At 34.5% G+C, this 115,343-nt stretch carries 98 protein-coding genes, 4 tRNA genes and 1 pseudogene (1 of these 103 running past the window's edge); 42 read left to right on the forward strand and 61 right to left on the reverse strand.

Annotated features, from left to right (window positions below; genetic code table 11):
• Window positions 1-236: 236 nt before the first annotated feature.
• Complete coding sequence (locus H3U97_RS04655; RefSeq protein ID WP_198198390.1) at window positions 237-1,355, reverse strand: hypothetical protein; 1,119 nt, start codon at window positions 1,353-1,355, stop codon at window positions 237-239.
• A 1,081-nt stretch (window positions 1,356-2,436) separates the two neighbouring features.
• Window positions 2,437-4,464 carry a methionine--tRNA ligase gene (metG, locus tag H3U97_RS04660; protein ID WP_198198391.1) on the reverse strand — a complete coding sequence of 676 codons (2,028 nt, stop codon included), beginning with the start codon at window positions 4,462-4,464 and terminating at the stop codon, window positions 2,437-2,439.
• Between the two features lie 253 nt (window positions 4,465-4,717).
• On the opposite strand from metG, the gene apbC reads away from it, so the two are divergent.
• Window positions 4,718-5,785, forward strand: coding sequence for an iron-sulfur cluster carrier protein ApbC (apbC, locus tag H3U97_RS04665; RefSeq protein WP_198198392.1), 1,068 nt, complete (start codon window positions 4,718-4,720; stop codon window positions 5,783-5,785).
• A 76-nt stretch (window positions 5,786-5,861) separates the two neighbouring features.
• Here apbC and H3U97_RS04670 read toward each other — a convergent pair whose 3' ends face one another.
• Window positions 5,862-6,602, reverse strand: coding sequence for a phosphatase PAP2 family protein (locus tag H3U97_RS04670; RefSeq protein ID WP_198198393.1), 741 nt, complete (start codon window positions 6,600-6,602; stop codon window positions 5,862-5,864).
• A 513-nt stretch (window positions 6,603-7,115) separates the two neighbouring features.
• Between H3U97_RS04670 and H3U97_RS04675 the strand changes: the two genes are divergently transcribed.
• Entirely contained in the window at window positions 7,116-8,279 is a 1,164-nt protein-coding gene (locus H3U97_RS04675; RefSeq protein WP_198198394.1) for a sugar transporter, read from the forward strand.
• Window positions 8,280-8,306: 27 nt separating this feature from the next.
• Here the strand turns inward: H3U97_RS04675 and H3U97_RS04680 are convergent, their stop codons facing one another.
• A complete protein-coding gene (locus H3U97_RS04680; protein WP_198198395.1) occupies window positions 8,307-10,241 on the reverse strand; it encodes an ABC transporter ATP-binding protein in 1,935 nt (644 codons plus the stop codon).
• 199 nt (window positions 10,242-10,440) lie between these two features.
• Here H3U97_RS04680 and H3U97_RS04685 point away from each other — a divergent pair, with 199 nt between their 5' ends.
• Window positions 10,441-12,612, forward strand: a complete 2,172-nt coding sequence (locus tag H3U97_RS04685) for a MerC domain-containing protein (RefSeq protein ID WP_198198396.1) — start codon at window positions 10,441-10,443, stop codon at window positions 12,610-12,612.
• A 47-nt stretch (window positions 12,613-12,659) separates the two neighbouring features.
• Here the strand turns inward: H3U97_RS04685 and glyA are convergent, their stop codons facing one another.
• Window positions 12,660-13,916 (reverse strand): serine hydroxymethyltransferase, encoded by a 1,257-nt coding sequence (glyA, locus tag H3U97_RS04690; protein ID WP_198198397.1) that lies wholly within the window; start codon window positions 13,914-13,916, stop codon window positions 12,660-12,662.
• Between the two features lie 238 nt (window positions 13,917-14,154).
• On the opposite strand from glyA, the gene H3U97_RS04695 reads away from it, so the two are divergent.
• The 4 genes from H3U97_RS04695 (at window position 14,155) to H3U97_RS04710 (ending at window position 19,021) form a co-directional block, all read left to right on the forward strand.
• Window positions 14,155-15,081, forward strand: coding sequence for a TIGR01212 family radical SAM protein (locus H3U97_RS04695; protein WP_034902690.1), 927 nt, complete (start codon window positions 14,155-14,157; stop codon window positions 15,079-15,081).
• A 384-nt stretch (window positions 15,082-15,465) separates the two neighbouring features.
• On the forward strand, window positions 15,466-16,587 hold the full coding sequence (locus H3U97_RS04700; protein WP_198198398.1) for a glycosyltransferase family 4 protein: 1,122 nt from the start codon (window positions 15,466-15,468) through the stop codon (window positions 16,585-16,587).
• Window positions 16,580-17,383 carry a lipopolysaccharide core heptose(I) kinase RfaP gene (rfaP, locus tag H3U97_RS04705; protein WP_198191862.1) on the forward strand — a complete coding sequence of 268 codons (804 nt, stop codon included), beginning with the start codon at window positions 16,580-16,582 and terminating at the stop codon, window positions 17,381-17,383. Before H3U97_RS04700 ends, rfaP begins: the two co-directional genes overlap by 8 nt.
• 15 nt (window positions 17,384-17,398) lie before the next feature.
• The gene (locus H3U97_RS04710; RefSeq protein ID WP_198198399.1) at window positions 17,399-19,021 is read left to right on the forward strand and encodes a DUF2813 domain-containing protein; all 1,623 of its coding nucleotides are present in this window, start codon (window positions 17,399-17,401) and stop codon (window positions 19,019-19,021) included.
• A gap of 62 nt (window positions 19,022-19,083) precedes the next feature.
• Here H3U97_RS04710 and ettA read toward each other — a convergent pair whose 3' ends face one another.
• Window positions 19,084-20,751, reverse strand: a complete 1,668-nt coding sequence (gene ettA / locus H3U97_RS04715; protein ID WP_034902677.1) for an energy-dependent translational throttle protein EttA — start codon at window positions 20,749-20,751, stop codon at window positions 19,084-19,086.
• A gap of 221 nt (window positions 20,752-20,972) precedes the next feature.
• Between ettA and H3U97_RS04720 the strand changes: the two genes are divergently transcribed.
• Window positions 20,973-21,842 carry a YcxB family protein gene (locus H3U97_RS04720; RefSeq protein ID WP_198198400.1) on the forward strand — a complete coding sequence of 290 codons (870 nt, stop codon included), beginning with the start codon at window positions 20,973-20,975 and terminating at the stop codon, window positions 21,840-21,842.
• A gap of 56 nt (window positions 21,843-21,898) precedes the next feature.
• On the opposite strand, the gene nfsB is transcribed toward H3U97_RS04720, so the two are convergent.
• On the reverse strand, window positions 21,899-22,543 hold the full coding sequence (gene nfsB, locus H3U97_RS04725) for an oxygen-insensitive NAD(P)H nitroreductase (protein WP_034902671.1): 645 nt from the start codon (window positions 22,541-22,543) through the stop codon (window positions 21,899-21,901).
• 370 nt (window positions 22,544-22,913) lie between these two features.
• Between nfsB and H3U97_RS04730 the strand changes: the two genes are divergently transcribed.
• The 6 genes from H3U97_RS04730 (at window position 22,914) to H3U97_RS04755 (ending at window position 30,452) form a co-directional block, all read left to right on the forward strand.
• Complete coding sequence (locus H3U97_RS04730) at window positions 22,914-24,527, forward strand: hypothetical protein (RefSeq protein ID WP_198198401.1); 1,614 nt, start codon at window positions 22,914-22,916, stop codon at window positions 24,525-24,527.
• Between the two features lie 335 nt (window positions 24,528-24,862).
• A complete protein-coding gene (leuA, locus tag H3U97_RS04735) occupies window positions 24,863-26,410 on the forward strand; it encodes a 2-isopropylmalate synthase (RefSeq protein WP_065651571.1) in 1,548 nt (515 codons plus the stop codon).
• A 69-nt stretch (window positions 26,411-26,479) separates the two neighbouring features.
• Window positions 26,480-27,559: a 3-isopropylmalate dehydrogenase gene (leuB, locus tag H3U97_RS04740; protein ID WP_034902825.1), complete on the forward strand. Its 1,080-nt coding sequence runs from the start codon at window positions 26,480-26,482 to the stop codon at window positions 27,557-27,559.
• Window positions 27,560-27,624: 65 nt separating this feature from the next.
• Window positions 27,625-29,034 (forward strand): 3-isopropylmalate dehydratase large subunit, encoded by a 1,410-nt coding sequence (leuC, locus tag H3U97_RS04745; RefSeq protein ID WP_198198402.1) that lies wholly within the window; start codon window positions 27,625-27,627, stop codon window positions 29,032-29,034.
• A gap of 11 nt (window positions 29,035-29,045) precedes the next feature.
• Window positions 29,046-29,648, forward strand: a complete 603-nt coding sequence (leuD, locus tag H3U97_RS04750) for a 3-isopropylmalate dehydratase small subunit (protein ID WP_065651574.1) — start codon at window positions 29,046-29,048, stop codon at window positions 29,646-29,648.
• A gap of 39 nt (window positions 29,649-29,687) precedes the next feature.
• A complete protein-coding gene (locus H3U97_RS04755; protein ID WP_198198403.1) occupies window positions 29,688-30,452 on the forward strand; it encodes a class I SAM-dependent methyltransferase in 765 nt (254 codons plus the stop codon).
• Between the two features lie 38 nt (window positions 30,453-30,490).
• On the opposite strand, the gene H3U97_RS04760 is transcribed toward H3U97_RS04755, so the two are convergent.
• The 4 genes from H3U97_RS04760 to lptC are packed head-to-tail and all read right to left on the reverse strand — an operon-like array spanning window position 30,491 to window position 33,763.
• Entirely contained in the window at window positions 30,491-31,906 is a 1,416-nt protein-coding gene (locus tag H3U97_RS04760; RefSeq protein ID WP_198198497.1) for an RNA polymerase factor sigma-54, read from the reverse strand.
• Window positions 31,907-31,912: 6 nt separating this feature from the next.
• Window positions 31,913-32,638: an LPS export ABC transporter ATP-binding protein gene (gene lptB / locus H3U97_RS04765; protein WP_034902834.1), complete on the reverse strand. Its 726-nt coding sequence runs from the start codon at window positions 32,636-32,638 to the stop codon at window positions 31,913-31,915.
• Window positions 32,639-33,193, reverse strand: a complete 555-nt coding sequence (gene lptA, locus H3U97_RS04770) for a lipopolysaccharide transport periplasmic protein LptA (protein WP_081300035.1) — start codon at window positions 33,191-33,193, stop codon at window positions 32,639-32,641.
• A 3-nt stretch (window positions 33,194-33,196) separates the two neighbouring features.
• Window positions 33,197-33,763, reverse strand: a complete 567-nt coding sequence (lptC, locus tag H3U97_RS04775; RefSeq protein WP_034902838.1) for an LPS export ABC transporter periplasmic protein LptC — start codon at window positions 33,761-33,763, stop codon at window positions 33,197-33,199.
• A gap of 412 nt (window positions 33,764-34,175) precedes the next feature.
• Between lptC and H3U97_RS04780 the strand changes: the two genes are divergently transcribed.
• Window positions 34,176-34,769, forward strand: a complete 594-nt coding sequence (locus tag H3U97_RS04780; RefSeq protein ID WP_086356869.1) for a CHAP domain-containing protein — start codon at window positions 34,176-34,178, stop codon at window positions 34,767-34,769.
• Window positions 34,770-34,863: 94 nt separating this feature from the next.
• Here H3U97_RS04780 and yccX read toward each other — a convergent pair whose 3' ends face one another.
• The 5 genes from yccX to manD form a co-directional block, all read right to left on the reverse strand.
• Entirely contained in the window at window positions 34,864-35,142 is a 279-nt protein-coding gene (yccX, locus tag H3U97_RS04785) for an acylphosphatase (protein ID WP_065578099.1), read from the reverse strand.
• Window positions 35,143-35,228: 86 nt separating this feature from the next.
• Window positions 35,229-35,912: a GntR family transcriptional regulator gene (locus H3U97_RS04790; protein WP_065578100.1), complete on the reverse strand. Its 684-nt coding sequence runs from the start codon at window positions 35,910-35,912 to the stop codon at window positions 35,229-35,231.
• A gap of 184 nt (window positions 35,913-36,096) precedes the next feature.
• Window positions 36,097-37,578 (reverse strand): mannitol dehydrogenase family protein, encoded by a 1,482-nt coding sequence (locus tag H3U97_RS04795; RefSeq protein ID WP_198198404.1) that lies wholly within the window; start codon window positions 37,576-37,578, stop codon window positions 36,097-36,099.
• Window positions 37,579-37,626: 48 nt separating this feature from the next.
• Window positions 37,627-38,961, reverse strand: a complete 1,335-nt coding sequence (locus H3U97_RS04800) for an MFS transporter (RefSeq protein WP_081300034.1) — start codon at window positions 38,959-38,961, stop codon at window positions 37,627-37,629.
• A 24-nt stretch (window positions 38,962-38,985) separates the two neighbouring features.
• Entirely contained in the window at window positions 38,986-40,200 is a 1,215-nt protein-coding gene (gene manD / locus H3U97_RS04805; protein WP_034902860.1) for a D-mannonate dehydratase ManD, read from the reverse strand.
• A gap of 308 nt (window positions 40,201-40,508) precedes the next feature.
• On the opposite strand from manD, the gene H3U97_RS04810 reads away from it, so the two are divergent.
• Together H3U97_RS04810 and pabB are read left to right on the forward strand one after the other, a co-directional pair.
• Complete coding sequence (locus H3U97_RS04810; RefSeq protein WP_065651581.1) at window positions 40,509-41,081, forward strand: aminodeoxychorismate/anthranilate synthase component II; 573 nt, start codon at window positions 40,509-40,511, stop codon at window positions 41,079-41,081.
• 1 nt (window position 41,082) lies between these two features.
• Entirely contained in the window at window positions 41,083-42,822 is a 1,740-nt protein-coding gene (pabB, locus tag H3U97_RS04815; RefSeq protein WP_198198405.1) for an aminodeoxychorismate synthase component I, read from the forward strand.
• A gap of 61 nt (window positions 42,823-42,883) precedes the next feature.
• On the opposite strand, the gene H3U97_RS04820 is transcribed toward pabB, so the two are convergent.
• The 3 genes from H3U97_RS04820 to H3U97_RS04830 are packed head-to-tail and all read right to left on the reverse strand — an operon-like array spanning window position 42,884 to window position 46,365.
• Window positions 42,884-43,468 (reverse strand): membrane integrity-associated transporter subunit PqiC, encoded by a 585-nt coding sequence (locus H3U97_RS04820; RefSeq protein ID WP_198191877.1) that lies wholly within the window; start codon window positions 43,466-43,468, stop codon window positions 42,884-42,886.
• A complete protein-coding gene (gene pqiB, locus H3U97_RS04825; RefSeq protein WP_198198406.1) occupies window positions 43,468-45,105 on the reverse strand; it encodes an intermembrane transport protein PqiB in 1,638 nt (545 codons plus the stop codon). Before pqiB ends, H3U97_RS04820 begins: the two co-directional genes overlap by 1 nt.
• A gap of 15 nt (window positions 45,106-45,120) precedes the next feature.
• Window positions 45,121-46,365, reverse strand: a complete 1,245-nt coding sequence (locus tag H3U97_RS04830; protein WP_165601682.1) for a PqiA/YebS family transporter subunit — start codon at window positions 46,363-46,365, stop codon at window positions 45,121-45,123.
• Between the two features lie 435 nt (window positions 46,366-46,800).
• Here H3U97_RS04830 and recA point away from each other — a divergent pair, with 435 nt between their 5' ends.
• From recA to H3U97_RS04870, 8 genes are all read left to right on the forward strand, one after another.
• The gene (gene recA / locus H3U97_RS04835; RefSeq protein WP_034903468.1) at window positions 46,801-47,847 is read left to right on the forward strand and encodes a recombinase RecA; all 1,047 of its coding nucleotides are present in this window, start codon (window positions 46,801-46,803) and stop codon (window positions 47,845-47,847) included.
• Complete coding sequence (locus tag H3U97_RS04840) at window positions 47,847-48,347, forward strand: regulatory protein RecX (RefSeq protein WP_198198407.1); 501 nt, start codon at window positions 47,847-47,849, stop codon at window positions 48,345-48,347. The genes recA and H3U97_RS04840 overlap by 1 nt, the downstream gene beginning before the upstream one ends.
• Window positions 48,348-48,539: 192 nt before the next feature.
• A complete protein-coding gene (gene alaS / locus H3U97_RS04845; RefSeq protein WP_198198408.1) occupies window positions 48,540-51,173 on the forward strand; it encodes an alanine--tRNA ligase in 2,634 nt (877 codons plus the stop codon).
• A gap of 142 nt (window positions 51,174-51,315) precedes the next feature.
• Window positions 51,316-51,516, forward strand: coding sequence for a carbon storage regulator CsrA (gene csrA, locus H3U97_RS04850; RefSeq protein WP_065578109.1), 201 nt, complete (start codon window positions 51,316-51,318; stop codon window positions 51,514-51,516).
• A 123-nt stretch (window positions 51,517-51,639) separates the two neighbouring features.
• Window positions 51,640-51,732, forward strand: a tRNA-Ser gene (locus tag H3U97_RS04855).
• A gap of 17 nt (window positions 51,733-51,749) precedes the next feature.
• Window positions 51,750-51,826, forward strand: a tRNA-Arg gene (locus H3U97_RS04860).
• Between the two features lie 18 nt (window positions 51,827-51,844).
• Window positions 51,845-51,921: transfer RNA gene (locus tag H3U97_RS04865), tRNA-Arg, on the forward strand.
• A gap of 19 nt (window positions 51,922-51,940) precedes the next feature.
• Window positions 51,941-52,017, forward strand: a tRNA-Arg gene (locus tag H3U97_RS04870).
• Between the two features lie 626 nt (window positions 52,018-52,643).
• On the opposite strand, the gene H3U97_RS04875 is transcribed toward H3U97_RS04870, so the two are convergent.
• Window positions 52,644-52,913 (reverse strand): DUF4190 domain-containing protein, encoded by a 270-nt coding sequence (locus tag H3U97_RS04875; RefSeq protein WP_034903477.1) that lies wholly within the window; start codon window positions 52,911-52,913, stop codon window positions 52,644-52,646.
• A gap of 706 nt (window positions 52,914-53,619) precedes the next feature.
• Here H3U97_RS04875 and serS point away from each other — a divergent pair.
• Together serS and rarD are read left to right on the forward strand one after the other, a co-directional pair.
• On the forward strand, window positions 53,620-54,912 hold the full coding sequence (serS, locus tag H3U97_RS04880; RefSeq protein WP_198198409.1) for a serine--tRNA ligase: 1,293 nt from the start codon (window positions 53,620-53,622) through the stop codon (window positions 54,910-54,912).
• A gap of 71 nt (window positions 54,913-54,983) precedes the next feature.
• Window positions 54,984-55,880 (forward strand): EamA family transporter RarD, encoded by an 897-nt coding sequence (gene rarD, locus H3U97_RS04885; protein WP_198198410.1) that lies wholly within the window; start codon window positions 54,984-54,986, stop codon window positions 55,878-55,880.
• A gap of 47 nt (window positions 55,881-55,927) precedes the next feature.
• Here the strand turns inward: rarD and pflA are convergent, their stop codons facing one another.
• From pflA to H3U97_RS04910, 5 genes are all read right to left on the reverse strand, one after another.
• The gene (pflA, locus tag H3U97_RS04890; protein ID WP_232343745.1) at window positions 55,928-56,704 is read right to left on the reverse strand and encodes a pyruvate formate lyase 1-activating protein; all 777 of its coding nucleotides are present in this window, start codon (window positions 56,702-56,704) and stop codon (window positions 55,928-55,930) included.
• 245 nt (window positions 56,705-56,949) lie between these two features.
• Window positions 56,950-59,232 (reverse strand): formate C-acetyltransferase, encoded by a 2,283-nt coding sequence (gene pflB, locus H3U97_RS04895; RefSeq protein ID WP_065578112.1) that lies wholly within the window; start codon window positions 59,230-59,232, stop codon window positions 56,950-56,952.
• Window positions 59,233-59,296: 64 nt separating this feature from the next.
• On the reverse strand, window positions 59,297-60,145 hold the full coding sequence (gene focA, locus H3U97_RS04900; protein ID WP_034902976.1) for a formate transporter FocA: 849 nt from the start codon (window positions 60,143-60,145) through the stop codon (window positions 59,297-59,299).
• Between the two features lie 200 nt (window positions 60,146-60,345).
• Entirely contained in the window at window positions 60,346-61,416 is a 1,071-nt protein-coding gene (mltC, locus tag H3U97_RS04905) for a membrane-bound lytic murein transglycosylase MltC (protein ID WP_198198411.1), read from the reverse strand.
• Between the two features lie 8 nt (window positions 61,417-61,424).
• On the reverse strand, window positions 61,425-61,694 hold the full coding sequence (locus H3U97_RS04910; protein ID WP_086320942.1) for an oxidative damage protection protein: 270 nt from the start codon (window positions 61,692-61,694) through the stop codon (window positions 61,425-61,427).
• 193 nt (window positions 61,695-61,887) lie between these two features.
• Here H3U97_RS04910 and H3U97_RS04915 point away from each other — a divergent pair, with 193 nt between their 5' ends.
• The 3 genes from H3U97_RS04915 to H3U97_RS04925 all read left to right on the forward strand — a co-directional run bounded on the left by H3U97_RS04915 (window position 61,888) and on the right by H3U97_RS04925 (window position 64,774).
• A complete protein-coding gene (locus tag H3U97_RS04915) occupies window positions 61,888-63,099 on the forward strand; it encodes an aspartate aminotransferase family protein (protein ID WP_198198412.1) in 1,212 nt (403 codons plus the stop codon).
• A 76-nt stretch (window positions 63,100-63,175) separates the two neighbouring features.
• Complete coding sequence (gene yihA / locus H3U97_RS04920) at window positions 63,176-63,778, forward strand: ribosome biogenesis GTP-binding protein YihA/YsxC (RefSeq protein WP_110453333.1); 603 nt, start codon at window positions 63,176-63,178, stop codon at window positions 63,776-63,778.
• 9 nt (window positions 63,779-63,787) lie between these two features.
• The gene (locus H3U97_RS04925; RefSeq protein ID WP_086320943.1) at window positions 63,788-64,774 is read left to right on the forward strand and encodes a serine/threonine protein kinase; all 987 of its coding nucleotides are present in this window, start codon (window positions 63,788-63,790) and stop codon (window positions 64,772-64,774) included.
• A gap of 13 nt (window positions 64,775-64,787) precedes the next feature.
• Here H3U97_RS04925 and H3U97_RS04930 read toward each other — a convergent pair whose 3' ends face one another.
• Window positions 64,788-65,093 (reverse strand): GIY-YIG nuclease family protein, encoded by a 306-nt coding sequence (locus tag H3U97_RS04930; protein WP_034902959.1) that lies wholly within the window; start codon window positions 65,091-65,093, stop codon window positions 64,788-64,790.
• A 271-nt stretch (window positions 65,094-65,364) separates the two neighbouring features.
• Here H3U97_RS04930 and H3U97_RS04935 point away from each other — a divergent pair, with 271 nt between their 5' ends.
• The 7 genes and pseudogenes from H3U97_RS04935 (at window position 65,365) to H3U97_RS04965 (ending at window position 72,886) form a co-directional block, all read left to right on the forward strand.
• Window positions 65,365-66,069 carry a lipopolysaccharide core heptose(II) kinase RfaY gene (locus H3U97_RS04935; protein ID WP_034902956.1) on the forward strand — a complete coding sequence of 235 codons (705 nt, stop codon included), beginning with the start codon at window positions 65,365-65,367 and terminating at the stop codon, window positions 66,067-66,069.
• Between the two features lie 190 nt (window positions 66,070-66,259).
• Entirely contained in the window at window positions 66,260-66,844 is a 585-nt protein-coding gene (locus H3U97_RS04940) for a hypothetical protein (RefSeq protein ID WP_086364829.1), read from the forward strand.
• A 143-nt stretch (window positions 66,845-66,987) separates the two neighbouring features.
• A pseudogene (locus H3U97_RS04945) lies at window positions 66,988-67,437 on the forward strand (GNA1162 family protein); the annotation flags it as partial.
• 465 nt (window positions 67,438-67,902) lie between these two features.
• Window positions 67,903-69,198 carry a 2-hydroxycarboxylate transporter family protein gene (locus tag H3U97_RS04950; RefSeq protein WP_065578120.1) on the forward strand — a complete coding sequence of 432 codons (1,296 nt, stop codon included), beginning with the start codon at window positions 67,903-67,905 and terminating at the stop codon, window positions 69,196-69,198.
• A gap of 120 nt (window positions 69,199-69,318) precedes the next feature.
• Window positions 69,319-70,476, forward strand: a complete 1,158-nt coding sequence (locus H3U97_RS04955) for an NADP-dependent malic enzyme (RefSeq protein WP_198198414.1) — start codon at window positions 69,319-69,321, stop codon at window positions 70,474-70,476.
• A gap of 117 nt (window positions 70,477-70,593) precedes the next feature.
• Window positions 70,594-72,210: a DcuS/MalK family sensor histidine kinase gene (dcuS, locus tag H3U97_RS04960; protein ID WP_255548106.1), complete on the forward strand. Its 1,617-nt coding sequence runs from the start codon at window positions 70,594-70,596 to the stop codon at window positions 72,208-72,210.
• 4 nt (window positions 72,211-72,214) lie between these two features.
• A complete protein-coding gene (locus tag H3U97_RS04965) occupies window positions 72,215-72,886 on the forward strand; it encodes a response regulator (protein ID WP_198198416.1) in 672 nt (223 codons plus the stop codon).
• Window positions 72,887-72,949: 63 nt separating this feature from the next.
• Here H3U97_RS04965 and yfbR read toward each other — a convergent pair whose 3' ends face one another.
• The 21 genes from yfbR to H3U97_RS05070 all read right to left on the reverse strand — a co-directional run bounded on the left by yfbR (window position 72,950) and on the right by H3U97_RS05070 (window position 95,665).
• The gene (gene yfbR / locus H3U97_RS04970) at window positions 72,950-73,543 is read right to left on the reverse strand and encodes a 5'-deoxynucleotidase (RefSeq protein WP_198198417.1); all 594 of its coding nucleotides are present in this window, start codon (window positions 73,541-73,543) and stop codon (window positions 72,950-72,952) included.
• Between the two features lie 80 nt (window positions 73,544-73,623).
• On the reverse strand, window positions 73,624-74,538 hold the full coding sequence (gene lpxC, locus H3U97_RS04975) for a UDP-3-O-acyl-N-acetylglucosamine deacetylase (RefSeq protein WP_034901194.1): 915 nt from the start codon (window positions 74,536-74,538) through the stop codon (window positions 73,624-73,626).
• Between the two features lie 64 nt (window positions 74,539-74,602).
• Window positions 74,603-75,751, reverse strand: coding sequence for a cell division protein FtsZ (ftsZ, locus tag H3U97_RS04980; RefSeq protein WP_034901192.1), 1,149 nt, complete (start codon window positions 75,749-75,751; stop codon window positions 74,603-74,605).
• A gap of 80 nt (window positions 75,752-75,831) precedes the next feature.
• Window positions 75,832-77,085, reverse strand: a complete 1,254-nt coding sequence (gene ftsA / locus H3U97_RS04985) for a cell division protein FtsA (RefSeq protein ID WP_034901190.1) — start codon at window positions 77,083-77,085, stop codon at window positions 75,832-75,834.
• Between the two features lie 21 nt (window positions 77,086-77,106).
• Window positions 77,107-77,940, reverse strand: a complete 834-nt coding sequence (locus H3U97_RS04990; RefSeq protein WP_086361852.1) for an FtsQ-type POTRA domain-containing protein — start codon at window positions 77,938-77,940, stop codon at window positions 77,107-77,109.
• Between the two features lie 14 nt (window positions 77,941-77,954).
• Window positions 77,955-78,863 carry a D-alanine--D-alanine ligase gene (locus tag H3U97_RS04995; protein WP_065578124.1) on the reverse strand — a complete coding sequence of 303 codons (909 nt, stop codon included), beginning with the start codon at window positions 78,861-78,863 and terminating at the stop codon, window positions 77,955-77,957.
• Window positions 78,864-78,865: 2 nt separating this feature from the next.
• The gene (gene murC / locus H3U97_RS05000; protein WP_198198418.1) at window positions 78,866-80,314 is read right to left on the reverse strand and encodes a UDP-N-acetylmuramate--L-alanine ligase; all 1,449 of its coding nucleotides are present in this window, start codon (window positions 80,312-80,314) and stop codon (window positions 78,866-78,868) included.
• 139 nt (window positions 80,315-80,453) lie between these two features.
• Window positions 80,454-81,509 (reverse strand): undecaprenyldiphospho-muramoylpentapeptide beta-N-acetylglucosaminyltransferase, encoded by a 1,056-nt coding sequence (gene murG, locus H3U97_RS05005; protein WP_198198419.1) that lies wholly within the window; start codon window positions 81,507-81,509, stop codon window positions 80,454-80,456.
• Window positions 81,509-82,660 (reverse strand): cell division protein FtsW, encoded by a 1,152-nt coding sequence (gene ftsW / locus H3U97_RS05010; RefSeq protein ID WP_198198420.1) that lies wholly within the window; start codon window positions 82,658-82,660, stop codon window positions 81,509-81,511. The genes murG and ftsW overlap by 1 nt, the downstream gene beginning before the upstream one ends.
• On the reverse strand, window positions 82,657-83,991 hold the full coding sequence (murD, locus tag H3U97_RS05015) for a UDP-N-acetylmuramoyl-L-alanine--D-glutamate ligase (protein ID WP_198198421.1): 1,335 nt from the start codon (window positions 83,989-83,991) through the stop codon (window positions 82,657-82,659). Before murD ends, ftsW begins: the two co-directional genes overlap by 4 nt.
• 24 nt (window positions 83,992-84,015) lie before the next feature.
• On the reverse strand, window positions 84,016-85,098 hold the full coding sequence (mraY, locus tag H3U97_RS05020) for a phospho-N-acetylmuramoyl-pentapeptide-transferase (RefSeq protein ID WP_065578128.1): 1,083 nt from the start codon (window positions 85,096-85,098) through the stop codon (window positions 84,016-84,018).
• Between the two features lie 4 nt (window positions 85,099-85,102).
• A complete protein-coding gene (murF, locus tag H3U97_RS05025) occupies window positions 85,103-86,467 on the reverse strand; it encodes a UDP-N-acetylmuramoyl-tripeptide--D-alanyl-D-alanine ligase (RefSeq protein ID WP_198198422.1) in 1,365 nt (454 codons plus the stop codon).
• The gene (murE, locus tag H3U97_RS05030) at window positions 86,464-88,011 is read right to left on the reverse strand and encodes a UDP-N-acetylmuramoyl-L-alanyl-D-glutamate--2,6-diaminopimelate ligase (RefSeq protein WP_198198423.1); all 1,548 of its coding nucleotides are present in this window, start codon (window positions 88,009-88,011) and stop codon (window positions 86,464-86,466) included. The genes murF and murE overlap by 4 nt, the downstream gene beginning before the upstream one ends.
• A gap of 13 nt (window positions 88,012-88,024) precedes the next feature.
• Entirely contained in the window at window positions 88,025-89,803 is a 1,779-nt protein-coding gene (ftsI, locus tag H3U97_RS05035) for a peptidoglycan glycosyltransferase FtsI (protein ID WP_034901166.1), read from the reverse strand.
• A complete protein-coding gene (gene ftsL / locus H3U97_RS05040; RefSeq protein ID WP_065578131.1) occupies window positions 89,803-90,183 on the reverse strand; it encodes a cell division protein FtsL in 381 nt (126 codons plus the stop codon). Before ftsL ends, ftsI begins: the two co-directional genes overlap by 1 nt.
• Window positions 90,176-91,111 (reverse strand): 16S rRNA (cytosine(1402)-N(4))-methyltransferase RsmH, encoded by a 936-nt coding sequence (rsmH, locus tag H3U97_RS05045; protein WP_034901165.1) that lies wholly within the window; start codon window positions 91,109-91,111, stop codon window positions 90,176-90,178. Before rsmH ends, ftsL begins: the two co-directional genes overlap by 8 nt.
• A 15-nt stretch (window positions 91,112-91,126) precedes the next feature.
• Window positions 91,127-91,573 (reverse strand): division/cell wall cluster transcriptional repressor MraZ, encoded by a 447-nt coding sequence (gene mraZ, locus H3U97_RS05050; RefSeq protein ID WP_065578133.1) that lies wholly within the window; start codon window positions 91,571-91,573, stop codon window positions 91,127-91,129.
• 384 nt (window positions 91,574-91,957) lie between these two features.
• On the reverse strand, window positions 91,958-92,656 hold the full coding sequence (gene pgl, locus H3U97_RS05055; protein ID WP_198198424.1) for a 6-phosphogluconolactonase: 699 nt from the start codon (window positions 92,654-92,656) through the stop codon (window positions 91,958-91,960).
• Window positions 92,657-92,669: 13 nt separating this feature from the next.
• A complete protein-coding gene (gene zwf, locus H3U97_RS05060; RefSeq protein WP_198198425.1) occupies window positions 92,670-94,130 on the reverse strand; it encodes a glucose-6-phosphate dehydrogenase in 1,461 nt (486 codons plus the stop codon).
• Window positions 94,131-94,321: 191 nt separating this feature from the next.
• The gene (gene rplY / locus H3U97_RS05065) at window positions 94,322-94,606 is read right to left on the reverse strand and encodes a 50S ribosomal protein L25 (RefSeq protein WP_034901157.1); all 285 of its coding nucleotides are present in this window, start codon (window positions 94,604-94,606) and stop codon (window positions 94,322-94,324) included.
• Window positions 94,607-94,792: 186 nt separating this feature from the next.
• Complete coding sequence (locus tag H3U97_RS05070) at window positions 94,793-95,665, reverse strand: D-hexose-6-phosphate mutarotase (RefSeq protein ID WP_086364839.1); 873 nt, start codon at window positions 95,663-95,665, stop codon at window positions 94,793-94,795.
• Window positions 95,666-95,852: 187 nt separating this feature from the next.
• Between H3U97_RS05070 and hemW the strand changes: the two genes are divergently transcribed.
• Window positions 95,853-96,986: a radical SAM family heme chaperone HemW gene (hemW, locus tag H3U97_RS05075; protein ID WP_198198426.1), complete on the forward strand. Its 1,134-nt coding sequence runs from the start codon at window positions 95,853-95,855 to the stop codon at window positions 96,984-96,986.
• Between the two features lie 229 nt (window positions 96,987-97,215).
• On the opposite strand, the gene H3U97_RS05080 is transcribed toward hemW, so the two are convergent.
• On the reverse strand, window positions 97,216-98,184 hold the full coding sequence (locus tag H3U97_RS05080; RefSeq protein WP_034901154.1) for a sugar kinase: 969 nt from the start codon (window positions 98,182-98,184) through the stop codon (window positions 97,216-97,218).
• 5 nt (window positions 98,185-98,189) lie between these two features.
• On the reverse strand, window positions 98,190-99,008 hold the full coding sequence (locus H3U97_RS05085; RefSeq protein WP_198198427.1) for a DeoR/GlpR family DNA-binding transcription regulator: 819 nt from the start codon (window positions 99,006-99,008) through the stop codon (window positions 98,190-98,192).
• A 335-nt stretch (window positions 99,009-99,343) separates the two neighbouring features.
• On the opposite strand from H3U97_RS05085, the gene H3U97_RS05090 reads away from it, so the two are divergent.
• The 4 genes from H3U97_RS05090 to H3U97_RS05105 all read left to right on the forward strand — a co-directional run bounded on the left by H3U97_RS05090 (window position 99,344) and on the right by H3U97_RS05105 (window position 103,064).
• Window positions 99,344-100,198 (forward strand): tagatose bisphosphate family class II aldolase, encoded by an 855-nt coding sequence (locus tag H3U97_RS05090; protein ID WP_034901151.1) that lies wholly within the window; start codon window positions 99,344-99,346, stop codon window positions 100,196-100,198.
• 10 nt (window positions 100,199-100,208) lie between these two features.
• A complete protein-coding gene (locus H3U97_RS05095) occupies window positions 100,209-101,129 on the forward strand; it encodes a 1-phosphofructokinase family hexose kinase (RefSeq protein ID WP_034901149.1) in 921 nt (306 codons plus the stop codon).
• Window positions 101,130-101,148: 19 nt separating this feature from the next.
• Window positions 101,149-102,558 carry a PTS fructose transporter subunit IIC gene (locus H3U97_RS05100; RefSeq protein ID WP_086364843.1) on the forward strand — a complete coding sequence of 470 codons (1,410 nt, stop codon included), beginning with the start codon at window positions 101,149-101,151 and terminating at the stop codon, window positions 102,556-102,558.
• Between the two features lie 68 nt (window positions 102,559-102,626).
• Window positions 102,627-103,064, forward strand: a complete 438-nt coding sequence (locus H3U97_RS05105; protein WP_086320958.1) for a PTS sugar transporter subunit IIA — start codon at window positions 102,627-102,629, stop codon at window positions 103,062-103,064.
• A 116-nt stretch (window positions 103,065-103,180) separates the two neighbouring features.
• On the opposite strand, the gene H3U97_RS05110 is transcribed toward H3U97_RS05105, so the two are convergent.
• The 12 genes from H3U97_RS05110 to rpoD all read right to left on the reverse strand — a co-directional run.
• On the reverse strand, window positions 103,181-103,633 hold the full coding sequence (locus tag H3U97_RS05110) for a hypothetical protein (RefSeq protein ID WP_198198428.1): 453 nt from the start codon (window positions 103,631-103,633) through the stop codon (window positions 103,181-103,183).
• 76 nt (window positions 103,634-103,709) lie between these two features.
• Window positions 103,710-104,813, reverse strand: coding sequence for a bifunctional diaminohydroxyphosphoribosylaminopyrimidine deaminase/5-amino-6-(5-phosphoribosylamino)uracil reductase RibD (ribD, locus tag H3U97_RS05115; protein ID WP_198198429.1), 1,104 nt, complete (start codon window positions 104,811-104,813; stop codon window positions 103,710-103,712).
• 20 nt (window positions 104,814-104,833) lie between these two features.
• Window positions 104,834-105,286, reverse strand: a complete 453-nt coding sequence (gene nrdR / locus H3U97_RS05120) for a transcriptional regulator NrdR (protein WP_034901142.1) — start codon at window positions 105,284-105,286, stop codon at window positions 104,834-104,836.
• 162 nt (window positions 105,287-105,448) lie between these two features.
• Window positions 105,449-106,738, reverse strand: coding sequence for a threonine synthase (thrC, locus tag H3U97_RS05125; protein WP_198198430.1), 1,290 nt, complete (start codon window positions 106,736-106,738; stop codon window positions 105,449-105,451).
• Between the two features lie 77 nt (window positions 106,739-106,815).
• Window positions 106,816-107,754: a homoserine kinase gene (gene thrB / locus H3U97_RS05130; RefSeq protein ID WP_198198431.1), complete on the reverse strand. Its 939-nt coding sequence runs from the start codon at window positions 107,752-107,754 to the stop codon at window positions 106,816-106,818.
• Window positions 107,755-110,211, reverse strand: a complete 2,457-nt coding sequence (thrA, locus tag H3U97_RS05135) for a bifunctional aspartate kinase/homoserine dehydrogenase I (protein WP_086320961.1) — start codon at window positions 110,209-110,211, stop codon at window positions 107,755-107,757. It lies immediately after the preceding gene.
• A gap of 318 nt (window positions 110,212-110,529) precedes the next feature.
• A complete protein-coding gene (locus H3U97_RS05140) occupies window positions 110,530-110,781 on the reverse strand; it encodes a hypothetical protein (protein ID WP_131798787.1) in 252 nt (83 codons plus the stop codon).
• A gap of 221 nt (window positions 110,782-111,002) precedes the next feature.
• Complete coding sequence (locus H3U97_RS05145; protein ID WP_198195756.1) at window positions 111,003-111,755, reverse strand: SDR family oxidoreductase; 753 nt, start codon at window positions 111,753-111,755, stop codon at window positions 111,003-111,005.
• A gap of 121 nt (window positions 111,756-111,876) precedes the next feature.
• A complete protein-coding gene (gene uspA / locus H3U97_RS05150; RefSeq protein ID WP_086360228.1) occupies window positions 111,877-112,329 on the reverse strand; it encodes a universal stress protein UspA in 453 nt (150 codons plus the stop codon).
• A 64-nt stretch (window positions 112,330-112,393) separates the two neighbouring features.
• The gene (gene pitA / locus H3U97_RS05155; RefSeq protein WP_065614408.1) at window positions 112,394-113,908 is read right to left on the reverse strand and encodes an inorganic phosphate transporter PitA; all 1,515 of its coding nucleotides are present in this window, start codon (window positions 113,906-113,908) and stop codon (window positions 112,394-112,396) included.
• 68 nt (window positions 113,909-113,976) lie between these two features.
• Window positions 113,977-114,948: a bile acid:sodium symporter family protein gene (locus H3U97_RS05160; protein WP_198198432.1), complete on the reverse strand. Its 972-nt coding sequence runs from the start codon at window positions 114,946-114,948 to the stop codon at window positions 113,977-113,979.
• Window positions 114,949-115,011: 63 nt separating this feature from the next.
• Window positions 115,012-115,343, reverse strand: the 3' end of a protein-coding gene (gene rpoD / locus H3U97_RS05165) for an RNA polymerase sigma factor RpoD (RefSeq protein WP_198198433.1). 1,507 nt of this gene lie beyond the right edge of the window; the window shows 332 of its 1,839 coding nt (coding positions 1,508-1,839); its start codon lies off the right edge, out of view; it ends in the stop codon at window positions 115,012-115,014.

Below are 115,343 nucleotides of genomic sequence, written 5' to 3' on the forward strand. Positions count from 1 at the left end.
CGGCGACCACGCAAGTGGTCACTGCGTGACTGCCTTCCGCCTTCGTTCGCTCTTAACGCACCGGCTGTGATTTGTTCCTGACAAAACACAGCCTTGCCAAACATCCCTGTTTGCCATGCTAAGCTCTCTCAGTTGTCAGCACATTGCGGATGTCGCACCACAAAATCGCTTTTTTATTGCCCTAACATTATTTTTCTTATCCTCTGCTTCAATATCTAAGAACTAAGAAATAATAGCTAAGGATATACACAGAGTCCGTAGCCGTGGCCGTAGTCATTAACTCGACCATAGTCCGTGAAAACGGCCAATCTTTTGTTCCGATCCCTCGACAGATCACTCGTCAAATAGGCTGGATCACCATTGGCTCTGCCGAAGTTGGCGGCAGTGTAATCGGACATCCGCCCCCATTCCGAGGAAAATCCTGCACCAATGTAGCGCATGTACCAATAATTAGATGACGAAGGCGTTGCACCTACTGCATCTGGACATATGCCTTGACTCACATTCCTACTTGAACAAAACGCATTAGTTAAATCCTTGACCTTTGGAACACGGTATCCTCCAATCTTATTACACCAAGATTCCGTACTAGAATAGGTATATTGGTTCCTATCTCCACGATTAACAAACCACTGCTTTAACACAAATCCATATTTGACCACCGCATTACCACTACTATCACGACCCACTAACTCAAATGTCTGCGGTAAAGATAGGCTATCGATTCTACCTGGATTTTCTGATTCCCATTGCGATGGTGTAGTAACAGGACCCGTTAGGGTGACTCGAACCTCGCCTCTTGTTGAACCGGTCATCGTCGCAGTAATACCACCATGAGAAACCGGCGCCCAAGATAAGGCTTGACTACCACCACCAATATCTAAATCAAAATACAGACCATTAGCACCAGTAGTCGGGAAGTTTAAACCATAAGACGATGGCGTAGCTGACTGTGTTAGAAAACCCTTATAACTGTTCCATATGTCAACAGGACCTGCGTGGGTTAAAGATAAGTTAGGTCTTGCATAACAAATCTCTGGCGCTGCCTTAGGGTTAATATAATAAGTGACATTACCTGCAAAACGACTTTCATTAGGTACCCCATAACGTGTTTTTAATGTACCTTCAATATTAGATAAGGTTAATTTATAAGGTGCCTTATCGTTACAAATAGTCAGCACTTCATTACGGGCAACAGGTCGATCCCATCTATCAACAATAGATAAATTTAAACTACCGGTAGCGGTGATACCATTAACTCCTTGACCATCGCCATCATCATCACCCCAATAATTATACGGTGTGCCAATAAGTGAACTTAATACAATAGAATGAGTATTCGTTGGTACTAACATATCAATATCATTAAAACTCTGACCAACAACAGGTAACTCGATAGGATGTCTTACTGAACTATTGGTTGTGGGAGTAAATCTTCTACCATCAGAAAGGGATATCCAAAGCAGACCCTCCGAATTTGTGACCCGGGTACGACCGCCATCAAAGGTAAAATAAGGTGCTGAACCTTGAATAACATTAGTCGTTTGAGCGGTTAATGCATAATTAGCAAAAGAAATAGAAAGTAAAACAACTAAAGTTAACGCGAAAACAATCTGCCGAGATAAAAAGGCTAAACGAAAAAATTTTAAAAAATTTTGCCGAATTTGCTGGAAAAATAAATTGTAGTGAGATAATAGGCCGTACGTGCTTAACTTTGCTAACGTTAAATTATAGGTTGGGCAGGTTTGGTGTTTGGTGTTTGGTGTTTTAAATTATAACCCATATCCGACATTCCTGTCAATTAAATTAATGATTTATTTACAATTTTATACCTACCGGCATAAAATTTATCCATTCATATAAATATGCTATAAAAGTATAGTGATTGGAAAAAACCATGCAACTTATTTAGGCTGTTAAATTGTTAATTTTTGTAAAGTTTAACGTAATATTATGTTTTAATTACGCCCTTAAAACCTATTTCAGAGAAACTTTAGGGGGATTTTTGGGCTTTAAAAACCCCGTTCCTCAAATTTTTTGGTTGTTTGAGTTTCGGACGTTTTGTTGTTTTGTGGTTGTTTCTATACGGCGGTTACGTCCGAGTTAAGAGGGTTGGCGCCAACCCTCTTTACAATCTCCCGCGGCGACCACGTAACTGGTCACGATATGACTGCCTTCCGCCTTCGTTCGCTTTTAACGAACCTTGCCAAACATCCCTGTTTGTCATGCTAACCTCACTCAGTTGTCAGCACGTTACGAATGTCGCTAAATTAAATACGCCAAACTTATTTGCCAAAATAAACGTTTATTATTGGGTTTAGCAAACGATCAATTGAGCAACAGAACTAACTTATATTTGTAATATTATTTTACTTAAGTATCTTAACAAGCCTAATAGCTTGTTAAGATGCAGATTAAAGAATTGTTTAGAGATCTTTACGAGATTCGCATCCCCGGTTTAGCACCACTATCTGGTGATAATAGATAAACACCTTCATTATCATCTTTACCACTAGCACAAAGCACCATACCCTCTGAAATACCAAAACGCATTTTACGAGGTGCCAAGTTGGCAATCATAATGGTTAAACGCCCGATTAATACTTGCGGATCTGGGTAGTATTGTTTGATACCGGAAAAGACGTTTCGGGTTTCATCGCCAATATCTAGCGTTAATTGCAATAATTTATCTGAACCTTCCACAAAACTGGCGTTTTTGATTAAGGCAACGCGCATATCAACTTTAGCAAAATCGTCAAAATTTATAGTTTCCGCAATTGGTTCGGCTACCTTTTCTTTTGCTGGTGTGGTTGCTGCCGCTTGCTGTTTAGTTTCTTCAATCATGGCTGTGATTTTATCCATATCAATTCGGTTGAATAACGCTTTAAAACTGTTAATTTTATGACCGGTTAAGGCTTTATCAATTGTATGCCATTGTAATTGACTATTTAAAAATGCTTCACTACGTTCAGCTAATGAAGGTACGATAGGTTTTAAATAGGTCATTAAAATACGGAATAAATGGATCCCCATTGAACAAATATCTTGTAATTGCTGATCTTGCCCTTCTTGTTTAGCAACCACCCATGGTGCTTTTTCATCAATGTAGCGGTTAGCTTCGTCAGCTAAAGCCATAATTTCACGTACCGCTTTACCTGATTCTCGTTTTTCAAAAGCATCAGCAATAACTTGCGATTTTTCGACAAATAAGGCGTAAAGTTCTGGTGCAGCAATATTATCAGATAATTTGCCGTCGAATCTTTTACTAATAAATCCAGCCGAACGTGATGCGATGTTAACCACTTTATTTACCAAATCGCTATTAACTCGTTGAACAAAATCTTCAAGATTAAGATCAATATCATCAATATGTGGCGACAATTTAGCGGCATAATAGTAACGTAAACAATCTGGATCCAGATGTTTTAGATAGGTACTTGCTTGAATAAAAGTACCACGTGATTTTGACATTTTAGCGCCATCAACGGTTACATAACCGTGTACAAAAATATTTGATGGTTTGCGATGTTGACTACCATCTAGCATTGCTGGCCAAAACAAACTATGGAAATAAACAATATCTTTACCAATAAAATGATAAAGCTCGGTGGTTGAATCTTTATTCCAGAATTCATCAAAAATCGCTTTATTATTTTTATTACAATAGTTAAGGAAAGAGCCCATATAGCCAATTGGCGCATCTAACCAAACATAAAAATATTTACCCGGTGCATCAGGAATTTCAAAACCAAAATATGGGGCATCACGACTGATATCCCAAGGTTGTAAACCAGCTTCAAACCATTCTTGCATTTTATTAGCAACTTGTTCTTGTAATGTACCTGAACGTATCCAAGTTTGTAACATTGTGGCAAACTCAGGTAAATCAAAGAAGAAATGCTCAGATTGTTTTAAAATCGGGGTTGCGCCTGAAACGACTGATTTAGGATCAATAAGGTCAGTAGGATTATAAGTCGCACTACATACCTCACAATTGTCGCCATATTGATCTGGTGCTTTACAACGAGGGCAAGTACCTTTTACAAAACGATCAGGTAAAAACATCTGTTTTTCAGGGTCAAACAGTTGTGAAATAACCTTCGTTTTAATATAACCATTCGCTTTTAAACGTTTATATATTTGTTCTGATATTTCACGATTTTCAGGGCTATGGGTTGAATGATAGTTATCAAAACTAATGTTAAATCCGGCAAAATCACGTTGGTGTTCGACTTTTACTTCCGCGATCATCTGCTCAGGAGTGATGCCTAATTGCTGAGCTTTCAACATAATCGGCGTTCCATGCGCATCATCGGCACAAATAAAATAGATTTCATTGCCACGCATGCGCTGGTAGCGAACCCATACATCAGCTTGAATATGTTCGAGCATATGGCCTAAGTGAATTGAACCGTTTGCGTATGGAAGCGCACAAGTCACCAATATTTTGCGTTGAGTTGTCATGTTAAATTATTACCTTTAATTTCATAATGGCAGAAATAGTACAACAATCGTGTGATTATCGCTAGATTTATGCCATAATTTGCCTAAATTTCTTTATAAAACCAATCAATTTTGAACTGGTTGTATTTTTATTGGAATGTAAAAAAGATAATTTTGTAATTTATTGTCCATTAAAGTTATTGATAATATCGATAACAAATTGAAGTAAAATAACTGAATATATACCAACGAGCTAGATACAAGGTTTATTAACATGGAAGCAAAAAAAATTCTTGAGAATTTTCGTCACCCTACTCTACAGAAAAATCTGATTGAACTTGGGGCTATTTCCCAATGTGAACGGGTTAATCAAGAACTAATGATTAGCTTGACCATGCCTTTTGCTTGGCAAACTGGTTTTGAAGATCTGAAAACAACAGTTACGCCATTATTACTTGAATTAGATGGTGTTGAAAATGTGAATTGGAATATTAACTATAATATTGCCACATTAAAGCGAGCCAATAGTCACCATGCTATTAAGAATATCAAAAATATTATTGCGATAAGTTCCGGTAAAGGGGGAGTTGGTAAATCCTCAACTGCAGTTAATTTAGCTTTAGCGTTACAAAAACAAGGGGCTAAAGTGGGTATTTTAGATGCTGATATTTATGGCCCGTCAATCCCAACCATGCTTGGCACTGAAAAAGAACAACCATTAACGCCTGACAATAAACATATGTCAGCGATTATGGCTTATGGCCTTGCTAGTAATTCAATTGGCTATTTAGTTGCTGCCGATGGTGCGATGGTTTGGCGCGGACCAATGGCAAGTAAAGCGCTTTTACAGATTTTACAAGATACACTCTGGCCTGAACTTGATTATTTGGTTATTGATATGCCACCAGGCACTGGTGATATCCAATTAACATTGGCGCAAAACATTCCTGTTACAGCAGCGGTTATTGTTACCACACCACAAGATATTGCATTAATTGATGCGCAAAAAGGCATCACGATGTTTAATAAAGTGAATATTCCAACTCTTGGTATTATTGAAAATATGAGTTATCACATCTGTGAAAATTGTGGTCACCATGAAGCAATTTTTGGTGAGGATGGTGCTAAGCGTCTAGCTGAAAAATACCAAACAAAATTACTTGGTCAAATGCCGCTGCACCGTTTATTACGCCAAGATCTTGATTCTGGACAACCAACGGTAGTCAGTCATCCTGATAGTGAATTTACGCAATTATATTGTAATATTGCCGCACAAATTGCTAGTCAACTGTATTGGCAAGGAGAAACAATTTTGCCGGATATATCATTTAAGGCGCTATAACGGAAATTAATATTGGTTGTTAAAGGATAACAACCAATATAAGAAAATGATTTAGTTACCTACAAACACCCTATAGCTATTGAAATTGATTCAGTTCAGCTTTTGCTTTAGCTAATTGTTCAATAAATGCAGAATTAGTATGTAACTGTGCAACTACTGCCGCCGCCATGACTCTTGCCGCATCAATGTCACTTTGCCAATGATAACCACAAATAACTCGGCTTTCACCAACTTCATAACCTCGTTTTAAAATTTCATTTTGCCGTTCTGGATGTATTTCAGCTAAAACTAAGGCTATAGCAAATCCCATTGTGGTATGACCAGAGGGATATGAACCATTGGTCGATAACGTTTTTTCGTCTTCAGGGCGACATGTCGGTTCATTAAAAAATGAAAACGGTCTGATTCGATTATAATGCTGCTTTGCAGATCGAGTTGCTAGATCGCCAGCATCTTCTTTCATTGTGGTAATAAGTTTATAAATTTCAGGCGAGCTATCAATTGAAATATCATATCCAAAAGCGGCTGAAAACTGTTTAGTAATATTATCTTTACTCGAATCAGCATCAAGATAAGCTTGTTTACCTCGCTCAGTATTTCGCATGGATTTTCCCCAATCATACATGGCTTTATCTCTTAAAAAATCAACGCTATTAAATGCTGGTGGTGGCGGTAATAAATGTAAACTATCTGGTGCTTGTTCTTGGGTAAGATAAAAATCATTCGGATTTGTGGTTACATCTTTAACCTCAATGGCATGGACGTTAAAACAAAATAAAATAGATACTACTAATGAATATAAAAACTTTTTACGCATAAATATCTCCTAAGTACTATTTTAATTAATGATAACAACGCAACTTAATAGAACCAATAAAGAAACGGCAAGTTTTATATAATGGGATTAGCAATAATTATTATAAATACAGTACAGTTTGATAATAAAACAGTAAACACTAGTTAGCAAAATTTTTTTATGAAGAACAGCACATTACTATTGATTGCTTAACATTTTTGATAACCGCATAATTTATGGCGATGAATAAACAAGTTGTATAATATTTTGACTATGAATATTGCTATTAAGAGATAATTTTATCCTTGAACATAAAAAACACTGCTCCGAGCAGACATAAACCAGCCCAAATATAATCGGTTTTAAATGATTCTTTTAATACTTTTATATGTTTTAATGTCGCAAAATAGCTCACTGATTAAACAAAAAATAACTAATTTAATCTGATGATTTATTTGCCATCGTTGTTTAATAGTCAATAATATTCAGCTATAATCAGCTCATTGAATCTCAATCCCTTCTATCACATTAATCATGAATAATGCTAATAAACGGTCTCGAATCTGGTCGTCGATTCTCTGCCTTGCCCTTGCTGCGTTTATATTCAATACCACAGAGTTTGTACCAGTTGGATTACTGCCGAATATTGCTGAAAGTTTTTCGATGGATGTTGCGCATGCCGGGCTATTATTAACTATTTATGCTTGGGCGGTATCGTTATTATCTTTACCTTTAACGGTATTAACCGCAAAAATGGAACGCCGTAAACTACTTATATTTCTATTTTGTTTATTTATTGCTAGTCACATCTTGGCTGGCTTTGCTTGGAGTTTTTATAGTTTAATGGTTGCTAGAATCGGCATTGCTTGCGCCCATGCGGTATTTTGGGCCATTACCACGCCTTTAGCGGTTCGATTAGCACCCAATGGTAAAAAAGCTAAAGCGATGGGCTTTATTGTGGTTGGCACCTCAATGGCAACAGTATTAGGGATTCCTATTGGAACAATGATCGGCCAATTGGTTGGCTGGCGAGTCACATTTTTATGTATCGGGTTTATCGCATTTTGTGTAATGGCTTCATTACTTTGTTTATTACCAGCTGTGCCTAGTATGAACACAATTTCACTAAAAGCCATTCCTAAAGTACTTAAACGACCTGTATTACTAAATATTTATTTGTTAACTGCTATTATTATTACCGGCCATTTTACCGCTTATACTTATATAACGCCATTTATGCTTAATGTTGGTGGCTTTAGTGAACAAATTGTCGTGAGCTTATTATTAGCTGTCGGTTTTTCAGGCATGATTGGTAGTTTAATTTTTGCCAAATATGCCGAACCACATCCAACCGCCATTTTAGTTATGCCGGTGATATTATTAATTATCTGTTTATTATCGCTTTATGTTTGTTCTTTTAGTCTCATAACCGCAATACTACAAGGTATGGTTTGGGGGCTTGCGATTACCATTATTGGTATGGTGATGCAGAGTAAAGTTATTGATGCTGCACCTGATGCAGCTGATATTGCGACCTCGGTTTATTCGGGTATTTATAATATCGGTATCGGTGGTGGCGCCTTTGTCGGTAGCCAAGTGCTAGTTTACTTATCCACCCATTATATTGGCTTTGTTGGCGCTATTTTTGTGATTATAGCGCTAATACTCTTTTACTTTTTATCCAAAAAAACTTGGTAGTCATGCATAAGCGCTCACATTGAGCGCTTATTGAGTTAATGCTTCTAACTGTTCCCAACGATCAAAGACTACTTCAAGCTCAGCTTCTTTATCGGCTAAAGATTGCAGTATTTGGCTGGTGACTTCATGAGGTTGATTGAAAAAGTCACTATGGCCAATTTGTGCTTGAAGATCCGCAATAGCTGTTTCTAATTCCTCGATTTTATTAGGTAACTGGGCGAGTTCTCGTTGTTCGTTATAGCTTAATTTAACCTTCTTTTTAGTCGCTTGCTCTGGCGTTAGGTCTGAGCTATTGGTTTTGTTGCTGTCACTTTTAGCTGATTCATTGCTCTTACTACTGGTGACTTGAGCACTCACTGGTTTAGCCTGCTGTTGTTGCTGTAAAGCATCAGTATAACCACCAGCATAAATACCAATTCGGCCTTGTTCTTCAAAAAACCAACACTGAGTAACCACGTTATCGACAAATTGCCGATCATGGCTAACTAATAAAACCGTTCCTTGATAATCGTTAACAAGTTCTTCTAATAGTTCCAACGTTTCAATATCAAGGTCATTAGTTGGTTCATCAAGCACCAATAAATTACTTGGTTTTAAAAAGAGTTTTGCCAATAATAAGCGATTTCGCTCGCCACCCGAGAGTGCTCTAACCGGTGTTCGAGCTCGTTTTGGTGGAAATAGGAAATCTTGTAAATAGCCAAGCACATGTCTTGAGCGACCATTTACCATCACCTCTTGCTTACCTTCTGCCAGGTTATCCATAACGGTTTTTTCAGGATCAAGCTCTAATCGATACTGATCAAAATAAGCCACTTCAAGTTTAGTTCCACAATGAACACTGCCGGAAGTCGGTGCTAAACTACCTAGCATCAGTTTTAATAATGTGGTTTTTCCAATACCATTGGGGCCAATTAGAGCAATTTTATCACCACGTAACACTTGTACCGTGAAGTCCTTAACCAACACTTTATCATCGATTTGATAACTGACATTATCTAGCTCAAAGACAATTTTACCTGAACGCAGTGCTTCTTCGATCTGCATTTTTGCATTGCCCATAACTTGACGACGCTGTGAATATTCTTGCCGCATCGCTTTTAATGCTCTCACTCGCCCCTCGTTACGTGTTCGACGAGCTTTAATACCTTGACGGATCCAGACTTCTTCTTGTGCTAACTTTTTATCAAATTCGGCATTTTGTAACTCTTCAACACGCAGCGCTTCTTCTTTACCTAGCAAATAACTGTCATAATCACCGCCCCAAGAAGCAACCTTACCGCGATCTAAATCAATAATCCGCGTCGCCATTTGGCGTATAAAAGATCGGTCATGCGATATAAAAACAATACTGCCATTAAAGCTTTTTAAAAACTCTTCCAACCATTTTATGGTATCGATATCTAAATGGTTAGTAGGTTCATCCAATAATAGTACTGATGGTTGGCAAACGAGTGCCTTGGCTAACGCCGCTTTACGCAACCAACCACCCGATAACGAAGACAATAATGCATCGCCATCTAATGACAGTGAAGAAATAACATTACGAATCCGATTATCCAATTGCCAACCATTTTGGTGATCAAGCTGTTCTTGCATTTTAGCTAATTTCGATAAATTACTTTCACTGGGATCCGCTTCAACCAGATGTGACAATGCATAATAATCTTTTAATAATTGCGCTTGTTCTTTTAAACCTTCCGCAACAAAATCAAAAACATTACCTTGAATATCGCGAGGTGGATCTTGCTGCAATCGAGAGACAATAACGTTGTTTTCATAAACAATTTGTCCTTCATCAAGTGGTATTTCTTTATTCAGCACTTTTAGCAGAGTTGATTTACCGGCGCCGTTACGACCAACAAGACAGACTCGCTCGTTAGTTTCTATCGACATATCAATATGATCAAGAAGTGGCGCATCACTAAATGATAAATAGGCATTGGTAAGATTAATTAATGACATATTTGTGGTTTTTATTTGGATATTAAATAATAAGGCGGTATTCTATCATAAAGTTGCGCTTGGCAACCAAAATCAATTATCAAAGATACAATTAACGGCTCTTAAAACGTGAGCATTCCAATTCTCTTCTAAAAAAATGAATACTGTTATACTTATTAATAATTGAATATATTAATAATATTTCGGTATGGAGGTGATTATGAGTCATACTTGGACATTTCAACGTGTTGGTGGATTAGATCAAGTCGTATTAAAAAATGCCGATGACATTATCAACTTAGCCAATTTAGATCCTAAATTATGGGTTGCACTTAGTTGCCCGACAACCGGTTTAGATTTTGATCAAAGAACATTACAATTGTTAGATTCTGATAACGATGGCCGCATTCGTATACCCGATATTTTAGATGCAATTAGTTGGGCAAAAGATAAAATCGTCTCTTTCGATAATATAGTACAATCCTCAGAAACATTGCCACTATCGCAAATCGATGATTCAACAGAACAAGGTAAAAAATTATTAGTCACTGCACATAGTATTTTGGCGAATTTAAATAAAAGCCAAGCCGATCATTTAACGCAAGATGATGTCCAGCAATCACTTAAAATTAATGCCAGCAAACTCTACAATGGCGATTTAATTTTTCCACCTTCAGCCGAATTATCACCAGAAATGCAAAATTTTATTCAGGCAGCAATAAAAACAACTGGTGCCGAAAAAGATATGAGTGGTCAGGATGGAATTAATTTAGAGATTGCGCAAACTTTTGTGAAAAACCTAAAAAGTTGGCAAAAATGGCAAACTGATATCAGTAATACCGAAACACCTTTTGGCGAAAACCGCTCAGAAATATGGAAATTGGTTCAAGAATTAAAGCCAAAAATTGATGACTACTTTCTGCGGGTTGAATTAGCACAATACGCACCTCAGGCACAAACGGCGTTAAATGTTGACGAGAAATATATTGTCCCAACCCAAAATGGATTACTATCTGATGAAGCTTTATCTGAGCTACCTCTATCTAGAATTGATAGCAATAATTCATTAGATCTGGTTAATGGCCTTAATCCACTGTGGAAAACTAAAATCATTCGATTTAGAGACTTAGTCGCTTCACACTTAGCCGATCCTAACCAATTAACGTCACAAGAGTGGCAAGATATTCAAACGGGACTTAATGCTTACACGACACTAATCAGTTCTAAACCTGAGATGCAACAATTAAGTGTAACAACTAAACCAACCGCAAGCATTGAGGATCTGACTGGCAATCAAATTGCTAATTTAGTTGATGATAATTTACTAAACGAATTTGAAAAAATGGTCGAACAGGATAACCAAACACCTATTTCAGCCTCAGATGTTTTTGTATTAGAAAAACTAGTCTTATTTCAAAAACATCTTTATCGTTTATTAATTAACTTTGCTTCGTTTGCTGAGTTCTTCTCACTTGACCATTATGCGGCTTTTCAATTAGGTAAGCTTTATATTGATGGTCGCTGTGCTACGCTTTGCGTTGCCGTTGATAATATCGCCAAACATTCAACCATGGCCAATTACTCTGAACTTTGTTTACTTTATTGTGAATGCACAAGACACGGTCAAAAACAGACAATTGCTGCAGCAATTACCGCTGGACAAGGTGATTTATTAATCGAAGGCCGCAATGGCGTCTTTATTGATAATGAAGGTAATGATTGGGATGCAAATGTGGTTAAGATGATTACTAAACCAATTAGTATCCAACAAGCTATTTGGGCACCTTATCAACGTATTGGCCGTTTAATTACTGAACAAATAAATAAATGGGCCAGCAATAAAGATGCTAACCTTGAGAAAACCAGTACACAAGCGGTACAAAATCCTGAAAGCAAATTTGATATTGGTAAAAGTGTTGGTATCTTTGCAGCTATTGGTTTAGCTATTGGCGCCATTGGTACCGCTTTAGCGACTATTTTTCAAGCTATCTTCTCGCTTACATGGTGGCAATTCCCATTAGTAATTTTAGGTTTGTTCTTGATTATATCTGGACCATCAGTAATATTGGCTTGGTTAAAATTACGCAGGAGAACACTTGGGCCATTACTTGAAGCTTCTGGTTGGGCGATAAATGGACAAGTTAAAATCAATTTACTGCTTGGTGGTCTGCTTACCAGTAAAGCCGAATTACCTGCCAATGCAAGACGTAATTTAACTGACCCTTTAAAAAAACGCAATAAAAAAGCCCGAATACTATTCTGGTCAGCAATTTTACTAGGTGTCGTAATCGTCGGTACGGCTTTTTGGTTTAAAAATGATATTGCCAATTATTTTAAACAGCAGCAACAACAGTTAACCCAAAACCAAACTCAAAACGAACAGAAAAACTAATAGGCTATAATATTTTTCGCCGACATTACGTCGGCGAAATTTTCTTATTAATGTTGATAAACGGGTAATCGTCGGCAAATTGCCAATACTTTTTGTTTAACCGCTTGAATAGCTTGTTCATCATCAATGTTATCTAACACATCACAAATCCAGTTAGCTAATTCGCGAGACTCTTCTTCTTTAAAACCTCGACGAGTCACAGCTGGGGTACCAATTCGCACTCCTGATGTCACAAATGGGCTTTGAGGATCGTTTGGTACGCTATTTTTATTGACGGTGATATTCGCACTACCTAAAGCTGCATCCGCCTCTTTACCTGTTATCTTTTTATCAACCAAATCAATTAGGAATAGATGATTTTGAGTTTCGCCTGACACGACTTTGTAGCCACGTTTGATGATCACATCAACCATCGCTTGAGCATTTTTAACAACTTGTTTTTGGTACTCTTTATAAGCAGGCTCCATCGCCTCTTTTAAGGCAACGGCTTTGGCAGCAATGACATGCATTAACGGACCACCTTGCGCCCCAGGAAAGACTGCAGAATTTAATTTTTTATAAAGATCTTCACTGCCACCTTTGGCCAAAATAAGACCACCACGTGGCCCACCAAGGGTTTTATGCGTTGTTGTTGTCACGACATGAGCAAATGGTACTGGGTTTGGATAAACACCGGCTGCCACTAAACCAGCCACATGAGCCATATCAACAAATAAGAAAGCGCCAACACTATCAGCTATTTCGCGCATCCGTTGCCAATCAACTACGCCAGAATAAGCAGAAAAACCACCTATAATCATTTTTGGTTTTGAATCTAAGGCTATCTGGGCTAATTGGTCATAATCAATATGTCCAGTTTCGTCAACACCATAAGCAACCACATTGTAGAGCTTACCAGAAAAGCTAACTGGTGAACCATGAGTTAAATGGCCACCTTGAGACAAATTCATGCCTAGCACAGTATCGCCTGGTTTTAGCAATGCCATATAGACTGCAAAATTGGCTTGTGAGCCTGAGTGTGGTTGCACATTGGCATAATCTGCAGCAAATAACTGTTTAGCACGTTCAATCGCTAATTGCTCAACAATATCAACATATTCACAACCGCCATAGTAGCGCCTACCAGGATAGCCTTCAGCATATTTATTGGTTAGTTGAGTGCCTTGTGCTTGCATCACTCTAGGACTGGTATAGTTTTCCGATGCAATAAGTTCTAAATGATCTTCTTGGCGTTGTTCTTCACCTTTAATGGCATTCCACAATTCTTGATCATATTCAGCAATAGTCATTTGTTTACTAAACATATTGGCTCCTTGTAAGCAATTACATCAACGTAACGACTTCAGTATTTAATTAGCACAAAAAAACATCATGAGCTATTATCCTTACTTAATCGACCTTTAATTTCAATCTTTTTTTGAAGTTATAAATAATATTTATATAGTTAGAATAATAATTTTATAAATCATAATCGCTAGCTTAATTGCAATTGAGTATCTGAAATATATTGGTAGAATAAGCAAAAATTTTATTTGGTATCGCATGCAACTTCATTTAGTGGTTAATACATTTGGTTCCGATTTGCAACGTCGCTATGGCGAAAAAATCTATAAGCTCACTTTACATGGTGGTTTTAGCTGTCCCAATCGTGATGGTACCATTGGTCAGGGTGGTTGTACCTTTTGCAATGTAGCGTCAATCATTGATGAATCAATTCAGATTAAATCAATATCAGATCAGTTGCTATCGCAAGCCAAGCAAATGAAAAAATCTAAACGTTATCTTGCTTATTTTCAGGCCTATACCAGTACCTATGCTGAAGTCGAAATTCTTAAAAATATGTATCAAGAAGCGCTTAATAGTGCCGACATTGTTGGTCTTTGTGTTGGTACACGTCCAGATTGTGTACCCCAAGAAGCATTAGATTTGCTTGCTGATTATCAAAATCAAGGTTACGAAGTTTGGTTAGAACTCGGTTTACAAACCGCTCACGACAAAACATTACACCATATTAATCGAGGGCACACGTTTGATGATTATCATCAAACAGTACAAAAAGCGCGACAATTAGGCATAAAAGTGTGTACTCACCTTATTATTGGCTTACCCAAAGAAAATAAAACCGACAATCTCATCACTTTAAACAAAGTATTAGACAGTGGCGTTGATGGTTTAAAAATTCATCCGTTACATATTGTTGAAGGCAGTATTATGGCCAAAGCATGGCGAGCTGGGCGGATCAATGTGTTATCTCTTGAAGATTATGTCGATATTGCCGGTGATATTATTCGACAAACACCAGCCAATATTTTATACCATAGGATTTCAGCCAATGCCAGAAAACCAACCTTACTGGCACCGGATTGGTGTGAAAACCATTGGCAATCAATGAATGCAGTTGATCATAATTTACGCCAATTTGGTGCTCAAGGTAGTGCTATTGGTGATACTTACTCTTTCAAACAATAAAATACCATCAACATGACAAAAATTTTGAGGAACGCCTATTTTTAGTCCTTATAATTGCGATAACAATTACATTTGTTAACTAAATTATATAAATTTCCACTTCAAAAACCCCTTTCCTCAAATTTTTTAGCCAACATATTTACTCGTTAGATATTGAACTTATAAATTCATCTGAACACGTTTTAATAAATTAAAATATAGCTATGTATTAGGAATAATAGGCTATTTAATCTAGAATTTTCCGTTTCGTTACTGTTAAAACAATAGGTTTATTGTATATTGCTACATAGCAATATGTTTGAAATAATTATTAACATCTGGGTATTTTTGTACCTTTGTTAACAACAAGTATATAATGATGTTTTATTATTTGAGATAATCTGCATGCAACTAGCTTTTTGTATTTATAAATTTTTCCCTTTTGGTGGTTTGCAACGCGATTTTTTGCAAATTGCTACTGCTTGCCAAGCTCGAGGACATCAAATCCGTGTTTATGTATTGGATTGGCAAGGCGATAAACCAGCTAATTTTGATATCATAATCGTTCCTAAAAAAGGATTATCTAACCATAGCCGTAATCAAGCTTATTATCATTGGGTAAAGGCTCACTTACAAAGCAATCCTGTAGATTGTGTGGTAGGCTTTAACAAAATGCCGGGCTTGGATGTCTATTTTGCTGGCGATACATGTTTTGCTGAAAAAGCCGCCCATAAAGGCTTTTTTTATAAACTGTCGAAACGTTGTAAACATTATTTAGCATTTGAACAAGCGGTATTTGCTCCTAGTTCGTCCACCAAAATCATGGTGTTAACAAAGCAACAAATTCAAGATTTTAAAAATCATTATCATACTCAAGATGAACGATTCTTTTTATTACCGCCCGGCATTGCGTTAGATCGAAAATATAGCGTTGATTCACCTCAAAAACGTCAACAATTTCGACAATCTAATCAAATTGGCCAAGATGATTTTGTGATTGTGCAAATTGGCTCCGATTTTAAACGTAAAGGCGTTGATCGCTCTTTGAGAGCGATCGCAACCTTACCTGATGAACTAAAACAAAAAGTTACTTATTTGGTGGTTGGGCAAGATAAATCAGAGGCATATCAAAAGTTAGCCGATGAATTAGCTATTGCTAAACAGGTGAGATTCTTCTCTGGTCGCAATGACATCCCTGATTTCTTATTTTCAGCTGATTTATTACTACATCCTGCAAGGCAAGAAGCGGCCGGTATGGTTTTGATTGAAGCGTTAGCTGCAGGTGTGCCAGTGATCGTATCAGGTATTTCCGGATATGCTTATCACATTAGCCAAGCTAATGCCGGTATTGTATTATCAGAACCTTATAAGCAAAACATTTTAGATCAAGCATTAGAACAAGCAATTAGTGATAAAACACAATGGATTACTTGGCATAATAATGCTATTGCTTATGGTAATAGTGAAGATTTATATCATTTAGCCCAACGAGCAGCAGACATTATTTTAGGATGTCATTATGAATGAAATTAAACTTAAATCACCCTTTCAACAATTATGGCAAGGTAAAGATCCCTTTACCGAAGTTGAATTAATTTCCGGTAAAGTTTACCGTGCTGTTAAACAACGAAAGACTTTGAATTTTCAATTAGATGGCCAATCCTATTTTATTAAAATTCATCGTGGCACAACGGTTAAAGAAATTGTAAAAAATCTGATTTCGCTACGTTTACCGGTTTTAGATGCAAAACAAGAGTGGGATGCGATTCATCGTTTAGAGCAAGCTGGTGTCAATACCATGGATGGGCGAGCTTTTGGACGTAAAGGATTAAATCCACTTACTCGACATTCATTTATTATTACCAAAGACCTTAATCCAACTATTAGTTTAGAAGATTTTACTAAACCATGGCTAACTAACCCACCTAGCTACCATTTAAAACGATCATTAACTATTTATTTAGCAAATATGACCGCAAAAATGCATGGAGCAGGCGTAAATCATCGTGATTGTTATTTATGTCATTTTTTATTGGATTTACCTTTATTTGAAAATAATCAGCAAATAAAACTCTCGGTAATTGATCTTCATCGAGCTCAAACTCGCGATAAAGTTCCTACCCGTTGGCGTGATAAAGATTTAATTGGACTTTACTTTTCATCAATCAATATTGGACTTAACCAACGAGATATTTGGCGTTTTTTAAGAAACTATTTTAATAAACCAATTAAAACCATTTTGCGCGATGAACATAAATTAATTGCTAGTGCTAAGCGAAAAGCTGAGCGCATCGCTAAAAGAACTGAAAAGTATCATCTTTAATCATAAGGAAATGGCATGTTTATTGAACAAATTGATATCAAAGGGTTTAGGGGGATTAAGCAACTTTCGTTAAAGCTTAATGCTAAATCTAGCGTGCTGATTGGTGAAAACCAATGGGGTAAATCGAGTTTAATCAGTGCATTAAAATTGCTAACTCTAGATAATAAATTTTATCAATTTGTCGAATCAGATTTCTATTATGATAAGGATGATGGTAATCACATTTCAATAAATGTTGTTTATTGTGAATCTTATGCAACTCAATTAACTGAACAAGCTTATCAGCCTCTGACAGCCGTTAGTTATCGCTTACCAGCAGACAATTTATATCGAATTACTTACCAAATTAATGCCCAAAAAAATGGTGATACTATTATCACTGAACATAATTTGTTGGATGAATATGGTGAAAGGTTAAATCTAGATAATCCAAAATTATTAATCGCTATTTTGATTAACTTAAATCCAGTCATGCCACTTAAAAATTCAGTTAATGCTAAGGATTTACCTGTCACAAATGAACCTTTATCACAATACTTTATTGAACAACTATCTGATCAATTAAAAGCACACTCGGCACAATTAAGTCAAGATGAGCTTAATCGTGGCTTACAAGCTGCTCGTTCGTTATTAGAATACTATTTTGTTGATTCTCAACAACGATCTAACTATAAAAAATTAGCGCAAAAAAGTAATCCAAAAACCGAGGATTGGAATTCGCTCGAACGAATCAATAATGTATTAGATGATTTAGATAATGATTATCTTCGCACCGCACTTTTAGGTATATTTGGTTCGATTGTTAATGCTAAAGGGGATAATCCTCTCTCTCACAGTTCAGTGCCAATTTTAGTTTTAGAAGAACCTGAAAGCCAGTTACATCCAATTATTTTATCGGTTGGCTTCCGATTGTTAAAAAATTTACCTACCCAAAAAATTATTACCTCTAACTCAAGCGATTTAGTTTCTCTGTTTCCATTAGAGAGTATTTACCGATTGATCCGCCAACCCGATCAAATTGTCAGTAAGTATATTGCTCCTCATGGGTTAAGTGTTGGCGATAGTCGACGCATTTTATTCCATGTCCTTTATCGTCGCCCTACTGCGCTATTTGCCCGTTGTTGGTTATTGGTTGAAGGTGAAACTGAAGTATGGCTACTTAGAGAGCTTGCCGAACAAAGTGGCTATCATCTAAGTTCAGAGGGAATCCAATTGTTGGAATTTGCCCAGTGTGGTTTAAAACCATTAATTCACTATGCGAATAGAATGGGTATTCGTTGGTATGTCATTACTGATGGTGATATGGCAGGTAAAAAATATGCTGAGACGGTACAATCACAATGTGCACCCGGCGAAGATTTAAATGATTATATCACCGTATTGCCAGCCCGCGATATTGAAAATTTTCTTTTTAAACATGGTTTTAGTCACGTATATAAGTTAGCTGCTTATAATACCGTTGCCCATATTGATATGTCGGTACCGAAAATTATTCAAAAAGCAATCCACAAAAGTTCCAAACCAGATTTAGCAATTGCGGTTTGTGATGATGCAAAAGCGCGTGGTATTACAGCCATTCCTCGATTATTAACCGATACTTTCGCTAAGTTGGTTAAGACATCCAAATCCTTGCTGTAAATTCTTTTTTATTTAGTAATAAAAAAACCGCCGATAATTATCGGCGGAATTTTCTGATAAAGCTATTTGGCAATTCGTTTATATTTAGCACGTTTAGGTTCAAGCGCTTCTGCCCCTAAAGTGCGTTTTTTCCACTCTTCATATTCGGTAAAGTTACCTTCAAAGAACTCAACATGCCCTTCGTCTTGATAATCTAAAATATGAGTGGCGATACGATCTAAGAACCAGCGGTCATGCGAAATGACTAACGCACAGCCCGGAAACTCTAATAAGGCATTTTCCAGTGCACGCAAGGTTTCAACATCAAGATCATTAGTCGGTTCATCAAGTAATAGTACATTACCACCAACTTGTAATAATTTAGCTAAATGTACACGCCCGCGTTCACCACCAGACAGCTCACCAACACGTTTTTGCTGATCAACGCCTTTGAAATTAAAGCGTCCCACATAGGCGCGACTTGGGATCTCAAAATTACCAATGCGCATAATATCTTGACCATTAGAAATTTCATCCCAAACGGTTTTTTTATCATCCATGCTGTCACGGAACTGATCAACAGAGGCAAGTTGTACTGTGTCACCTAAGGTAATAGTACCTGAATCTGGCTGCTCTTTACCCGATAACATTCTAAATAGCGTCGATTTACCGGCACCATTAGGCCCAATAATACCCACTATGGCTCCTTTCGGAATGCTAAATGAGAGGTTATCAATCAATACGCGATCACCATATGATTTGGTTAAATTAGCCACTTCAATAACTTTATCACCTAAACGTTGCCCAGGTGGAATGAAGAGCTCGTTGGTTTCATTACGTTTTTGGTAATCATTGCTATTTAATTCTTCAAAACGCGCTAACCGTGCTTTGCTTTTTGCTTGACGACCTTTTGGATTTTGCCGTACCCACTCTAATTCTTTTTCAATTGATTTACGACGCGCCGATTCGGTTGCCGCTTCTTGAGCTAATCGCTGATCTTTCTGTTCAAGCCAAGATGAGTAGTTACCTTCCCATGGAATACCTTCACCACGGTCTAACTCTAAAATCCAACCAGCAACATTATCTAAGAAATAACGGTCATGGGTAACAGCAACCACTGTACCTTCATAATCATGTAAAAAGCGCTCTAACCAAGCAACCGATTCAGCATCTAAATGGTTGGTTGGTTCATCAATTAATAACATGTCAGGTTTTTCAAGTAATAATTGGCAGATAGCAACACGACGTCGTTCTCCACCGGATAAGTTCTCAATCTTAGCATCCCAATCTGGTAGGCGTAAGGCATCAGCTGCACGCTCTAATTGGTTATCAAGATTGTGAGCATCTTGCGATTGAATTATTGCTTCAAGCTCGGCTTGTTCTTTGGCTAATTTATCAAAATCGGCATCAGGATCGGCATAAGCGGCATAAACTTCATCTAAGCGGGCCAATGCGTTTTTAGCATCGCCAACCGCCTGTTCAATTGCTTCACGTACAGTCTGTTTAGGATCAAGTTTAGGTTCTTGAGGTAAATAGCCGATTTTAATACCCGGTTGTGGACGAGCTTCACCTTCAATCTCGGTATCTACGCCAGCCATAATGCGTAGTAATGTAGACTTACCTGCTCCATTTAAGCCGAGAACACCAATTTTAGCTCCCGGAAAAAAACTTAAAGAGATATCTTTTAAAATATAGCGTTTAGGGGGAACAATCTTCCCCACGCGGTTCATGGTATAGACATATTGCGCCATAAATCATTATCCGTTTAATTAATTAAAACTAGCAAATAGTATTGCTATGTGATTGATGGCGTATATTGTAATGATTCTGAAAGCTTGGTCTAGGGTTATTTATGAATTATGTTATAAATATGGAAGAACTATCAACTAATATATAATTCAATATTCAATTAATATATGATTGTTTACTGAATAATCTGTATAAGCATACTAAATAATTTATAAGGAATAAAATGGAAAAACAAACTGTAGTTATTGAATATTATGTTAATACCCAGTATTGGTTAGATGCTTATTATGCAAAATATGGCGTATTAGATCATGAGTTCGCGCAAAAATTGAATGATTCAACACCAGATAATATGCGACACTTTACTATGTCGTTTAATAATGAAAAATTAGTCATTTTTAATAAAGATAAAAATGAAATCAACACTTTCTACTATCAAGATTTATATTGCATTAATAAAACTGAAAACGGCTATTTATTTTTTATCAATAATCAAGATTTTTATTTTGTTAGTCAACAGTCTTTCAAATCAGATGAACTAGAAATTATTCATGATTTTTTATGTGATTATTTAGGAAAAAATTTAGAAAACCAAATAGCAGAGATAAACAACTATAAAATGGATATTAATAGAATCTATTATTGTTTTTATTATTTACTATTTAAAAAATCTATAATGACTCCTATTTATATACTTGTAATGTTTTTACCGTGCTATTTTTTAATAAAAGATTCTAGCCATGCATTATTTTTCGTTTGTATTACAATTATATATTCAATTGCAATCTACTTCAGTATCAAACCTGGTTTAAAATTTTCAGCTGAAAATTGGTGTAAAACAAGTAATAAAATTTTTATTTGTTCAAAGGTCATTTTTTATGAAGATAGATTTACAATGACAGCTAAAACCCAATTAAGTACTACTGTTATAAAGTATGATCAATTACACAAAATAAGAAAGGTAAAAAAAGGTTATCTGTTTATTATAAATTGTAATAGTGGTTATCTATTTTATAATGAAGATTTTACATCCCAACAACGACAAGTTCTTGAAGATAAACTACTGCAATATAATAATTTTTATTTAAAATAACACTCGTAAACTTATCCCACTATTCATCTGGTGGGATAAGCTATAGCGGCATTTTGTTATAAAAAAGTGAAGATTTGTTCTTCTGGTAAACGTGATTTTGGACGATGGGCATTACCATCATTTTCAGAACGATAACCTAATGTTGCAATAACTAGGCTTTTTAGGCCTTTCCGTTTTAATTCTAAAATTTCATCCATTTTGTCACAATCAAAGCCTTCCACAGCGGTAGAATCAACACCAATAGCAGCAGCGGCAAAAAGTAATTGTCCTAATGCTAAATAAGTTTGTTTACCTTCCCAACTTTGTTGGGACTCAATTGTCTTACTGTTTTTAGTGACAAAGAAACGTCTTGACTCATCCTGAGTTTGTTTAAGTTCGGATGATGGTAATCTGCCATCTTTCTCCTCTTGGTTAAGCAAATTAACTAAATGCGCATCTTCTAAAGGTGATTTAATACAAAATAAAATAGTATGAGATGAATCGGTTACGCGTGGCTGATTAAATTCAGCTATGGCTGGTAAAATTTTATCTTTAGCAGCATCATTATCAATAATATAAAAATGCCAAGGTTGTGAATTAACTGAAGACGGACTGTTTCTTAAAACTGTTAGTAATTGTTCTATTTTTTCTTTAGGAATTTTTTTAGTTTTATCATAATGTTTGGTGGTATAGCGTTTTTGAGAAATTTCGACAATGTTCATCTTTTGACCCCATCTTATTAATTGTGAGTAAATAATACTTAATAGAAATTTTAAATTTGATTAATCAGATATCTTTGCCAAAATTACGATTTAAATGCTTATAGGAATATAGCATCAATCAAATTTAATTAGTAGTAACTTAGTTACTATAATTAAATATTATTATATAGAAATATTGTCAACTTAAACAATTCATCAATGCTAAAAGAAAAAGACTATTTTTAGTCTTTTTGCAGAAAATAAATTACACCAAATGAACAGCCAAATCATTTACATAAATAGCAATTAATATTATTATAAAATAAATGGTTATTAAGCATATTCATTTAAATCATCACAATGGAAAATGTGCTAATTTAAAGACGTCATCATGGATAGAAAATACGTTATTTTTACGGTTAAAACTGTAACTGTAAAATTATATACTCTTGTTGTTATATTAAGTCTATTTTATAGCTTTTCAGTCTCGGCATTAACTGAAGTAACCGCTTCAGCCATTAATGGTACACCGCCCTATATTTCAGCAAATCAAGATAGAACACCTTCCGATATCTCTGATCTACTCTGGATAGCTATTAAAAAAAATGGCGATCATTCTCAAACAACACCATCCAGTAGTGAACCAACGTCAGTTGAAGACCCAAACTTAATCTATTATCACTCTGATTTTAACTCTTCTCCTGATGAAATAATTGATCTACCTGAATCTATTGATACTTTTGATAAAATTGTCACATTAATTTCAGGTTATCAAAATGAACAAGTAGAGCTCGAAACAATTTTAACTGATAAACAATATTTTGAAGATAATGATGGTGATGATGGATTTAAAGCAACTGGAACTTTAAAACTAGAAATTAAAGATAATAAAAATAATCAGATCAAACTGAATGATCAATTAGACAGTTGTGTAGGCTATTATACATTAACTTTAGAGACTACTGATTCAGAACTTTCAACCATTTATGGATTACCTAATATTAATAACTATCCTAGCGTCAGCAAAACTTACTATATTAGATCATCTGGTTCTGGTTTACCTAAAGTCTGTTGGCTACAACCTTCATTAGAAAAAGGTTCCCCCCCATTTGCTTACACACAGCAAGAATATGATAATTTTTTTAATAAATATCCATGGGAAAAAGACGATACCCAAATTTGGATTCCAAATAAAGGGTTTAAAGCTACCGAGATTATTGATTCTTGGGAGAGGTTTCCTACCACAGCAGCAGATAAATTATATTTTAATGTCATATTATCAGGGGCAAAATGGCAGGACATTAGTTATATAAAAAAACCATCAGACTCCCCGGTTGAATTAAAATTAAGTGGTAAAAATAATCAGCTTAGAGTTGAATTTAGTGGACCAAATTTTGAGAAAGAAGTTAGCGAAGATGATGCTGATTTGGCAAATTACACTGAATTTTCATTAAAAGTAGGTGATAGGGTAATTTATTCTTTTGAAATAGAATATTGGTTTTATATCTCTAATGAGACCGTCAAAGCACAAAAATATGCAGAACAATATTGTTCTTGTAAAGGAACAGCTATGTATCCTGGAGGTCCAGAAATTTTGACCAATGCTCTTTATGATAATTACAAATTTGGTCAAAATAATAACAATCATTATATCCGTGAAGTTAACTTTTTATTAGCTGAATGGGGTAATACAATTAATGAAGTTTATCCTAATAAAAATGCTCAAGGCGATGAAATATCAAATGTATTTTGGACATGGAAAAAGGTTAACGACCAAGATGAGTATCATGATTTAATGAAAAAAAATCGATCATTTAAAATAAAATCACGCAATATTAGTTATAACGGTTGGAATGAATGGGATGATGATGACAATTGCAATGAAGACCCTGTAAATCGATACCCAACAGGAACCCAGTTTTACGCAATTGATTTCAACGATGGTAGTATTAAAAAGCTTCCACAAGAAATTGAAGGTTTAAGAGTAATTTGCGTTTCTGATTAATGTTTGAATGAACTATTTTCAACAAAATAACTATATTAGTTATAGATGACTATTTGATTTAATCAATTTTTATTATTGACATTAGAGCCTTTTTTTGATAGAAATAGTGTCAATATTTTATTCATAATATAATAATTGAGCAGTTAATGATTAAATTTACTAACCTCCTACTCAGCCTCCTCCTCGCATCATTGTGCGCGGATAGCTTGTGTGTGGAGTAAAAGTAATTTAATAATTAACTCAACAAATTAACAAGAACCCGCGCTAAAGTGCGGGTTTTTTTGTTTTCTTAACTTGAAATACCGAAATAGCGCTAAAATATAAAGGAAATAACAATGAGCGATCAAATTATTATTTTTGACACAACATTACGTGATGGTGAACAAGCGTTACAAGCAAGTTTAAGTGTTAAAGAAAAACTTCAAATAGCTTTAGCATTAGAAAGAATGCAAGTAGATGTAATGGAAGTTGGTTTCCCTATCTCATCTCCAGGCGATTTTGAATCAGTACAAACTATTGCTAAAACCATTAAAAATAGTCGTGTTTGTGCATTGTCTCGTTGTATTGATAAAGACATTGATGTTGCCGCCGAAGCTTTAAAAGTAGCCGATCAATTTCGTATTCATACTTTTATGGCAACATCAACGCTACATGTTAAAGATAAATTAAAAATGACATTTGAAGATGTCGTTGAACAGGCTGTGCACTGTGTTAAACGTGCACGTAATTATACAGATGATGTGGAGTTTTCTTGTGAAGATGCAGGCCGTACCCCAATTGATAACTTATGTCGGATTGTTGAAGCAGCAATTCAAGCAGGGGCAACCACGATCAATATACCGGATACTGTCGGTTATACTGTCCCTTATCAATTTGGTGGCATTATTCATACCTTATTTGAACGTGTCCCGAACATTGATAAAGCGATTATCTCTGTTCATTGTCATGATGACTTGGGCATGTCGGTGGCTAACTCGATTAGCGCGATTCAAGAAGGTGCTAGGCAGATTGAAGGGGCGATGAATGGTTTAGGTGAGCGCGCTGGTAATACAGCTTTAGAAGAGGTTATTATGGCGATTAAAGTCCGCCAAAATATCTTAAACGTTCACACCAATATTAATCATCAAGAGATCTATCGTACCAGTCAAATCGTCAGCCAAATTACCAATACACCGATACCGTCTAACAAGGCGGTTATTGGTAGTAATGCCTTTGCGCACTCATCCGGCATCCATCAAGATGGCGTGTTAAAAAATCGCGAAACTTACGAAATCATGACCCCTGAGTCGATCGGTTTAAATCAAATCCAATTAAATTTAACTTCCCGTTCAGGCCGAGCTGCAGTAAAACATCGTTTAGCTGAATTAGGTTATCAGGATAATGATTATAATTTAGATCAAGTTTACCAAGCCTTTTTAGAACTTGCCGATAAAAAAGGCCAGGTTTTTGATTATGATTTAGAAGCATTAATTTTTATTAATCAACTTAAAGATGATGAAGAGCATTATGTATTGGATTATTTTAATGTACAATCTGGCTCTACTGTCGTTTCAACCGCTTCAGTTAGTTTAATTATTGGCGATCAAAAATATTCAGATGCAGCAACAGGTAATGGCCCTGTTGATGCTGTTTATCAAGCGATAAATCGTATTACTGGCGAACCTATTTCAATTGTGAAATATCAATTAGCATCTAAAGGACAGGGTGAAAATGCCTTGGGTCAAGTCGATATCGTTGCCGAATATAAAGGACGTAAATTCCATGGAGTTGGGCTTGCTACCGACATTGTTCATTCATCAGCATTAGCATTAATTAATGTGTTAAATAATGTTTATAGAGCAAATCAGGTTGCAGAACAAAAACAAAAATTGCACCAATACTAAAAAGTAAATATTGTTTCGTTACTTAATAACGAAATATTTAAAATATAATTAGATTGTTAAGGAATAGATATGTCACAAAATTACCATATTGCAGTACTACCTGGTGACGGTATAGGCCCAGAAGTGATGAAACAAGCCTATAAAGTGTTAGAAGTTATTCGTCAAAAATATAACCTAGCCATTACAACAAGTGAATATGATGTGGGTGGTGCAGCAATTGATATTCACGGTTGCCCATTACCAAAAGAGACGTTAGAAGGATGTGAAAAAGCTGATGCTATCTTATTTGGCTCGGTTGGCGGTCCAAAATGGACCAATTTACCACCTGACCAACAACCTGAACGCGGTGCTCTATTACCATTACGCAAACATTTTAAATTATTTGCCAACATGCGCCCTGCTAGTTTATACCAAGGTTTAGAAGAGTTATGTCCGTTACGTGAAGATATCGCTAAACGTGGCTTTGATATTTTATGTATGCGTGAGTTAACTGGTGGTATCTATTTCGGTTTACCTAAGGGGCGTGAAGGAACTGGCCCTCAAGAGCGTGCTTTTGATACTGAAGTTTATCACCGTTTTGAAATTGAACGAATTGCCCGTATGGGATTTGAAGCAGCGAAAATCCGTCGCAAGAAAGTAACGTCAGTAGATAAAGCAAATGTTCTACAAACTTCTATTTTGTGGCGTGAAGTTGTAAGTGAAGTAGCTAAACAGTACCCAGATGTCACATTAGAGCATATGTATATTGATAATGCCACTATGCAATTAGTGAAAGATCCTGCGCAATTTGATGTATTACTTTGTTCTAACTTATTTGGTGATATCCTATCAGATGAATGCGCCATGATTACCGGCTCAATGGGAATGTTACCTTCTGCCAGTTTAAATGAAGATGGCTTTGGTTTATACGAACCTGCTGGTGGTAGTGCGCCTGACATTGCCGGTAAAAATATTGCTAATCCTGCTGCACAAATTTTATCATTAGCACTGTTAGTTCGTTATAGTTTAAAACGTGATGATATTGCTAAAGCTATTGAAAATGCAGTTAACAAAGCTTTAGAACAAGGTACTCGCACTATTGATCTTGCTCGTGGTGGTAGTTATGTTTCTACCGATGAAATGGGCGATACCATTTGTCGTTTAATTTAATTTTTAAAGTAAGGGTTAATCGATCGTATTAACCCTTTTGCAAGAATATTAAAGGAATATAAGCAATGTCTACAAAACCAAAAACATTGTATCAAAAATTATATGATGCACATGTTGTCTATGAAGCACCTAATGAAACCCCTATTTTGTATATCGACCGCCATTTGGTTCATGAAGTCACCTCTCCTCAAGCCTTTGATGGTTTACGAGCAATGAATCGTAAAGTCCGACAACCGCATAAAACCTTCGCCACCATGGATCACAACACCTCAACGAAAAGTAATGATTTAAGCGCTTGTAGTGAGATGGCACGAATTCAGCTAACCGAATTAGCTAAAAATGCAGAAGAGTTTGGCGTCTCTTTATACGGTTTACAAAGTCCATTACGAGGTATTGTGCATGTTGTTGGTCCTGAGCAAGGGATGACATTACCGGGTATGACGATAGTTTGTGGTGACTCACACACCGCAACACATGGCGCTTTTGGTGCATTAGCTTTTGGGATTGGGACATCGGAAGTTGAACACGTTTTAGCTACCCAAACATTGAAACAAGGTCGCGCTAAAACGATGAAAATCGAGGTCAAAGGTAAAGTCGCTGATGGCATTACCGCCAAAGATATTATTCTAGCGATCATTGGTAAAACAACCAGTGCTGGTGGTACAGGTCATGTCGTAGAATTTTGTGGCGAAGCAATTACTTCTTTGTCAATGGAAGGCCGAATGACATTATGTAATATGGCCATTGAAATGGGTGCCAAAGCTGGATTAGTTGCACCAGATGAAACCACATTTGAATATTTAAAAGGTCGTCAATTCTCACCTAAAGGAGAAGACTTTGAGCAAGCGGTTGCTTACTGGAAAACCTTAAAAACCGATGAAGGTGCACACTTTGATACCATTGTTACTTTGGAAGGTAAAGATATTGCGCCACAAGTAACTTGGGGAACTAATCCTGGTCAAGTAACCGCTATTGATTCTCAAGTACCAAATCCTCAAGATTTTTCCGATCCAATTGAAAAACATTCAGCTGAACGCGCATTAGCCTATATGGGGTTAACCGCGGGAACTAAAATGTCTGATATTAAGATCAATAAAGTGTTTATAGGATCTTGTACTAATTCCCGTATCGAAGATCTGCGTGCCGCTGCTGAAGTTGCCAAAGGTCGTAAAGTCGCCGATGGTGTTCAAGCTTTAGTCGTTCCGGGTTCCGGTCCGGTGCGTGAACAGGCAGAGGATGAAGGATTAGATAAGATTTTTATCGATGCCGGTTTTGAGTGGCGCTTACCAGGTTGCTCAATGTGTTTAGCGATGAATGATGATAAATTAGCACCGGGTGATCGCTGTGCATCTACCAGTAATCGTAATTTTGAAGGACGCCAAGGTCGTGATGCCAGAACGCATTTAGTTAGCCCGGCAATGGCAGCTGCGGCGGCTATTACTGGTCATTTTACTGATATTCGCAAACCATTTTAAGGAGACTTGTCATGGCAAAATTTACTACACATACTGGATTAGTCGTGCCTTTAGATGCTGCGAACGTCGATACCGATGCGATTATTCCTAAACAATTTTTACAAAAAGTTACTCGTACCGGATTTGGGCAACATGCATTTCATGAATGGCGATTTTTAGATGATGCTGGCAAACAACCTAATCCAGAATTTGTATTAAATAAACCTCGTTATAAAGGCGCGAGTATTTTATTAGCTCGTGAAAACTTTGGTTGTGGATCATCGCGTGAACATGCACCATGGGCATTAACCGACTATGGATTTAAAACTATTATTGGCTCGAGCTTTGCTGATATTTTCTATAATAACTCATTTAATAATCAACTATTATTAGTTAACTTGTCTGAAGAAGAAGTTGATGAGTTATTTAAATTGGTTGAAGCCAATGAGGGAATTGAATTCACCATCGATTTAGTAAATGAAATTGTGATCGCGGGTGATAAGCAATATTCATTTAAAATTGATGCCTTCAAACGCCACTGTTTATTAAATGGTTTAGACAATATAGGTTTAACCCTGCAACATGAAGATGCTATCAGCTCTTTTGAGCATAAAATTCCTACATTCTTAAATTAATTTATTTAGGCGCGTAAGCGCCTTGTATAGGAATAGTTAATGACAACCCATCACGATAAAGTAAATCAACAATTCGGCCAGCAAGCTAACGCCTACTTAACCAGTAAAGTTCATGCTCAAGGAGCGGATCTTGAATATCTAGCCAGCTTTTTAACTAATTATCCTAATGCTGAATTTTTAGATATGGGATGTGGCGCAGGCCATGTCAGTTTTATTGCAGCAAAACAGGTTAAACATGTCACAGCTTACGATCTATCGGAGCAAATGTTAGCAGTGGTAGAACAAACTGCGGATGAACGTAACTTAAAAAATATTACCACCGTGCATGGTTATGCTGAGCATCAACCATTTGACGATAACTATTTTGATATTGTCGTCAGTCGTTATTCTGCCCATCATTGGCAGGATGTGGGTAAAAGTTTGCGTGAATTACATCGAATTACCAAACCAAATGGTAAATTAATTATTATGGATGTGGTTTCGCCTGGTCAGCCTGTTTTAGATATTTGGTTACAAACGATTGAAGCACTACGTGACACTTCCCACGTACGCGACTATACGCCAGGCGAATGGCTGACATTTTTAAGCGAAGCTGGATTTACTATTGATAAGATTCAACGCCATCGTTTACCCTTGATTTTTGATAGTTGGATAAAACGTATGCGTACACCGAATAATTTAGTGGATGCAATAAGAACTTATCAAATAAGTGCGTCTCAAGATACAAAATCCTACTTCGAATTACAATCAGATGGTTCTTTTACCTCTGATATGATGATTATTGAAACGCAAAAAGTGATTTAGAAATTAATAGTAAAAGAATCGAAAACAGCCAATTATTATTAAAGCTGTTTGCGTTGATTTGAAGGTGGTATTGACAATGCCTCACGATATTTTGCTACCGTTCGCCGAGCAATAATTATGCCTTGATTTTCAAGGATTGAAACTAATTTGCTATCACTCAAAGGTTTTTTTGCATCTTCCTCGGAAATATATTTTTTAATTAATGCCCGAATGGCTGTCGATGATGCTTCGCCACCAGATTCAGTATTAACATGGCTTGAGAAAAAGAATTTTAACTCAAAGATGCCAGTTGGGCATTGTAAATACTTTTGTGTTGTTACTCGCGAGATAGTCGATTCATGCATATCAATTGCCTCGGCAACATCAGACAAAATCATTGGTTTCATATATTCAGCGCCATTTTCAAAAAAAGCTTGTTGATGCTCAACAATGAATTGACTCACTTTTAATAGTGTCTCATTACGATTTTCGACGCTTTTAATAAACCAATTTGCATCTTGCAAATGTGCGCGAATATATTGGCTATCGCTTTCATTACTAATTTTTTCCATTGCCGCATATTGTTGATTAATACGCAGAGTCGGAACAGTATCGTTATTTAATTCAGCAATCCATTTGCCATCAATCTTTTTTACCACAAGATCAGGAATAACATAATCCGGAGGTAAAGTATTGACCGAATCACCAGGATAAGGTTGTAAATGCTGGATAAAATTAATGGCTTCTTTTAACTGTTCATCGGTAGCATTTAAGCGTTTTTTCAATGTTCGATAATCATGATTTGCTAATAAATCTAAATAGTTATCAATAATCTGTTTAACTAATACCGGCGGAGTTAGATGCTGAGTTTGAATAGATAAACACTCTTTTAAGGATCTCGCTCCAACCCCAATTGGATCAAAATGCCAAATTCGCTTTAAAACAGCCTCAACCTCATCAAGTTCAATTTGACTATTACCTTGTTCTTCTAGAATTTCCTCAGTTGAAACGGTTAGGTAACCTCTATCATCAATTGCTTCAATAATCGATAACGCAATTGCACGATCAATGTCACTAAATGGTGTTAAATCTAATTGCCATTTTAAATAATCATGCAAGGTTTCATGCGTTTCACCTTGATAGATTGGTAATTCATCAGTACGATAATCTGAATAGGTTCCTGAGGGTGTACCTGCAGTATAAATATCATCTAATGAGGCATCTAACGGAATATCCTCGGGGATTTCTTGGCTATCCAATGCTTCACGGGTATCAATATTTTCGTTTAGTTCATCTTGTTCAACATTAACCTCATCATACTGATCGGCAATCTCTAATAATGGATTGTTTTCAAGTACAGTTTGAATTTCTTGACGTAATTCTAAAGTCGACAATTGCAACAATCGAATAGCTAATTGTAATTGTGGCGTCATTGACAACTGTTGTGAAACCTTCAGTTGTAAGCCTTGTTTTATCATAATCTATAATCTAAATTCATGTCCTAAATAAACACGTTTAACATAGTCATTATTTAATATACTGTCTGGTGTACCTTCAGCAATTAAATGTCCTTTATTCACTATATAGGCACGTTCACAAACATCAAGTGTTTCACGAACATTATGATCAGTAATCAGTACCCCTAAACCACGATCACGTAGATGTTTAATAATATTTTTAATATCAATAACCGAAATGGGATCTACACCAGCAAATGGTTCATCAAGTAAGATAAATTTAGGGTTTGCTGCCAATGCTCTAGCGATCTCAACTCGTCGTCGTTCGCCACCAGATAATGATTGACCAACATTGTCTCGGATATGGGTAATATGAAACTCTTCAAGTAGCTCTTCTGCTCGATTTATTTTTTCATTTTTATCAATATCATTACGCGTTTCTAAAATAGCCATAATATTATCAATAACTGAAAGTTTTCTAAATATTGACGCTTCTTGAGGCAAATAACCTATTCCTTTTTGCGCTCGCTCATGTAATGGCAAAATACTGATATCATGCTCATCAAGGTAGATTTTACCAGCATTTAAAGTCACAATGCCAACCACCATATAAAAAGTGGTAGTTTTACCAGCACCGTTAGGGCCAAGTAAACCAACAATTTCACCAGAGTTTACTGTTAAACTAACATCTTCAACAACTCGTCGTTTTTTATAAACTTTAGCAAGATTTTCCGCTTTTAAAATTGCCATTTATTTATTCATCTCTTTTACTTGACTTGGAATAATAGTGCTTTTTACCCGACCTTTTTTGCCTGGTTGTGCAACAATTTGCTGTTTTTTCACATCATAAGTAATGATTGAGCTACTGATATGATTATCTTGTTGAAATAGTTCTGCATTACCTTGTAATACTATGTTATTTTCCTTAACATTATAGATAACCTGTTGTGAATGACCGGTCACAATTTTATTATTTTGTGGAAGAATTTGTTTATATTTTACCGGTTTACCATATGCAGTTATTTTTTGTTTACTGGTGTCTTGCATATCAGTAATTACCACTTTATCTGCCCATATGGTCAAACCTTCTTGGATAATCTGGACATTCCCATTAAAAGTAATAATATTTTTTTCAATATCTATTTGCTGATTATCTGCATCAACTGTAATAGGTTTATTATCGACAAACATCTTTTGATCTTTTGAGGCAGATGAAGCGGCTTCATTAGGCTCATCAGCAAAACAAGCAAATGATGCACATAGCATAAAAAATAACGGAAAAAATTTCTGTTTTTTGGATCTCATTTTTTATTGAGCCTCACTATTATAAAAGGTTTTTATATTCTCAAGTATATTTGCCGTTTTTTCCCGTAAATTACCGATTAAACCCAAACCAGTTGAGAAAAAACCAACTCCCTTAATTTTTACTGGATCATCAGACGTTACCAGTTGTGTTGTTAAATCAACTACAGCATTATCGGTTAACACTTGTTGTAATTGCGATTCTGGGGTTAAATTTGTTAACACAACATCTTGATAAAGATAGATTAATTTATCATTAGTCAAGGTTGCACGTTTTGCTTTAATATGCCAAGTAGCCGCATGATCCTGATCGTAAAGTGTAACATTAGGTAAATCAAAATCAGTATTTTCATTATTATCAAAATGCTTTACTTTGCCAGATTCAATTTTATATACAATATTACCTGATAAATCATAGACATTGGTTATCATATCATCACTTTGATAAATTGGTGTTTCGGGCAGACTTGCGTTTGATGGCGTGCTCGACACCTCATCATCTTTTTGATAACTATAATAAACACCAATTATCAAAATAAGAAGTAAGAAACAGATTAAATTTTTTTTATTCATACTTTACGTTAATTACCTTTATAAGATTAATCAATAACGCAGGCACACTATTATGACAAATCATCTAAATATTAGCTCATTTTACTTTATTTTTTATTAAATTAATATCTGACATTGCAAGAAGTTAAATGACATTCTGATAATGATTGATAAACATTAGTATTAATAAGATAACGGTCTCAAAGCATCTTAATAGATGCGTTTTACAGTGTTTAATAATGAATACATAACAATGAGCTTTTCTTTTAATTTAAATAAAATATTATGTTTTAATTGAAAATTTAATTGCTCAGATATAGCAATTAATATATACATTTCTTAGTAATAAATAACTATTATAATTAATTTTTAGGTCTAAAATTTAGACATAATCACCTAATAAGGATAAAAAAAATATCAATAGGAAATCAATATGTTATTTAGATTAAAAAACAGTCTCTATTTATTAATTGTTTTATTCATGCTGGAAGTAGGTAGTTTTTATCATTATGCTTATGCTGATTTAAATGTTAATGAGAGTAAAATTGGCACGGTCATCGACGAGTTTAATGGTGTTAAAGTCTACTATAATGGCAATATCAATCATGTTAGTAGTCGCAATGTAGCTAAAGATGGTTATAATTTAGGTCTTAAATATCAATGTGTTGAATTCATTAAACGCTACTATTACGAACGTTTCAATCATAAAATGCCAGATAGTTATGGCCATGCAAAAGATTTTTTCGATGATTCCATTCCTGACGGTAAAATAAATACCAGACGTAATTTACTTCAGTTCCATAATGGATCAACCACTAAACCGAAAGTAGAAGATATTATCGTGTTGGGATGGTCTCAATATGGCCATGTTGCTATTATCAGTAAAGTTAGCGACAACGAGATCGAAATTGTTCAGCAAAATCCAGGCCCTAACGCAAATAGCCGAGTAACTTTTCCGTTAATTTATAAAGATGGATTATGGAAAATCGAAGGTTATCGTGTTTTCGGCTATTTGCGTAAACGTTAAATATTAATTAAATAATGCTTTATAAATATTAGCCATATATCATAGCGTTGATTAGCCAACTAGTTATTATTGCAAAAACCTATAATTTATAAAGTTAATATTTGATATGAAAACCGACTAACTGGCTTTCAGGAATTAATTCCATAACATTCACTGCAGTTATACGGGCTGAAACTGGCCCGCCCTGTTCAAGCCATTGTATTAATTTAGCGATTGATATGTTATCCCCTTGTATGACTATTTCTACATCACCATTATCTAAATTTTTAACATAACCAACTAAACCTAGTTTGGTCGCTTGTTGATAAGTAAAGAAACGAAAACCAACGCCCTGTACACGACCACACACTCGAATTTTAACTTGTCGTATCATAATAGAAAGTCTCAATTATTATTTATAGTGATTAATCTCATTATAAATATATTTTTTATAACTTAATCTTATTATTTACTAATAAGCTAATCAACAAACCAATCATTCCGTTGTTGTGACACTATTTTTATTGTGTGTAAAATAGTAGATAGATGTTCATGCAGCGCCAATGCCGCCATTTCCGGATCATGTTTTTTTAGTGCAATAACGATTTTTTCATGCTGCTTGACTAAATCCTCTGGTGGAGATATATCTTCTAAGGTGAGATATCGAACTCTGTCCATCATTGCCTTGATATTTTCGACAGTTTCCCAAGCCATTGGACAATCGATAACATTCATTATAATTTGGTGAAATTCGTCATCTTTTTCCAAAAAAGCGCGAATATCTTTACGGTTATTGGCATCTACCTGTTCGGCAAGATTTTTATCCAATAATACCAGATCAGCACTGGTTATTTCTTGCGCAACCCGTTTGATAATTGCACACTCAACAGCTTCACGAATAAATTGCCCATCAATCACTTTTTTAATCGAGATTTTTGTTACAAATGTACCTCGCTGTGGCAGAATTTTAACTAATCCTGCTTCGGCTAATTTGATAAATGCTTCACGGACTGGTTGGCGTGATACATTGAATTGACTTGAGATCTCTTTTTCAGAAAGTAGAACTCCCGGTAACACCTGACATGTAATAATCGCCCTTCTTAATGCGCGATAAACCTGCTGATTAACCGGTTCAGAAATATTTAATTCAATAAGTTTAAACATATACCATTTTTATGTAATCAATTAATTACAATAAATAGTAGGTGATTTTTAAATATAAGAAAAGTTTTTTTAAAAAATACTATATATATTAAATAACTAGAATGATGATTATAGAAGGTGTAATGACTTAAATAAGCTATTACACCTTAGTTATTATCAATTATTGTTAGTTTCATTTATAGTGCTAAAAAAGTTCAGTTAAATTTTTAACTGTCTGTTTAGCACCTAAATCTCGTAATGACAGATAGGCATTTGTTACCTTATCGACAAAAAGTTGATTATGTGGCAAGTCACTACCAAACACATGAGTTAAAGACAATAACGCTTTTACTCTATTTTCATCATCGGCACTATTTGCGACAAGATCGGTTATTTGCATAATTGACGGATCACTCACTTCAATAGCTTTACCCGCATCATCAACCCCACTAACGTAGCGCATCCAAGCTGCTACCCCTAAAGCAAGACAATCAAATGCAGTATTATCAGCTAAGTGATAACGAATTGAATCAAGCATTCGTTGGGGTAACTTCAATGTCCCATCCATTGCAATTTGCCATGTCCGATGTTTTAAACCAGTATTTCGATAACGATCAAGTAGAGATTCAGCATAAGCAGGTAGATCAACATCTTTAACTCGCAACGTCGTTGCTTGTTCATTTAGCATTAAATGCCTAGCAGCTTTAACATAATTAGCATCCTGCATACATTCATCAATATGTAAATAACCAGCTAGATAGCCTAAATATGCAAAAAATGAATGGCTACCATTTAACATGCGTAACTTCATTTCTTCATATGGCAATACATCATTAACTAATTCTGCACCCGCTTTTTGCCATTGAGGGCGACCTGCCACAAAATTATCCTCAATAACCCATTGTCTAAATGGTTCGCCGGCAATACCGGCGGGATCATCAATACCACCTAGTTGTTTATTTATTTTTGCCATAGTTTCTGGCGTTGCGGCTGGTACGATTCGGTCAACCATTGTAGATGGAAACGTCACATTATCATCAATCCATTGGGCTAAATCAGAATCTCGTTGTTTAGCCAGTGCTAAAACAACATTACGAGTAACATGACCATTTTCAGGCATATTGTCACAAGACATCACCGTGAAAGGTTTTAATCCCTGCTCTTTACGTAAACGTAACGCTTCAACAATGACACCCGGAACGGATTTAGGTGCATGAGGATTGGCAATATCATGACTAATTAATGGATTATTGGTATCAATTGATGCTGTCGATGGCAGATAACAATAACCTTTTTCGGTTACCGTTATTGACACAATCGCAATTTCTGGACGGGTCATCACATCTAAGACTTTTTGTATTCCATCAATATCTGCATGTAATGCTTCTTTTGCAACGCCTACAACACGAGTATTCCAGTTATCATAGGACATTTCACATACACTAAATAAGCAATCTTGTTGTTTTAAATCTTGGATTTGTGCTTCACCACCAATCAAGTTAACTTCACAGTATCCCCAATCGCTATCATGCTGTGCAGCTAGTATATCCGTATAAACTGCTTGATGAGCTCGATGAAAAGCACCAAAACCAAGATGAACAATTTTGGTTTTAATTTTGCTTCTATCATAAGTTGGAACAACTACCTCCTTAGGTAGTTGTGATAAAGTTTGATTTGATAATCTCATAAAAATCTCTGATTAATAATTAATTGAAATAATCATTATTTTGTCGTTTTATTTTCCAACCCATTGTTGGTATTCTTTATTAATTTTATTAGGTGCTGTTTCTGGCAATAACGCAATACCAATAACTGATAAAATACCTAATGTACCAACATATAAGGCTAAACCAGAATAATGTCCACTACACATTTGTAAAATCTTAACCGCACAAAGCCCCAAAATTCCACTGCCAATTAATGAGCCAACCTGCCATATCAACGCAATACCACTACAACGAATTGCGGTTGGAAATAATTCAGGGAAGAATGAAGCTTGTGGCGCATAACACATAGCATGCCCAATAGGTAAAACGATTATCATTGCCAACTGAATTAAAATATAATTCTGTGTATTGATCATTAAGAAAAATGGAACAATAAAAATTACTTGCAGAAGAGCGCCAAGTATATAGACTCTTTTTCTTCCCCATTTATCCGATAAAGCGCCCATTAATGGGATAGTAAAAATCTCGATGACTACAGCAACAATTATTGCATCTAATACATAACTTTTATTAAATTGATTTACATTTACATAGGCCAAAACAATCACTGTAAACATAGCAAATGAACATGCTTCAATTAGTTTTGCGCCAACCCCTTTAGCAACAATCCCCGGATAATTTTTCATAACATCTTTCAGTGGCATTGAAGATTCAACAGCTTTAGTTTGTCTAATTTTTTCAAAAACTGGTGATTCGTCAATACGTAATCGGATAAATAATCCCAATATTACCAAAAGTAAACTTAATAAAAATGGTATTCTCCAACCAAAATCAAGCATTTGTTCTTCTGAAAGTAATGATGTTAATAAAGCAAAAAGTGCTGAAGGTAACAAAAAACCAAGTGGTGCGCCTATTTGTACCCAACTAGAGAAAAATCCGCGCTTTTTAGGTGGAGAATATTCCGCTGTCATCAACACAGCACCAGCTTGTTCACCACCGACACCAAATCCTTGCAAAACTCTAATTAAAATTAGAATTACAGGTGCCCACCAACCAATTGATGCATAAGTAGGTAATAAACCAATAACGAATGTTCCTAATCCAACAATTAAAATAGTAATGACTAACGCTTTTTTTCTTCCTACTTTATCGCCCATATGACCAAAAACAATACCACCAATAGGTCTTGCAAAAAAACCTACGGCATAAGTAGCAAATGCAGCAAGAGTACTAATAAAAGGATCATTACTAGGAAAGAACAGTTGACCAAAAAAGAGTACCGCTGCAGTCCCATATGCAAAAAAATCATAATATTCTGCAGCGGTTCCAATTGATGATGCAACAGCTACACGTCTTATGATATTTCGTTTTTCTTTTTCTTCTATTGTTTCTAAAGTTGACATATTAATTTCCTTAATTTTTTCTAGTTACCAATTCCACAATGTGCCATCTTCTAGACGAGCAATTGGCAAATAAGCAGGATTGTATGGATATTTTGCAGCAAGTTTTTCATCAAAATCGATTCCTAATCCAGGTTTGTCACTTGGATGCATATAACCATCATTAAAGGTCCAATTAGGCGAGAAAACTTCTAACATCTGTTCGGAATAACCCATAAATTCTTGTACACCAAAGTTAGGTACCCACATATCAAAATGCAGAGCTGCTGCATGACAAATTGGCGATAAATCAGATGGACCATGTGAACCTGTTCTAACTTGATAAAGTGCCGCAAAATCAGCAATCCGGCGCATATGTGTAATACCACCAGCATGAGTTATGGTGGTTCGAATATAATCAATCAGTTGTTCTTCAATTAACTGTTTACAATCCCAAATGCTATTGAATACTTCACCGACAGCAATTGGTGTTACGGTATGTTGACGAATTAAACGGAAGCACTCTTGATTTTCTGCAGGTGTCGGATCTTCCATCCAAAATAGACGATAGTCTTCAATACTTTTGCCAAATCGAGCTGCTTCTATTGGCGTTAAACGATGATGCATGTCATGCAATAGATGTTCATTAAAACCAAATTTATTTCTTACTGCTTCAAATAATTTTGGCGTGAAATCAAGGTATTTGTCGGTTGCCCAAAATTGCTCTTCTGGATAATTACCTCGAGTAGCCGGCTCATAAGCTAAATTTTTACCTTTACTTTGACCGTAAGTGGTCTTCATTCCCGGTATGCCACACTGAACACGAATGGCTTTAAAACCCATTTCCTTATGTTTAGCATAATCGTCTAGCGCTTCTTCAATATCTTTACCAGTGGTATGGCAATAAACCATGACACCAGTACGTGAAGCTCCACCCAATAATTGATAAAGTGGCATATTGGCTACTTTACCTTTGATATCCCATAACGCCATATCAATTGCTGATATCGCTGACATGGTCACTGGCCCTCGACGCCAATAAGCACCTTTATAGAAATATTGAAATATATCTTCAATTTGACTAGCATCTCGACCGATTAACTGTGGACAAAGATGATCTTTGAGATATGATGCGACAGATAGCTCTCGTCCGTTGAGTGTCGCATCACCAACTCCATATACGCCTGAATCTGTAGTGATTTTTAATGTGACAAAGTTCCTTCCTGGACTACACACAAAAACTTCTGCTTTTACGATTTTCATTTAATACCTCTGAAAAATGATTAACGAACAAACTTTAATCTGAATAATACTACCATACAAGTAGATTAGATTATTAATGTGATATGGATCACATTAATATTAACTTTATGAGAAATAAGTAATAAAAAACCCCGCTCCTCAAATTTTGGAAAATTTTTGAGGAACAGGGTTTTTAAATGTCTAATATAGTCTTAGATAGTTTTTTAATAAGTAATTAATTACTTTATATAGCATCGCTTTTTATAATAGAATCACCAGTCACTCGTTAAAACCTCCTTTTTTATAATTATTAAGCATTGGGTACTACTTTGATTCTTCTAATTGATAATTACGATTCTTTTACTTTTAATATCTATGATTACCTTTGTCGTGCTGGTGCCGAAGTTATGGTCATCAAAAATGATGAAAAGTCTATTGATGAATTAAAGCAATTATCGTTTTCCAAAATGGTCATTTCTCCTGGGCCGGGAATACCCGATAATGCCGGAATATCATTATCGGCGATCAATTGTTTTGCTAATCACTGCCCAATCCTTGGCATTTGTTTAGGTCATCAAGCGATTGCACAATATTTTGGTTATAGCATTGTTAAAGCCCCAGTACCAATGCATGGTAAAATTGATGAAATTACTCATGATGAGCAAGGCTTGTTTGTCGGGATTAAAAATCCACTATCTGTTGTAAGGTATCATTCTCTAATTGCCCAAACTAATTTGCCATCAAATGAATTACCTTTAATAGTCACCGCTAAAAATAGGCAAGGATTAATTATGGGATTACGCCATAAAACACTGCCAATTGAATCGGTACAATTTCACCCTGAAGCAATTAAGACAGAATTTGGTTTAAAAATAATTAGCAACTTTGTTAATGGTAATTAAAATGAAAATTTATATCGATTTTGAAGGTGAACGTAAATGTTTTTGTGATCCAATCAAAATTATAAAATCAAACGATTATAGATCTATTAAACAGCTCATTGATGAGATAGAAAACTTCACGAATAAAGGTTATTACGCTTGTGGCTATCTTGCTTATGAAAGTGCTATGGGATTTAGTGAAAGCAATAAAACCAAAATTATAAAAAGTTCAAATCATGATTTACCATTACTTTTATTTGGTATTTTTGATAATTATACGAGTGAGCCGATTCCAGATTCAGATCACTTTTCACCACTATCTTTAAAGCTATCTTGCGATACTGATATTAACGAATATCAACAAAAAATTGATTATATTCACTCGCAAATTGAATTAGGTAATACTTACCAAACCAATTATACCATTCAATTTAGTGCACCATTTAATAGTAATCCTTTAGATTATTATCACTTTCTACAAAAAAATAATCTTGCCAATTATTGTGCCTATATAGAATTTGAAAATTATCATATCTTATCTATCTCTCCTGAGCTATTTTTTAAATTAGAAGATAAAACTATCACAACAAAACCAATGAAAGGTACTACCGCCCGAGGATTGACGACACAGCAAGATAAACAACAAATAGCATTATTGAAATCAGAAAAAAATCTTGCAGAGAATATGATGATTGTTGATTTACTGCGTAATGATTTAAGCAAAATTTCAGAACCTGGTTCGGTAAACGTTCCACATTTATTTACCGCAGAAAAATATCCAACGGTATGGCAACTCACCTCAACTATTCAAGGAGTAGTAAAAGATAATATTAACCTGTATCAACTACTGCAAGCACTGTTCCCATGTGGCTCAATCACTGGAGCGCCTAAAGCAAGTACCATGCAAATTATTAGTAATATTGAGAATTCAGCTCGTGGCGTATATTGTGGTTCAATTGGTTATATTGAACCTTTTATGAAAAAGGCGATATTTAATATTCCAATACGTACCTTAACCATTAATAATCAACAGTTAAATTATGGTGTTGGCGGAGGTATTACCTGGGATTCAAGCGCCGATGATGAATATAATGAAGTCTTAGCGAAAACAGCTATTTTGCATAGAACTTTATCTATGCCTGAATATATTATTGAAACTTTATTGCTAGAAAATGGAGAGTTTTTGTTACTTAATGCACATTTGGACAGATTGAACGACTCAACGCAATATTTTGATTTTACATGTGATATTGAAACAATCAAACAGACATTAACCAAGTTAGCAAAAAATTATCCATTAGGAAAATATAAAGTCAGACTTTTGCAATCAAAATCTGGACAATCAGAAATAAGTATAGATTTGCTTACCACCTCAATGGTGATTGATAATATAGCTTTTGCGCCTAAATGTGTCGATAAACACAATGTTTTCCTCTATCATAAAACAACCAATCGGCAACATTTTCCTCAATTGACGATTGGTCAAGAATTCATCAATTATAATCAAAATGATGAAATAACCGAGTTTGTTAATGGTAATATCGCTTTATTAATTAATAATGAGTGGATAACGCCTGCCATTACATCAGGATTATTAGCTGGCACAATGCGACAACATTATTTAAATCAGCATAAATTAATTGAGAAAACGATTAACAAAAAAGATATTTTACTGGCCGACAAAATAGCATTTATTAATAGTGTTCGTGGTTGGATTGAGATTGATGAGCAGGTATTTAGTGAATTGAAAAAACAGTTATGATAATTTGAAATCAAATACTGATAACATTCCGCCATTATATCGGCGGAATGTAAAACAATAACTAATATTTGATTGAATTTGCAAATTCAAACTCTTCATCTTGCCAACCTTGCGATAAGGCTTTTACCAGTGCATCATAGCCATTTGTTGCCAACGGAACACTGCGATCAATAAATTTAGTCCTAATTTGTCCTTTATTATCTGTCACTACCCAGCGTCCTTTTATCACTGCATCTCCATTATAACTACCATGGAAACCATCAATAAAAAGCTTAATTGTTAAGGTCGGTGTAGTAATAGATTTGGTTGAAACTAAATAATTAGGTAAAAGTTGGGTTAGATCCTGCGATAATCGATCTGCAAATTGTTGAGACAGTGTCGATGCCCATAAATTATTGGTTGCTGTGACATATTTTATATCTTGTGTTTGTAAAACAATACCTGATTTATTTAAAAAACTAGCTACTTCAATAGACTCAATCCAAATAAACTTATTGGTCGAGCGAGTCGTCATTGAATCAGCATTAATTAAATTACTTGTTAATTGAAAATAATTTTTTTCTGGAGTATTCGACGAACAGCCTACCATTACCGTTAATAATGCTATCAATAGTGTAATTTTAAAGCTTCGAATCAATTTCAACATTATTTGTTTCCTCTAGCTTTTGGTTCTTGATCTGTTTTGTTTGGTGCAGAAAAGATCAATGAGTTACTTTTATTGTTTAGCGTATGGAGTAAAGGTGTTAATTCATCCATCATTTGCTGAATTTTTTGTAAGCTTTCATTCATTTGTGTATTAAGTTGTGAACCTGGTTGTATTCCTTTCATCGCTTCATTTAACGAACGCATAGCTTTTTGTAAATCTTTCGGCATATTTTGCATCTCTTTGCTTGCCATAATTTGATTGATGGTATTCATTAAGCGTTCACTGGATTGTAAAGATTTATTAAATTGTTCCATAGTATTGGTGACTGGTAAATTATTAAAATTATCTAATAATTGCAGTATTTTTGCTTGAATTTGCGCAAATCCAGTTGATGTAGATTCAATCGTATCGTACCCATATTGTTTAGCCAATTTAGTATCATATTTGTCTTTTAACTCTGGATAAAAATCTAAATCAATATAGAGCGCCCCTGTAAACATATTTGAAGTCTTTAATGATGCTCGCAAACCATTTTTTTGCTCATTTATAATTAAATTAGCAATATCTATCTTATCTTCTACCAATTCAGCTAATCTGTCAGGTTCGATTTTGATTAGTATCGGTACTCTTTGATTAAGGATTGATCTTTCTTGCAACATTTCTGTGGTATAAAACGGCACTTTACTTACTGTACCGAGTCTTATGCCATGATATTCAACTGGCGCACCTTCGGTCAAGCCAGAGATTGAATCATTAAGCATGATAATAAATTCCTTATAATCGGTATATTGGGAATCTTGAATTGATTTTCTATCTTCATATAACTTATATACATCATGTTGTTTAGCAGGTTGTCCCAATTTAGCGCCATCAGGTAAATCAAAGCTGATACCGCCTGACATTAGAACATCTAAAGAAGGCACATCTAAGCTGGCACCACGAGAAGATAGCGATAAATTGATTCCCCCCTCTTTCCAAAACCGTACATTTTCAGTTACTAATGCATCATAAGGCTTGGTAATGAAAATTTGATACTTCATTTTTCGTGCTTCAACATCAAATTCGGATGTCTCAACATTACCGACATGATAGCCGCGAAACATTACTTTAGCGCCACGGGGCACAACACCACTTTGATCACTATCTAAATTTAAACGAATTCCTTTTATGCTTGGATCGGATAATGGCGGTGTATCAGACAGTACAAATGGATTGTTTTTAAAGCTATGAGTATCATTACCGGAAACGAGTTCAATATAAACACCGGATAAAATAGTACCTAGCCCTGTTACACCATCACGGCCAATTTCAGGTTTAACTACCCAAAATATCGAATCATTTTTCAATAGTGGATTCATATCGTTATAAATTCTACCTTTAATTACGACTTGTTTGTAATCATCAGATAATGTCACTTCATCAACAATACCAACATCAACACTACGATTTTTTATAACTGTTTTACCGGCCACAATACCACTTGCATCTTTAGCTAATAAGGTAAAAGGAGTACCTCGATCAGTAAAATGAGCATAGATAATCCATAAACCAACAACTGCGGTAACTATGGGAATAATCCATATTGCTGAAATTGCTCTAATTTTAATTATTTTTGCTAACTTACTTGAGCTTGCCATATTATTCCTATTATTTTATTTTCTAGTTGGTATTCGATCCCATAGCAAACGTGGATCAAATTTTTGGGATGCAATCATTGTAATGATAACAACAGTGGCGAAAAAACTTACCCCTATATCAGGATATACGCCCATCATCTGTTGATTTCTTACCAAAGAACACACGACCGAAACCACAAAGATATCAATCATTGACCATTTACCAATAAATTCAACAGCATTATATAATTTCTTCATTTTTAGACAATTACGTTTTTTCTTATGCTTAACTGCCAAAGCAAAATAACAGAGCAAACTAAGTGAAATAATTTTTAAAATGGGGATAACCACGCTAGCAGCAAAAATAATTAACGCTACCGGTACATCACCAGCTTGCCACATATAAATAACGCCATCCATAATCGTCGAACTTGAAGGTGACCCAAATACTTCAGTAATCATGATGCCAAATAAATTAGCGGGTATATAAATAATCAGTGAAGTGACTAATAGTGCAATCGTCCACTGTATTTTATCCCTTCCTCTAAGTTGGCTTTTTTGTTTACATCTTGGGCATTTAGCATACTCAGTAGGAACCATTGCATGACAACAACTACACAATTTTATATTTTGATAAATTCCTGTTTTACCCACTTGTAACGGTTTTAAGGTAAAATTATTACGATGGATTTCATTCCATATTTTTCCTGGTGTAAAAATAACTAATGCTTTGATATAAAAGAAAACAAACAAACAAAACGCCCAAAATGTTCCTGTAACACCAAGGCTGCCATAACTCATTAATTTAACAAAACTAACTAAAATTCCTGTCAAAAATATTTCAGGCATACACCAATGCTGAAATTTTTCATACACGATCAAGAGATCTCTTTTTCGATATTTAGTCAGTTTTATTTTGCAACAAAGCAATACAATAATAGATAAATTGAGTAATGGAAAAACGAGCACAAATAGAACAAATAGTGCGGAAATATAGCTATATCTATCAAAAAAAAGTGTTTTAGGTATATCCAAAACACTTACGCCATTAATATTACCAACTAAATTAATATCAATAAATACAAAACCACAAGCGACAACAAGCATAATTAATGAACAAAATGCATACATTGCCGCACGAAATTTCATATTGTTCTGATTTTTAAACAATGTCGTACCACAGCGAGGACAAGTTGCTTTATGACCAATTGCAACATCTGTTAATTCGATAACCAAATCACAATGGGAACACAATACATAATCTTGATTATCAACAGTCATTATTTTCCTTTATTTGATAGTGTATTAATTAGTTAAGATGTTTTTGATTAGCATAACGTTTAGGTATAAAAAATTGCCAATATTTGTTAAACGATTATGTTATGGGGTAATTAATTTAATACATCAATAATGGCCAACAGCTTTTGAGGTTAATCATACCAAATGCTTCTTTTTTATGAAAGTATAACCTAATTAAATTAGCATAATTTGATTATTATCATTTTTCCAAATGACAATATGAAGATCGTTATTCTAAATAACGCTTAAGATAACGTTTAATTAATTGAATAGCGGGATTTATTAATAAATATTAAGAAAATTTGTGAGTAATTTCACATAATTAATCAATTTAAGGCTGTTTATAAAAAAAACTTGATACTGTATAACAATACAGTATAATGTGTTTCATATCCTTACTTATTGGAATTTAATTATATGAATGAAAACAAACAACGAGCACTTTCAGCAGCATTAAGTCAAATCGAAAAACAATTTGGTAAAGGTTCAATAATGCGTTTAGGCGACACACAAACCTTAGATGTGGATGCCGTTTCAACTGGTTCTTTGGGATTAGATATAGCATTGGGTATTGGCGGCTTACCAATGGGCAGAATTGTTGAGATCTTTGGACCTGAGTCATCAGGTAAAACAACGTTAACATTATCAGTTATTGCACAAGCACAAAAAGAAGGTAAAACCTGTGCATTTATTGATGCTGAACATGCTTTAGATCCAATATATGCTGCAAAATTAGGGGTTCAAGTTGATGATTTATTAGTTTCACAACCAGATACAGGTGAACAAGCGCTTGAGATTTGTGATGCATTGGTTCGCTCTGGCGCAGTAGATGTCATTATTGTCGACTCAGTCGCAGCATTAACACCGAAAGCGGAAATTGAAGGTGAAATGGGTGACTCGCATATGGGATTACAAGCACGTTTAATGTCTCAAGCATTACGTAAATTAACCGCTAACATCAAAAATGCTAATTGCCTTGTCGTTTTCATCAACCAAATTCGTATGAAAATTGGTGTTATGTTTGGTAATCCTGAAACAACTACTGGCGGTAACGCATTAAAATTCTATGCTTCAGTGCGTTTAGATATCCGTCGTACTGGTGCAGTAAAAGAAGGCGAAGATGTTATCGGTAGTGATACTCGTGTAAAAGTGGTTAAAAACAAAGTCGCTGCACCATTTAGACAAGCTGAGTTCCAAATTCTTTATGGATGTGGTATATCAAAAGAAGGCGAATTGATTGATTTAGGTGTTAAACATAAATTAGTTGATAAAGCCGGTGCATGGTATAGCTATAATGGTGAGAAAGTTGGACAAGGTAAAGCTAATTCAATTAAGTTTTTACAAGAACATCCTGAAATCGCTACCGAACTTGAAACCAAATTGCGTGATTTATTATTAAATAGTCCAGCTGTTTTCTCTGCTGAAGATGAAGAATCTACAACAGAAGATGAAAATTTCGAATAATGTCACACAATCTTAATAAATTAATTTTAGCTAAAGCTGTGCAATTACTTGCACAGCGTGATCACTCTTCATATGAACTTACCAGAAAATTAACTTTATTTTTTAGTAAAAAAATAAAATGTATAGAAGATGATTATCCAGAAGAATTAAGCCAATTAAAGATACAAATAGAACATGTTATTAAACATTGTACTCATCAACATTGGATGGATGATGAGCAATATATTGAAAAATATATATTTATGCGTGCGAATAAAGGTTATGGAAAATATAAAATTAGTTTGGAATTAAAGCAACGAGGATTATCATCCGATCTTAATAAAAAGCTATTAAATTTAGCTGATATTAATTGGTCTGAGATAGCTTATCAACAATTGTTGAAAAAGTTCAAACTTATTGATCCTAAAAATAATCAACAAAAACAAAAAGTAGCACAGTATTTAACCTCTAGAGGTTTTACACCAGGTGATATAAAAACTGTGTATAGTTTGTTGACTTAAACTATTATAGTCCCTACAATACTAAACAGAATGAATGCCCATTGCGTAAAAAAGCTCTCAAGATCTTTTAATTTTATTCCTTACTAATAGTAATTAGTTCAATCGCTGTATTAAGAATATTTACTTTTCAACTTAAGTTGTAACGGGTATATTACTATGTCTAAAAATTTATCGTTTAATATGGAAGCATAAATGAAAAGCACTGCAGAAATTCGTCAAAATTTTCTTGACTTTTTCCATAGCAAAGGACACGAAATTGTTGCGAGTAGTTCCCTTGTTCCACACAATGACCCAACACTTTTATTCACAAATGCGGGAATGAATCAATTTAAAGATGTTTTTCTTGGTATTGATAAACGGTCTTATACCAGAGCAACGACATCACAACGTTGTGTGCGAGCTGGAGGCAAACATAATGACCTTGACAATGTAGGATATACTGCTCGGCATCATACTTTTTTTGAAATGTTAGGAAACTTTAGTTTTGGCGATTATTTCAAACATGACGCGATTCATTTTGCATGGGAATTACTTACCAGTGAAAAATGGTTTAACCTACCAAAAGATCGTTTGACAGTAACCGTGTATGAAACCGACGATGAAGCTTATGCAATCTGGGAAAATGAAATTGGTATTCCCAAAGAACGTATTATTCGCATAGGTGATAATAAAGGTGCACCATATGCATCTGATAACTTTTGGCAGATGGGAGATACCGGGCCTTGTGGACCTTGTACTGAAATTTTTTATGATCATGGTGATCATATTTGGGGAGGCCCTCCAGGAAGTCCTGAAGAAGATGGTGATCGTTTTATTGAAATTTGGAACATCGTTTTCATGCAATTTAATCGCCATGCTGATGGAACAATGGAACCGTTACCTAAACCTTCCGTTGATACAGGGATGGGGCTTGAACGAATTGCGGCAGTATTACAACATGTCAATTCAAATTATGATATTGATCTGTTTAAAAAATTAATAAAAGATGCTGCGCAAATCATCAAAACTAATGATTTAGAAAGTAAATCATTACGAGTTATTGCTGACCATATCCGCTCTTGTGCTTTTTTAGTTTCTGATGGAGTTTTACCTTCCAACGAAGGTAGAGGCTATGTATTACGTCGAATTATTCGCCGAGCTGTACGTCATGGACATATGCTAGGCGCTAAAAATATATTCTTTTATAAGTTAGTTAAGCCGTTAATTGATGTAATGGGAAGTGCCGCTAATGAATTAGCAAATAACCAAAAATTGGTTGAAGAAACTCTAAAAATAGAAGAAGAACAGTTCTTAAAAACATTAGAACGAGGCTTATTTTTACTTGATCAAGAGTTAGGTAAGATTACTAATGCAATACTACCTGGAGATGTTGCGTTTAAACTGTATGATACTTACGGTTTCCCATTAGATCTTACTGCTGATGTATGTCGTGAAAAAAATATCACTATTGATGAAGACGGCTTTAATCAATGCATGGAAGAACAACGAAAACGAGCTCGTGAATCAAGTTCATTTAGTGTTGATTATAGCAATATGATTAAACTTGATGATAAAACTGAATTTTTAGGGTATAAATTTACCGAATCATCAGGAAAGGTCATTGCAATTTTTCAAGATGGAAATAAAGTTGAAGCTATCAATGCCGGCGATACCGCAGTTGTCATCTTAGACAAAACACCGTTTTATGGTGAATCAGGCGGGCAAGTTGGTGATAAAGGAGTATTAAGCTCAGCAAATCTATTATTCGATGTGACTGATAGCCAAAAATATGGCAAAAGTATCGGTCATATTGGTAAAGTCACCAAAGGAACATTAAAAGTTGGTGATATTGTAACCGCTGCAATAGATGTAGAACTACGGGAACGTATCCGTCGTAACCATTCAGCAACACATTTATTGCAAGCTGCTCTACAACGTATTTTAGGAAATCATGTACATCAAAAAGGATCACTAGTTAATGACAGTTACCTTCGATTTGATTTCTCGCATAATCAAGCTATTACGCAAGAACAAATTGTTGAAATTGAAAATCTAGTTAATCAACAGATACGTCGTAACTTGCCAGTCGACATAGAACTGATGCCTATTGATCAGGCTAAAAATAAAGGTGCTATGGCATTATTTGGAGAGAAGTACGAAGATATTGTTAGAGTATTAACCATGGGCGATTTCTCTATTGAACTTTGTGGTGGCACACATGTTGATAGAACTGGAGATATAGGCCTATTTAAAATCACTTCTGAATCAAGTATTGCCTCAGGAGTACGTCGCATCGAAGCCACATCAGGACAAAATGCGATGGATTATATACACCATGAATCCAATTTATTAAATCAAATTGGACAATTGGTCAAAAGTGATAAATCAGCGGTGTTATCACGAATTGAGCAATTGCTCGATCAAACTAAAGCATTAGAGAAAGCAATGGAGCAGCTAAAAGCCCAACAAGCTAGCCAACAAAGTGGGCAATTGCTTGATCAATGCGAAAAAATAAATAATAAAAACTTGCTAATTGCTAAACTTGATAATGTCGAAGCAAAAATGTTACGCACTATGATTGATGATTTGAAAAATCAATTAAAAACCGGCGTAATTATTTTAGCAGCTGTTAATGGTAACAAAATCAATTTAGCTGCCGGTGTAACTAATGATTTATTAAGCATTGTTAAAGCTGGTGAATTAGTATCTCAATTAGCATTAAAAGTAGGTGGTAAAGGTGGTGGGCGGCCTGATTTCGCCCAAGCAGGTGGAATGGATCTTTCAGCGTTACCAGAAGCGTTATCTTCTGTGAAAAAGGAAATCAGTAATAAATTACAAGCAAGTTAGCCAGATGTGCTCCAGTGTTTGTTTGTTAATTAAACATTAGAGTATTTCTGTAAATTCCGTCTTTCTATCTTATTGATGGGGGGCTGACGAAGCTATATCTTAAATTGTTTGGATATATACTTAACTGATATTAGGAGATCTAATGTTAATTTTAACTCGGAGAGTAGGTGAAACACTTATAATTGGTGACGATGTTGTTATTACCGTTTTGGGCGTGAAAGGTAATCAGGTCAGAGTCGGTATTAATGCACCTAAAGAAGTTTCTATTCATAGAGAAGAAATATACAACAGAATTCATCAATCGCAAGATAAAAGTGATGAATTAGTTCAACCCAAAGAGTAATATTGGGTACGAAATAAACAACTAGCACGTGTTCTTAAAAAAATGTTTGACTTATTTTTTCTAGAACGTAATATGTGCGCCACACATTATGATTTTGTTGTTGAAGCAAAATCATAATGTTTTGGTGAGATGGCCGAGAGGCTGAAGGCGCTCCCCTGCTAAGGGAGTATGCGGTCAAAAGCTGCATCGAGGGTTCGAATCCCTCTCTCACCGCCATTTACAAATTAAAATATGCATCCGTAGCTCAGCTGGATAGAGTACCCGGCTACGAACCGGGCGGTCAGGGGTTCGAATCCCTTCGGATGCACCATTTTATAATATTCAATACGCATCCGTAGCTCAGCTGGATAGAGTACCCGGCTACGAACCGGGCGGTCAGGGGTTCGAATCCCTTCGGATGCACCATTTTTTTACGAACTTACACGCATCCGTAGCTCAGCTGGATAGAGCACTCGGCTTCGAACCGAGCGGTCAGGGGTTCGAATCCCTTCGGGTGCGCCATTAAGCATCCAAAAGCATTTCGATTTCTTACACTCAAAAAATTATAATTTATATAAAATCCAGCTGAACTGATAGCCATGCCTTGATCTCCATTAGATATTTCTCTTTATATATTTTGATAAAAACGAGGGACAAGAATAAGACAATTACTTTGTTAATAATCATCAACACTGTTTATAGATTGAAATGATATGTATATAAGAATAATCTTTTAAATATAAATCTAATAAAACACAAAATATAATAAACTTGATTAACTACCCTACCTACCCCCTTACCTGACTCAAAAACGGCTAATAACGCTCATTTATAGCCTTTTAAAAAGCATATAATCTATGACTGTACTCGTTATACCTTATCCAATCCAATCATTACTGTAAAATTCGAATATCGCGAGATGAATAAAAAACTCAAAAGGCAATAGTTAAACATGCAGAAAAAATCTAGATGAAACGTTTTATGGATTAAAAAGAAATGATTCTATATTTAAAAAGAATACGACATAAATGAAAATATAGATTTGCAAAGATAGAAAAATAACAAATTTATTATATTTTACTTTTAGATCAAAAAAAGCTGACTTTGTCAGCTTCAATTAATAATAATTTTATATTTTAGTTATATAATTAGGCAAATGATAATAATGCGCCACCAATCACAACTATCAATAAGACCCATAGTGCAATAGCAATAATTCCGCAAACCATCCCGGCTGTAGCAAAACCAGCACCATTTTTATTATTATTTCTTATATCGCCCTTAGCAATAGCGCTTAACACTATAGCAACAATAGCCACAGCAATACTTAAAAGTCCCATTGGAATTAATGATACAATCCCACAAATCATTCCTGCTATAGCAAAACCACTTGTTGGTTTATTCTGTTGTTGTTCCATTTACCTTCTATCCTGTAAAAATTTTGAAAAGTTAAAATAAATAAATAGCAATTAAGTATAATATTATCGTTTTTGCAAATCAATATAAGATCCATTCAATGCGAACTATCACCAATTATCAAATAGTTCACTGAATCCCTCAAAAAACTTATAAGGGATAGTTGATGAAAAGAAAATTGTCGATAACAATAGTAATCCAAACGAAACAGCTAAAAATTCTAATAATATCTACATTAGAAAAATATAGTTTCAGTAGTAAATAAACGATTTAAAATTTGGTTTATTACTTTTGAAAAATAGAATAATAAATTTTATAGACTGAACAACGTTTTTAATATTATATATTTTACTAAAAAATGACTGTTAATAACTTGTATTTGTATTTGCTTTTATTAATAATAGTCACCTGAAAATATTAAGCAAGATACACAACAGTAACAAACACAAAAAATAATAAATTTTATATGTATAGTATTTTGACATATAACGAATGATTATTTTCTTATCCAATTAAATAAATTTATGAATATCATTTAGCGTTGTTCGGGCCTGCCACTTCGGTTGAATCCCAAAACAATTCTAGTATACTTAACTCACGAATTTCATATGTGTTATTAATCATACTTTTTTATTTATATGTTTTGTTAGCTGTACTAAAATAAGAAATTAAATAAATAACATTAATAAACAATAATGGACTCTTTTTATGTTGGACCCAAATTTACTTCGAAATGAATTAGATCTCGTTGCTAGCAAATTAGCACGTCGTGGATTTAAATTAGATGTTGAGACAATTCGACAACTTGAAGAAAAACGTAAAACACTACAGGTTGAAACAGAAAACTTACAAGCACAGCGCAATGCACGCTCGAAAGCAATTGGTGAAGCCAAAGCACGTGGCGAAGATATTTCAACACTGCGCGAAGAAGTAAACAAACTTGGCGAGAAGCTTAATAGCGCAAAAATAGAGCTTGATAAACTTCTTAATCAAATTAAAGATATTTCTGCCAACATTCCTAATATTCCTAATGATTCAGTGCCAGATGGTAAAGATGAGAATGATAATGTTGAAGTTTCTCGTTTTGGTACCCCACGAACCTTCGATTTTCCTATTCAAGATCATGTTGCATTAGGTGAACGTTTTGGTGGTCTTGATTTTGCTGCTGGTGTAAAATTAACTGGTGCTCGTTTTGTGGTAATGAAATCACAAATAGCACGTTTACATCGTGCAATTACGCAATTTATGCTAGATCTACATACCGAACAACATGGTTATGCTGAAATTTACGTACCATATCTAGTGAATCAAGCTACGCTTTTTGGAACAGGTCAATTACCTAAATTCGCAGGAGATCTATTCCATACTAAACCTCTTGATGAAGAGTCAGAAAGCAGTAATTATGCACTAATTCCAACTGCTGAAGTACCAGTTACTAATTTAGTGCGTGATGAGATTCTTGATGAAAGCGTATTACCATTAAAAATGACAGCTCATACACCTTGTTTCCGTTCTGAGGCCGGATCCTATGGTAAAGATACCCGTGGCTTAATTCGTATGCATCAATTTGATAAAGTCGAACTTGTACAAATTGTTAAACCAGAAGAATCAATGCAAGCATTAGAAGAATTAACTGCACATGCTGAAAAAGTTTTACAATTATTAGAATTGCCATATCGTAAAATTGTACTTTGTACTGGAGATATGGGCTTTGGTTCTTGCAAAACTTATGATTTAGAAGTTTGGGTACCAGCACAAAATACTTATCGTGAGATATCTTCATGTTCAAATATGTGGGATTTCCAAGCACGTCGTATGCAAGCCCGTTACCGCAATAAAGCTGATAATAAAACCTATTTAGTACATACACTAAATGGTTCAGGTTTAGCTGTTGGACGTACACTGGTTGCTATAATGGAAAATTATCAACAAGCAGACGGAACAATTAAAGTACCATCAGTATTAGTGCCATATATGAATGGCCTTGAAGTTATTGGTTAGTTTTATAATTTCATATATTCATTGTAGCGCTATTCATTAGCGCTATTTTTTTATTAATTAAGGTAAATAAGATGATAAAAGGTGTTGCATTATCAATCCTAGCATCATGTCTTTTTGGTTTGTTGTATTACTATCCAGTATTATTGCAACCTTTATCTGTAGTAGATATTTTTTGCTGGCGATTATTAACATCTTTTCCGGCTATTATTGTCTTAATTCTGATTGAAAAGCAATGGTCATCTATATCTGCCCTCTTTATTCGAATTAAACATCAGCCATTTCTTTTAGTTGGGTTATTGTTTTCTTCTTTCCTACTGACTATTCAAATGCTTATTTTTATTTGGGCACCAATAAATGGTCATGGATTGTCAGCTTCTCTTGGCTATTTTTTATTACCATTAAGTATGGTGGTCTTTGGGCAAATTTTCTATAAAGAAAGGCTAAGTATTTTTCAAAAAATTGCGGTACTACTCGCTAGCATAGGTGTTATATTAGAAATCTATATTACTGGCGCTTTTTCTTGGGAAACGGCGGTCATCGCCTTGGGTTATCCTATTTACTTTATGACACGACGTAAATTGCAAATAGAAGGTATTGCAGGAACATTTTCAGACTTCTTTTTTATATTTATCGGCTGTCTGATTTATTTTCTTTTACATTATCCTTGTAATCAGATTATAAGTGATTTATCTCATTTCCATATTTTTATCCCAATGCTCGGTATTATTACCGCCATCGCCTTTGCTATGTATTTCGTAGCTAGGCGACTATTACCGCTTGGACTATTTGGATTACTAGGATATGTGGAGCCAGTATTACTTACTGTTGTTTCTGTATTATTTTTACATGAATCAGTATCTAGTGAACATATTGTGTCATACGGACTGATTTGGCTATCTGTTTGTGTCCTGGCGCTTGAAGGCATCCTCTATCTGTTACGGGCGGTGAGAAGGAAAAGATTAAAATAGAAGGTTAACAGGCGCGATTTTAAGCGCCTTATTTATGTTGAAGTTTTTTATTTGCTAAATGTCACATACTGACCGTAACTTTCAATAATTGCTTGAATTCGATCCAATGTTTCTCGTGGTGGAGCTTCTACACCTTCTAACATATATTTATCACCCAGTGTATCCCATTTATATGCACCGAGCTTATGGTATGGAAGTAGTTCAACTCTTTCGATATTTTCCATTCCTTGAATAAACTGACCGAGTAAATGAGCAGAATTATCATCATCCGTCCATCCCGGCACAACAACATAGCGGATCCAAGTTCGTTTATTTATTTTTTGAAGATATTTAGCAAATTCTAAAACTCGTTTATTTGGAACACCTACCAATTTTTGGTGTATCTCATCATTTATTTGTTTCAAATCAAGCATCACAAGATCTGTTACTTCCATTAACTCTTCAACGGTATGATCAAGTTGTCTTGCATAACCATTAGTATCTAAACAAGTATGAATTCCCTCAGCATGACAAGCTTTAAACCATTCAGTGATAAATTCTGATTGTAAGGTTGCTTCACCACCAGATGCAGTCACACCACCACCATTAGGCATAATAAAATTTTTATAAGTGATGATCTCTTTCATCAGCTCAGCGACAGTAATTTCACGCCCTGCTTTTAAATCCCACGTATCACGATTGTGACAATATAAGCATCGCATTAAGCATCCTTGAAAGAAAACAATGAAGCGAATACCCGGTCCATCAACTGTACCAAAAGACTCAAAAGAGTGAATACGACCTTTAATCGGTTGTTGTGTTGTCATAATAATATTTTTTTCCATAACAATTCTCTGATAATTGCTTACATTGCTCTTTTTTCTTATTTTAACTCAGTTAGACTAATGTTTTCACCAATTACACCAATAAGTGAGAAACGATATTAATTTAATTATAGTGAATATATATCAAGACAAATAAATAAAATAGCTTTGCATTATCCAATAACGTTTTTTAGCAAAAAATTTTAACTACAAAAAAATAGCGCCCCTAAAGGACGCTATTTAATTTAAGTTTATTATTAACTAAACTACATTGATTGAGTGAAAGTACGTGTAATAACGTCTTTTTGTTGCTCTTTAGTTAATGAGTTGAAACGTACTGCATATCCAGATACACGAATAGTTAGTTGTGGATATTTTTCTGGATGTTCCATCGCATCTAATAATGTTTCACGATTTAATACGTTAACATTTAAATGTTGACCACCTTCAACTGTTGCTTCGTGATGGAAGTAACCATCCATTAAGCCAGCTAAGTTACGTTTACGTGCGTCATCATCTTTACCTAATGCATTAGGAACGATTGAGAAAGTATATGAAATACCATCTTTAGCGTAAGCAAAAGGAAGTTTAGCAACAGAAGTTAATGAAGCAACCGCACCTTTTTGGTCACGTCCGTGCATTGGGTTAGCACCTGGTCCAAATGGCGCACCAGCACGACGTCCGTCTGGAGTGTTACCTGTTTTCTTACCATATACTACGTTTGAAGTAATAGTTAACACAGACTGAGTAGGAATTGCATTACGATAAGTTTTAAGTTTTTGAATTTTCTTCATGAAACGTTCAACTAAATCAACAGCAATGTCATCAACACGTGGATCATTGTTACCGAATTGTGGATATTCACCTTCGATTTCAAAATCAGTTGCTAAACCATCTTCATCACGAATAGTTTTTACTTTCGCATATTTAATTGCAGATAATGAGTCAGCTGCAACAGAAAGACCAGCTATACCACAAGCCATAGTACGAATAATATCACGGTCATGTAGCGCCATTAATGATGCTTCATAACTATATTTATCGTGCATATAGTGAATTGCATTTAAAGCTGTCACGTATTGTTTTGCTAACCAATCCATAAAATGATCTAAACGAGCGAACACTTTGTCAAAATCAAGATATTCGTCAGTGATTGGATCTTCTTTAGGACCAACTTGCATTTTTAATTTCTCATCCACACCGCCATTGATTGCGTATAGAAGGGTTTTAGCAAGGTTTGCACGAGCACCAAAGAATTGCATTTGTTTACCAACAATCATTGGACTTACACAACATGCGATAGCATAGTCATCGTTATTGAAATCAGGACGCATCAAGTCATCATTTTCATATTGTAAAGATGAAGTATCGATAGATACTTTAGATGCAAATTCTTTAAATCCAGAAGGTAATTGTTCAGACCAAAGAATTGTCATGTTTGGTTCTGGAGAAGGACCCATTGTATATAGAGTATTTAAGAAACGGAAAGAAGTCTTAGTTACTAATGTACGACCATCAACACCCATACCTGCAATAGATTCTGTTGCCCAAATTGGGTCGCCTGAGAATAATTCATCATATTCAGGAGTACGTAAGAAACGAACCATACGTAATTTCATAACGAAGTGGTCAACAATTTCTTGCGCTTCTTTTTCGGTAATTAAACCAGCTGCTAAATCACGTTGGAAGTAGATATCAAAGAAAGTAGAAGTACGACCAAGAGACATTGCTGCACCATTTTGAGATTTAACAGCAGCTAAATAACCAAAATAAGTCCATTGCACAGCTTCTTGTGCTGTAGTTGCTGGTGCTGAAATATCGAAACCATATTTCGCTGCCATTTCTTTAATTTGACCAAGTGCACGATGTTGTTCAGCAATTTCTTCACGACGTTGCATGGTCATTGGTAAATCAACGCCATTTTCAAAGTCAGCTTGTAATGAAGTAAATTGTGCAAATTTATCTTGCATTAAGTAATCGATACCGTAAAGCGCAACACGACGGTAGTCACCAATGATACGACCACGACCATAAGCATCAGGAAGACCAGTGATTACACCTGATTTACGACAACGTAGGATATCTGGAGTATAAATATCAAACACACCTTGGTTGTGAGTTTTACGATATTCAGTAAAGATTTTTTTAACTAATGGATCTAAAGTTCTATCGTAAGCTTTACAAGAATTTTCGATCATTTTGATACCACCAAACGGGATAATTGCACGTTTTAATGGTTTTTCAGTTTGTAAACCGACAATCTTCTCTAAATCCTTTTCGATATAACCTGCATCATGAGCAGTGATAGTAGAGATTACACTGGTATCAAAATCAACTGGCGTATGAGTGGAGTTTTCAAATTTGATACCTTCCATCACTTTATCCCACAATTTAGTGGTTGCTTCTGTAGCGCCAGCTAAGAAAGATTCATCACCCTCATAAGGTGTGTAATTTTTTTGAATGAAATCGCGAACATTGACATTATTTTGCCAATCACCCTCTTTAAATCCTTTCCAAGCCTTTGCTTGTACTTCATTTAAATTACTCATAGTTATTAACCTCAGGTTTACAAAAATATCTATCTACTCTTACATAAGGGTAAATATTATAAAATCAATGTGGCTTACGTAGATGTAAAGCCCAATTAGGAACGGCGACTAATAAGCCCCCTAAAATATTCCCGATAGTAACAGGAATTAAATTATTTACAATAAAATGCTCAACTGTTAGTGCTTTAAAGGTATCAGGAGCGACCCCGACAGCAGCCCAAAACTCAGGTGACGCAAAATTATTAATTACAATTCCCATAGGAATCATAAACATATTTGCAATGCTATGTTCAAACCCACTGGCGACAAACATAGCTACAGGTAGCACCATAATTAGCATTTTATCAAGTAAACTACGACCAGCATAACTCATCCAAGCAGCTAAACACACCATTAAATTAGCTAATAAACCAAGGAACACCGCTTCGATGAAAGTATGGTGTAATTTATGATCTGCAGTTTGTAAGACATTTAATCCCCACAAACCATTGGCAACCATATATTGCCCAGAAAACCAAATAATTGCTACAAACAGTATAGCACCAATAAAGTTACCAATATAGACAAAAATCCAGTTACGAAACATTTTTACCCAACTTATTCTATGCGTCATTTTAGGTAAAATAGTTAAAATGGTTGAAGTAAATAGATCCGTTCCACAACAAACGACAAGCATCAAACCAAGCGAGAAACAGATACCGCCAACTAATTTAGCAAGTCCGAAAGCAACGGTTGCTGTACCGGTGGTTGCAGTAATATAGAATACGAAGGCGATGGAGATAAAAACACCTGCAAGAATAGCAGATAAGATAGTACTACTAGGGTGTTTATTAACTTTATAATTGCCAAGTTCTTCGGCGATTTGGGTCATTTGTGCGGGAGAAAACGAGTCCACAAGCTTATCATTACTCAAGTTGACATCCTCAAAAAAACTATGCTTTTATGAGGCGCATAGTATACTCCAAAATTAACGTAGATCACGTTTTTTTTATTAAAAATCTTTAAAACTTAAAAAATCATTAGTTATTAATAATATTAATTATATATAAGATAGCCACTCTTTGTATCTCTTATCTAGATTAAAAAAGTGGCTAATAATCGTTAAGTAATTAATTATTTGTTATCTAAGATTTTACTTACTTTCACTAAATAATTACGTGATTCTTGAGAAACATGTGAGGTCACTAATTTTCGATAAACTTGTTGTGGTGTCATCGAGTTAATAATATTAATAGCTTCATTTCTATCATTAGAAAAAGTACGCAATACACTACCAGCACCACCATTATAGGAAGTGATCATTGCATATCTTAATGAAATTGGATTATTTATACCGGCTAAATACTTAGTCTTCAACAGTGATAAATAAGCGGTTCCCATATCAACATTATTACGTGGATCGAGTAAAAATTGACGGCTAGGTTCGCCTGATTTTCCTCGTGAATTAAAGATATCTCGGCCGGCAGTATGTTGTTGAACTTGCATTAATCCTAACGCATCAGTACGACTGACTGCATAAGGGTTAAATGCAGATTCTACTTCCATGATAGCTAAAATTAATCGTTCATCAATAAAATAACGATTTGATGCTTCAGTAACAAGTGGTAAAAATTTTCTTGCTCGTTCATTAATATGATTTGGAACTAGCTTGATTTCAACATAGGTAATTTTATGAGAACCAGATGAACGGACTTTTAGATTATTGGCAAGTAAATAATCAGCAAAACTATTCGCCCTACCACTCCAACGAATTGGCTGTCTTTCTTGGTCAAGAACTTGGTTATATAAAAATGGTTCTCCTGATAAGTTCTGACTTATTTTATCATGGCGAATAATATCAACTGGCTCTGGCATAAGTAATGTCGAAACAATCGCATCTTTTAAATAAGCTAAAGGAGTATCAGATAAAGTCTCAATTGTTATTACACCTGAAACAAAATTAATGTGGACTCGTGTTTGCAAATTATCTTCATACTGAACATAATCTTTTGGTCCGGCAATAAGAATTTCTTTGGCCCCCCAAATTTGTTCTATATTATTTGCATACTGACTGATTAAAATATTAAAAGCATTGGTATCTTTTATATAATAATCTTCATCAGTACTTTTGTTTTTCGAACCAGGACAAGCTGTTAATAATGTTACGGAAATGAGTAAAGTAATAATTTTATAGTTATTTTTCATTTTAGCTCTCAATTTTCAGGTTTATACCCATCAATAACCACATCTTCACCTTCAAATAAAAACTTAACCATTTCGGTTTCTATTTTTTTACGATGTTCTAAATTCATCATATTGAATTTATTTTCATTAATTAACATTGTTTGTTTTTTAAGCCATTCTTGCCAGGCAATCTTTGAAATTTCATTATAAATACGTTTACCCAATTCACCTGGATAAAGCTGAAAATCTAATCCTTCGGATTCTTTTTTTAAATAATGGCAATAGATAATGCGACTCATATTTATTCCTATCTTATCGACGATTATTAATTAACCGTTGATTATACCCGAAAATAATTACAGAAAAGAATAAAATATATAACTTTATTTTAAATGAATATAAATTCAATAATTATGAATAAATATTAACTTTACTATCTTTTTAAATAACATAAAATATAAAATGACCGTTGGTTAAAATAAGGATTAAATAATGCAGCCCGAAATTACACGAGATCTGTTTGATAAAGTAATTCTACCCGTTTATTCACCCGCTAGCTTTATACCAGTGAAAGGAAAAGGTAGTCGAGTATGGGATCAAAATGGTGAAGAATACATCGATTTTGCTGGAGGTATAGCGGTTAATGCTCTCGGCCATTGCCATCCTCAGTTAATCAATGCTCTACAGCAACAAAGTGAAAAATTATGGCATGTTAGTAATGTTTTTACCAATGAGCCTTCACTACGACTTGCCCAAAAACTTATTGAAAATACATTTGCGGACCGAGTTTTTTTTGCTAACTCAGGTGCTGAAGCAAATGAGGCTGCTTTTAAATTAGCAAGATACTATGCGGCTGAAAAATATAGTCCCTATAAAACTAAAATTATCGCTTTTTATCAATCTTTTCACGGTCGCACCCTTTTTACCGTTTCCGTTGGCGGGCAAGCTAAATATTCCGATGGTTTTGGGCCGAAACCGGCTGATATTATTCATGTTCCTTTTAATGATTTAGATGCTGTTAAAGCAGTAATGGATGATCATACTTGTGCTGTAGTATTAGAACCAGTGCAAGGTGAAGGAGGATTAAGCTCTGCCACACCAGAGTTTTTAAAAGGTGTTCGAGCACTTTGTGATCAATATAATGCCCTATTAGTCTTTGATGAAGTACAATGCGGTATGGGGAGAACTGGTAGTTTATATACTTATCAACAATATGATGTCATTCCTGATATTTTAACTTCCGCTAAAGCTCTCGGCGGTGGCTTTCCTATTAGTGCAATGCTAACCACAAATGAGATTGCATCGGTAATGCATCCTGGTGTTCATGGTACCACTTATGGTGGAAACCCACTGGCCTGTGCCGTTGGTTGTGCTGCCTTCGATATCATTAACAACCCAGAAGTACTTGAAGGTGTCCAAACACGTCGGGCAATGTTTATTGAACAACTTGAAACCATCAATGATAAATTCAAAGTATTTCGAGAGTATCGAGGTAAAGGCTTGCTTTTAGGTGCTGAATTACAACCTGAATTTCATAGTAAAGCGCGAGATTTTTTAAATTTTGCTACCGAGTATAAAGTAATGATACTTAATGCTGGGCCAAATGTACTACGTTTTACGCCATCTTTAATTATCTCGGAAGATGAAATAAAAGAAGGCATGAACCGATTTAGAAAAGCAGTCGAAAAAGTTGTCAATTCTTAAGTTTTTCTATACAGTAACGGCATTTTAAGTGATTAAGTGCCGTTAATGCACTTAAAGGATATTGTTTATGAGCGACATTCGACCATTAAATTATGCTAAAACGCATTTTATCTTAAGTGCCCCTGACATTACACATTTACCAATTGATACTGGCGTTGAAATTGCATTTGCAGGCCGTTCCAATGCGGGTAAATCAAGCGCACTTAATACATTAACTAATCAAAAAGCCCTAGCAAGAACAAGTAAAACTCCAGGACGAACACAACTAATTAACCTTTTCGAAGTTGAAGAAAACTGTCGCTTAGTTGATTTACCTGGTTATGGTTATGCCCAAGTACCTGAAGCGATTAAACGCAAGTGGCAAAAATCACTGGGTGAGTATTTGCAAAAACGAGAAAGTTTAAAAGGTTTAGTTGTATTAATGGATATTAGACACCCATTAAAAGATTTGGATCAACAAATGATTGAATGGGCTGTATCTGTAAATATTCCTGTAATGTTATTATTAACTAAAGCCGATAAACTGGCTTCTGGTGCACAAAAAAAACAAGTTAATATGGTTAAAGAAGCCATTTTACCTTTTCAAGGTGATATTACTGTTGCACCTTTCTCATCGCCAAAACGCGTTGGTTTAGATGCATTAAAACAAAAACTAGACGAATGGTTTAGCCAACAATAATGGAACATTATGAATAACAGTGCATTTTCATTCCAAACATTAACGCCGGAACTGATTCTTGATAGCTTAGCCGCCATAGGTATCTATGTTGATTCAGGCCTTACGGCTTTAAATAGTTATGAAAATCGTGTATATCAATTTTCTGATGAAAATCGTACTCGTTATGTCGTTAAATATTATCGGCCACATCGCTGGAATAGATCACAAATTATTGAAGAGCATCAATTTACCCAACAATTATCACAGGCAGATATCTCAGTTATTGCACCTCTGGTAATTAACAACAGTAGTGTGCATGAATATCAGGGCTATCTATTTGCATTATTTCCAAGTGTTGGCGCAAGGCAGTATGAAACCGATAATTTAGAGCAATTTGATTCCATAGCAACTATGCTTGGTCGAATTCATCAAATTGGCGCAAAACAACCTTTTGAACACCGTCCAACCATAGGTTTGCAAGAATATCTTTACCAACCTCAAGAAATTTTGTTATCTAACGCCATCATCCCGAATAAAATTCAAATAGAGCTTAAAATCATCCTCCGCGATTTAATTAAAACTGTTGAACAACATTGGCATAACGATTGGCAACCAATTCGACTACATGCCGATTGTCATCCTGGAAATATTTTATGGCGGGATAAAGCCATCTTGGTTGACTTTGATGATGCAAGAAACGGTCCAGCAATTCAAGATATCTGGATGCTACTCAATGGTGATCAACAACAGCAGAGAATTCAATTATCCAGTTTTATTGAACTTTATGAGGAATTTTTCCTATTTGATAATAACCAATTGAAATTAATCGAACCATTACGAGCAATGCGAATTGTGCACCATCTGGCATGGATTATTCAACGTTGGCAAGATCCGGCTTTTCCTCGAGCCTTCCCTTGGTTGACTGATATTGATTTTTGGCAACAACAATTAAAACAATTTAACCAACAAATTGAAACAATTAAAGCTCCACCATTACAGTTATTATCAATTATGTAGACAATAAATAACGTTAAATATTTTTCATATTTAGAAAAATAAATAATTCATTGAGACTTGGAGATATTGAAACTAACTTTTCTTTTTGAATTTTGGTTAACTGTTTAATACGATATTCTAATTTCAAGGCAGTTGATCTATCACCAACACTTAGTTGATAGACGATAATAAGATCCTTATGTCCTTTTAGATGTTTTGCACCTTTACCCATTTGATGTTGGTGTAATCTCCGAGCAACATCAGTAGTGATACCAGTATATAAAGATTGTTTTGCGGTTCTTATGATATATAAAAACCACACAGCAGCTTTGGTTTGCATAAAAAATAGTCGCTGTTAATAATAAACAGATCATATCATTAAGTGAATTTTTATAAATAGTAAATCTACCTTTTCCACTTTTCTACCTTAATTACTCGTCTTTACTAATATTAGCTTTGTATTAATTTAACTTAAAAGTTCAATAAGTAGTTAAAATTCTTTTTATATACTTTTGATGTTTGTTCTAATAACTGTCAGTGATTGATTTACTTTAGGTGGGATAATGTTTAAGATAGTTTAATTTTTTTGATCTCTCTTAGGACTACAAAATTTGAATAACTTTGCAAAAATTATTGAAATTGAACGTGGCAATATGAAATTTGCCTATGTGCAAAATGATGAAATCAATTATTTAGACCTTTTTGACCAATTTTTGGCTGAAGAAGGCCATCATGAATTACTCGATCCAAGTGATAGAATTGAGCGATATACATATTTAATCAATCATGAGAAAACTAAATTCATTTTTAAAATTGATGGTGGTGTTGAACATCGTTTAGAACGCCGTATTATCGCCAAATTGACTGGTGACTTTTATTTCAATTTAATTCATAAGCTAGCTAAAATATCGTTGGAAAAATGTGATATTGCTTATGAACTTTATTTAGTTGCATTTGATAAAGTTACTAAACGTCATTATATGATTTTTAATTTTATTGAAGGTCGCTCGTTAAAATGGGAAGAAATGAAAACCTATGGTGAACAAATAAAAAACTGCGTTGAAAAATTACATAGTTATAATTTAGTTTCCAATGACATTCATGGAGGGAATTTTATTTTAACACCTGAAGGAACAATCAAAGCGATCGATTTAACTAACTCTGGTTTTATTTGGCTTACCAAAGCTAATGATGCAATCGAGTTGCGTGAGCGTTTTGATATTAAAATTAAGGTACCAGTATTGGCAATGGCAATAAAGAAATTTACCCATGGATTTAAACGATTATCGAGAAAAATTCGAGGTAAAGAAGACTAATAATAAAAATGAGAGAAAAATTAATTTCTCTCAATTTCTCGCCAAAATTATTATTATTTTAATTTTATATAAAACAAATTACTGACTAATTTTTAATACTAAAAAATATTTATATGTTCATCTTTTAAATACTAGTAAATCCTTTTATAACCAGTTAGAATTAAAGTAGTTAATCAAGCTAGGATGAGATATGAGAAAGTTAATTGGTTTTACTGTTTTAGTAATGTTGCTAACTGGCTGTGCTTCTCACAAAATGCAATCAATCTATCAAACTCCAGGAGTCGAAATTACCCAAAATCCTGTCGGTGTGGATATAATAAATAAATATAGTACTTCTCGTCCTATCACTGTTCTTCATTCTTCATTATCAGTTTGTATTGCTCAAGAACTTGATAACAGCCCAGTGGTTTTGAATAGCGATAACTATTTGGGTTCAGCTTGGTGGCCATATTACAATATGCCAACTCAACAAGCCATTACCATCAATGGCGGAGATACCATCAAATTAGTTGAAGGAAATAATATTGTTGCCAATGCGCTTACTGATTATCAATCGCAAACTAAATACTTTATCAGTTATACCTTAACAACTACGCGAAAAGCTAAAAATATTCATTACTTATTTAGCAACATTAAACAAGCTCAACAATATACCGGTTCGATTGCTAATGATGGATTTCAAAACGTAAAAACCCTTGAAAGATCACATCCTGATTTAGTTATTGATGCACTTAATAAAGAAGTCGATAAAATTCAAGCTTGCTTATTACGCTAATACTAATACTAATCCTTTCCTTAAAAATTTTTGAGGAACAGGGTTTTTATTTAGCAACTATATATTATTTTCTTATTATTGAATAACATTTCTATACGTTTTTCCTTCCTTGAACAACTAGCCTTACCTAACCTTTAGCTGAAGCTGGTTATTATGTTTTCCCTGTTATGTTTACTGATGAAGTATTTAAACAAAATGGCTTAACGGTAGCTAACGAAATTCACGCAGTTAGTTTATCTAAATTACAACAGACCTTTGATCCTGATGCAGTTTTATATATTAATGTGCAAAATTATGGAACTAATTATCAAGTGTTCCAAAGTGATACACGTGTAACATTAGAAGCAAAACTACTCGATGCTCGAACTGGAAAAGTTATTTGGACAGGCAGTGCTACAGCTTCTAGTCTAGAAAACCAACAATCAAATAATAGTTTATTAGGTATGTTAATTTCTGCTGCTATCACTCAAATAAGTGATACTGTTACGGATCGAAGTGTAGCAATCTCAAGCGTCGCAGCTGCTCGTTTATTTACACCAAACCCGGTAAAAAGTAACGGGATTTTATATGGTCCTTATGCTAAACAAAAATAACTGATCTGATAATTTCTTTATAAAAGAGCGGTAATAATTACCGCTTTTTCATTGATATAATTTCACATATCATTATTACCTTTTTTAACCATACTCATCATCTTACAGAATCATTTATTCATCTTTTGTTTAGACACTAAAGACAACACTGTTTAGCTAATAATGGCTACATAAAAAAGTTTAAGAATCGGGATTGGTATACTCAAAAGGGGCAAAAATTAAAAATGGATGGATAGATTGATTTAATTAGTCAAATGATTATAAGAGCATCCTAATAAATTAGTCATTACTAATTTTATTATTTTAAAAAGGGTCAAAATATAAATGTCTTTATAAATCAATAGTTATGTTAGTAACATACTTACATTAATTACAAAATTAGTTAGATAACTTTCTTAATCTTCTGATTTATATCTACCTAACTATACTGCTTATGTACTATAAAAAACATAAAGAGGTTTAGTTATGAGCATGCTTGAAGATATAAAAAAAAATAAGATGTATATAGGTTCACTCCCCCTTCCTATATTTTTAGTTTGTTCCATTATAGTTATTATTGCCGCCCAACTGGACATGCTACCAAGAACATTAATTGGTGGTTTTGCCGTAATATTACCTTTAGGTTGGTTTTTGGGAACTGTAGGACAAAATATTCCATTTTTCAAAAAGTTTGGGGCCCCTGCTATTCTGTCATTAATTGTTCCTTCATTATTAGTTTATTATGGTGTATTTGATGAAAATACCCTATCGGCGACCAAAATGTTAATGAAAGAATCTAACTTCCTGCTCTTTTATATCGCCAGTTTAGTATGTGGTAGTATTCTTGGTATGCATCGAGTCATTTTAGTTCAAGGCTTTATTCGCATGATGATCCCGATGTTATTAGGAATGTGTTTAGCAGCACTAGTTGGTGTAGCTGTCGCTGTAGCTTTTGGTGATACTTGGGAACACGCCTTTTTCTATACCGTTTCACCAGTAATGGCAGGAGGAATTGGTGAAGGTGTTTTACAACTTTCTAATGCTTATAGCAATATCCTAAATCAAGATTATGATAGTTTCGTTAGTGCATTAATTCCTGCTACAGTAGTCGGTAACTTTTTTGCAATTACCTTTACAGCCGTTATGAGCCGAATAGGTGAAGTTAAACCTCATTTAAGTGGTCATGGTCAATTGGTCAAAATTGAGTTTGATGGTTTAGCTGAAGCATTAAAAGATGATAAAACCCCACTTGATGCTCGCTCAATGAGTGGTGCAGTAATGATTTTAGCCACTTTATTCATTTTTGGAATGATTCTAGAAAAAATGATTCATTTTCCTGGCCCTGTTTTAATGATTATTGCTACAGCGGTAGTTAAATATTTCCGTTTATTACCAGAAAGTGTAGAACGTGGTAGCCAACAATGGTACAAATTTATTTCGGGCAATTTTACTTTCCCATTGATGGCTGGATTAGGTCTGCTTTATATTGATTTAGCTAGTGTAGTTAATGTATTAACAATCCCATATTTCATTACTATTATCGCGATTGTCTTCACAGTTTCAATGACAGGATTTGTCTGTAGCTTCTTCTTAAAAATGTATCCTGTTGAAGCATCAATTATTTCGTCTTGCCAAAGCGGTATGGGCGGGACTGGTGATGTAGCCATACTTTCTACAGCAAATAGAATGAACTTAATGCCTTTTGCTCAGGTCGCAACAAGATTAGGAGGGGCTTTGATGGTGATATGTACCACAGCACTAATGCGTTATTTACATATGTAATTTTATATAAAATAAAGAATTAATAAATAAATTTATAAACAGTTTGAGATGAATTATTGCATTAATTTAATCTTACAAAATATCTAACATAGATTTAATATATTTAAAAAGGTAAATATTATGACAACAGTACAAGAAAAAGCGCTAGCAATTAGTAAGCAAATGCATGGCAAATTTGAAACTCATTCTAAAGTGCCCGTTAATTCAATGGCAGATCTTAGTGTTGCTTATACACCTGGGGTTGCCGCAGTGTGTACTGAAATAGCGAAAAATCCTGAATCAGTTTACGAATATACCAGTAAACGTAATTTAGTAGCTGTTATAACTGATGGTTCTGCTGTATTAGGTTTAGGAAATATTGGACCAGAAGCAGCTATTCCAGTAATGGAAGGCAAAGCAATTTTATTCAAACAATTTGCTAATGTTGATGCAATACCGCTATCAATTAATACTCAAGATCCAGATGAATTAGTGAAACATATTGCTGCGTTGGCTCCTTCATTTGGTGGAATAAATCTTGAAGATATTAGTGCGCCAAGATGTTTTGAAATTGAAAAAAGATTACAAGAAATTTTAGATATTCCTGTGTTCCATGATGATCAGCATGGCACAGCAATTGTGGTACTAGCAGCACTATATAATGCCTTAAAAGTTGCTGGCAAATCGATAGAATCAGCCAAAGTTGTGATTAATGGCGGAGGAGCAGCTGGTTTAGCAATCGCCGATATGTTATTAGCTGCTGGAGTCTCCGATCTTAAAATTGTCGATAAAATTGGTATATTATCTGAAGATGACACTTCGTTACCACCCCATCATTTAGCAATGGCGAAAAGAACCAATAAATCTAAACAAAAAGGTACATTAGAAGATGCAGTTAAAGGTGCTGATGTATTCATTGGTGTATCGGCACCGGGAGTACTGAAACCTGAATGGGTTAAAACAATGGCCGAAAAATCGATTATTTTTGCTATGGCAAACCCTACACCAGAAATATTCCCTGACGAAGCCAAAGCGGCAGGAGCTTATATTGTTGGAACTGGGCGTAGTGATTATCCAAATCAAATCAATAACGTGTTAGCATTCCCAGGTATATTCAGAGGAGCCTTAGATGCTAGAGCAAAAAATATTACATTAGCTATGCAACTAGCCGCAGCCAAAGGATTAGCTAATATCATTACACCAGAAAAACTTTCAGTAGATTGCATATTACCTAATGCTTTCGAACCTAATGTAGCGAAAGTTGTTGCTGAAAGTGTCAAAAATGCAGCAAAACTGTAGTGATAACTTGAAAATAAATTAGATTAACTAAAAAACCTACTAATAAATTTATTAGTAGGTTTTGCCTGTTAATCAGTTAATATAATTAGACGTTTATTTTTTATATATTAAATGATAATGAGATACCTATTTAACAAATTACCATTGAAAGTTAAGCTAATAAGCTTAATTTGTTTGGTTTTTATACTCTCAGTTATTGCACAAAACATTTATATTGTTCATGTAGTCAATAACGAATATCTTATTAATTCTCGACAACGTGTAGAAAATATTGCCAGTATTATCTCAACCTCTCAGACTATCATTGATGAAATACAAAATCCTACTTTTCAAAATATCACCACCATTCAGGCAAGCACAGAACAAGCTAGGGCACTCACTCAAACCGATTTTATTGTTATATTCAATATGCAAGGTGTTAGATATTCACATCCAGATAAAAATAAAATCGGCCAAACTATAGTCGGAGGAGATGAACAACGAGCGTTAAATGGTGAGTCCTATACTTCAATCGCAAAGGGTACGTTAGGGGATTCTGTTCGAGCATTTAAACCAATTATGAATGAAAAACATCAACAAATTGGTGCCGTTTTGGTTGGTCAAACGTTGCAGAAAATTAATCATTTAGCATCGAGAACAAGCCAACCGATTTGGTTATCCTTATTTGCCTCGTTAACTATCGCTATTATTTTAGCCTACTTGTTGTCCCATAATATAAAAAAGATCCTATATGGTCTTGAACCAATTCAAATGGCTCAGTTATTTGCAGAACGAAATGCAATTATTAGAACAGTAAAAGAAGGGATTGTTGTTATCAATCGAAACGGTTTAATAACTCAAATTAATGATGAAGCGATTAGAATTTTACGTATAGATGATGATAAAGAAAATATTATTGGCTTACCTATTAAGAATTTCATTCCTAATACTCGCCTACATGAAGTGATGATGAGTGGCAATGCTGAATATGATTGTGAACAAAATATCAATGGAGTGGTAATTCTCACCAATCGAACTCCTTTATTTGTTAATGATGCTTTAGTCGGGGCCATTGCCTCATTTAGAGATATGACAGAGGTTCGTAAATTGGCAGAAAATTTAACTGGAGTAAACCGATACGCCGATGCCTTACGTTCACAATCACATGAATTCAATAACAAACTACATGTTATTTATGGTTTAGCTTTCAATGATAATAAACAAGAATTAATGGACTACCTTGAACAAATTATTGGCAACCAACAGGCTGAATCCAAACTTGTTAGTCAATATATAAAAGATCCAATTATAGCTGGTTTTTTAAATAGTAAGTTTAGCCGAGCCCGTGAATTAAATGTTACCTTAGAGTTCAATATTGATGGTGTTTTAGCACCCATAACAGACACTTCTGTTATTCATAGTTTAGTCACAATACTTGGTAATTTAATTGATAATGGTTTAGATGCTGTACAGTTTTTAGATGATAAACAAATAAAAGTTAGTTTAGTCATAGATAACTCTAATTTTGAAATAGAAATTAATGACAACGGCGAAGGTATTTCAGAAAAAGATATTCAATATATTTTTCAAAAAGGTTATTCGACTAAAGGTGATAACCGTGGATTTGGACTCTATTTAGTATTGGCTAGTATTGACGAATTAGATGGGCATATACAATTATGTGATCTTAATAATAAAAAAGGGACTTGTTTTAAGGTACTATTACCACTAAAAGAGATATATAGGAATAAATAAGAAAATGGTAGAAGTTTTAATCGTTGAAGATGATCCAATGGTGGCTCAATTAAATAAAAAATATTTACAAATGTTACATGGTTTCAATTTGGCATCTGTTGTTAGTAATGGAGAACAAGCACTACATTTTATTCATGATAACCACATTGACCTGTTACTACTTGATGTATTTATGCCAAAATTAAATGGTCTTGAACTATTAAAATACATTCGCATTAGTTATCCCAAAATAGATATCATAATGGTAACAGCTGCATGTAATACCAAAGACATTCAGACAGCATTACGTTTAGGAGTCATTGATTACATAGTTAAACCCTTTACTTTTCAAAGATTTCGCACAGCCTTAATCTCCTATCAAGAACGAGTTCGATTATTATCATCATCAGAAATACTAAATCAAGATCAATTAGATGATCGGATTTTTACCAAACACGTTAATCCCTCAACTAGGTTACCTAAAGGTATCGATTCACAAACATTACAATCAGTACGAGAGGTGGTCGCTAATTATCAGCAAGATTTTTCAATGAGTGATATTGTTGAATTAATTTCACTATCTAGAATATCAGTTAAGAAATATCTGGATTACTTAGAAGAACAGGGAGAGATAGAAAGTCATTTGACTTACTTACCAATTGGTCGCCCAGTAAAGCGTTATATTTATCAAAAATAGATCCTATGCACTTTAATTTTTTTCTTACTATTTAATAAATTAATTATTAAAAAATAAATAAAACTATTTATCCATAGTGATTTCATCTAAAGATAAACTAAAACTTGGCACAAATATATCTAAAAAGTAATCCATTTCAGGACTATTGCGTTCAGATAATGTTTTTTTCAGACGTTGCTCAGCTAACTTAAATTCATTATTGCCGGCGCTAAGTTCTTCAATGGTTTTAAGGTATGCACATAAAGCATCTGCTTGTTTTACGATACTCTTTTCAGACTCATTATAATAATCATCATCAATTAATGATCTAAAATCGTCTTGCAACTCTTTAGGCAACATATTAATGAGTTTATTTTGAGCTATTTTTTCAATTTTTTTATATTCAGATGTGATTTGCGGATTATAATATTTAGTTGGTGTAGGTAAGTCACCAGTCAGTACTTCTGATGCATCATGGTACATCGCTAATAATGCGATTCGCTCAGGATTAACATTGCCATTAAATCTTTTATTCTTAATGACTGCTAAAGCATGTGCAACAAAAGCAACTTGTAGACTATGCTCAGATACATTCTCTGTTCTCACATTTCGCATTAAAGGCCAGCGATTAATTAATTTCAAACGTGATAAATGAGCAAAGAAATGGCTATTATTCATGTTAATATCTCATAATTATAAAAATAAAAAACGCTTCCAATTCGGAAGCGTTAATAAAGCAATTATTCTCGTTTAAGGATTTATGCTAGAACAAGTTGTCTAGTACCTAAAGCAACAGGAACACTTTGCTCTTCAGTAAATGTGACATATTCCCAAGCATCTTGTTTCGCCAATAAAGCTTGCAATAGTTGGTTATTTAATGCATGACCTGATTTATAGCAAACGACTTCACCAATCATATTGTGACCACTCATATATAAGTCACCAATGGTATCAAGCATCTTATGACGTACAAATTCGTCTTCAAAACGAAGACCGTCTTCATTAAGAACTTTATAATCGTCAACAACAATCGCGCAATCTAAACTACCACCTAAACATAATCCTTTGGATTGTAGAGCTTCGATATCTCGCATAAAGCCAAAAGTTCTTGCACGACTAATTTGGCGAATAAAAGATTCAGAAGAAAAATCTAGTTGGTAACGTTGCGAACTACTATCAATAGCCGGATGACGAAAATCAATAGTAAAATCTAAACGGAAACCACTATATGGTCGCACTTCTGCCCACTTATCACCATTTTCAACACGAACAGTTTCTTTTACTCGTAAGAACTTTTTCAACGCATTTTGTTCAGCAATTCCAGCATCTAGTAATAAATAGATAAACGGACTTGCACTACCATCCATAATTGGAATTTCCGGAGCATTTACTTCAATAATAATATTATCGATACCAAGTCCAGCTAATGCTGAATTAATATGTTCGACAGTTGAAATACGAACATTATCTTCATTAACCAAACAGGTACAAAGCATTGTATCTCGCACTGATTTTGCATCCACTGGGAAATCAACATATGGATTTAAATCTGTACGACGATAAATAACACCTGTATTTTCCGGTGCAGGACGTAATGTCAAAGTAACTTTTTTACCAGTATGTAAACCGACACCAGTTGCTTGAATTGTCTTTTTTAATGTTCTTTGTTTCACTTCGCACCTACTTTTTTATTTGTTACTATGCCATTAGACAATAATAAATCAAATAAGTTCAATATTAATTAGCCTGCTTACGAATAAACGCAGGAATATCTAAAATTTTACGCTCTTCAATAGGAGACACATCAGGTTCATTCACAACCTTAGATATTGATGATTCTTCTTGTTGTAACGGCAAATGACTTGTTTGCCCAAACAACGAGCCGTGATGAGCAGCAGGTTTAGTTATCTTAACTTCTGGACGTTTATCCATTCCAATACCTGTAGCAACCACAGTCACTCTAATCTCATCTGACATATCTGGGTCAAAAGTCGTACCCACAACAACAGTAGCATTATCAGATGCAAACGCTCTTACGGTGCTACCTACTGTTTCGAACTCTTCAAGACCAAGGTCAAGACCTGCGGTAACATTAACTAATACGCCACGAGCACCTGATAAATCAATATCTTCAAGTAAAGGACTTGAAATCGCCATTTCAGCTGCTTCTTCAGCTCGATTATCACCAGTTGCACGACCAGAACCCATCATCGCATAACCCATCTCAGACATTACAGTTCTAACGTCAGCAAAGTCAACGTTGATGTGACCTGGTTTTGTAATTAGTTCGGCGATACCTTGTACTGCACCTTTTAATACACCATTTGCTGCAGCAAAAGCATCTAATAATTTAACGCCACGCCCTAAAACTTTTAATAATTTATCATTTGGAATTGTGATAAGTGAATCAACATGTTTAGCTAATTCAGCAATACCTTGCTCAGCAAAAGCCATGCGTTTTTTACCTTCAAATCCAAAAGGTTTTGTAACTACAGCTACAGTTAAAATACCTAATTCTTTCGCAATTTCAGCAACAACTGGTGCAGCACCAGTACCTGTTCCGCCACCCATTCCGGCTGCAATGAAGACCATATCGGCACCTTCAATCGCACTACGAATAACATCACGATCCTCTTCTGCTGAATTTCTGCCAACTTCTGGATTAGCACCAGCACCAAGTCCTTTGGTAACATTATTTCCGATTTGGATAGTTTGACCAACTTTTATTCTTTTCAATGCTTGTGCATCAGTATTTGCTGCAAAAAACTCAACGCCTTCAATATGTTCAGCAATCATATGCTCAACAGCATTACCGCCGCCGCCACCGACACCAATAACTTTAATGACAGCTGCTGGCTCATCATCCGCAACCATAGGCTCAAACATAACTTATCTCCAAATTTACGATCTAAGGACATTGTACAGATAACCAGCTACAATGTCTACGAAGTTATTAAATATATTAGCTAAAATTCTTTTTTGAACCAACCGGTCAAACGTTTAGCTATCCCTTTTAATGATGATTTATTGCTGTCTTTAGCATCATCATGTAATAAACTTTGTTTACCATAATGCAATAACCCTACAGTTGTTGAACAATATGGTTTTTGTACATAATCAGTTAATCCTGAAATATTTAAAGGCTGACCGATACGTACTTGATTTTGAAACACTTTCTCAGCACATTCAACCATACCTTTAATTTGCGCAGCGCCGCCTGTTAACACAATCCCTGCTGCCAATTGATATTTAACATTTTGTCTTTTAAGCTCGTCTTGTAATACTAATAGCTCTTTTTGAACTAACGATAAAAGCTCTGAATAACGAGGTTCAATAACATCAGCTAATGTTTGTCGCTGTAATGAACGAGACGGACGTCCACCTACACTTGGAACATCAATAACTTCATCTTTACCGACTAGTGAACCAACAGCACATCCATAACGAATTTTAATATTTTCTGCATCCATTGGTGGTGCGCCAAATGCGTAAGCAATATCACTGGTAACAACATTACCAGCATAAGGAATAACCACAGAATGACGTAATGCTCCACCAGTATAAACTGAGACATCCATTGTTCCGCCACCAATATCTATGACGCAAACACCTAACTCTTTTTCATCATCAGTTAATACAGCATAACTCGATGCCAAACCAGAAAAAATAAGCTGATCAACTTTCAATCCACAACGCTCTACTGCTTTAACTATATTTCTCGCCATATCATTATGGCAGGTGATCAAATGAACTTTCGCTTTCATTCTTACACCAGATAATCCAATTGGGTTTTTAATACCTTCTTGTAGATCAATAGAGTACTCTTGGGCAATAACATGTAAGATTCTATGTTCATCTAAAATACGTACAGATTTAGCAGTATGAACAACATTTTCAACATCTTCTGCTGTCACTTCTTCATCTGCAATCGGCACCATTCCAATTTCATTCTGACAACGAATATGTTTACCTGACAGGCTTAAATAAACAGAAGATATTTGGCAATCAGCCATTAATTCAGCTTGATCAACAGCTCGTTGGATTGATTTAACCACTGATTCAAGATCGTTCACACCACCTTTATCAACACCTTTTGATGGACAATGGCCAACACCAATAATATTGACAATACCATCAGGAAGAACTTCACCAACTAGGGCAAGAACTTTCGAGGTGCCAACTTCAAGTCCAACAACCAATTTTTTCTCTGTTGCTTTCATACTTCAGCCTTTATTTATTCCTTATTGAGAGATTTTTTCTCGTTGCACTGAAATACCATTTTCATAACGTAAATCAGCAGCCGTTATTTTTTCACCATCCGGTATTCTTGACTGAATTTCTGGAAATAATTTGATAAATTGTTGATAACGTTGTTCTATTTTTTCGCTACCTAATATCAATTTTATTTCCTCATTTTCAGAACACAAATCAACTTTACATTGCTTTACCATTAATTGCCATGCATTACGTTCATCCGATATTGCTGCCTGAATTATCAAAGTAGACTTATTGTTAGCCCATTTTTTAGAGAGTTCCTCTAATCTAAAATAAGTTTCTAACATTGACTTGGCTTTACCTTCAGGGCTATAAAGCCTTGGCAATGATAAATCGTTCAAACGATCCAATGGCACACTAAAAGTATTGCCATTTTTATCAAGTAAGTATAAATCATTCCAGTAAAATGCAGGTTTATATTCTTCAATGTATACAATCAATCTGTCCGGCCATTGTTTACGGACACTTGCTTGTTTTACCCAAGGATATCGCATAATTTCTTGCTGAATATCATCCACATCTTGTCCAATATAGGTATTTGGCAAACCTAATCCTAGAATTGCTTGTCTAAGATCATCTTCAGTCGTATAAGTATAATCACCACTTAAGGTCAATTGTGATAATACCATCTGATCGGGATCTTCCATCCAGTCTCGAATAGAATTGACGACCCATCCACAAATAACAACTATTACTACTAAGAACAAAAAACCTAACATTTGTTCTGCATTGCGAAAAACAAGCAACTTTCTTTTATTCTGGTTTTGATGTTTATGCGCTGCTTGTCGGACTTTTTTCATAAAAATAAAGCCAATTATATGGTTGCTAATTGTAAAATACGTTTAACCAATTCACTAAATGACCAGCCATATTCTTTTGCCGCCATTGGTACCAAGCTGTGATCTGTCATTCCAGGGGCAGTATTTACCTCAAGTAAATATGGCTTTTCATTTTCATCAAACATAATATCGACTCTTCCCCAACCTCTACATCCTACAGCTTTATAAGCATCTAGAGCTAACTTACGAATTTCTTGTTCTTTAGCATCACTTAATCCACTAGGGCAAAAATATTGGGTTTTATCTGACAAATACTTTGCATCATAATCATAAAAATTGGTAGCAGGTTTAATGTAAATTGCAGGTAAAACATCTTCACCAACAATAGCTACAGTAAACTCTGGTCCAGCTAAAAATGATTCGATCATCACGGTATTATCATATTTAAAGGCAATATCAACAGCTGCTTTTAATTCGTCTGCTTGATTAACTCTGGACATACCGACACTTGAACCTTCATGGCTAGGTTTAACAAACAATGGTAAGCCAAGTTGTTTAATAATATTATCAACATCAATTGATTGTGATTTATCAACCATTACATAATCAGCAACAGGTAAACCAAGTGATTTCCACACTAGTTTGGTTTTTAACTTATCCATAGTTAATGCTGAGGATAAAACATCACTTCCGGTATAAGGAATATTTTGATAAGTTAAAATAGCTTGAGTAATACCATCTTCACCACCACGCCCATGCAAAATAATAAATGCTTTTGAAAAACCATCTTGTTTTAAATTAGTTATACAATACTCTTTTGTATCAACAAGATGGGCATCAATACCATTTTCTTTTAATCCTGCTAGAACAGCTTGTCCTGATTTTAGTGATACTTCACGTTCAGCAGAGGTTCCACCATACAATACAGCAATTTTATCAACCATTATTATAAAACCCCTTTTGAAAATAATTGACTACCAGCTAATTGACGGGCAATCCGACCAACACTACCAGCGCCTTGTGTTAATAACAAATCTCCACCTTGTAATATTTCTTTCATAATTTCCGGTACCAGATCTAAATCTGAAACATAAATTGGATCCACTTTTCCTCGATTACGAATTGAACGACAAAGTGAACGACTATCAGCACCAGCAATAGGTTGTTCTCCGGCAGAATAAACATCTAACATAACTAATGCATCAACTTGAGAAAGTACTTGGGCAAAATCATCAAAGAGATCTCTAGTTCGCGTATATCTATGCGGTTGAAATAACATAACTAAACGCCGATCTGGCCAACCATTTCTAGCCGCTTGAATTGTAGCATTGACTTCACTAGGATGATGCCCATAATCATCAACCATCATTATATCTTTATCATTGCCGTAAGGGAAAATACCTAGAAGATCGAAACGTCGACTAGTACCTGCAAATTTTGCCAGCGCGCGTACAATTGAATCATCATCAATACCATCCTCTGTTGCTGCAATAATCGCTGCTGCGGAATTTAAAGCATTATGTTTACCTGGTGCATTTAATTCAATTTGTAAATCATCTCTATCTGGACGGCAAACTGTATAATAACTAACACCTCTTTCTTGGCGATAATTTTGAATCACAACATCGGCTTCTTCGCTAAACCCATAGGTTATAATTTTACGGCCAACAACCGGTAATAACTCGCGATTAATCGGATCGTCATAACACATAACGGCTAAACCATAAAAAGGAAGATTGCGTAAAAAAGATATAAAGGTTTGTTTAAGATTTTCTACACTTCCTTGATAGGTATCCATATGGTCAGGTTCGATATTAGTGACTATAGAGACCATAGGTTGTAGATGTAAAAATGAAGCATCACTTTCATCTGCTTCAGCAATAAAATAACGGCTACTACCTAATCTAGCATGTGTTCCTGCCGCTTTTACTAATCCACCATTAACAAAAGTTGGATCAAGTTTAGCTTCAGCATATATAGAAGTAACCATTGCTGTAGTGGTTGTTTTACCATGGGTACCAGCGATAGCAATACCATATCGAAAACGCATTAACTCAGCTAACATTTCAGCTCTTTGAATCACTGGTATCCGAGCCTCTCTAGCTGCAATAACTTCTATATTATCCTGAGAAATAGCCGAAGAGATAACCACAACACTAGCACTCAGGACGTTTTCAGCAGCATGACCAATGACAATTTTAGCACCTAATGTTTCTAAATGCTGAGTTACAGGATTTTCAGCAATATCTGAACCGCTAATTTGATATCCTTCATTAGCAAGAACTTCGGCAATACCGCCCATGCCCGCGCCACCAATACCAACAAAATGGATATGTTTGACTCGTTTCATTTCTGGAATGATTGCTCTTAATTCAGCTAATTCCTTAGTATTCACACTTAAACCCCTAGCTAGTTAGTTACTTCTTATTTAGTATTCGGTATTTAAAAATTTATTGGACAATCATTTATCAAACAAATTAAGATTAAATATCAAACACATCAATAAAACAATTACTTAAAATTATATATAAAATTCACCATTTTACCACCGAAATAAGCGTTTCGGCTACTCTTTCCGTCGAATTTATAATTGATAAACTTTTTGCTTTAATAGCCATTTCAACTAAATCTTCGCGACTCAAATGCTCAAGTAACGTAAATAGTGAGTCAACATTGAAATCTGGTTGTTCAATTATCTTTGCTGCACCAATATCCGCTAAAGATTTCGCATTCCAAAATTGTTGGCGATCTTTATGCATAAATGGTACGAAAATAGCTCCAATACCAACAACTTCAATCTCACTTACAGTTAATGCCCCACTACGGCAAATTACGATATCAGCCCAATCATAAGCTTCTTTGACATCTGTTATAAATTCTGTCACACGATTATTTGTCATATCACAATGCTGATATGATTTAAGTACATCATCTAACATACCCTTACCTGTTTGATGCCAAACAACATACTTATCAGACAATCTTGTAATTACTTGAGGTACAACATCATTAATGACTTTGGCTCCTTGACTTCCGCCCATAATCAAGACTCTAATTGGGCCTTGTCGATCTTTAAATCTTTCGCTTGGTTCTTTAATCGTTAATAAATCACTACGAACAGGATTTCCAACAACTTCTGCATTAGGAAATGCTGTTGGAAAAGCTTGTAAAACTCTGGTCGCAATTTTAGCTAAAGATTTGTTAGTTAAACCTGCTATACCATTTTGTTCATGTAATACAACCGGAATGCCTAAAGATTTAGCCGCAATACCACCCGGTCCGGAAACATATCCTCCCATACCTAAAACGACATCAGGACGATAATTTTTTAAGATTTTTCTTGCTTGCAAAACCGCTTTTAATATTTTGTAAGGCGCTTTTAATAACGCCATTTTACCTTTACCTCGCAAACCTGATATTTGGATAAAATCAATATCAATACCATTTTCTGGCACTAAATGTGCTTCCATACGGTCTGCAGTGCCTAGCCATCTCACTTGCCAACCTTGCTTCATTAAATAATGAGCAACGGCAATACCTGGAAATACATGACCACCGGTTCCACCAGCCATGACTAATAATTTTTTCATTATTTTATCGACCTTATTCTTGCTTGAGTTTGTTGTTGTCTAAACTCAAAATCTATTCTCAGTAATATTGCAACCGCAATACTCATCACAATAAGGCTTGAGCCTCCATAACTAATAAATGGCAAAGTTAAACCTTTTGTCGGTAACATACCGGAGGTGACACCAACATTAACAAAAGTTTGAAATCCAAACCAAATACCAATTTCACAAGCCAAATAGCCCGAAAATTGAGAACCTTCATTCAAAGCTCGATAGCCGATTGCTAATGCTTTGAAAGTTAGAAAGAAGAGTAATAGCAATAACGTAGCAACACCAATATATCCATACTCTTCTGAAATAATTGAGAAAATAAAGTCGGTATGACATTCAGGTAAATAGCGTAATTTAAAAATAGAATTACCAATTCCTTGTCCAGTAATACCACCATTACCAATTGCCATTAATGATGCAACGAGCTGATAACCAGCACCAGTTGCATCTTGCCACGGATCAAGGAATGTCATTAAACGCGTTAAACGATAAGACTCATATAAAATAAGACAAACTACAGCACCGACTCCAGTTAGTAAAATCGCAATAAATTGCCATAATTGAGCGCCAGCAATAAATAAAATACCTATTGTTACCATAAATAATACAATTACAGTACCTAAGTCAGGCTGTTTAAGTAACAAAATTGATAAAACTGCCATAACCACCATAGGTTTGAAAAAGCCCCAAAAGCCGCTTTGGACTTCTTCTGACTTACGGGCTAAATAACCGGCTAAAAATAAAAATAACGATAATTTAGAAAGTTCAGCTGGCTGAAAATTAAAAACACCTAATGGGATCCAACGAGACGCACCGTTGATTGAAGAACCAATCCCTAAAACAACTATCAACATAATAATTGAAAGGATTAATAAAACTGATCCAAACTGTTGCCAACGTTGCATCGGAATATATAACGTGATCCCCATTAAAAAGAGCGACATTCCGATTTGAATCAACTCTCGTTGCGTATAGAAAAATGGGTCACTTTCATTAAACGCCATTGATGAAGATGTTACCATAATTAAACCAAATACTATTAAACCAATTACAGTCCAAAGTAGTTGGTTATCAAATGGAATATTTGGATTAACTTGTTTTTTTATCCAGAAGAATGTCATGTATCACTCCTTGAACCATACTGTTTGGCAAGTTGTGCAAATAGATTTCCACGCTCAATATAGTTTTTAAATTGGTCTAAACTCGCACAAGCTGGAGAGAGCAACACGACATCATTTGCGACTACTTTTTTAGCTATACACTGAATGGCTTCAGACATAGTTAACGTAACAGTTGTGATTTCAGGGGCTAAATTAGCAAGCAAATCTCGATCTCGGCCAAAACAGAAAATTTCAATATTTCTACTTTTTAAATAAGGAATCAAAGGGGTAAAGTCTGCCGATTTACCATCACCACCTAACAATAAAAATAGTTTTCCATTACATATAACACTTTTCAATGCCGCTTCAGTACTACCGACATTAGTGGCTTTAGAATCATTAATCCATTTGACATTATTGTTATCAAATACTAATTCAAAACGATGAGGTAAACCTTGAAAATTAGAAATTGTTTGTAAGCTTGAATCTCGTGGGATCTGTAAATTATCAGCAATAGCTAAAGCAGCCAAAGCATTCAGATAATTATGACAGCCGATTAGTTTCATTGATTTAGTTGATAAAACAGGCTGATTTTGTGCAATTAAATGTTCATACTTCTCATCTAAATGATAGTCTCCATTGTTTAATCCAAAAGAGACACAATGTTGTTGTTTACCAAACGGTTTAGTCAATTTATCATCATAGTTAATAACACAACATTTTGCATTATGATAAATGCGTTGTTTCGCTTCAGTATATTGCAACAATCCTAGTGGATAACGATCCATATGGTCTTCAGAAATATTCAAAATTGTTGCCACTGAAGCTTGTAAACTTGATGTTGTTTCTAATTGAAAACTTGATAGTTCAAGGATATAAACATCACAGTCTTGTTGCAATAATGATAAAGCGGGTTCACCTATATTGCCACCTACACCAACTTTTATACCAGCTGCTTTTATAATATCGCCAACCAAAGTAGTGACAGTCGTTTTACCGTTTGCCCCGGTAATGGCAATAACTTTTTTATTTATTTGTTGATTAATTTCACGGCAAAAAAGTTCAATATCCCCAATAATCTCAATACCGAGTTCAGCAGCTTTTTGTAATTCAGGTGTTGATAAAGCAATACCTGGACTAGCAATAATCAAGTCAGACTCAAATAGCCAATCTGTATTTAAATTACCTAAATGATAAATAACTCGCTTATCTAATTGCTCTAATCCTGGAGGAGATGAACGAGTATCAATTACTTTCGGTATAACATTTTGAGCAAGAAAATAGTTAACGCAGGAAAGTCCTGTAATACCTAATCCGATAATAACAATTTTTTTACCTTGATAATCAACCATGATTTAATCCTGCTCTAATATTATTTAGCGTAATTTCAAAGTTAATAAACCAATTACCACTAACATCAGTGAAATAATCCAAAACCGAACAATAACTCTTGGTTCTGGCCAACCTTTTAATTCATAGTGATGATGAATTGGTGCCATTCGAAAAATTCGTTTACCTCTTAATTTAAAGGATCCTACTTGTAAAATTACAGATAAGGTTTCAATAACAAAAATACCACCCATAACTAACAATAAGAACTCTTGTCTGAGTAAAACAGAAATAATCCCAAACACACCACCTAAAGCTAATGAACCAACATCGCCCATAAAGACCATTGCCGGATAAGTGTTAAACCATAAAAAACCAAGACCAGCACCAATAATAGCTGTACAAACGATCATTAATTCGCCACTAAATTTAATATATGGAATATGTAAATAAGCAGCAAAATTAACATTACCAGTTGCCCAAGAAACAAGTGCAAAACCAGCAGCAACAAAAACTGTTGGCATAATTGCCAATCCATCGAGACCATCAGTTAAATTCACTGCATTACCAGCACCAACTATGACGACATAAGTCAATAAGATAAACCACAATCCTAATTGCGGCATCACATCTTTAAAGAATGGTACAACTAGTACTGTAACAGAACTATCTTTTCCATAAGCATAAAGACCAAAAGCAACAATTAATGCAATAACTGACTGCCAAAAATATTTCCATCGAGCAATTAGCCCCGCTGTATTTTTACGTATAACTTTTAAATAATCATCTGCAAAGCCAACAATACCATAACCAAGTAATACAAATAATGTTACCCAAACATAAGGATTTCGCAGATCAGCCCATAAAAAAACTGAAATTGAAATGGAGGCTAATATAAGTGTTCCTCCCATTGTTGGTGTTCCTTTTTTACTTAAATGAGATTCCGGACCATCATTACGGATAACTTGACCAATCTGCAATTTTTGCAACCAATCAATGACTTTTTGCCCCATAATTAGCGAAATGGTCAATGAAGTTAATAGCGCTAAAATAGCCCTTACCGTAAGATAAGAAATAACATTAAAGAAAGTAAAATATTTAACTAAATATTCTGATATCCACACCAACATAATTTTAATCCTGACCTATTTTTGTTTGAATTTCCACGATAAGATCTTCCATTTTTGCACTACGTGATCCTTTGACTAGCATAGTTAAAGTTGGATGTAGACGTAGTAAGTTTAATAAATAATCTACAGCACATTGTTTATCAATAAAATGATGGCCAACACCACTAAATTGACTGATTAATTCACTTAGCTGACCGACACTAACAACACAATCAATATTTTGTTGTTTAGCTAACTCGCCGATTTGTTGATGATAAATATTTGCATCGTTACCCAATTCAGCCATATCACCAACGACTAATACTTTATACCCGGGCTGTGTTGCTAAAACATGTATAGCAGCTGACATTGAGCCAACGTTAGCATTATAACAATCATCCCAAATTAACTGCGTTTGATTTAACCTAACAGGATACAACCGTCCTTTTACTGGTTTTGATGCAGCTAAACCGTTTTTAACCTGTGTTAAACTTGCACCTACTGATATTGCTAAAGCTGATGCCGCTATTGCATTAGATATATTGTGCTCACCAACTAACGGTAAGCTAATTTCGCTCTCACCAATTGGGGTATGCAATGTAAAAACTGTCTGATCCATCATTTTTATATTGCTGGCATAAAAATCGGCAGAAGAATCAGCTGTTGAAAAAGTCCAGACAGTTTTATTTTTCAAATTCTTTAACCATTTATCTGAACAACTTTCCAAATTAATAATTGCAATTCCGTTATCAGCTAATCCTTCAAAAATTTCACCTTTAGCTGTTGCTACACCCTCAAGAGAACCAAATCCCTCAATATGCGCCAAAGCTATATTATTAATTAGCGCACTGTTTGGTTTAACTAAGCGTGTAGTATAAGCAATTTCACCAATATGATTGGCACCTAATTCAACAACTGCAAATTGGTCTTGCTTCTTTAATCGTAGTAATGTTAGTGGCACACCTATATCATTATTAAAATTACCTTGAGTATAAAGAGTCTCACCACATTGTTGTAAAATATTAGCAGTCATTTCTTTGACGGAGGTTTTGCCCGATGAACCAGTTAACGCAACAAATTTTGCTGAACTTTTATCTCTTACAAATTCAGCTAGTTGACCTAATGCTATATAAGTATCATTGACCACTATTTGAGGAATATCATTATCGATTTTACGATTTACAATTACCGCAATAGCACCATCGTCAATTGCTTGTTTAGCAAATAAATGACCATCAAATTTTTCACCGACCAATGCAATAAATAATGATTGATCAGTAATTTTACGTGAATCAGTACAAATTTCCCTAATAGTCAATTCTTCATCTGGAATATAATAAGATGTTCCATTGACGATTGTGGCAATTTGTTTAATAACTAAAGGAATCATGATAGATTCTCTACTCCTAAAATCTGTTTTACCGTTTCTTGATCTGAATAATGATGTTTAGTTTTACCAATAATTTGGTAATCTTCATGTCCTTTTCCAGCAATTAAGATCACATCATCAGCTTTAGCCTGAGCAAGCGTTTCTCGGATAGCTGTAACTCTATCAGTAATAACTTGTGTATTTTTAATATTGGTTAAACCTTGCTCTATATCATGAATAATTTTAGCTTCATCTTCAGTACGTGGATTATCATTTGTTAATACAATTTTATCAGCAAATTGTTCCGCGACCTCGGCCATTAAAGGTCTTTTACCGGTATCTCTATCGCCACCACAACCAAAAATCACCCATAATTGGCCTTTGCAATGAATACGACTTGCTTGTAATGCTTTTTGTAATGCATCTGGCGTATGTGCATAATCAATAATGACTGTTGGACTATTTTTTACATGTATCACTTCCATACGACCACAGATCGGCTTAAGATATGATGCCATATTAACAACAGCAAAAAATGGATAATCAAGAGTCAACAAGGTTGCAATTGCTAACAATACATTTGATACATTAAATTCACCTAATAATCGGCTGTGAATAATAGCATTACCCCAACTCGATTCCATATGAATTTTGGCCCCTTTATCATGATATTCAATCATTGATACGCCAACATAGGGCTTATCCAATGTTTTTAAACGGCGCAATGATTTAGGTTGACATGACACAACCGTAACACTTGATAATTTGTCAATCCAACGCCGTCCGTATTCATCATCATAATTAATAATTGATTTACCTGAACTAGCAACTTGCTTTTCGTGTTCATCACCGCTGAATAATGACCATTTTGCTTTAGCATATTTATTCATGGTTTTATGATAATCAAGGTGATCACGGCTTAAATTAGTAAACACTGTTGCCGCACAATTTAATGCTTTTACTCGATTCATCGCTAAACCATGGGACGAAATTTCCATAGCGACAACTTGAACTTGTTGCGTGACAAATTCGGCTAAAGCTGATTGAACTTCAATAGCCGATAAAGTCGTATTTAATGAAGGCTCAAGTTGATTATAAATACCATTACCTATCGTACCCAATAATGCGGCTTTTTTATTTAACAAAGTTACACATTGTGCGATAAGCTGAGTTACTGTTGTTTTACCATTAGTTCCTGTTACACCAATAACCGATAAGTTTTTTGATGGTGAACAATAAAAGTCGTTTGCAATTTTTGATAATTTTTGAGAAAGCTGAAATATACTTATTTGTGGAATAGCTTTCTTATTTTTTTGTTTAAGATAATCAATTTTCAAATCATTTGATTTTCTATTTGTTTCAATTAGAACTACAGCAGCACCAGATGAGATAGCTTGCGGAATAAAATCCCGACCATTAACGGTATACCCTTTAATAGCAATAAAAACATCATCTTTATTTACTTTTCGACTATCAATTATCAAATGATTAAGTGAGAAATCATCTAGTTCTAGATCACTCCCACCTAATAATTTATATAACGTTTTAAATGTGTTAGTTGCCATTATTTGTTACCTACTAATATACGATCATTTGGCCATCTACTTGGCGGTCTGGTTTAACGTTCATTGTTCTAAGAACACCACCCATAATTCGACTAAAAACAGGTGCGGAAACAGAACCGCCATAATATTGCCCTGCTTTTGGATTATCAATTACCACAACTAGTGAATATTTTGGCCCTGTTGCCGGTGCAATACCTGCGGTATAAGCTAAATACTGGTTGACATATCGACCACCAGCTAGTTTTTTAGCTGTACCCGTTTTAACACCGACACTATACCCTGGAACTGAAGCTTTAGTACCGCCACCGGTTACGGCTACAGCTTCCATCAATTGCACTACAGTTTTAGCTATTTTTTCACTTACAACCCGTTTACCTTCTACGGGTTCTGTCACTTTCAATATTGAAACCGGTCGATAAACACCATAACTACCTATAGTTGCATAAGCTCTAGCTAATTGTAATGGGGTAACACTTAAGCCATAACCAAAAGAAAAAGTTGCACGCTCTATATCCGCCCATTTTCTTGTTCTATCGGCAGCAATAGAACCACTAACTTCACCGCCTAAACCAAGTTCTGTTGGTTGGCCTAAGCCAAAACGGCTATAAAACTCAACCAGATCACCTGATTGCATTTGCAGTGCTAATTTACTTACCCCTACATTACTGGATTTTTCCAAAATACCAGCCAAATTCAGTGCTTTTTGATAAGAAACATCTTTTATTTCATAGCGGTTAACTAAAAACGGTCTAGTATCTATGATAGTGTTCAAATCAGCTATTTTCTTTTCTAATGCAGCCATAACAACTAAAGGTTTAACTGTTGAACCTGGCTCGAATGCATCTGTTATGGCTCGATTTCGTAACAAATTATAATCAATTGAAGAACGATTATTTGGATTATAGGATGGGCTGGTTGCCATCGCTAAAATCTCACCAGTATGAACATCGATTAAAACAGCTGTACCACTATCAGCCTTATTAAAAGTAACAGCTTGGCTAAGCTCGCTATAAACGAGCGACTGTAAACGCTCATCAATACTTAACGTTAAATCAGAAGCAATTTCACTTTCTGTTCTTTCTAGCTCCTCAATAACACGACCAACTCTATCTCGTCTTACTACACGTTGTCCTGATTCACCAATAAGCCATTTATTAAAACTTTTTTCGATACCTTCAGAACCTTTTTCTGTACCGTTTTCATCGGTATCTGTTAAGCCAATTAATTGGGCGATATTTTCTGCTGCAGGGTAATAACGTTTTGAAGTCTTAGCAAACGATATTCCTGGTAATTTCAATTTTTTTAAATAATCCGATATAGTTGGTGTAATTTGTTTAGATAAATAAACAAAACGCATCGATGGATTACTCAATTTTTGTTCTAATGTCGACATTGGAATATTTAACGTTTTCGCTAATCCTTGCCAACGAATATCATTGGCATCAACCCCACCTTTCTGCACAACTATTTTCGGATCAGCCCAAACATCATACATTGGAACGCTAACGGCCAGTGCTCTGCCATTACGATCAGTAATCATCGCTCTCGGCGCACTCATTTCTTGATGACGAATGGAACGTTTATTGGCTTCAGCAATAAGTTTATCGGGTTCAATTATTTGTAAAATAGCCAATCTAATCAACAAACCAATAATGGCTAAAATAATAAAGCCATATACTAGGTAGAATCGATTAAGCGTAAAAACTTGCTTTTTACTGTTTAATTTATTCCCTTTATTCGATTTCGTAGTAAGTCTTACGTTATCTTTTTTATTTTTATTGGCAAACTTCATTATTTACTCTTTATCACAATAACGGTTTCATTTTGAGGTGTAACATACGACATACTTAATTGATTTTTAGCTTTTTCTTCAATCCGTTTTGGATCTGCAAGCACGTTTTCTTCAATAACTAAATTACGCCATTCACTTTCTAATACATCTTGTTCAAGTAGTAATTGTTCACGTTCAAATAATTGTTTACGTACCTGCTGTGTTGTTATCAATATAGCACCAGCTGAGATAATAATAAGTAACAATAACAATAATGAAATCTTTTGATGACCAAGCAAATCATTAAGGATTAATCCAAATAAACTTTTGCTTGGTCTTTTTTGATTGTGTATTTCTACACTAGTTCTGTTATAAATTTCATTGTTTTGGTTACTATTCATTTTTCCTTTCTGCTATCCTTAATATCGCGCTACGTGAACGCGGGTTACCATATATTTCATCATTACTCGGCTTAATTTTGCCAAGTGATTTTAATTTAGCATTACCATATTGTTTAATTTGTTGTTCTGTTAATGGTAACCCTGCAGGTAAATTTGGACCTTTACTCTGTTTATTAATAAATTGTTTTACGATTCTATCTTCTAAGGAATGAAAACTAATCACAGCAAGTCTTCCTTGATTAGCCAGTATTGACAAGCTACTATTTAATGCTTGTTCAACTTCCTCAAGTTCACTATTTATGTAAATCCTAATAGCTTGAAATGAGCGTGTTGCTGGATGTTTATTTTTATCTTTCTTCGGAGTCACTTTTTCAATTAAACTCGCTAATTCTAAGGTACGAGTGATTGGTGCTACCTTATTTTGCTCGACAATTGCCCGCGCGATACGTTTAGCAAATTTTTCCTCACCAAAAGTTTTTAATACCCATGCAATATCATTTTCATCACTATTTAGTAACCACTCACTTGCAGTTATACCTTTATGATTATTCATCCGCATATCAAGTGGTCCATCTTTCATAAAAGAAAATCCTCTTTCAGGATCATCTAATTGAGGTGATGACACACCTAAATCTAACAAAAAACCATCAACGCAGCCTAGGAATCCTAATTCATTAATATATTGATATACATTAGAAAATTCACCTCTAACAAAGGTAAATCTAGGATCATTTATCTGACATGCTGCTTGCTCAGCCCTATCATCACGGTCAATTGCTATTAGTTTTCCTTTATCCCCTAATTGTTCGAGGATCAAACGAGAATGACCACCACGGCCAAAAGTCCCATCAACATAAATACCGTTTTTTTTTAAATTCAATGCTTCTACAGCTTCATTTAATAAAACTGTTTTATGTTGATAATCCATTGTTATTTACTCTTATTAAATTGTTAGATTTTTTAAATTATCTGATAAGTTTTCAATATCTGTTGGTAACGCAGCAATATCATCACTAATTTGTTGATACCATATTCCTTCATCCCAAATTTCAAATTTATTAGATTGGCCGACAAACATAGTATGTTTTTCTAGTTTTGCATAAGTACGTAAAGTTGGTGGTAGTAAAATACGTCCAGCATTATCTAAATTACATTCCGTTGCATAACCTAATAGTAGCCTTTTAATTCTTCTTTCTACTTCAACAATAGTCGACAATGTTGACAGTTGAAATTCAATTTTTTGCCATTCAGACATTGAATAAAGTGTTAAACAAGGATGATATAAACCAATGGTACAAACTAAACCGTCAGACAAAAAATCACGATAACGAGTAGGAATTGCTATTCGCCCTTTACTATCTAAATTGATTGAAATTGCACCACTAAACATGAAAGCACCATAATTAACAATTTTTATTGTTTTTAATTCATAAAAAAATCAATATGTTAATTAAAATCCTATTTTTTACCACTTTACCCCACTTTTTACCACAAAAGTTAATAAAATAATAGATGTTTAATTAATTTATTTCTACCAATGTAAAAAATGTATTTAACTGCTAGTAAATACTAACAACTGGAATAAAGTAATAAAAAATATTAAGAGGAATTATGTATGTAGTTATTAAATACTAAACGTTATGTTTTCTAATAAAAAATGCTGTTGATCAGAGCATTATAAATATAAAAGATAAATGATTTTTGGTAACAATAGATTTTAGTACCAGACTGAAAATTAGAATATTGCCAGTCAGAACTGGCAATCTTGATTTAGTTAAGAAGCAGTCCAAAAACCAATAACATTAACTTTGTTTTGCTGCAAAACTGCACGAATAGGCATTTGATTAATATTGTCGCCTTGTTCTGCTTGCTCAAGTACTTGCATCTTACTTTCACCGACTAAATGTAAATAGATATTTTCACTATCTAAAATAGTAGGTAATGTTAAGGTAATACGATCAAGTGGAGCAGTTAATGGTGTCATACCGATAACTTTGCGACCGGATTTCATATCTAACCCCGCCATTAAATTAGCTGCACCAGGGAAAAGCGAGGCAGTATGTCCATCTTCACCCATTCCCAAAATTAACACATCAAATGGCATCGGAATTTTATTTAATATTTTATCGGTAATTTCTGCACCGTCGAATGGATTATCACAATTATTTTTCAAGCCGACAAAATTAGCTAATTTAGCCTTATTTTGTAGTAAATAAGTTAATACTAACTTCTCATTACTCGCATCATCAGTATCAGCTACCCATCGATCATCAACTAATGTAATAAAAACCTTATGCCAATCTAAATCTTGTTGGCTTAGTAATTTAAATAGTGGTATAGGTGTTTTTCCACCGGATACGGCGATAGAGGCATGTCCTTTTTTTTCAATAGCCTTTTTTAGTTCTTTAACAATATGGGCAGCTAAATCTTCAATCAATAATTGATTGTTTGAGTATTTATTTAATGTAAACATTTTCGCATTTCCTCTATTCAAACTCATGCCATGAATGACCATCTTTAGTGATCAAAGCCACTGAAGCGACAGGTCCCCAAGTACCTGCAGGATAGGTTTTTGGTAATTCATTATCTAAATTCCAAGCACTAATAATTGAATCAACCCATTTCCATGCTGCTTCAACTTCATCACGGTGAACAAATAAAGCTTGTCTGCCACGCATCACTTCTAATAATAAACGCTCATAAGCATCAGCACTATGTTGATGAAATGTTTCTCTAAAACTTAAGTCTAGCTTAGTAGTTTGTAAATTATGAGTACTATCTAAGCCAGGAACTTTATTTAAAATTTCAATGTCCATACCTTCATCTGGCTGTAAACGGATAGTTAGTTTATTTTGTGGCAATTCTGAATAAGATTCGCTAAATAAATTAAGCGGTAAAGATTTAAAATAAACCACAACTTCAGAACATTTGCTTGGTAAGCGTTTACCCGTTCTTAAATAGAAAGGAACCCCTGCCCAACGCCAATTATCTATATCCACACGAATAGCAACAAATGTTTCCGTATTACTTTGCTTATTAGCACCATCTTCTTCTAAATAACCAGGCACATTAATACCATTAACAAATCCAGCCGTATATTGGCCTCTAACTACTTTTTCACGAATATTAGCTTTATTAATTGGACGTAATGCATTCAGTACTGCAATCTTTTCTCTACGCAAACTATTATCGTCAAGATTTGCCGGTGGCGACATTGCAATCATAGTAAGAATTTGTAATAAATGATTTTGCACCATATCTCGCATTTGCCCAGCTTTATCAAAATAACCCCAACGCCCCTCAATTCCAACTTGTTCGGCAACAGTTATTTCAACATGATCGATTGAATTTCTATCCCAAAATGCAGCAAACACAGGGTTAGCAAAGCGTAATGCAAGTAAATTTAAAACTGACTCTTTGCCTAAATAATGATCAATACGATAAACTTGTGACTCACTAAAAAATTTTGCAACTGAATCATTAATTTCTTTCGATGATTGTAAATCAAAACCTAATGGCTTTTCCATGACAATTCGACTTTGAGATTGGTTCAAACCTGCAGCTGCTAAGCCTTGACAGATAGTCCCAAATGCATTCGGATGCATAGCAAAATAAAAAATAGCAGGATGCGATTTTTCAAGTTTATTTTTCAAAGAATCAAACCCTGATATATCATTAACATCTAATTTATGAAAGTTTAGACGCTGACTAAGTCGTTGCCAAACACTTTCATCTAAAGGCTCGGACATAAATGAGGTCAACGCATCTTTAGCTACTTCAGCATAAGCCTTTTGATCCCAATCAGCACGGCCTACACCTAGAATTTTTGTCTGTTTTGGTAACTTTCCATATTTTTCTAATTGATATAGAGACGGTAAAAGTTTACGCCTCGTTAAATCCCCTTTAGCGCCAAAAATAACTAAATCGCAAGCTGGGATATCAGACATGAAGTTCTCCTAAAATGGTGTCATCTACAATTTATTTTATTATGTTTGATTACCAGTATACATCAAGTTAATAGAATAAATCATAATAATAGGTATTTGTCTTTTTTAGACTCAAATAAAAAAATAAAAGGTCACCTATATGGTGACCTTTTATCTAAAAATATGTTGAATAATACTTCAACAATCAGCAATTATGCACGTACAAAATCCATATGAACTAATTTTGGTTTAAATGGATGACGTTGTACTGCTTGTACTTTAACTTTAACTGCTTTACCATCAATTTCAATAGTTAATACTTCAGAATAAAATTCTGGTTTTTCTTGCATATTGAACACTTGGTTGTGATCTAACACGATAGAAACTGCAGGTTCTGTTCCACCATAGACAATAGCCGGGAACTGACCAGCGTGACGCAGGCGGCGGCTCGCACCCTTACCATGCTCTTTTCTTACTTCAGCTTTAAATGTAAACATATTGATTTCTCTTATTTATTCAAAATAAAAACCAATTACAGGCGACCCAGTAGTTGGTTATAAAATTAGTGCTCTAAAAAGCGCTAGGGATTATAAAGTGTTATGTTAGTAAACGCAATCAAATAATCAACTCTACAAAGATAAAGTCACATATTGATTGCATTTATAATAAGCAAAATATAATGCTTAAATCACTTCAATCTTAAACCCATATACTGATTTTTGTGTTGTCGATAATTTTAACGGTTTATTAATACGACAGGTCTCAACGCATACCATAGATTGATATTCTTGATCAGCGAAATCAGCCATTGCTTTAGCTTTATCTATCCAAGGATTCCAAGTAACGACATCACTTGCATTAATATTAGTTAATTTTATAGTTCGTTTCCCATCAAAGATGGTGATTGCTTCATCAGCATTAGTATAAACACGATCAACTTCTTGATTAAAGGTTAGTTGTCCTAAAATAGCCGGTTTATTTTCAACTGGTAAGCGATCTTGATATAAATCCCCTAAACCTTTAACAGTAACATTATCAATATTATTAATACCAAAATAAGTATGTAATGCACTTGTTGCTTCAAAATCTCCTTGGCAAGATAATGTCACTTCACAAGTTTGTCCCACATGAATGGTTAACCATGCCTGAAAAGGTTTTGTGAAAAAACGTTCTGTCTGTTGGTTATTGGTTAATGATAAAGTTAGATCAACACCATTATTGTCTTCTTTACAAGAATCTAATTGCCATTCAACTAAACGAGCAAAACCATGCATAGGATCACCCAATTTACCAAACCATGGCCAACAAATTGGCACGCCACCTCTAATTGCCATTTCTTTTTTAAAATTTGCTTTTTGACTCAACCAAATAACGGGTGTCGTTTCTGTTGAAGGTTGCCAAAATAGTAAATGAGCGCCTTGTAACGATACTGCTGCTGAACATTTTGGATGTTTAATCACTAAGACAGGTAATTCACCAAATATATTTTGATGGACTGATAAACTCAATGACGAACCGGTAGCATAACTATCTAAAATCTGCTTAATAATACTCATATTTACTCCTAACTATTTAATCTGCTTGGCAAATACTGCCTTTAATCTAGAACTAATTGTACGCATATTACTCGAATTATAAAAACGGAATACAGACAATAAAAGCTTTTTTTACTAAATTGGAGTAATATAGCCAGCTATTTCTAATCAGTTACTTACGCTTTGTAAAAAATTTGAGGAAAGGCATATGTTTCAGTATAAAATTCCACTGAGTTTATATATACATATGCCATGGTGCGTGCAAAAATGTCCATATTGCGATTTTAATTCACACAAAATGAAGAGTGCGCCGGATTACTCTGCATATATTGATCATTTAATTAATGATTTAAAACAAGATGTATTGCTTACTCATGATCGTCCCATTCATTCAATTTTCATAGGTGGTGGAACCCCAAGCCTTTTTTCTGCTGAATTAATTAATAAATTGTTGGTAAGTATAAACAAAATAATACCAATTAATCATAATGCAGAAATTACTATCGAAGCAAATCCTAATTCCGTTGATGTTGAAAGATTCAAAGGATATCAGCAAGCTGGTATCAACCGTATATCGATTGGAGTACAAAGCTTTCAATCAGATAAACTTCAGAAATTAGGACGAGTTCATAATCCACAAGAAGCGATAGATGCAGGAAAATTAGCTCATGATTTAAATTTAAAAAGCTTTAATTTAGACTTAATGCATGGTTTACCAAATCAAACAATTCAGGATGCATTGCATGATCTTAAACAGGCAATTGCAATCGCACCACCACATCTATCTTGGTATCAACTAACAATTGAGCCGAATACTTTGTTTGGTTCTAAACCTCCACTTTTACCTGATGATGATATGCTCTGGGATATTTATCAACAAGGACACCAATTGCTAACTAACCATGGATATCAGCAATATGAAACATCGGCTTATGCAAAACCAAATTATCAATGTCAACATAATTTAAATTATTGGCGATTCGGCGATTATATCGGTATTGGTTGTGGTGCTCATGGCAAACTAACACAAAATGACGGTACTATTATTCGTACGGTAAAAACAAAACACCCGCAGGGATATATGCAAGGACGTTATTTAGAGCGTTCTTATACTGTAGCTAAAGATGAATTAGCCTTTGAATTTTTTATGAATAGATTCAGACTATTTGAACCAACACCTAAAATGGAGTTTGAACAAAGAACATTTTTACCTATACAATCTATTGAACAATCAATTTCACTTGCTATCGAAAAGAATTATTTAATTGAAGATGAAAAAAATTGGCAAATAACAGACCATGGCAAATTATTCTTAAATTCATTGCTAGAAATTTTCTTATAACAAAATTAATTAAAATAAGATAACAATTTTTCTTTACTCTAAATTAACAAAAAAAATACTAACTATTTAAACAAACATATAGAGATCTTTACTTACATTTTTTTAAAAAAAGAGCATACTAGATTCGACAATGCATTTATTTCATTGTTTTCCTATTCCTTATGTTTTCCCAATAACAATGTTATTGGGATTTTTTTGTAAAAAGGAAAATTAAGTTTTCATTACCTCGTTAAACAGTTGTATGTTGTGATAAAAACTGTTTGATTTCGACAAGTGAAGATGTTCCTTCCATTGGCCCTTGTTTTGATACAGCTAATGCACCACTCACATTAGCAAATTGCAATGCTGTTTCAACAGGATACCCGGCTAATAATAAACTGACAAATGTTGCACCAAAACAATCACCAGCGCCTGTTGGATCGACTGGATTGACATTAAAACCATCAACATGAATCATTTTTAAGCTTTTTTGTTCATCTAAACCATAATAATTGGCACCTTTAGCACCACCTTTTACAACAATATGCTTAATACCATTGTTTAATAAAGTTGACATAGTTTGTTGTTCACTCTCATCATTATTTTGAGCAAAATAACAAACCTCATTTTCGCTAGGTAAGAAAATATCAGTATACTCCATAATATAACCAAAAGATTGCTCCATTTCTTGAATGTTAAACATCTCTTTACGTAAATTAGGATCAAACGAAATTGTTCCTCCTTTATTTTTAATGATATCTAATGCTTTTCTCATGGCATCAATGGCTCGAAAAGAGTAAAGCGAAGAGCCCATAACATGCAAATGAGTACAATCTTTTAACAATTTTTCATCAATATGATTAAACGATAACAAACCACATGCGCTATTAGGAATATTAAAAATGAAATCTCTATCACTATGGTCTTGATAACTAACAAACGCACTACCAGTATTAGCCATACTATGTGAAGTTATACCGTCAATAATCACACCATCTTTTTTAAGCCGATTAATACACATTTTTCCAAAGCTATCTTTTCCCACACAGCTAAAAAAAATGACAGGAAAACCTAATTTAGCGACTTGATCGGCAAATATTGCTGGAGCACCACTTGGATAAGGACCAATAAATTCACCTGTTTGATCAAAGCGTTGATTACTTTCCTTTGCCAAAAATTCAACCAGCAATTCACCTACAGTACAAATTTTAAATTCCATCTTAGTTATGTCCCCAATAGATTATGATAAGTCATACAATATTTATTAATTGCAATTTGTTTAAAATTAGAATTTAACAATTGGTGATGATATTCAGTCACCGCTGCTTTAGATAAAATTGTGACATCTATATGTTTTAATTTACCAATACTATGATTATCCGTAAGCAAAGATCTTTCTAATAAAAGACCAATAGTATGTTTAGAGTTTTTTAAGATTTGTTGATATGTTTCTTTTTGTTCACTATTTTCAATAATTAGATCATTATTTTCATCAATTGCTGCCAATTCGATAATGAAATGGGAAATGGCGTAGTTATTGCGAATACTGATTAGGTCATTACAGCTTTTAATAATATTTCCTTCACATAAAACGCCACCAATTAAAATGACTTCTGCATCAGAAAATTCACGTACTAATTGTGCATTTCTTAGGTCATTCATGATAATACGTAACGATTTTTTTTTATGCAAAAAAGGGATTAGTTTCCGGGTTAAAAAACCATGTCCTAAAAAAATAGTATCACCATCATTAATATAGCTTAAACAAGCTTTTGCTAAATCAATATCAGAATTGCCTTTGGTTTGACTTGAATTAATTGAAGCAGAATTATGCACTTGCCCTTCTGGAGAAATATAAATAGCGCCGCCAAATGAACGTTTTAAATATCCTTGTTGCTCAAGGTAAGTTAAATCTTGTCGGATAGTAACATGAGAAACCTTTAACTGATCAGACAACTCATCAACTTTTACTTCACCATTTTGGCGTACAATTTTTGCGATATCTAATCGACGTTTCAATAGCGCTGAAGATGCTTTAGCCAATTTTCACTTCCTATGTTAATGGTAAATACTTTGTACAAGACACATAAAACAGGTCATATAAATATTTAGTAACGAACCATAACTTTTTCAAACTGTAACTATATAATTTTCATATATATGATCCGTTATTTCTTATTCTAGGTTAGGAAAAAATTTTTGACAAAAAAAATACTCAATTACATTTCTTATTCAGCGACAAAAGTTAGTATTTGTGATCCATCTCACAAAATTTACACTAGTATAACTTTCATTTTGCAATCATAATTGATAAAAAATAATTCCAATTTGAAAGTAACTTAAGGTTATGAGGTTCACTACAGTTAAGGAGCAGTAAAATGAGTATTATCTCAAGTCATAATATGTTAAAAAAAGCCCAAAAAGAGCAGTATGCTATTCCCGCCTTTAATATTCATAATTTAGAGACAATGCAAGTAATTGTTGAAACCGTGGCAGAATGTCAATCTCCTGTCATTTTGGCTGGTACACCAGGAACATATAGCTATGCAGGAACTGAAAATATCATTGCTATTGCCAATGAATTATCAAGAAAACATAATGTTCCATTAGCAGTACACTTAGATCACCATGAAGAATTCAATGATATAACTAACAAAATTAATGCTGGTGTTAGATCAGTAATGATTGACGGTTCACACTTTCCTTTCGATGAAAATATTGCCCTCGTAAAACGTGTTGTTGATTATGCTCACCGATATGACGTAAGTGTTGAAGCAGAACTTGGCCGCCTTGGTGGTGTTGAAGATGATCTTGTTGTCGATGCTAAAGATGCATTATATACAAATCCACAACAAGCTATAGAATTTGTTAAGAAAACAAATATAGACTCTCTGGCTATTGCGATAGGTACAGCACATGGAATGTATAAATCAGAACCAAAACTTGATTTTGACCGCTTATCCGAAATTCGTTCAGTAGTAGATATACCATTAGTTTTACATGGCGCTTCAGGTGTTCCAGATAAAGATGTTCGCGAATGTATCAAACGTGGTATTTGTAAAGTAAATGTTGCAACTGAATTAAAAATTGCTTTTTCTGATGCCCTAAAACAATACTTTATTGAAAATCCAGATGCTAATGATCCTCGACACTATATGAAACCAGCTAAAGCAGCAATGAAAGAGATTGTCAAAAAAATCATTACAACTTGTGGCTGTGCAGGTAAGTTATAAAGGAAATCATATGATTTACACTTTAACACTTAATACTGCAATTGATATGAATATTCATTGCCAAGGGCTAAAACCCAATTCAGTAAATAGAACACTAGATACAGAATATAGCCCTAACGGTAAAGCAGTTAATGTTTCAATTGTATTAAATAAATTTGATAAACCTACTTGTGCATTAGGCTTTTTTGGTGGTTTTTCGGGAAAATATATTATTGATGAACTAACTAAGATGCAAATTCAAACTATCCCTTGTTTGATCGATGATATTACCAGAATTAATGTTTTTATTAATGATGAACAAAATGAATTTAAATTGGTCTCTAAGGGACCTTTTATTCCTGATAACAAAAAAGCTGAAATGCTAACTATTATTGAGTCACTCAACAATAACAGTTATTTAGTTATAAGTGGTAGTTTGCCAAATAACATTGAACCTGATTATTTGGAATTAATTTTAAAAATTTGCATAAGCAAAAATATCAAAATAATTTTAGATATTAGTCATACTAAATTAAAAGATTTATTAATTTATAAACCTTTACTTATCAAACCTAATAATGAAGAGTTAAAAGATATTTTTGGTTTTACAACTGATACAACAGAGCAAATAATTGCAGCATTAGAAAATGTTCATCAGCAAGGAGCACAAAATATTTTACTAACTATGGGTTCAAAAGGACTTTACTTTTCAAACGGGAAAAATATTTGGTTCTGTAATTCAGTATCCATAAAACAATTAAGTTCTGCTTGTGCAGGAGATGCATCGCTAGCTGCATTTCTTAGCGAATGGCTTCCTGCTCAAAACAATTATGAACTAGCCATGAAAAAGGCATCAGCAACTGGTGCCAATGTTGCCGAATCAAATGGTTTAGGATTATTAAACAAAGTTAGTACCTATATCAAACAACTTGAAGTGACTCAAATAAAATAAAATTAAATGGAAAATTGTTATGAAAAAAATACTAGCAGTAACAGGTTGTCCTACTGGTATAGCACATACCTATATGGCAGAAGAAGCATTGAAATCAGCAGCTCAAAAAGCTGGGGTTGAAATTAAAGTAGAAACCAATGGCGCAAGTGGTGTAGAAAACCTAATTACTGATGCAGATATTGCTGATGCAATAGGTGTGATTATTGCGGCTGATAAAGATGTTAATCCTGATCGTTTTAATGGATTACCGGTTATTGAAGTACCTGTAAAAGATGGTATTCATAAAGCGACTATGCTTATTGAAAAAATAAACTCAGGAACAGTACCTATTCGCAAAAAATTAAAAAACAACAGTCACTCATCAGAACTACCAAATCAAAATGAATTAAAAGAATCTATTGGTCGACAAATATATAAGCATCTTATGAGTGGTGTTTCAAATATGTTACCATTCGTTGTTGCTGGAGGAGTATTAATTGCATTGTCATTTCTATGGGGTATTTATTCCGCAGATCAAAGCAATCCTGAATATAATGAGTTTGCTGCATTACTAATGAAAATTGGTGGCCAAGCTTTCGGTATTATGGTCCCTATTTTTACAGGTTTTTTAGCTTATTCAATAAGTGGGCGACCAGGTATGGTAGCTGGTTTTGTCGGTGGTTTAATTGCTAATATAACTGGTGCAGGTTTTTTAGGTGGTATTATTGCTGGATTCGCTGCTGGTTATTTAATGCTGATTGTTAAAAGACTTTTAGATGGCCTTCCTCGTGCATTTGAAGGACTTAAATCAATTTTCATAATGCCATTAATAGGGGTATTTGTGATTGGTGCAGGCATGTTTTTACTTGGTGGACCGATTGCTGTTGTTAATAATGGCATGAAAGAATGGTTAGCCTCATTGCAATCTGCTAATCCTATTTTATTAGGAATTGTTATTGGTGGAATGTGCTCTTTCGACTTCGGTGGCCCTATCAATAAAGCTGCTTATGTAACAGGTACAATGCTGTTAGGAGAAGGTAATTACTATTTTATGGCTGGTGTTTCCGCTGCCTGCATTGTACCTCCTTTTGTTATTGCCTTTGCAACTACTATTTTCCGAAGTAAAGCATTTACTGAAGAAGAACGTGCTGCTGGCATTGTAAATTATATACTTGGTTCAACTCATATAACCGAAGGCGCTATTCCATTTGCTGCCAAAGATCCATTACACGTTATTCCAATTATGATGTTTTCATCAGCTATTGCCTCAGTATTAACTTTTATTAGTCAAATCCAAGTTCCTGCACCTCATGGAGGATTTTTAGTCCTACCTTTAGTCAATAAACCTTTCATGTGGGTTGGTTGTATTTTTATAGGTGCATTAGTCGGAGCGATTTTATTAGGTTTATGTCGTATACGTGAAAAACGAAAATCGACTGTTGAAAAATAAAAAGTCAATTATTAAATATGGCTAATAAATTGATCTTTTGAATATATATGAATTTTTAAGGTAAATAAATGAGCAATATACAATTAAAAATTGAAGATATATCTATTATAAATGGCGTTTATACTAAACAAGATGCAATAAAAGCGGTATCAGAAAATATGATAAAAGCGGGATTAGTAAAGCCCGATTATACTCAATCGATGTTCGATCGTGATCTGCAAATATCAACTTTTCTGGGTAATGGTATAGCAATTCCTCATGGAACTACCGATAAACGTGATAGTGTTATACAAACAGGATTAAAAGTTATCTATTACCCTGATGGTATAAATTGGGATGAAGATAATAATATTGCCTATGTTGTTATTGGTATAGCGGCAAAAAGTAATGAACACTTAGATATTTTGCGTCAATTAACAAGAGCAGTTATTGCTGAAGATACTTTAGCGCGAATTCAATCCGTTAAAAAACCAGAAGAGCTATTAACAATCCTTCAAGGCAACTAATATAACCATCCCATGAGAAGAGACGATATGAACTCATGGGAGGTTACCTCCAACTGATTAACAATCAATCAATTAAAGCGGTTAATACAGTAAGTTTTTAAACTATAAGAAGAATATTAGGTATTAAAAAATTCCAGACGATTATTGATAATTTTTTTATTGTTAACCATTTCAAATGAGATTAAAACGCCTTCCCAAGTAATACCTAAAACAATTAACATGCCTTCAAAATCATAGTAATAAAGCATATAATCTTTATTATAACTACCATCTTTAAATCTATAATTATGGTTAAATTCATCAGTTAATTCAAACGGGTGACCAATCTTAAAATCAAAACCAAGGTAACTTAAAATTTGATTAGCTTTATCAATTAAAAAAGTGTTATCCATAACTTCTTGAATTGATAATACTTCAACATGATCTAAAATATAAAAAAATTCAATTTGATAACCACCTTTTAGTATTCCTTGGACATCAGCATAACTGAAATCTTCAATAGTCTGATATTGATCTGAACTAAAAAAATCATCAATATTGAGCATACTAAATTTTGTTTTATCATACATATCAATTAAATCGCTTTTCTATTTTCCGTTTGATCTTATTCAAACTAGATTATTCAACTATCGCCAAGATTAAAGTTTACTTTCTTTTTAAAATAATCCTTAAATCATCACCGATCATTTCAACTGATTCAAAACGAAATTGCGGCGCTAATGAGAGTTTTTGTAGATTAGGTAATACGCACATGTCTTGGGCATTATGACCTAGCAATTTAGGAGCATAATATATGATTAATTCATCAACCAGATCTTGTTCAATTAGTGCACCGGCTAAATGAGCTCCAGCTTCAACCCATACAGAATTAATTTGTTGCTCAGCTAATATGGATAATAACTTTGATAAATCAACTTGATGATTATTTGATGATTCAATGATAAGTTTGCTATTTGAAGATAATATTGGCAGATTTTGCTTGCGAACAATCCATATTTCACCAGATTGATCGAAAATATTTTCATTACCCATCATTTGATTTTGACTATCGATTATCACTCGTACTGGTTGGCGAACTTCATCGAAAGGATAAATTTTTTTAATTGAATCAGGCAATTCACTAAATCTAACAGTTAAACTGGCATTATCAGCTTGAACTGTTTTCCTTGTGCTCAATATACAACTAGCTTGAGCTCTATATTGTTGAACATCTTGTCTTGCTAATGCAGATGTAATCCATTTACTTTCACCGGAGGCCATAGCAATTTTACCATCCAATGAAACCGCCATTTTAAGTTGAACGTATGGCAGACCTGTTCGCATACGTTTTAAAAAACCTTTATTAATCGTTTCGGCTTGCTCGGTTAAAACGCCAACTTGAACTTCAATTCCAGCATCTTTTAATCGTTTAATGCCATTACCAGCAACGTTAGGATTAGGATCTTGCATAGCAATAATTACCCGCTTTATGCCAGCTTGAATAAGAGCGTCAGCACAAGGTGGAGTTCGGCCAAAATGACTGCAAGGTTCTAATGTTACATAAGCCGTTGCCCCTTTTGCTTGGTCACCAGCCATTCTTAATGCATAAACTTCGGCATGAGGTTGCCCGGCTTTTTGATGATAACCTTTGCCAATGATCTGATCATTTTTAACAATAACACAACCAACATTAGGATTAGGGGTAGTGGTAAAGCGACCAAGTTCAGCGAGCTCTATAGCTTGCTGCATATAATATAGATCTTTATCCATAGCTATCTTTTAAATTAAGATTATTTTTGTTGCAACTTCGCTATTTCATTACTGAATTGTTCAATATCATCAAAACTGAAATAAACAGAAGCAAAGCGTATGTAAGCAACTTTATCAAGATTTCTAAGCTCTTCAATTACAAAATCACCAATTAATTTTGCCTGCACTTCACGTTCGCCAGTAGCTCTAAGTTTTGATTTAATACGCGTAATAGCATCTTCAATTGCATCAAAACTAACCGGACGTTTTTCAAGAGCTCGTTTTATACCATTACGAAGTTTTTCTTCATTAAAAGGTTCTCGAACCTTATTACTTTTAATAACATTAGGCATAATTAATTCAGCCACTTCAAAGGTTGTGAAACGTTCATTACATTCGACACATTGTCGACGACGACGAACTTGAAAACCTTCACCAACTAATCGAGAATCAATAACCTTTGTATCATCAGCATTACAAAACGGACAGTGCATAAATATATCCTGAAAACGTTTAACCTACATTACAATAGCTGAAATTATTATTTTAAACAAGATTTAAGCTAAGTAATATAAGTTACTGCATACTATTTCTAACTGCAGTATACTCAAATGAATGTTAGATTTCCGCCACTTATTTAGTGACGGAAAATTGATTTACCATGTTAATGAGATTAAAAAATCGCGTAATTTTGCAAAATCATCTGGCATATAATGAGACAGCAACGGCATTTCAGCCCTTTCAGCTAATGCAGGTGGTAATGGAATGGATCGACCAAGAATATCCTCTACCACTTCTTTAAACTTGGCTGGATGAGCTGTTCCTAAAAATAAACCATACTCCCCTTCTTGCAATTGATCGCGTAAAGCTCGATAAGCAATAGCTCCATGAGGCTCAGATAAATAACCCTTTTTATCCAATTGTTGAACGGTTTGTACAGAAACCTTATCAGAAACAGCTGCATGACCTAATGATTTTAATACCCAACCTTCTCGTTGATAAATTTCCTCAATTCTTGGCCAGTTATTAGGCTGACTTACATCCATAGCATTAGATAATGTAGCTACAGTTTTATGAGGTTCCCACTTACCTGTTTCTAAATAACGAGGAACAGTGTCGTTGGCATTAGTTGCAGCAATAAAACGTTTAATTGGCAATCCCATAGTTTTAGCCAGCAATCCGGCAGTTAAATCACCAAAGTTACCGCTTGGCACAGAAATAACTAATTGTTCTCGTTGTTTTGCTGTCAATTGAGCATAAGCTTCAAAATAATAACAAATTTGCGCTAAAAGCCGACTTATATTAATAGAGTTTGCTGAGTTTAAACCAATAGCAGTTTTTAACTCTTCATCATCAAAAGCCTTTTTAACTAATGCTTGGCAGGCATCAAAATCACTTTGAATAGCAATGGTGTGAATATTATCACCTAAAGTACAAAATAGTTTTTCTTGTAACGGGCTAATTTTACCTTCTGGATATAAAATCACTACGCGAATATTCGGTAAGTGATAAAAAGCATGCGCAACAGCTGCACCAGTGTCCCCAGAGGTTGCCGTCAAGATTGTGATTTTTTTATCCGCAGCGACTTGAACTAATGCTTGTGCCATAAAGCGGCCACCAAAATCTTTAAATGCTAATGTTGGACCATGATACAGTTCAAGTGAACCGATATCATCTTCTACTGATTTGACTGGAGCTGGGAATTGGAAGGCATTTTGTACTAATCGATGCATATCGTTATCACTAATTTCATTACCAATAAAAGCCAATAATATTTTGGCACTTCTAGTAACAAAATCCATATTTAGCAATGACTCTATTTCTGCATCTGAAAATTTTGGTAATTGCTCTGGGAAAAATAATCCTTGCCCTTTACCTAATCCTTGTTGTACGGCCTGAGCAAAACTAACTTGTTCAGAATGATCTTTTAAGTTATACAATTTCATAATTTGTTCCAACTATTTTATACTTTAATTGTTTTCTTTTTGATTTAATCTTATTGTTAAATTGAATAACAATTAACTTAAATCACTCTTGCACCTTGTGGATCTATTTTACAAATATGGGTAAAACCATCTTCATTTTGTAGATAAGAGCTTTTTAATAATGACTCTATCTGCTGTGCCGTTTCAAGATTATCCGCCACAACAAACATCGTCGGTCCAGATCCTGATATCCCTGAAGCTAATGCACCAAGTTGTTTTACTTTCTTTTGAGTTTCATCAAAATTAGGTAGTAATTGTTTACGATAAGGTTCAGCAATATTATCAATTAACATTGCCGCAGCAAGTTTAGGTTGTTTAGTATAACAAGCATGCAAAAAACCACCGACATAGCGACCATGAGCGACACAATCAGCTTTTTGGTATTGAGCAGGCAGAATAGCTCTGGCTTCTGCTGTAGAGACTTTAATACCAGGATAGGCCATTACCCAATACCAATTTTCAAAGTGAGGTATCGACTCACTGATAACACCCATTTCATCAAGAATAAGTTGCATACCACCTAAATAACAAGGAGCGACATTATCATAATGGACACTACCAGATATACGCCCTTCTAGCTCTCCCATCATCGAAAGCATTTCAAACTCATTAAATGGTTCATTAAAAAACTTATTTAATGTAACAAAAGCACCAACTACTGAGCAAGCACTTGATCCTAAACCAGAACCAATTGGCATATTTTTTTCAAGAGTTATACTAACAGGCAATGTTTTATCCATAGCCTTACAGAAACGCTGCCAACATTGATAAACAATATTGAATTTTGGGTCTTTTGGCAGTTTTTTGACAAACTGACCTTTGCAAGTAAGGTTAAACTCAGTTGCAGACTCAATAGTAATACAGTCACCTAACATTGCACCACTAATTGGATTGATTGCCGCCCCCAAAATATCAAAACCAACACTAATGTTTGCCATTGATGCAGGAGCATAAACAGTTAATGATTTATGACTCATTTAGCCTCCAATTTTTCCCGATGTGGTTCGTAGAATGTCAGCAAAAACACCTGCTGCTGTCACGTCATTACCAGCGCCATAACCACGTAATACTAATGGAATTGGTTGATAATACCTAGTATAAAATGCTAAAGCATTTTCACCATTTTTAACTTTATAAAGTGGATCATCTGTATCTACAGCTTCAATTTTGACGCAACATTGACCACCATCAATACTACCTACATATCGTAATACTTTTCCTTCTTTGGCTGCTTTTTCTGATTTTTCTTTAAATTCAGCATCTAGTTGTGGTAGTTTTGACATAAACTCATCGATATTACCTTGAGAATATTCCGCAGGCAGAACTGATTCAACTTTAATTTGATCTAATTCCAGTTGTAATCCTGATTCTCTGGCTAAAATCAACAATTTTCTGGCTACATCTGTCCCTGATAAGTCATCACGAGGATCTGGTTCGGTAAAGCCCTTTTCTTTCGCCAATTTAGTCGCTTCTGATAAAGACATACCTTCATCTAATTTGCCAAAAATAAAAGATAACGATCCAGATAATATGCCGGAAAACTTGATCAGTTCATCACCAGCATTGAGCAGATTTTGTAAATTTTCTATTACAGGTAAACCAGCACCAACATTGGTATCATATTGAAACTTACGTTTACTATTGGCCGCTTCTTGACGTAGACGAAGATAATAAGCCATTGAACTTGTATTGGCTTTCTTATTCGGTGTGACCACATGGAAGCCATTGGCAAGGAAATCAACATATTTATCTGATACATCACTACTTGAAGTACAATCAACTAAAATTGGATTAAGTAATCGATTGTTTTTAGCAAAATCAATAATACTATTTAGAGTATAATCTGTATCACTTTGTTTTATTTGATCACGCCAATTAGCTAAATCAATACCATCACGATTAAGTACAGAATGTTTGGAATTGAATAAACCACAAACCCGTAAATCGATCTGTTTATTTTTAAGCCATTTTTGTTGACGACCAATTTGATCGACCAATGCACCACCAACACCACCAACACCAATAACAAACACATCTAGCATTTTGTCTGTACCAAAAAGCATTTGGTGCGTTACACGTACTCCCATTACAGCAACATCATTATCAACCACAACCGAAATTGAACGCTCTGATGAACCTTGTGCAATTGCTACGATGTTAATATTGGCTCGAGCTAATGCAGTAAAGAAGTTAGCTGATAAACCACGTAACGTTCGCATACCATCACCAACAACAGAAATAATTGCCAATTTGTCAATCACTTCGATAGGTTCAAGTAAGCCATCTTTTAATTCTAAATAAAATTCATCACTTAATGCCTCTTCAGCACGATATAGTTCGGTTTGAGGAACACAAAAACTAATACTATATTCAGATGATGATTGAGTAATCAGTACCACCGAAATCCCGGCATAAGTCATAGCAGAAAATACTCGAGCAGACATACCTACCATACCTTTTAGCCCTGGCCCTGATACATTAATCATCGCCATATTATTTAAATTGGTTATACCTTTTACTGGAGTTGAACTATCCACAACATTAGCACCAATTAAAGTCCCCGGAGCATCTGGATTATTGGTATTTTTAATTAAGCATGGAATTTGGAATTGGGCGATTGGCAAAATTGTTCTTGGATGAAGCACTTTTGCACCAAAGTAAGATAACTCCATTGCCTCTTGATAAGACATGGTTTTTAATAATTTGGCATCTGGAACAATTCGAGGATCACACGTATAAACCCCATCCACATCGGTCCAAATTTCACAGCTATTTGCACGTAAACATGCAGCTAAAACTGATGCCGAATAATCAGATCCATTACGACCAAGAACAACTAATTCACCTTTTTCATTTCCGGCGGTAAAACCTGGCATCAAAATAATATTTTCTGGTGGAATATTCATTTCGCTGATGCGATGGGAAGATTCAACAATATCAACCGTTGATTCTAAATAATCACCTTCGGCAATTAACATTGCTACCGGATTAATTACGGTCACTGCATGACCTTTTGCTTTTAGCACCTCTTGCATGATTGCAATTGAAAGTTTTTCACCTCTGCAAATGATAGTAGCATTAATACTGTCAGGACATTGACCTAATAACCGAATACCTTCTAACAATTGTTTGACATTATTTAACTCATTGAGTGCAAATTTTTTCATCTCTTCATAGGCAAAATTAGGCAGTGCTTGTGATATTCCTGCTAAGAGATCCGCAAAGATTTTTTCTGCATCATAAATATTTGTTTGTATATCTTGTCGTGCTACAGTTTTTTCAACCATTGCGACTAAATGATTGGTAATTTTAGCTGGTGCAGATAAAACTGTTGCTGTTTGTTCTTGTTTAGCATTATTCTCAATAATCTCTGCTACACGCAAAAAGCGTTCTGCGTTAGCAACAGATGTTCCTCCAAATTTTAAAACTTTCATATCACACCTTACTTATTTTTCTAATTTATGCCAATGACAATTCAAAATGCAATTTTTTAGAATCACTTATAAAATCAATATTTTGAATTCTTTTTTTCTGTTATTAATGTTTTTAAATATTTTTTATTTTATAAAACAAAAAACCCGCCTTTTTTGGCGGGTTTTCGATATTTTTAAGGAAAAATCAACCCGCCCTATAATTAATAATAGTGCCGGTGGTGCCAATAATACCTGAAATCATCATCATAGTTTTCATTATTTTTCCTAAAAAAATCCCTAAACAAAACAGCCTGACATTTTCATGTCAGGCTGTAAAAATTAAAAAACTTTTTTGCTGTTTTCGTATTCGTTCACTACCTTATTTAAGGCTTGGTAGATACTTTCTGCATCCTGTTTTTTTAATGCTTCATCAAGTATATTGAGATACGATAACATTAACTTCTGATTGTCTTCAGCAAATTGTGGCGAAACTTCCTGATCTTCATATAACATGACATAAGTACGCGCAAATCCAAAGATCAAAAAATAAACTGATGCATTTTTTGGATCATCTTGGATTAAAGTCCTCATAGCCTTACGTAGTTTTACATACGAGTCGGTACCAGGTAAGCTTGTCGCAAATGTTTTTGTTACGTCAGAAAATGTCATTGCTAAAACCTCAATCAAAATCACAAGCGAAAAGGATAGCAATCCATTAACATAAGTGCAAGTCTATTTTGATTTTCAATTCTATTTTTTTATTATTTTTTATTTAACACATTGATATATATCAATGCCAATTTGGTTTAATGTTAAACTTGTTTACAAACAGATAACCCTGCCGAAGCTTGGGCAACTGGCATAATTTCAATTGAATTCACATTAAAATGATTTGGTGTATTCACTAACCATGACACCGTATTAGCAATATCCTCAGGAGTAACATAATCAACATCTTTATAAACTGTCGCGGCTTGTTCGTCATTACCATGGAATCGTACATTTGAAAATTCTGTACCACCACATAATCCTGGTTCAATATTTGTTACTCTGATTCTTTTACCTAATAAATCTGTCCGTAAATTAGCACTAAATTGCTTAACAAATGCTTTTGAGGCACCATAAACATTACCACCTTTATAAGCATAAGTTCCCGCCACTGATCCAAGATTTATTATGTAACCATAATTGCGTTCAACCATACTCGGTAAAATTTGATGAGTTAGGTGAACTAAGCCAATAATATTAGTTTGAATCATGGTTTGCCAATCATTGTAGTCAGCTTCATATGCAGGTTCTAATCCCAGTGCCAATCCAGCATTATTGATTAATATATCAATCGGTTGAAATTCTTTCGGTAGTTGTAACAAGATGGTTTCGACTGCATCTTTTTTGGTGACATCAAACGTTAAAGGTAAAAAATTATCCCCTAACTGATCAGCAAGTTTCTGTAATTTATCACCTCTTCTTGCAGCACCAATGACTTTATAACCGTCAGCAATAAGTTTTCGACAGATAGCTTGACCGAAACCAGAAGAAGCCCCAGTAACTAAAGCGATATTCATATTCAATCCCCTTTACTCATGATAATTGTCTGAATTTACCTTTATAATATTGAAGTAAATAATAGATTATTCTGCATTAAATACAAAAAACCCGCTATATAGCGGGTTGACATCGAATATTTCATTTAGCTGGTTCTTCGGAAAGCTCTTCATCTTTCAAAGGAACAATCAACGTATCAATATGGGTATTATTAATTAGTTGACGAGCAGAAGACATTAATTTGCTCCAGAAATCTTGGTGATGACCACAAACAACCAGATCTGCACCATATTCATGGATAGCTTCAATTAATACTTGGCCAAATTCACCATTGCCAGAAAGAGTGTGTGCAATTGGATAACCAGCATCATCAGCAAGTTTATTCAATGCAATATGAGCATCTTCAGTGATACGATCTTTCATATCATTCATATTAATATCAACTAAACCAGTATAAAGATCAGAATAATTAATACCGACATGAATTAGTGATATTTGAGCATTATATGGTCTAGCCATAGAGACTGCTTTTTCAACAAGAACTTCACTTTCAGGTGATAAATCCACTGCGACTAAAATATGTTTATAAGCCATAATATTCACTCCTTCCTATTTTTGACACTCTAATTAAATTAGAATTTATACTTCCTTTTTACTACTAAATTAATTTTTGAGCAAGCCAAAATAATGACCCAGATAACAAAATTGAAATTGGCAATGTAAGAATCCAAGTTAATGCAATATTTTTAATTGTTTTACTTTGTACTCCACCACCATCAACAATCATCGTACCAGCAACCGATGAGGAAAGAACTTGAGTTGTTGATACAGGCATTCCAGTATAGCTTGCTATACCGATTGATAATGCGGTTGTAATTTGTGCAGAGACGCCTTGAGCATAAGTCATCCCTTTTTTACCGATTTTTTCACCAATGGTTACTGCAACCCGTCGCCAACCTATCATAGTACCTACAGCAAGCGCTGAAGCTACGCCGATAATAATCCAAACTGGCGCGTACTCTACTGTTTTTAATAAATCATTATTTAGCGATTTTAAGTATTGCTTATCTTCTGCAGGTACATTTGGTTGTTTAGCAACATGAGATACCGTATCGGATAAACATAATAAAATACGTCTAGCCTGGGAGCGTTGATCTACATTAAGAGAACCATAATCATTCATTTTATTAAACAAATTATTAGCAATCCCTAATGTAGTAAACGAACGAGAGTAATCACAATGATATTGATTTAAATCATTTACAGGAATTGAAGTATCTACAGCAGACTGTTTTCCTATTACAGTATTAAGTTCATCATTATGGGTAATAAAATATTCTTCAATATTATGAATGGCATTCCTAGTATTAGTAATTTCATAGGTTGATGCTCCCATATTTACAATAAATCCAGCAGGCGCAATTCCCATTAATACTAGCATTAATAAACCAATACCTTTTTGCCCGTCATTAGCGCCATGAGAAAAACTTACTCCAGCAGCAGAAATGATCAACATTATGCGAATCCAAAATGGTGGTTTTTTCTTACCATAGAGTTTTTCGCGTTGTTCGGGCGTCATAAAAATACGCTCTCTTTTTTTACTACGTTTTTTACTTTGACCTTTACGAGTCCAATATTTCCTCAGTAAAAAAATCATTAATCCGGCTATTACAAGACCAACAACAGGCGAAATTATTAATGATAAAAAGATTTGAATCATTTTAGGAATATTAAGTGCATCAATAATAGAAGTATCCATAATAAATGCATTAGCCAATGCAACACCAATAATTGCACCAATTAAAGTATGAGAGCTTGACGCTGGTATACCTACATACCATGTACCTAAATTCCATATAATAGCGGCAAATAAAATCGAAAATACCATTGCCAGGCCATGTGCAGAACTTACATTTAATAATAAATCAGTAGGTAAAAGATGAACAATTGCATAAGCAACACTAAGTCCACCAAGCAATACTCCAAAAAAGTTAAACATACCAGCCATAAAAACAGCAAGCTGTTCTTTTAATGCTCTAGTATATATTACTGTCGCAACTGCGTTTGCGGTATCATGAAAGCCATTAATTGCCTCGTAAAAAAGAACAAAAAATAGTGCTAAAACTAGTAATATAATGGTTGAAAAGTCTAAATCAGCAAATAGATGAAACATAATATATCTTTCTGTTGTTAATAGCGGCTCTATTATCCTTGAGAATACCGCAATGAGCAAAACAATTTTTACATTTTTCGTTTCGCATAATGGGAGGCTAGAACAGCACAGATCATTAATTGAACTTGATGAAAAATCATTAACGGCAAAATCATTATTCCAGTTATAGACATAGGGAAAATCACACTAGCCATAGGAATACCACTTGCAAGGCTTTTTTTAGAACCACAAAATACAATTGTGATTTCATCTTCTTTGCTAAAACCCAACAATCGCGAGCTATAAGTAGTAATTAATAACACGATGGTTAACAAAATTATCGAATAAAAAATAATTTCTAAAAGAGATAAAAAACTAACTTTTGCCCAAATACCATTAACTACCGCATCACTAAAAGCAACATAAACAACTAATAATATTGATATACGGTCAGTTTTTGAAATAACACTTTTATATTTATCCACCCATTTCCCAATAAAACGTCTGGATAAATGACCAACTACAAAAGGTAACATCAGTTTAAGCATAATAGATTCAATGGCATCTAAAATATTCATTGAAGCAGCGGCTTGAGTATGCATTAATAGACCGACTAAGACAGGAGTAATAAATACACCTAATAATGTCGATGCCGATGCGCTACAAATTGCTGCAGCCACATTACCTTTTGCTATTGATGTAAAAGCAATTGCAGATTGAACCGTAGCCGGTAAAACACAAAGGTAAACAAAGCCTAGATAAAGATCTTCCGATAAAAAAGTTGGTACAAGTAGTTGCATCATCATCCCTAGAATAGGGAACACCACGAAAGTAATAACAAATATCAATAAATGCAATCGCCAATTTTTTATACCAATAACTATTGCATCAAATGACAATTTTGCTCCATGCATAAAAAATAATAGACCAATAGCAAAAGTTGTGAGAGTTTCAAAAATAACCTTTGCTTGTCCTTCACATGGGAAAATACTTGCCGTCATCACAACACAAATCAAAATCAGCAAGAATGAGTCAATTTTAAAACGTTGAATTATATTCATGATATTAGTTTGATTAGTTAAAAAAATCGCCACAAAAGTGGCGATATATCTAAAGTTATACTTTTACTCTAGGAAGCTTCGTAGTACATCAGATCGGCTTGGGTGACGTAATTTACGTAATGCTTTCGCCTCAATCTGACGAATACGTTCACGTGTTACATCAAATTGTTTACCAACCTCTTCAAGAGTGTGGTCGGTATTCATATCAATACCGAATCGCATGCGTAACACTTTAGCTTCACGTGGTGTTAAGCCAGATAAAATATCACGTGTTGCACTACGCAGACTTTCAGATGTAGCGGCTTCTAATGGTTGTTCAAGTGCTGTATCTTCAATAAAATCACCTAAATGTGAATCTTCATCATCACCAACTGGTGTTTCCATTGAAATAGGCT

Origin of the sequence: Gilliamella sp. W8128 (genome assembly GCF_016100545.1) — a bacterium.
Lineage (GTDB): Bacteria > Pseudomonadota > Gammaproteobacteria > Enterobacterales > Orbaceae > Gilliamella > Gilliamella apis.

Coding starts and splice junctions, on each gene's coding strand:
- H3U97_RS04655 (WP_198198390.1), bottom strand. CDS start 1,355: ATGTTAGTACCAACGAATACTCATTCTATTGTATTAAGTTCACTTATT.
- metG (WP_198198391.1), bottom strand. CDS start 4,464: ATGACAACTCAACGCAAAATATTGGTGACTTGTGCGCTTCCATACGCA.
- apbC (WP_198198392.1), top strand. CDS start 4,718: ATGGAAGCAAAAAAAATTCTTGAGAATTTTCGTCACCCTACTCTACAG.
- H3U97_RS04670 (WP_198198393.1), bottom strand. CDS start 6,602: ATGCGTAAAAAGTTTTTATATTCATTAGTAGTATCTATTTTATTTTGT.
- H3U97_RS04675 (WP_198198394.1), top strand. CDS start 7,116: ATGAATAATGCTAATAAACGGTCTCGAATCTGGTCGTCGATTCTCTGC.
- H3U97_RS04680 (WP_198198395.1), bottom strand. CDS start 10,241: ATGTCATTAATTAATCTTACCAATGCCTATTTATCATTTAGTGATGCG.
- H3U97_RS04685 (WP_198198396.1), top strand. CDS start 10,441: ATGAGTCATACTTGGACATTTCAACGTGTTGGTGGATTAGATCAAGTC.
- glyA (WP_198198397.1), bottom strand. CDS start 13,916: ATGTTTAGTAAACAAATGACTATTGCTGAATATGATCAAGAATTGTGG.
- H3U97_RS04695 (WP_034902690.1), top strand. CDS start 14,155: ATGCAACTTCATTTAGTGGTTAATACATTTGGTTCCGATTTGCAACGT.
- H3U97_RS04700 (WP_198198398.1), top strand. CDS start 15,466: ATGCAACTAGCTTTTTGTATTTATAAATTTTTCCCTTTTGGTGGTTTG.
- rfaP (WP_198191862.1), top strand. CDS start 16,580: ATGAATGAAATTAAACTTAAATCACCCTTTCAACAATTATGGCAAGGT.
- H3U97_RS04710 (WP_198198399.1), top strand. CDS start 17,399: ATGTTTATTGAACAAATTGATATCAAAGGGTTTAGGGGGATTAAGCAA.
- ettA (WP_034902677.1), bottom strand. CDS start 20,751: ATGGCGCAATATGTCTATACCATGAACCGCGTGGGGAAGATTGTTCCC.
- H3U97_RS04720 (WP_198198400.1), top strand. CDS start 20,973: ATGGAAAAACAAACTGTAGTTATTGAATATTATGTTAATACCCAGTAT.
- nfsB (WP_034902671.1), bottom strand. CDS start 22,543: ATGAACATTGTCGAAATTTCTCAAAAACGCTATACCACCAAACATTAT.
- H3U97_RS04730 (WP_198198401.1), top strand. CDS start 22,914: ATGGATAGAAAATACGTTATTTTTACGGTTAAAACTGTAACTGTAAAA.
- leuA (WP_065651571.1), top strand. CDS start 24,863: ATGAGCGATCAAATTATTATTTTTGACACAACATTACGTGATGGTGAA.
- leuB (WP_034902825.1), top strand. CDS start 26,480: ATGTCACAAAATTACCATATTGCAGTACTACCTGGTGACGGTATAGGC.
- leuC (WP_198198402.1), top strand. CDS start 27,625: ATGTCTACAAAACCAAAAACATTGTATCAAAAATTATATGATGCACAT.
- leuD (WP_065651574.1), top strand. CDS start 29,046: ATGGCAAAATTTACTACACATACTGGATTAGTCGTGCCTTTAGATGCT.
- H3U97_RS04755 (WP_198198403.1), top strand. CDS start 29,688: ATGACAACCCATCACGATAAAGTAAATCAACAATTCGGCCAGCAAGCT.
- lptB (WP_034902834.1), bottom strand. CDS start 32,638: ATGGCAATTTTAAAAGCGGAAAATCTTGCTAAAGTTTATAAAAAACGA.
- lptA (WP_081300035.1), bottom strand. CDS start 33,193: ATGAGATCCAAAAAACAGAAATTTTTTCCGTTATTTTTTATGCTATGT.
- lptC (WP_034902838.1), bottom strand. CDS start 33,763: ATGAATAAAAAAAATTTAATCTGTTTCTTACTTCTTATTTTGATAATT.
- H3U97_RS04780 (WP_086356869.1), top strand. CDS start 34,176: ATGTTATTTAGATTAAAAAACAGTCTCTATTTATTAATTGTTTTATTC.
- yccX (WP_065578099.1), bottom strand. CDS start 35,142: ATGATACGACAAGTTAAAATTCGAGTGTGTGGTCGTGTACAGGGCGTT.
- H3U97_RS04790 (WP_065578100.1), bottom strand. CDS start 35,912: ATGTTTAAACTTATTGAATTAAATATTTCTGAACCGGTTAATCAGCAG.
- H3U97_RS04795 (WP_198198404.1), bottom strand. CDS start 37,578: ATGAGATTATCAAATCAAACTTTATCACAACTACCTAAGGAGGTAGTT.
- H3U97_RS04800 (WP_081300034.1), bottom strand. CDS start 38,961: ATGTCAACTTTAGAAACAATAGAAGAAAAAGAAAAACGAAATATCATA.
- manD (WP_034902860.1), bottom strand. CDS start 40,200: ATGAAAATCGTAAAAGCAGAAGTTTTTGTGTGTAGTCCAGGAAGGAAC.
- pabB (WP_198198405.1), top strand. CDS start 41,083: ATGAAAATTTATATCGATTTTGAAGGTGAACGTAAATGTTTTTGTGAT.
- H3U97_RS04820 (WP_198191877.1), bottom strand. CDS start 43,468: ATGTTGAAATTGATTCGAAGCTTTAAAATTACACTATTGATAGCATTA.
- pqiB (WP_198198406.1), bottom strand. CDS start 45,105: ATGGCAAGCTCAAGTAAGTTAGCAAAAATAATTAAAATTAGAGCAATT.
- H3U97_RS04830 (WP_165601682.1), bottom strand. CDS start 46,365: ATGACTGTTGATAATCAAGATTATGTATTGTGTTCCCATTGTGATTTG.
- recA (WP_034903468.1), top strand. CDS start 46,801: ATGAATGAAAACAAACAACGAGCACTTTCAGCAGCATTAAGTCAAATC.
- H3U97_RS04840 (WP_198198407.1), top strand. CDS start 47,847: ATGTCACACAATCTTAATAAATTAATTTTAGCTAAAGCTGTGCAATTA.
- alaS (WP_198198408.1), top strand. CDS start 48,540: ATGAAAAGCACTGCAGAAATTCGTCAAAATTTTCTTGACTTTTTCCAT.
- csrA (WP_065578109.1), top strand. CDS start 51,316: ATGTTAATTTTAACTCGGAGAGTAGGTGAAACACTTATAATTGGTGAC.
- H3U97_RS04875 (WP_034903477.1), bottom strand. CDS start 52,913: ATGGAACAACAACAGAATAAACCAACAAGTGGTTTTGCTATAGCAGGA.
- serS (WP_198198409.1), top strand. CDS start 53,620: ATGTTGGACCCAAATTTACTTCGAAATGAATTAGATCTCGTTGCTAGC.
- rarD (WP_198198410.1), top strand. CDS start 54,984: ATGATAAAAGGTGTTGCATTATCAATCCTAGCATCATGTCTTTTTGGT.
- pflA (WP_232343745.1), bottom strand. CDS start 56,704: ATGGAAAAAAATATTATTATGACAACACAACAACCGATTAAAGGTCGT.
- pflB (WP_065578112.1), bottom strand. CDS start 59,232: ATGAGTAATTTAAATGAAGTACAAGCAAAGGCTTGGAAAGGATTTAAA.
- mltC (WP_198198411.1), bottom strand. CDS start 61,416: ATGAAAAATAACTATAAAATTATTACTTTACTCATTTCCGTAACATTA.
- H3U97_RS04910 (WP_086320942.1), bottom strand. CDS start 61,694: ATGAGTCGCATTATCTATTGCCATTATTTAAAAAAAGAATCCGAAGGA.
- H3U97_RS04915 (WP_198198412.1), top strand. CDS start 61,888: ATGCAGCCCGAAATTACACGAGATCTGTTTGATAAAGTAATTCTACCC.
- H3U97_RS04925 (WP_086320943.1), top strand. CDS start 63,788: ATGAATAACAGTGCATTTTCATTCCAAACATTAACGCCGGAACTGATT.
- H3U97_RS04930 (WP_034902959.1), bottom strand. CDS start 65,093: ATGCAAACCAAAGCTGCTGTGTGGTTTTTATATATCATAAGAACCGCA.
- H3U97_RS04940 (WP_086364829.1), top strand. CDS start 66,260: ATGAGAAAGTTAATTGGTTTTACTGTTTTAGTAATGTTGCTAACTGGC.
- H3U97_RS04950 (WP_065578120.1), top strand. CDS start 67,903: ATGAGCATGCTTGAAGATATAAAAAAAAATAAGATGTATATAGGTTCA.
- H3U97_RS04955 (WP_198198414.1), top strand. CDS start 69,319: ATGACAACAGTACAAGAAAAAGCGCTAGCAATTAGTAAGCAAATGCAT.
- dcuS (WP_255548106.1), top strand. CDS start 70,594: ATGAGATACCTATTTAACAAATTACCATTGAAAGTTAAGCTAATAAGC.
- H3U97_RS04965 (WP_198198416.1), top strand. CDS start 72,215: ATGGTAGAAGTTTTAATCGTTGAAGATGATCCAATGGTGGCTCAATTA.
- yfbR (WP_198198417.1), bottom strand. CDS start 73,543: ATGAATAATAGCCATTTCTTTGCTCATTTATCACGTTTGAAATTAATT.
- ftsZ (WP_034901192.1), bottom strand. CDS start 75,751: ATGTTTGAGCCTATGGTTGCGGATGATGAGCCAGCAGCTGTCATTAAA.
- ftsA (WP_034901190.1), bottom strand. CDS start 77,085: ATGAAAGCAACAGAGAAAAAATTGGTTGTTGGACTTGAAGTTGGCACC.
- H3U97_RS04990 (WP_086361852.1), bottom strand. CDS start 77,940: ATGAAAAAAGTCCGACAAGCAGCGCATAAACATCAAAACCAGAATAAA.
- H3U97_RS04995 (WP_065578124.1), bottom strand. CDS start 78,863: ATGGTTGATAAAATTGCTGTATTGTATGGTGGAACCTCTGCTGAACGT.
- murG (WP_198198419.1), bottom strand. CDS start 81,509: ATGAAAAAATTATTAGTCATGGCTGGTGGAACCGGTGGTCATGTATTT.
- ftsW (WP_198198420.1), bottom strand. CDS start 82,660: ATGACATTCTTCTGGATAAAAAAACAAGTTAATCCAAATATTCCATTT.
- murD (WP_198198421.1), bottom strand. CDS start 83,991: ATGGTTGATTATCAAGGTAAAAAAATTGTTATTATCGGATTAGGTATT.
- mraY (WP_065578128.1), bottom strand. CDS start 85,098: ATGTTGGTGTGGATATCAGAATATTTAGTTAAATATTTTACTTTCTTT.
- murF (WP_198198422.1), bottom strand. CDS start 86,467: ATGATTCCTTTAGTTATTAAACAAATTGCCACAATCGTCAATGGAACA.
- murE (WP_198198423.1), bottom strand. CDS start 88,011: ATGGCAACTAACACATTTAAAACGTTATATAAATTATTAGGTGGGAGT.
- ftsI (WP_034901166.1), bottom strand. CDS start 89,803: ATGAAGTTTGCCAATAAAAATAAAAAAGATAACGTAAGACTTACTACG.
- ftsL (WP_065578131.1), bottom strand. CDS start 90,183: ATGAATAGTAACCAAAACAATGAAATTTATAACAGAACTAGTGTAGAA.
- rsmH (WP_034901165.1), bottom strand. CDS start 91,111: ATGGATTATCAACATAAAACAGTTTTATTAAATGAAGCTGTAGAAGCA.
- mraZ (WP_065578133.1), bottom strand. CDS start 91,573: ATGTTTAGTGGTGCAATTTCAATCAATTTAGATAGTAAAGGGCGAATA.
- pgl (WP_198198424.1), bottom strand. CDS start 92,656: ATGTTTACATTAAATAAATACTCAAACAATCAATTATTGATTGAAGAT.
- zwf (WP_198198425.1), bottom strand. CDS start 94,130: ATGTCTGATATCCCAGCTTGCGATTTAGTTATTTTTGGCGCTAAAGGG.
- rplY (WP_034901157.1), bottom strand. CDS start 94,606: ATGTTTACATTTAAAGCTGAAGTAAGAAAAGAGCATGGTAAGGGTGCG.
- H3U97_RS05070 (WP_086364839.1), bottom strand. CDS start 95,665: ATGAGTATTATTAAGCAGATTTTAGATAGTTATGCTACCGGTTCGTCA.
- hemW (WP_198198426.1), top strand. CDS start 95,853: ATGTTTCAGTATAAAATTCCACTGAGTTTATATATACATATGCCATGG.
- H3U97_RS05080 (WP_034901154.1), bottom strand. CDS start 98,184: ATGGAATTTAAAATTTGTACTGTAGGTGAATTGCTGGTTGAATTTTTG.
- H3U97_RS05090 (WP_034901151.1), top strand. CDS start 99,344: ATGAGTATTATCTCAAGTCATAATATGTTAAAAAAAGCCCAAAAAGAG.
- H3U97_RS05095 (WP_034901149.1), top strand. CDS start 100,209: ATGATTTACACTTTAACACTTAATACTGCAATTGATATGAATATTCAT.
- H3U97_RS05100 (WP_086364843.1), top strand. CDS start 101,149: ATGAAAAAAATACTAGCAGTAACAGGTTGTCCTACTGGTATAGCACAT.
- H3U97_RS05105 (WP_086320958.1), top strand. CDS start 102,627: ATGAGCAATATACAATTAAAAATTGAAGATATATCTATTATAAATGGC.
- H3U97_RS05110 (WP_198198428.1), bottom strand. CDS start 103,633: ATGTATGATAAAACAAAATTTAGTATGCTCAATATTGATGATTTTTTT.
- ribD (WP_198198429.1), bottom strand. CDS start 104,813: ATGGATAAAGATCTATATTATATGCAGCAAGCTATAGAGCTCGCTGAA.
- nrdR (WP_034901142.1), bottom strand. CDS start 105,286: ATGCACTGTCCGTTTTGTAATGCTGATGATACAAAGGTTATTGATTCT.
- thrC (WP_198198430.1), bottom strand. CDS start 106,738: ATGAAATTGTATAACTTAAAAGATCATTCTGAACAAGTTAGTTTTGCT.
- thrB (WP_198198431.1), bottom strand. CDS start 107,754: ATGAGTCATAAATCATTAACTGTTTATGCTCCTGCATCAATGGCAAAC.
- thrA (WP_086320961.1), bottom strand. CDS start 110,211: ATGAAAGTTTTAAAATTTGGAGGAACATCTGTTGCTAACGCAGAACGC.
- H3U97_RS05140 (WP_131798787.1), bottom strand. CDS start 110,781: ATGAGGACTTTAATCCAAGATGATCCAAAAAATGCATCAGTTTATTTT.
- H3U97_RS05145 (WP_198195756.1), bottom strand. CDS start 111,755: ATGAATATCGCTTTAGTTACTGGGGCTTCTTCTGGTTTCGGTCAAGCT.
- uspA (WP_086360228.1), bottom strand. CDS start 112,329: ATGGCTTATAAACATATTTTAGTCGCAGTGGATTTATCACCTGAAAGT.
- pitA (WP_065614408.1), bottom strand. CDS start 113,908: ATGTTTCATCTATTTGCTGATTTAGACTTTTCAACCATTATATTACTA.
- H3U97_RS05160 (WP_198198432.1), bottom strand. CDS start 114,948: ATGAATATAATTCAACGTTTTAAAATTGACTCATTCTTGCTGATTTTG.